The organism is Hungatella effluvii (assembly GCF_003201875.1).
In the GTDB taxonomy this organism is placed as follows: domain Bacteria; phylum Bacillota; class Clostridia; order Lachnospirales; family Lachnospiraceae; genus Hungatella; species Hungatella effluvii.
Window position 1 is genome coordinate 115,344 of sequence record NZ_QJKD01000008.1, and the last position, 115,343, is coordinate 230,686.

85 protein-coding genes and 1 pseudogene (2 of these 86 cut by a window edge) are annotated in these 115,343 nt (G+C 47.6%); 13 read left to right on the forward strand and 73 right to left on the reverse strand.

The window, feature by feature from the left end; translation table 11 throughout:
• From DFR60_RS16190 to DFR60_RS16215, 6 genes are all read right to left on the reverse strand, one after another.
• Nucleotides 1-475 carry the 5' portion of a carbohydrate ABC transporter permease gene (locus tag DFR60_RS16190; RefSeq protein WP_110323830.1) on the reverse strand. It extends 377 nt beyond the left edge of the window, so 475 of the gene's 852 nt are visible here — the first part of the coding sequence; the start codon lies at nucleotides 473-475; its stop codon lies off the left edge, out of view.
• Entirely contained in the window at nucleotides 476-1,372 is an 897-nt protein-coding gene (locus DFR60_RS16195) for a carbohydrate ABC transporter permease (protein WP_110323831.1), read from the reverse strand.
• Nucleotides 1,373-1,470: 98 nt separating this feature from the next.
• Complete coding sequence (locus DFR60_RS16200) at nucleotides 1,471-2,832, reverse strand: ABC transporter substrate-binding protein (RefSeq protein ID WP_110323832.1); 1,362 nt, start codon at nucleotides 2,830-2,832, stop codon at nucleotides 1,471-1,473.
• A 133-nt stretch (nucleotides 2,833-2,965) separates the two neighbouring features.
• The gene (locus DFR60_RS16205; protein WP_110323833.1) at nucleotides 2,966-4,447 is read right to left on the reverse strand and encodes a response regulator transcription factor; all 1,482 of its coding nucleotides are present in this window, start codon (nucleotides 4,445-4,447) and stop codon (nucleotides 2,966-2,968) included.
• A gap of 34 nt (nucleotides 4,448-4,481) precedes the next feature.
• Nucleotides 4,482-6,269, reverse strand: a complete 1,788-nt coding sequence (locus tag DFR60_RS16210) for a sensor histidine kinase (protein WP_110323834.1) — start codon at nucleotides 6,267-6,269, stop codon at nucleotides 4,482-4,484.
• 305 nt (nucleotides 6,270-6,574) lie between these two features.
• The gene (locus DFR60_RS16215; RefSeq protein WP_110323950.1) at nucleotides 6,575-7,420 is read right to left on the reverse strand and encodes an AraC family transcriptional regulator; all 846 of its coding nucleotides are present in this window, start codon (nucleotides 7,418-7,420) and stop codon (nucleotides 6,575-6,577) included.
• A 173-nt stretch (nucleotides 7,421-7,593) separates the two neighbouring features.
• On the opposite strand from DFR60_RS16215, the gene DFR60_RS16220 reads away from it, so the two are divergent.
• A complete protein-coding gene (locus DFR60_RS16220; RefSeq protein WP_243005095.1) occupies nucleotides 7,594-10,863 on the forward strand; it encodes a DUF5107 domain-containing protein in 3,270 nt (1,089 codons plus the stop codon).
• Nucleotides 10,864-11,138: 275 nt separating this feature from the next.
• On the opposite strand, the gene DFR60_RS16225 is transcribed toward DFR60_RS16220, so the two are convergent.
• The 16 genes from DFR60_RS16225 to DFR60_RS16300 all read right to left on the reverse strand — a co-directional run bounded on the left by DFR60_RS16225 (nucleotide 11,139) and on the right by DFR60_RS16300 (nucleotide 36,520).
• Complete coding sequence (locus DFR60_RS16225) at nucleotides 11,139-11,345, reverse strand: beta-galactosidase trimerization domain-containing protein (RefSeq protein ID WP_110323835.1); 207 nt, start codon at nucleotides 11,343-11,345, stop codon at nucleotides 11,139-11,141.
• A 319-nt stretch (nucleotides 11,346-11,664) separates the two neighbouring features.
• On the reverse strand, nucleotides 11,665-12,093 hold the full coding sequence (locus DFR60_RS16230; protein ID WP_146218609.1) for a DUF5688 family protein: 429 nt from the start codon (nucleotides 12,091-12,093) through the stop codon (nucleotides 11,665-11,667).
• Between the two features lie 208 nt (nucleotides 12,094-12,301).
• On the reverse strand, nucleotides 12,302-12,802 hold the full coding sequence (locus DFR60_RS16235) for a hypothetical protein (protein ID WP_110323837.1): 501 nt from the start codon (nucleotides 12,800-12,802) through the stop codon (nucleotides 12,302-12,304).
• Complete coding sequence (locus DFR60_RS16240; RefSeq protein WP_110323838.1) at nucleotides 12,799-13,485, reverse strand: hypothetical protein; 687 nt, start codon at nucleotides 13,483-13,485, stop codon at nucleotides 12,799-12,801. The genes DFR60_RS16235 and DFR60_RS16240 overlap by 4 nt, the downstream gene beginning before the upstream one ends.
• Before the next feature lie 10 nt (nucleotides 13,486-13,495).
• Nucleotides 13,496-14,137 (reverse strand): hypothetical protein, encoded by a 642-nt coding sequence (locus DFR60_RS16245; protein ID WP_110323839.1) that lies wholly within the window; start codon nucleotides 14,135-14,137, stop codon nucleotides 13,496-13,498.
• A 24-nt stretch (nucleotides 14,138-14,161) separates the two neighbouring features.
• Entirely contained in the window at nucleotides 14,162-14,614 is a 453-nt protein-coding gene (locus DFR60_RS16250) for a zinc-finger-containing protein (protein WP_110323840.1), read from the reverse strand.
• A 75-nt stretch (nucleotides 14,615-14,689) separates the two neighbouring features.
• Entirely contained in the window at nucleotides 14,690-27,136 is a 12,447-nt protein-coding gene (locus DFR60_RS16255; RefSeq protein WP_110323841.1) for an MSCRAMM family protein, read from the reverse strand.
• A 119-nt stretch (nucleotides 27,137-27,255) separates the two neighbouring features.
• Nucleotides 27,256-28,218 carry a transglutaminase domain-containing protein gene (locus DFR60_RS16260; RefSeq protein WP_146218610.1) on the reverse strand — a complete coding sequence of 321 codons (963 nt, stop codon included), beginning with the start codon at nucleotides 28,216-28,218 and terminating at the stop codon, nucleotides 27,256-27,258.
• A 216-nt stretch (nucleotides 28,219-28,434) separates the two neighbouring features.
• Complete coding sequence (locus DFR60_RS16265; RefSeq protein WP_167437619.1) at nucleotides 28,435-28,848, reverse strand: PIN domain-containing protein; 414 nt, start codon at nucleotides 28,846-28,848, stop codon at nucleotides 28,435-28,437.
• A complete protein-coding gene (locus tag DFR60_RS16270) occupies nucleotides 28,832-29,074 on the reverse strand; it encodes a hypothetical protein (protein ID WP_110323844.1) in 243 nt (80 codons plus the stop codon). The genes DFR60_RS16265 and DFR60_RS16270 overlap by 17 nt, the downstream gene beginning before the upstream one ends.
• A gap of 97 nt (nucleotides 29,075-29,171) precedes the next feature.
• Nucleotides 29,172-33,017, reverse strand: coding sequence for an Ig-like domain-containing protein (locus tag DFR60_RS16275; protein ID WP_110323845.1), 3,846 nt, complete (start codon nucleotides 33,015-33,017; stop codon nucleotides 29,172-29,174).
• 15 nt (nucleotides 33,018-33,032) lie between these two features.
• Nucleotides 33,033-34,439 carry a DUF6273 domain-containing protein gene (locus tag DFR60_RS16280; protein WP_243005096.1) on the reverse strand — a complete coding sequence of 469 codons (1,407 nt, stop codon included), beginning with the start codon at nucleotides 34,437-34,439 and terminating at the stop codon, nucleotides 33,033-33,035.
• 10 nt (nucleotides 34,440-34,449) lie between these two features.
• Nucleotides 34,450-34,665: a cold-shock protein gene (locus DFR60_RS16285; RefSeq protein ID WP_110323846.1), complete on the reverse strand. Its 216-nt coding sequence runs from the start codon at nucleotides 34,663-34,665 to the stop codon at nucleotides 34,450-34,452.
• A 106-nt stretch (nucleotides 34,666-34,771) separates the two neighbouring features.
• On the reverse strand, nucleotides 34,772-35,743 hold the full coding sequence (locus tag DFR60_RS16290) for a S1 RNA-binding domain-containing protein (protein ID WP_341457963.1): 972 nt from the start codon (nucleotides 35,741-35,743) through the stop codon (nucleotides 34,772-34,774).
• A 276-nt stretch (nucleotides 35,744-36,019) separates the two neighbouring features.
• On the reverse strand, nucleotides 36,020-36,253 hold the full coding sequence (locus DFR60_RS16295; protein WP_110323847.1) for a helix-turn-helix domain-containing protein: 234 nt from the start codon (nucleotides 36,251-36,253) through the stop codon (nucleotides 36,020-36,022).
• A gap of 33 nt (nucleotides 36,254-36,286) precedes the next feature.
• Nucleotides 36,287-36,520, reverse strand: a complete 234-nt coding sequence (locus DFR60_RS16300) for a helix-turn-helix domain-containing protein (RefSeq protein WP_110323848.1) — start codon at nucleotides 36,518-36,520, stop codon at nucleotides 36,287-36,289.
• A 134-nt stretch (nucleotides 36,521-36,654) separates the two neighbouring features.
• On the opposite strand from DFR60_RS16300, the gene DFR60_RS30455 reads away from it, so the two are divergent.
• Genes DFR60_RS30455 through DFR60_RS16315 form a run of 4 tightly spaced genes read left to right on the forward strand, consistent with a single transcriptional unit; the run spans nucleotide 36,655 to nucleotide 37,608 of the window.
• Nucleotides 36,655-36,816: a hypothetical protein gene (locus DFR60_RS30455; protein ID WP_167437620.1), complete on the forward strand. Its 162-nt coding sequence runs from the start codon at nucleotides 36,655-36,657 to the stop codon at nucleotides 36,814-36,816.
• A gap of 20 nt (nucleotides 36,817-36,836) precedes the next feature.
• Complete coding sequence (locus DFR60_RS16305) at nucleotides 36,837-36,998, forward strand: SymE family type I addiction module toxin (protein WP_167437621.1); 162 nt, start codon at nucleotides 36,837-36,839, stop codon at nucleotides 36,996-36,998.
• Nucleotides 36,995-37,294 (forward strand): DUF6809 family protein, encoded by a 300-nt coding sequence (locus DFR60_RS16310; protein WP_110323850.1) that lies wholly within the window; start codon nucleotides 36,995-36,997, stop codon nucleotides 37,292-37,294. Before DFR60_RS16305 ends, DFR60_RS16310 begins: the two co-directional genes overlap by 4 nt.
• A 14-nt stretch (nucleotides 37,295-37,308) precedes the next feature.
• Nucleotides 37,309-37,608: a hypothetical protein gene (locus DFR60_RS16315; protein ID WP_110323851.1), complete on the forward strand. Its 300-nt coding sequence runs from the start codon at nucleotides 37,309-37,311 to the stop codon at nucleotides 37,606-37,608.
• Nucleotides 37,609-37,688: 80 nt separating this feature from the next.
• Here the strand turns inward: DFR60_RS16315 and DFR60_RS16320 are convergent, their stop codons facing one another.
• From DFR60_RS16320 to DFR60_RS16400, 18 genes are all read right to left on the reverse strand, one after another.
• Nucleotides 37,689-37,979, reverse strand: a complete 291-nt coding sequence (locus tag DFR60_RS16320; RefSeq protein ID WP_110323852.1) for a hypothetical protein — start codon at nucleotides 37,977-37,979, stop codon at nucleotides 37,689-37,691.
• A gap of 254 nt (nucleotides 37,980-38,233) precedes the next feature.
• Complete coding sequence (locus DFR60_RS16325) at nucleotides 38,234-40,168, reverse strand: VirD4-like conjugal transfer protein, CD1115 family (RefSeq protein WP_110323853.1); 1,935 nt, start codon at nucleotides 40,166-40,168, stop codon at nucleotides 38,234-38,236.
• Nucleotides 40,158-41,228 carry a DUF6017 domain-containing protein gene (locus tag DFR60_RS16330; RefSeq protein ID WP_110323854.1) on the reverse strand — a complete coding sequence of 357 codons (1,071 nt, stop codon included), beginning with the start codon at nucleotides 41,226-41,228 and terminating at the stop codon, nucleotides 40,158-40,160. Before DFR60_RS16330 ends, DFR60_RS16325 begins: the two co-directional genes overlap by 11 nt.
• Nucleotides 41,229-41,504: 276 nt before the next feature.
• A complete protein-coding gene (locus DFR60_RS16335) occupies nucleotides 41,505-41,873 on the reverse strand; it encodes a hypothetical protein (RefSeq protein WP_110323855.1) in 369 nt (122 codons plus the stop codon).
• A gap of 66 nt (nucleotides 41,874-41,939) precedes the next feature.
• A complete protein-coding gene (locus DFR60_RS16340; RefSeq protein ID WP_110323856.1) occupies nucleotides 41,940-42,518 on the reverse strand; it encodes a DUF1989 domain-containing protein in 579 nt (192 codons plus the stop codon).
• A gap of 48 nt (nucleotides 42,519-42,566) precedes the next feature.
• Nucleotides 42,567-43,082: a hypothetical protein gene (locus DFR60_RS16345; RefSeq protein ID WP_110323857.1), complete on the reverse strand. Its 516-nt coding sequence runs from the start codon at nucleotides 43,080-43,082 to the stop codon at nucleotides 42,567-42,569.
• Between the two features lie 84 nt (nucleotides 43,083-43,166).
• On the reverse strand, nucleotides 43,167-44,270 hold the full coding sequence (locus DFR60_RS16350; protein WP_146218611.1) for a hypothetical protein: 1,104 nt from the start codon (nucleotides 44,268-44,270) through the stop codon (nucleotides 43,167-43,169).
• A 184-nt stretch (nucleotides 44,271-44,454) separates the two neighbouring features.
• On the reverse strand, nucleotides 44,455-45,192 hold the full coding sequence (locus tag DFR60_RS16355; protein WP_110323859.1) for a DUF6100 family protein: 738 nt from the start codon (nucleotides 45,190-45,192) through the stop codon (nucleotides 44,455-44,457).
• A complete protein-coding gene (locus DFR60_RS16360; RefSeq protein WP_110323860.1) occupies nucleotides 45,161-45,685 on the reverse strand; it encodes a DUF5697 family protein in 525 nt (174 codons plus the stop codon). The genes DFR60_RS16355 and DFR60_RS16360 overlap by 32 nt, the downstream gene beginning before the upstream one ends.
• A 127-nt stretch (nucleotides 45,686-45,812) precedes the next feature.
• Complete coding sequence (locus DFR60_RS16365; protein WP_207659544.1) at nucleotides 45,813-48,482, reverse strand: VirB4 family type IV secretion system protein; 2,670 nt, start codon at nucleotides 48,480-48,482, stop codon at nucleotides 45,813-45,815.
• On the reverse strand, nucleotides 48,373-48,804 hold the full coding sequence (locus DFR60_RS30685) for a hypothetical protein (protein ID WP_207659545.1): 432 nt from the start codon (nucleotides 48,802-48,804) through the stop codon (nucleotides 48,373-48,375). Before DFR60_RS30685 ends, DFR60_RS16365 begins: the two co-directional genes overlap by 110 nt.
• 96 nt (nucleotides 48,805-48,900) lie before the next feature.
• Nucleotides 48,901-49,680, reverse strand: a complete 780-nt coding sequence (locus DFR60_RS16370) for a hypothetical protein (protein ID WP_110323861.1) — start codon at nucleotides 49,678-49,680, stop codon at nucleotides 48,901-48,903.
• Between the two features lie 15 nt (nucleotides 49,681-49,695).
• Entirely contained in the window at nucleotides 49,696-51,711 is a 2,016-nt protein-coding gene (locus DFR60_RS16375; RefSeq protein WP_243005097.1) for a transglycosylase SLT domain-containing protein, read from the reverse strand.
• A complete protein-coding gene (locus DFR60_RS16380) occupies nucleotides 51,708-54,128 on the reverse strand; it encodes a hypothetical protein (protein WP_110323862.1) in 2,421 nt (806 codons plus the stop codon). The genes DFR60_RS16375 and DFR60_RS16380 overlap by 4 nt, the downstream gene beginning before the upstream one ends.
• A gap of 107 nt (nucleotides 54,129-54,235) precedes the next feature.
• Nucleotides 54,236-54,658: a hypothetical protein gene (locus DFR60_RS16385; protein ID WP_227808455.1), complete on the reverse strand. Its 423-nt coding sequence runs from the start codon at nucleotides 54,656-54,658 to the stop codon at nucleotides 54,236-54,238.
• A 306-nt stretch (nucleotides 54,659-54,964) separates the two neighbouring features.
• A complete protein-coding gene (locus tag DFR60_RS16390) occupies nucleotides 54,965-55,207 on the reverse strand; it encodes a hypothetical protein (protein WP_110323863.1) in 243 nt (80 codons plus the stop codon).
• Between the two features lie 375 nt (nucleotides 55,208-55,582).
• Complete coding sequence (locus DFR60_RS16395; protein ID WP_110323864.1) at nucleotides 55,583-55,768, reverse strand: helix-turn-helix domain-containing protein; 186 nt, start codon at nucleotides 55,766-55,768, stop codon at nucleotides 55,583-55,585.
• The gene (locus tag DFR60_RS16400) at nucleotides 55,761-56,198 is read right to left on the reverse strand and encodes a sigma-70 family RNA polymerase sigma factor (protein ID WP_065548550.1); all 438 of its coding nucleotides are present in this window, start codon (nucleotides 56,196-56,198) and stop codon (nucleotides 55,761-55,763) included. The genes DFR60_RS16395 and DFR60_RS16400 overlap by 8 nt, the downstream gene beginning before the upstream one ends.
• Before the next feature lie 488 nt (nucleotides 56,199-56,686).
• Here DFR60_RS16400 and DFR60_RS16405 point away from each other — a divergent pair, with 488 nt between their 5' ends.
• Complete coding sequence (locus DFR60_RS16405; RefSeq protein ID WP_110323865.1) at nucleotides 56,687-57,001, forward strand: helix-turn-helix domain-containing protein; 315 nt, start codon at nucleotides 56,687-56,689, stop codon at nucleotides 56,999-57,001.
• 147 nt (nucleotides 57,002-57,148) lie between these two features.
• Here the strand turns inward: DFR60_RS16405 and DFR60_RS16410 are convergent, their stop codons facing one another.
• From DFR60_RS16410 to DFR60_RS16455, 10 genes and pseudogenes are all read right to left on the reverse strand, one after another.
• Nucleotides 57,149-57,544, reverse strand: coding sequence for a zinc ribbon domain-containing protein (locus DFR60_RS16410; protein ID WP_110323866.1), 396 nt, complete (start codon nucleotides 57,542-57,544; stop codon nucleotides 57,149-57,151).
• Complete coding sequence (lepB, locus tag DFR60_RS16415) at nucleotides 57,544-58,002, reverse strand: signal peptidase I (RefSeq protein WP_110323867.1); 459 nt, start codon at nucleotides 58,000-58,002, stop codon at nucleotides 57,544-57,546. The genes DFR60_RS16410 and lepB overlap by 1 nt, the downstream gene beginning before the upstream one ends.
• 32 nt (nucleotides 58,003-58,034) lie before the next feature.
• Nucleotides 58,035-58,364: a hypothetical protein gene (locus DFR60_RS16420; protein ID WP_110323868.1), complete on the reverse strand. Its 330-nt coding sequence runs from the start codon at nucleotides 58,362-58,364 to the stop codon at nucleotides 58,035-58,037.
• A 15-nt stretch (nucleotides 58,365-58,379) separates the two neighbouring features.
• Nucleotides 58,380-59,348: a ParM/StbA family protein gene (locus DFR60_RS16425; RefSeq protein ID WP_243005098.1), complete on the reverse strand. Its 969-nt coding sequence runs from the start codon at nucleotides 59,346-59,348 to the stop codon at nucleotides 58,380-58,382.
• A 99-nt stretch (nucleotides 59,349-59,447) separates the two neighbouring features.
• Nucleotides 59,448-60,011, reverse strand: a complete 564-nt coding sequence (locus DFR60_RS16430) for a hypothetical protein (protein WP_110323870.1) — start codon at nucleotides 60,009-60,011, stop codon at nucleotides 59,448-59,450.
• A 274-nt stretch (nucleotides 60,012-60,285) separates the two neighbouring features.
• The gene (metA, locus tag DFR60_RS16435) at nucleotides 60,286-61,203 is read right to left on the reverse strand and encodes a homoserine O-acetyltransferase MetA (RefSeq protein ID WP_110323871.1); all 918 of its coding nucleotides are present in this window, start codon (nucleotides 61,201-61,203) and stop codon (nucleotides 60,286-60,288) included.
• A 3-nt stretch (nucleotides 61,204-61,206) separates the two neighbouring features.
• Complete coding sequence (ligA, locus tag DFR60_RS16440) at nucleotides 61,207-63,144, reverse strand: NAD-dependent DNA ligase LigA (protein ID WP_341457968.1); 1,938 nt, start codon at nucleotides 63,142-63,144, stop codon at nucleotides 61,207-61,209.
• 462 nt (nucleotides 63,145-63,606) lie between these two features.
• Nucleotides 63,607-64,368, reverse strand: a pseudogene (locus DFR60_RS16445) (pseudouridine synthase); the annotation flags it as partial.
• 340 nt (nucleotides 64,369-64,708) lie between these two features.
• Entirely contained in the window at nucleotides 64,709-67,282 is a 2,574-nt protein-coding gene (locus DFR60_RS16450; RefSeq protein WP_167437624.1) for a FeoB small GTPase domain-containing protein, read from the reverse strand.
• Complete coding sequence (locus DFR60_RS16455) at nucleotides 67,273-67,629, reverse strand: FeoA family protein (RefSeq protein ID WP_110323873.1); 357 nt, start codon at nucleotides 67,627-67,629, stop codon at nucleotides 67,273-67,275. The genes DFR60_RS16450 and DFR60_RS16455 overlap by 10 nt, the downstream gene beginning before the upstream one ends.
• Nucleotides 67,630-67,791: 162 nt before the next feature.
• Here DFR60_RS16455 and DFR60_RS16460 point away from each other — a divergent pair, with 162 nt between their 5' ends.
• The 4 genes from DFR60_RS16460 to DFR60_RS16475 all read left to right on the forward strand — a co-directional run bounded on the left by DFR60_RS16460 (nucleotide 67,792) and on the right by DFR60_RS16475 (nucleotide 71,677).
• A complete protein-coding gene (locus tag DFR60_RS16460) occupies nucleotides 67,792-68,211 on the forward strand; it encodes a metal-dependent transcriptional regulator (RefSeq protein ID WP_002601302.1) in 420 nt (139 codons plus the stop codon).
• Nucleotides 68,212-68,442: 231 nt separating this feature from the next.
• Nucleotides 68,443-69,639 (forward strand): NADP-dependent isocitrate dehydrogenase, encoded by a 1,197-nt coding sequence (locus tag DFR60_RS16465; RefSeq protein WP_110323874.1) that lies wholly within the window; start codon nucleotides 68,443-68,445, stop codon nucleotides 69,637-69,639.
• A gap of 139 nt (nucleotides 69,640-69,778) precedes the next feature.
• Nucleotides 69,779-70,327, forward strand: coding sequence for a GNAT family N-acetyltransferase (locus DFR60_RS16470; protein WP_110323875.1), 549 nt, complete (start codon nucleotides 69,779-69,781; stop codon nucleotides 70,325-70,327).
• 471 nt (nucleotides 70,328-70,798) lie between these two features.
• Nucleotides 70,799-71,677 carry a LysR family transcriptional regulator gene (locus DFR60_RS16475; RefSeq protein WP_110323876.1) on the forward strand — a complete coding sequence of 293 codons (879 nt, stop codon included), beginning with the start codon at nucleotides 70,799-70,801 and terminating at the stop codon, nucleotides 71,675-71,677.
• 54 nt (nucleotides 71,678-71,731) lie between these two features.
• On the opposite strand, the gene DFR60_RS16480 is transcribed toward DFR60_RS16475, so the two are convergent.
• The 5 genes from DFR60_RS16480 to DFR60_RS16500 are packed head-to-tail and all read right to left on the reverse strand — an operon-like array spanning nucleotide 71,732 to nucleotide 78,574.
• The gene (locus tag DFR60_RS16480; RefSeq protein WP_110323877.1) at nucleotides 71,732-72,889 is read right to left on the reverse strand and encodes a glycoside hydrolase family 88 protein; all 1,158 of its coding nucleotides are present in this window, start codon (nucleotides 72,887-72,889) and stop codon (nucleotides 71,732-71,734) included.
• Between the two features lie 16 nt (nucleotides 72,890-72,905).
• The gene (locus DFR60_RS16485) at nucleotides 72,906-73,799 is read right to left on the reverse strand and encodes a carbohydrate ABC transporter permease (RefSeq protein ID WP_110323878.1); all 894 of its coding nucleotides are present in this window, start codon (nucleotides 73,797-73,799) and stop codon (nucleotides 72,906-72,908) included.
• 11 nt (nucleotides 73,800-73,810) lie between these two features.
• Nucleotides 73,811-74,761, reverse strand: coding sequence for an ABC transporter permease (locus tag DFR60_RS16490; protein WP_110323956.1), 951 nt, complete (start codon nucleotides 74,759-74,761; stop codon nucleotides 73,811-73,813).
• A gap of 22 nt (nucleotides 74,762-74,783) precedes the next feature.
• Entirely contained in the window at nucleotides 74,784-76,499 is a 1,716-nt protein-coding gene (locus tag DFR60_RS16495) for a type 2 periplasmic-binding domain-containing protein (protein WP_110323879.1), read from the reverse strand.
• Nucleotides 76,496-78,574 carry an alginate lyase family protein gene (locus tag DFR60_RS16500; protein WP_167437625.1) on the reverse strand — a complete coding sequence of 693 codons (2,079 nt, stop codon included), beginning with the start codon at nucleotides 78,572-78,574 and terminating at the stop codon, nucleotides 76,496-76,498. The genes DFR60_RS16495 and DFR60_RS16500 overlap by 4 nt, the downstream gene beginning before the upstream one ends.
• A 222-nt stretch (nucleotides 78,575-78,796) precedes the next feature.
• Here DFR60_RS16500 and DFR60_RS16505 point away from each other — a divergent pair, with 222 nt between their 5' ends.
• Nucleotides 78,797-79,531, forward strand: coding sequence for a Fic family protein (locus DFR60_RS16505; RefSeq protein ID WP_110323881.1), 735 nt, complete (start codon nucleotides 78,797-78,799; stop codon nucleotides 79,529-79,531).
• A gap of 132 nt (nucleotides 79,532-79,663) precedes the next feature.
• Here the strand turns inward: DFR60_RS16505 and DFR60_RS16510 are convergent, their stop codons facing one another.
• The 6 genes from DFR60_RS16510 to aspS all read right to left on the reverse strand — a co-directional run bounded on the left by DFR60_RS16510 (nucleotide 79,664) and on the right by aspS (nucleotide 88,228).
• On the reverse strand, nucleotides 79,664-81,937 hold the full coding sequence (locus DFR60_RS16510) for a helix-turn-helix domain-containing protein (protein ID WP_167437626.1): 2,274 nt from the start codon (nucleotides 81,935-81,937) through the stop codon (nucleotides 79,664-79,666).
• A 207-nt stretch (nucleotides 81,938-82,144) separates the two neighbouring features.
• The gene (locus DFR60_RS16515) at nucleotides 82,145-83,434 is read right to left on the reverse strand and encodes an aspartate aminotransferase type Ic (protein WP_110323957.1); all 1,290 of its coding nucleotides are present in this window, start codon (nucleotides 83,432-83,434) and stop codon (nucleotides 82,145-82,147) included.
• A 113-nt stretch (nucleotides 83,435-83,547) separates the two neighbouring features.
• Nucleotides 83,548-84,978 carry an Asp-tRNA(Asn)/Glu-tRNA(Gln) amidotransferase subunit GatB gene (gatB, locus tag DFR60_RS16520; protein ID WP_110323883.1) on the reverse strand — a complete coding sequence of 477 codons (1,431 nt, stop codon included), beginning with the start codon at nucleotides 84,976-84,978 and terminating at the stop codon, nucleotides 83,548-83,550.
• Nucleotides 84,975-86,444 carry an Asp-tRNA(Asn)/Glu-tRNA(Gln) amidotransferase subunit GatA gene (gene gatA / locus DFR60_RS16525; RefSeq protein WP_110323884.1) on the reverse strand — a complete coding sequence of 490 codons (1,470 nt, stop codon included), beginning with the start codon at nucleotides 86,442-86,444 and terminating at the stop codon, nucleotides 84,975-84,977. Before gatA ends, gatB begins: the two co-directional genes overlap by 4 nt.
• A gap of 12 nt (nucleotides 86,445-86,456) precedes the next feature.
• Nucleotides 86,457-86,831, reverse strand: a complete 375-nt coding sequence (gatC, locus tag DFR60_RS16530) for an Asp-tRNA(Asn)/Glu-tRNA(Gln) amidotransferase subunit GatC (RefSeq protein WP_207659546.1) — start codon at nucleotides 86,829-86,831, stop codon at nucleotides 86,457-86,459.
• 17 nt (nucleotides 86,832-86,848) lie between these two features.
• Nucleotides 86,849-88,228: an aspartate--tRNA(Asn) ligase gene (gene aspS, locus DFR60_RS16535; protein WP_110323885.1), complete on the reverse strand. Its 1,380-nt coding sequence runs from the start codon at nucleotides 88,226-88,228 to the stop codon at nucleotides 86,849-86,851.
• A gap of 591 nt (nucleotides 88,229-88,819) precedes the next feature.
• Between aspS and DFR60_RS16540 the strand changes: the two genes are divergently transcribed.
• Complete coding sequence (locus DFR60_RS16540; RefSeq protein WP_110323886.1) at nucleotides 88,820-90,190, forward strand: MATE family efflux transporter; 1,371 nt, start codon at nucleotides 88,820-88,822, stop codon at nucleotides 90,188-90,190.
• 36 nt (nucleotides 90,191-90,226) lie between these two features.
• Here the strand turns inward: DFR60_RS16540 and DFR60_RS16545 are convergent, their stop codons facing one another.
• Entirely contained in the window at nucleotides 90,227-91,060 is an 834-nt protein-coding gene (locus tag DFR60_RS16545; RefSeq protein ID WP_110323887.1) for a helix-turn-helix domain-containing protein, read from the reverse strand.
• Between the two features lie 269 nt (nucleotides 91,061-91,329).
• On the opposite strand from DFR60_RS16545, the gene DFR60_RS16550 reads away from it, so the two are divergent.
• On the forward strand, nucleotides 91,330-92,568 hold the full coding sequence (locus DFR60_RS16550; protein ID WP_243005099.1) for an MFS transporter: 1,239 nt from the start codon (nucleotides 91,330-91,332) through the stop codon (nucleotides 92,566-92,568).
• 62 nt (nucleotides 92,569-92,630) lie between these two features.
• Here DFR60_RS16550 and DFR60_RS16555 read toward each other — a convergent pair whose 3' ends face one another.
• The 11 genes from DFR60_RS16555 to DFR60_RS16610 form a co-directional block, all read right to left on the reverse strand.
• Nucleotides 92,631-93,665 (reverse strand): hypothetical protein, encoded by a 1,035-nt coding sequence (locus DFR60_RS16555; RefSeq protein WP_243005100.1) that lies wholly within the window; start codon nucleotides 93,663-93,665, stop codon nucleotides 92,631-92,633.
• Nucleotides 93,666-93,749: 84 nt separating this feature from the next.
• Nucleotides 93,750-100,505 (reverse strand): polysaccharide lyase family 8 super-sandwich domain-containing protein, encoded by a 6,756-nt coding sequence (locus DFR60_RS16560; protein WP_167437627.1) that lies wholly within the window; start codon nucleotides 100,503-100,505, stop codon nucleotides 93,750-93,752.
• A 13-nt stretch (nucleotides 100,506-100,518) separates the two neighbouring features.
• A complete protein-coding gene (locus DFR60_RS16565) occupies nucleotides 100,519-105,234 on the reverse strand; it encodes an Ig-like domain-containing protein (RefSeq protein ID WP_110323890.1) in 4,716 nt (1,571 codons plus the stop codon).
• 772 nt (nucleotides 105,235-106,006) lie between these two features.
• Complete coding sequence (locus DFR60_RS16575) at nucleotides 106,007-107,182, reverse strand: GntR family transcriptional regulator (protein ID WP_110323892.1); 1,176 nt, start codon at nucleotides 107,180-107,182, stop codon at nucleotides 106,007-106,009.
• Nucleotides 107,169-107,858 carry an L-ribulose-5-phosphate 4-epimerase gene (locus DFR60_RS16580; RefSeq protein WP_110323893.1) on the reverse strand — a complete coding sequence of 230 codons (690 nt, stop codon included), beginning with the start codon at nucleotides 107,856-107,858 and terminating at the stop codon, nucleotides 107,169-107,171. Before DFR60_RS16580 ends, DFR60_RS16575 begins: the two co-directional genes overlap by 14 nt.
• A gap of 60 nt (nucleotides 107,859-107,918) precedes the next feature.
• Nucleotides 107,919-109,481 (reverse strand): xylulokinase, encoded by a 1,563-nt coding sequence (locus DFR60_RS16585; RefSeq protein WP_110323959.1) that lies wholly within the window; start codon nucleotides 109,479-109,481, stop codon nucleotides 107,919-107,921.
• A gap of 99 nt (nucleotides 109,482-109,580) precedes the next feature.
• The gene (gene araA, locus DFR60_RS16590; RefSeq protein ID WP_110323894.1) at nucleotides 109,581-111,074 is read right to left on the reverse strand and encodes an L-arabinose isomerase; all 1,494 of its coding nucleotides are present in this window, start codon (nucleotides 111,072-111,074) and stop codon (nucleotides 109,581-109,583) included.
• A 384-nt stretch (nucleotides 111,075-111,458) separates the two neighbouring features.
• On the reverse strand, nucleotides 111,459-112,529 hold the full coding sequence (locus DFR60_RS16595) for a hypothetical protein (protein WP_110323895.1): 1,071 nt from the start codon (nucleotides 112,527-112,529) through the stop codon (nucleotides 111,459-111,461).
• The gene (locus DFR60_RS16600) at nucleotides 112,519-113,382 is read right to left on the reverse strand and encodes an L-ribulose-5-phosphate 3-epimerase (protein WP_110323896.1); all 864 of its coding nucleotides are present in this window, start codon (nucleotides 113,380-113,382) and stop codon (nucleotides 112,519-112,521) included. The genes DFR60_RS16595 and DFR60_RS16600 overlap by 11 nt, the downstream gene beginning before the upstream one ends.
• A 21-nt stretch (nucleotides 113,383-113,403) precedes the next feature.
• Nucleotides 113,404-114,462, reverse strand: coding sequence for an L-ascorbate 6-phosphate lactonase (gene ulaG, locus DFR60_RS16605; RefSeq protein ID WP_110323897.1), 1,059 nt, complete (start codon nucleotides 114,460-114,462; stop codon nucleotides 113,404-113,406).
• Between the two features lie 68 nt (nucleotides 114,463-114,530).
• Nucleotides 114,531-115,343, reverse strand: partial view of a glycoside hydrolase family 88 protein gene (locus tag DFR60_RS16610; protein WP_341457967.1) — the 3' portion only. Its footprint extends 357 nt past the window's final position; 813 of the gene's 1,170 nt are visible here — the last part of the coding sequence; its start codon lies off the right edge, out of view; it ends in the stop codon at nucleotides 114,531-114,533.

Consider the following 115,343-nt stretch of genomic DNA (forward strand, 5'->3'; position numbering starts at 1 on the left):
AAAAGGCTCCGCCAAAGCACCATGGGAGAATTAGTACTAATGTTGTATCTATCAGGTTTAATCGTTTCAGAATAATATATTGCGGTACAATCATTACCTGCCCCGGAATCATTAAAGTGACCATCACACAACCGAACCAAAATTTAGATAAAAAGAACTCCATTCTTGATAGGGCATATGCTGCGAATAATGAAGAAAAAACACAGGTGATTGTACTGATAAGCGTTACCACCAAAGAGTTTTTGAAAAATACGCCAAACGATACGCCACCAACACCTGCCCAGCCGCTCACATAGTTTTCTATTATGTTCCACTCTTTTGGTATCAATGAGTAGGCATCTGTAAAAATAGTAGCATTACTTTTAAATGAACTGGCAATCAACCAAAGCAGCGGATATATCATAATAAACCCCAAGCCAATAGCAAAGGTATGAAAAATAATAGAGTTTAAATTTTTCTTAGTTTTTCTATTCACTTATTTTCCCTCCTTTGATTCATAAAAGACCCAATTGTTTTGAGTTTTAAATAGTACTACGGTAAAGACACCGATAATTGCCACCAAAACCCATGCTAACGCACAACTATACCCCATATCAAAATAGGCAAATGACCTTCGGTAGAGGTAAAGAACATAGGATAATGTGCTATCTAAAGGACCACCATCTGTAATAACATAACTTTCCGTAAAAATGCGGAAACCGTTGATTACCTGTAAAATTAAATTGAAAAAAATAGTAGGTGTAAGCATTGGCAGGGTTATCTTAAAAAATGTAGGCATCGGCTTTGCCCCATCTACCATTGCCGACTCATATAAACTATACGGAATCTGCTTTAATGCAGAAAGAAAAATAAGCATAGATGAGCCAAATTGCCAGATACCCATAAGTATAATTACTGATAAGGCCGTTTTGGGATTTCCTAACAAGGATAACTTTTGTTCTATCCCAAAAGCTGCCAGAATGGACATTACAACACCTTGATTCCCAAAGATTTGCTTCCATACCACAGAAACTGCAATACTTCCTCCGATAATAGACGGAATATAGTAAAATGTCCGGTAAAATCCCAATCCCTTATGCTTCTTATTTAGTAACACTGCAACGCCAAGAGCGAATATAAGTCGCAAAGGCACCAGAATTAAGACATAAGAAAAAGTCACTTTAATGGATTGATAAAAAGTTTTATCCTGCATAAAAATTCTTTTGTAATTATCAAAACCAATAAATTGCGGAACATTCAAAAGATTATAATTGGTAAAAGAGTAATACATTGACATAAACATCGGTATTAGATACATTGCAATAAAGCCAAATAACCATGGGGCAAGCAAAAAATAGCCCACCTTATTGTCTCTCATTTTTTTTGATTTCATAAGATCTCCAATCAGTTCAAGGTATAATAAATGCCGCGGTTTTAACTGCGGCATTTTATTACATGATGACAGTTCAAAAAACGTGTCATCGTTAATTATTATTTATTATTGCGTTCAAGTATTTCATTCGCATTTTGCCTAAAAGCAGCCGCTGCTTCTTCTGGCGTTGACTGTCCATAAAGTACACCATAAACGGTCGAGTTAAATTCTGCATTAATTTCTGCAATTCCGGCTGGATCTGGCGCAGGAGCATCACTGCAATGTTCAATCGCTACATCTGTATATCCAAACATCTCTACTTGTATATCTGACAGTTTGCCTGAATCGCTCAAATATGCTCTTATTTCTGAAGATACTGGTGTCCCTCTTTCGGCCAGGATAATATCATTTGCTTCTTCAGAATTAATAAACCAATCAATGAATTTCGCGGCTTCCTCTTTTACTTTAGATGTCTCAGCAATAGAGAAAAACATGCCCGGTTTCTGCCACAGTCCTTTTACACCATTGTCGCCATATGGCGGTGTTACGAGTCTTAATTTGTTTGTATAATCTTGTACTCTAACCGCGTAATTAGCCCAAGCTGTAGAAATTCCTGCATCTCCGGTTACCAGCGGGCTGGCTTCGTCTCCCTTTGCTGTAATCGCTGCATATTCATCCGGGTTCGGCATTGCACCGGCTTTAATCAGCTCTGATATCATATTAACAAAATCAATATATATCTGGTCATCATCATATCCTAATGATAAATTATCCTCACTAAACAGCTGGTATCCATGCTGACGTACATAATAGTTAAAATTGTTAGTATCATCTGCCAAAGGATAGGATGTTCCCATTTTACCGGTCTTTTCTTTGATTTTAAGACAGATATTCTTAAAATCATCCCATGTCCAGTCGGCTTTCGGTGCTTCAATTCCCGCTTCTGCCATAACATCTTCATTGTAAGCTACTGCCAACTGGGTACTTGACAACACCATTCCTGCCATTTTATCATCAATCTTTCCCGAGTTATAGAGGACCGGACTTACATTCGTTAAATCTATCGTTCCATCATCTATAAATGGCTGTAAATCAGTCAAAGAATTATTCCTTGCATATGTAGAAATATATAGATAATCCATCTGTACAATATCAGGCATCGTTCCTGAAGCTGCATTTGTTGCCAATTTGTCAAAATATCCATCCCAACCGGAAGGAGATGCCTCAAAAGTCACATGGGGATTCAGTTCTGTATACAAATCCAGTAACTTTTGTGTATAATCATGTCTGGCCTGACCTCCCCACCAGGTAATCTTTATTGTAACTGGTTCTGTTCCCTCCTCAGTCTGCACCTGTTCTCCTGACGTTGTACCTTTTGTCTCAGTCGGCTGGCTGTTTGAACTTGAGTTACATCCAGTTATGCTAAAAACCATTGCAAATGCAAGCGTTAAAGCTGCGGTCTTCTTCATTGTTTTTCTCATTAATAGTACCTCTCCTTTGCTAATATAAAGTTCACCAGGCCCGGCTTTCTTTATTGAATAATTCAATTATAATGGCCTTTCTGATACAAAAAAAGAAAAAAAACGATATTTGACTTGAAAAAAACCGACTGAATTAAATTTCTAGTTTTTTACGGTATTCTCTTAGAGTAACATGGAAATGCTTCTTAAACAGGCGGCTGAAATACTGCCCATCGGCTGGAAAGCCAACCAATTCAGTTAATCTCATCTGAGATATCTCCGGATGAAAACGCAGCAGTTTTTCTGCCATCGTGATACGATTTCGTTGGATATACACTGATAGCTTCTCCTTCATCTGCTTATGAAAGTATCTTCCAAGATACTCTTCATTCATATATAAGATATCTTTTGCAAGCCATTGAATTCCTAATTCCTCCTGATCCAGATACAGATAAATTGCCAGCAAAATATCCTTAAGTCTTGGCTCAATTTCATTTAAAAAGATTTGCTCTGATCCAAGAAACTGAATTGCTTCCTGAAAAAAATCAGCTCTACTCTGAAGCATTCGCTCACCAATATGAGCATCTTGACTTCCCGATACAAGCTGCATAAATAATGACAATTGAAGACACTTTTGCTTCACTTCTGCTGTAGAAATCTCCAGTTTTGCATAAATCAAGGCAAGCTGATAAAGAATACCTTCAAAACTATTTAGCTGCTCCCACTGTTCAGGTATCCCTATAAAGCTCCCTTTTTCCCATATACTCTTCTTTAAATCAGGTTCTGACAGCAGTACTTCTGTCGGCATAACCTCCTGCATAAGAAACAACTTTTCAACCTGTTTTTTTCTGTCTGTAATTTCATAAAAGCTGCAGGCTTCACTAACTGCAGCATCCAGCCGACTGTCATCCAAGCGGGCGTAAATATTTTTCGTACGCATAACCATCGTTCTCAAGCTATTGGTATCTTCTATAGCGATTAGTATCCACAAAGTATTATCAATATCAGTCTCCAAAATAAGCCTATCTTCTCCAGCTAATTCATCAAATATATTCCTGACTACAAAACGTTTAAGCGATGTATCCTGGCCCCCCATCCGCAAAGCCAATAACCGAAGTGTTCTAACACCAGAATTACAAGACTTTTCATAAAACTCATATTCCCTATATGGTACGTTTTCCCCCTGCAAGTTTTTTCTAAAGAATTGCTCCTTAGCGGCTGGATACAATTGTTCTATTTGATCCTGACGCTTTTGATACTCCTGTATATCATCCATAACCCGCGACATTACTTTTTTCAACTTTTCACGATCACAGGGCTTTAAAATATAATGTTTTACACCCAATTCCATTGCCTGACTTGTGAACTCATATTCACCATAGCCTGAAAGGATAATGTAAAGTATCCCCTCATAAAGCTGTTTTGCCCTTCTGATCATCTCAATCCCATTCATAATTGGCATTTTTATATCAGTCAGGACGATATCAGGATGGTATTGCCTAATTAACTCAAGACCCTCTGCCCCATTCCATGCACTGCCTACGATATCAACCTGATATTCAGACCATTCAACCAGATGGACCATTCCCTCCCGCTCTACGTTTTCGTCATCCACAATAATCATCTTATACATCATACGCCTCCCATTCCTCAAAAACACTCTCCTGCAATTACGAATAGATATTGATATCGTTCCTTTGCTCTGCAACAGTTCCAGGAAGTACTATCGTAACCGTTGTCCCTTCCCCTGCTTTACTATTAATATGAAACTGATAATCAGTTTTATACAATAGCTCTAACCGGTCATAAATATTTTTCAATCCGATTCCATTGCCTCTTGGTTTCATAGTAAATGTCCTAACCTGGTCCAGAACAGAGGTATCCATTCCTGGTCCGTCATCAGTAATTTCGGCAACTACCATATCATTGCTCAGACAAATCTTAATGTGTATAGAACAAATACTGATCGACTGGTCAATACCATAATAAATGGCATTTTCTACAATAGGCTGCAGAATCATTCTGGGGATCATCCGGTTCTCAGCCTCTGGTTCCACCTCCATAACAAAGCGTCCACGGTTCTCATACCGAATATGCTGAATAAATATATAATTATTCAATAAATCTGCTTCTTCGGCAACCGTAGACATGGTTTCCTGGCTAAATGCCTGGCGCATCAATTCCCCTAACGAAATCACCATCTGGTTTGCTTCCTGATATCGCTCTGCCTGAATCATCCATGTTACTGAATTTAATGTGTTATATAGAAAATGTGGATTTATCTGAGCTTGTAATGACTGATACATCGTATCTTTCAATAATATCTGCTTTTCATAGTTCTCCCGTATCAGTTCTTGAATTCGCTCCAGCATATTTGCAAAATTTTGCTGAAGCATTCCAAGTTCATCCGTACTATATCCTGTACCCAAATAATCCTTAGCCCGCTCAAATTCCCCCTGTTCTACAATATACATCGTATCGGTAAGTGTATCCAGTGGATATGTAATATACCTGGCAACTTTCTTGATAACCATAACTGTTCCGGCAAATAGCAAAATAAATCCGACAATCAGCAAATAAGGCATCATTCTGCTCAACATAAAAGTACTATCATAGGGAACAATATTGATATAATCCCAGGAATATTTATCCGAGTTGGCATGACAGATAAAGTATTTTTTTTTGTTAATTTTCACAATATCATACTCTTTGTCCAGGACAGTTCTAAGAAATCCCTCATCAACAAAGACATTATCTCCATACACTATCCCATCATCTGAGAGAATATAGAGCCTGGTATCGTCTACTTTCAGTACATCCTTGTTTCGCTCTACTATATCGGATATCTCACTGATAAAAATGAGGGTTCCTAAATAACGTAAATCAGCGTTTAGGTAATGTCGGATATCCCGTCCTGATAGCAGATAAGGAAATTGCTCTGATGGCTCAATATATACATAGCCCCCGGCTGCTTCGGAGCACTTATTTAAAAACTCCTGATAGATATCATCCGGTACACTTAGATGCATTTTTCCATTCTGATAAAAAGCATTTTTCCTGTCTGTATAAATAATTGAAATAACTAACTCCGCATTGATGGATTCCTGAATGATTCTTGTCCTAAAATTGTTTATACTATAAGCATATTTCTGTTCATCATCAATTAACATGATTTCATTCAGCTGTCTTTGCATATCATAATCCATCGCAATTCCATACGATCGCTGTTCAATGTCCAGCAATTGTGTCTCCATGGCATCAATATAGTAGCCTAACTCCTTAATTGAAGTCTGATACAACTTAATATCATACATATTTAAAATAATACGCACAGCAATGAGGCTGATTACCAGAAGCGTCCCCAGTATGCCACTGTACATAATCAACATTTTTTTATACACAGTTAAATTTTTTATATAGTTTGAAAAAAGATTCTTAATCAAGCTGATCTGCTTCATAATTATCTCCACTAATTTTTCATTATCATATAGTTCTTAGGTAACATTGAGGAAGGTAAATACTTTATATTGTCTGGAAATAATCATGTTAAAATTAACTAAAATTTTTATCTTTGCCAGACGGTTGCTGTTTACAGCGCAAAAAATGGTGCAGGCCTTTCAGAGCAATACTTTATCAGCAAATATTATTTATGTCGATTATTTCATGATATCACTGGCCTGAAATACCGCAAACAAACTTCCCCTGCTATGCGGTATGAATAGGCATATGGCCGGAACAAAAATAATTTCATTCCAGCCATATATTATATTTCCATACTTTCAAATTCACTGTATTTATACTCCTTTGGCGAGACACCTATTATTTTTTTAAATATCCTTGAAAAATAATATTGATCTTTATACCCCAAGATTAGCCCTATCTCATAAATATACATATTAGAAGAACGTAACATCTTACATGCCTCTTTCATTTTAAGGTTCAAATAAAAGTCCATCGGTGTATGATTTGTATATTTCTTAAAGATAAGATTCAGATAGCTCTTTGACAGTTCAAATACTTCTGTCAATTGCTCCAATGTCAAATTCTCATAGATGTGCTGGTACATATATCGTACTACATTCGTCACATGTATATTCTGTTCCTGCTGATTATAATTTTTTTCTCGATAATATGTTTCCGCCAGAATCAACGCCAGCACCTGAGATATGTATATAAAATTCCCCAATGTATAATTGCCTTCCAGAGACCGAAACAATAAATCGAATAAATTCAACATCCGATTTGCCGCATTCTTTGAAAGAAATTTTATCACCTGACATGCTTCCAAAGGATAGTATTCAGCATCAGCACCTTTGAAATGAACCCACAGGATACTCCAAGGGTTATCTTCTACTGTATAGTATTTATGACCCCTGAACTTAGGAATACAAAATGCTTCATTTTCTTCTAATCTGAATATTTCTCCATCTAATTCGATAATCCCGCTTCCCTCCAAGCAATACATGAAAATATATTCTTCTACACCAGCCTTTCTTTCACGATAATGATTTTCAGCTTTTGGGAACAAGCCAACATCGGTTAAATAGAGTCTCTTTATTTGCGGATGCTCAATATATTCTTTAAATGCTTCTGTTGGCAAAACAATCATCCGCTCGCCTTTAAATCCGTCCCTTTTTTTATTTTCTATACTGATCATGTTTGGATATTAGCATATCATTAAGATATTGTCCATCTTTTTCTTTTTTATGGCATTCACATTTATTACCAGCATTAGTAAAATAAACTCACAAATAAGAAAACCGTAATAAAGGAGACGTTAAAATGAATATGAATTCAAAAGTAAGTATATGGGAGGAACCAATCATAATCCCGACCTACAGAGTACATGAACCAGAAAAAAGTCCATTATTCATCGAAAAGAGGGCTTATCAGGGAAGTACTGGAAAAGTATATCCACTGCCTGTTACAGAAAAAATATCTGATAATAAAGAAAATATTACATATCAGGCCGTATACCTTGAGAATAATTTTTTAAAAGTAATGATTCTGCCAGAACTCGGTGGACGAATTCATCGGGCCTATGACAAAACAAATGGATATGATTTTGTCTATTATAATCATGTAATAAAACCAGCGCTGGTTGGACTTACAGGTCCCTGGATTTCCGGCGGTATTGAGTTTAACTGGCCGCAACACCACCGCCCTTCCACATTTTCACCAGTAGATTACTCCTATAAAGAAAATCCTGATGGTTCCTGTACCGTATTTGTGAGTGAGAATGACAAGATGTATGGTACAAAAGGCATGGCTGCAATTACGCTCTATCCAGAAAAGTCATATATTGAAATCAAGGGCCAACTATACAACCCTACTGATTTACCACAGACATTTCTCTGGTGGGCAAATCCGGCCGTGCCGGTTAATGATCATACTTATTCCGTCTTTCCGCCTGATGTAAATGCTGTCATGGATCATGGAAAACGGGCTGTTTCTACATTCCCCATTGCAACTGGCGAATATTATAAATATGATTACTCTGCAGGAGTTGATATCTCCCGTTATAAAAATGTAGAGGTTCCTACCTCTTACATGGCAGCCCACTCTGATTATGATTTCATTGGAAATTATGATGAAAATATAGAAGCCGGCCTGTTGCACGTAGCAGATCACCATGTTTCACCTGGAAAGAAACAGTGGACATGGGGAAATGGTGACTTCGGCCGTACATGGGACCGTAATCTAACTGAAACGGATGGTCCATATATCGAATTGATGACTGGTGTTTTTACAGATAACCAGCCCGATTTTACATGGTTAAAGCCCCAAGAGGAAAAAACATTTGTCCAATATTTTATGCCCTATAAGACAGTAGGACGGGTTGGAAATGCTACCAAAGATGCTGCTGTTAGCATATCTGCTGATGAAAATGGTCTAGCAACAGTTAAAGTATACGCAACAGGTATCTATCCAGGTTCTATCATCAAAGTATCTGGTACAAATTCTATTGTACTGGAAGAAAATACTGACTTAACACCAGAAACCGGCTACAAAGTATCCTTCCCTATTAGTGAACCGCTTCATAACTATGTAATAAGTGTGACACATCTGGATAAGCTACTGGTACAATATCAGTCATATGAAGAAGAATTAAAACCAATCCCTAAACCCGCCGAAGGTATGAAAGCCCCACAGGATATGAAGTCTCTGGAGGAATTATATTTGGCAGCCACACACTTAGAGCAATACCGTCATGCAACTTATGAACCTGCTGATTACTATTTGGAGGGCTTAAAAAGGGATTGCACTGATATCAGACTAAACAATGGATATGGTTTGCTACTATACAAACGGGGGCATTTGAATGATTGTATCTCTCATTTTGAAACAGCAATTAAGAAGCAGACCTGGAAGACTCCAAATCCATATACTGGTGATTGCTATTTTAACCTTGGTATTGCATTGGAGACAATTGGACTTCATGAAAAAGCCTATGATGCCTTTTACAAGAGTACCTGGAGTGCGGAGACTCAAAGCCCTGGCTTTTACTGGCTAGCTTGTCTGGCCTGCCGCAAAGGTCAGTATACAGAGGCTTTAGAATTTATTAATAAATCACTGTTTAATAGCTGGCATAACATGAAAGCCCGCAATTTAAAAGCGGCTCTTTTACGGTTGACAGATGAAAACAATACCACATTCCTGAATGAATGCCTTGAAATTGATCCGCTCTTTATGGGATGCCTTTATGAGAACTATCTGAATCTAAATGAACTTGAATCATGGAAAGTGAAAATGCGCACGGATGCTCATAATTACCTGGAATTGTCCTTAGATTATCTCAATGCAGGACTATATCAAGATGCCTTGACAATCTTGTCTGCATACAGTGGCAATAGTCCAATGGTTCATTATTACAAAGGATATATATATTCTATGCAAGATGAGCGTGAAAAGGCTATCACCTGCTATCAAATTGCAGAAAGCTGCTCTCATGACTACTGTTTCCCGAACCGGGTGAAAGAAATTCTTATATTAAATGATGCTGTTAAACTATTAAAACGCGCACCAATGGCTCATTATTACCTCGGAAATCTCTTTTATGATAAAAAGCAGTATGAAAACGCTGTTTTTCATTGGGAAGCATGTATCTCTGATGGCCGCAAAATTGCCCTTGCTTACCGAAATTTATCTATTGCCTATTACAACAAGCAAAAAAAACCGGATAAGGCCATGGAAGCATTAAAGATTGCCTGCTCCTTAGAACCCAATCATGCGCGGATGTGGCTGGAGTATGACCAGCTTGCAGCAAAACTGAACTTTTCCATTGAAGAACGGATTAAGACGATGGAATCTCATAAAGAGATAACTTATTCCAGAGATGATTTATATCTTCGCTACATCACATTACTAAATACGAATGGTCGATATGAAGATGCATTATCTGCATTAATGACACATTCATTTCATCCTTGGGAGGGCGGTGAGGGCAAAGTCAGCAGCCAGTTTAAATATGCTCTCATACATCTGGCAAAAAAAGAAATAAATGAAAATCAACTCCAAAAAGCCATTGACCACTTAATCCAAACCCTCACTTATCCGGTTAACTTAGGCGAAGGCAAACTTCCTAATGTTCCAGATAATGAAACATATTACTATCTCGGTTTAGCCTACAAAAAACTAAATGATTCAAATGCAGCTAATCACTACTTTAAACTGGCAACACAGGGTGAACAGGATCCCGGGCTTGCTCTTTACTACAACGAGCAACCATCTGACTTTATATATTTTCAAGGCTTGGCACATATAGAACTGGAAAATGAAAATGCGGCTAAAAAAGCATTCCACAAATTAATCAGTTTCGGTGAAAAACATTTATTTGATAAGGTCTCCTACGATTATTTTGCTGTATCATTGCCAGAAATCGAAGTCTTTGAAGACAATTTGCAGCAGCGTAATGAAATCTATTGTAATTTCTTAATGGCACTGGGACACTTCGGAATTGGTAATATAGATAAAGCTCAAATGCTGATTGGTGATATTCTTGACATTCAAAAAGATTATCAAGGTGGACTTTCTATTATTTCACAAATATAATTGTTATAACGGCTATCACATCAAAACATGCGATGGCCGTTTTTAATATGTTATATATTATTCAAAGCCATAGGGTAACACACTCTCCATATTTCATGAGATGCCATGTTCTTTGGACCCTAATAAATCTGCTCAGAAAATCAACACTGTTTTCAAAACAGATGCAGTAGCTCTGACCTGCTCCACAAGTGCATTTCGTCACTGCTGTTCTTCCTTTATAAAAATCTTTTGTAAATATTCCAGCATTCACCGCATGTAAGGGCATCTGTCCCTTTTCAGATCATCCCCAACAGATCATGAAGCAGCCCCATAATTCCACCCAGATAAAATAGATCCGTCTCATCCACAACACCGCTCCAGTATATAGTAATAAAGGTTCCTCCTTTAGTCACAAAGTCTCTGACACACTCTGCAAACACTCCCTTAAGCATATAGATCATTGGCGCAATCCCCCTCTCATAGCCGAACAGATTCTGTTCCATGTCTTCGCATAAAATCTGCTAAAAATTATCCGGACGGAATGACCCCTGCTGAAATCCTGCGCATGAAGGACGAAGATATTCTTGATATTCCCTTCACGAAAATATATTTGGCCAAAATAATTAGAAACGATGTTTTCTATTTTAGTCCAGCCATCGTCTGTTTTTGATGCTCTGCAAAAGCAGAACAACAGATTTACATAAAGCTTTTCACACAAGATCTTTTTCTATCACATAAAAAATGACAGGGGAACTACTGAATTACTCCAATAGTCCCTTGCCGCTAACATGCTATGATAAACTCACTTTATTCTTTCGTTTTTTATCCGATCACTTCAATCCGGTCACGCTCCCTGCTATAAAAATACACTTTTTCCGAAAAGAAGTCCTCACTGCCACAATTATAGTTCTGGAACCTTAAAGCGTCTTGAATTACCTCCTGAGATACTAGGTTACTTTTGTGAATCACCGCAGCCTCCGTATTAAGAAAACTAAAATAAAGGTCACTTTTAAGCAGTTCACTCAACTTTTCCATTACACCAGGCATAAAAGCAGCAATAGCTCCATTCACATAATTCACCGTGGTTATGAATATCCCGTGTCCCTGGTTGTTTTTTACTATTTCCGGAACCATATGTATAAATTCCTGATCTTCTGACAATCCAAAGCACAATGAATATACATCAACTATCCTGGGCGGAAATAAACGGTATGTATTTCTCTTTCTCTCCTTTCGTTCTTCTAAAAGCACAAAAAAAGACCCAAAAAGATAATCTACTCGTCTTTTTGGGTCTTTCTAAACGAACCATTCCTGGTCCGGCTTTCGCAACAGGCAACTGCCTCAATCATCATGCTCCCGGTTCTTACCGGGACAAAAGCTTTGATATGTTTTGGGAACATATAAAATCACTATCAGTTATACATTACCGCAATATATAGTTTGTGTTGAATATTTTAATCTATATATAGCTGTTATGCTTTTTAGCTTCGGTTTTCTCCACCCCCAGGAAACTATCTGTATTCAAAAATACTTCCAGTTTTCCTGTTCCCGGCTGAAAAAAGAACCGATATGTTCCGCCCTCCTCAACGCGCCAGTTTTTATCCAGCAGCAATATCTCAGTGGTCTGATTCTCCATCAATAGCGTCACGCGATAGAATCTTCCCGGTTTATGTCTGCTCTGCGCTTTCAGGACAGTTCCTTCAACCGTACAGTAATTTCTTTTTAACACCACCTTGACCAGACCGTACAGTTTCCATATGACAGCCAGGGACAGGCAGCCCGACAGCACAAAGAAATCCCTTGCATGATACCGAATTCCCGCATAGGTTCCAACACTAACAATAACAAGCGCCAGCCCGGCCAGGCAGCAGACCTTATTCCTTAAAACCTCCGGTGTGCCGGACCATTCATTGAAAAATGCTGTCAGATATACCTGTATCCACGTTCTGGCTTTCCTCATAAACAAACGGCCTCTCTCATCACGTTTTCCTGGATACTCTGAATAGTCAGCCGCTTTTTCTTATAGAGCTGCACAACAGACAGAAGAAAATCCAGCTTAATTGTTTCCCTAAGTTCCTGGTATTCCGGCAGCAGACGGAAGGTCCACTTTGCGTTATCCTCCAAAACCCGGTACAGATCTTCCAACTGCAAGGACAGATTACCCGACTGTGACAGTTTTCCCAGCAAAAGACGTTCATTTTCATTCATATAAATTCCTGAAAACGCTCCTTTAACAGAAAATCCATGAGACAGCCCCATACAGAACGCCCGGAAACGCAGTGAAAAGGTCAGTCGGTTAGGGGTAACGAATACCTTTAACAATAAATCCACCACAGCGGCTTCCGGGCTGTCTCCCTCACCGCATACCAGCAGCCCCCGCCTTAACAGACGGCTGACACAGTATTGTATCTCACTGCTTTTCACTGTTCTTTGCAGCTGATCTGTCTCCTCATGGCCTTTCACCTGTCCCATCAGGCTCAATACATAACAGTCGAGATTTTCTTTTTCAACAAAATTCCAAAGCAGCGCCGACCAGACATATACCTCCATGTTCACCAGGTAATACTCCTCGCCGGCAGCCTCCACTACAAATCTTCCCTTTTTACCCAATGTTTTCTTTCCAACCGCACTGAAAATCTGCATATTTTTCCTCCTAATGATAAGATAAAAACGAAACTGCCACAGGCACAAAATAGAGAAACAGATACAAAACCGGAAAAGGAAACTGCATCCGCTTTCTCCACTTTTTATCCACCGGAATTTTTAAAGGTGAAACCTCAAGACCTTTAGAAACTTCATCGCGGAAATTTAAAAACAAGGTCCGGAATGACTCACCGTCATACCCAAAAGACTCAACCCGTATGGTCTTGTAAGAGTTTCCGCCCGCTGTAATCCTGCTGTTTCTGCTATTTTCTTTCAGCATTACATAAAACCGCGGGCGCCCGCTCTTCTTTTCCTCCGCAAGCCCTCCCACCTCGGTACTGTCTATCTTTACAGTCTCATATTCCTGCGCTCTCAAGGGCTGGCAAACCGTGAGGATTCCCTTTCTCAGTTCCAAAAAGCAGCCCGACATATCCATCACATACTGCTCCTTATTCCTATAACAGGCAAACAGCGCCACTCCTCCGGCCACGGATACCAGCGCAAAATAAATCATCTGCCAGCTCCGGTATCCTGCTGCTATCAGAATCAGGAATACAACCCCTGACGCCGCAAGAATTGCAGAAAACCGGCGGTACAGATCGCGCCGGTCCATCCTCGTATACATCTCCTCCTCATCTGCTTCTAAACGCACCCAGTCGCCTCCTCTCCCTAATCTCTATGCCGCTGTCATCTTACAGCAGCCATTCCAGAACTTCTCACACTCTGCTATGGTCTGCTCACAATAATAGTCTGAAAAGTTACCAATATGAGCCTCCTCCGGCTCAATCTCCAGTTTAAAAGCCAGCCAGTCATACGCCTCGCTTCTCGTCATCAGACGGCTTTTCCATAGCCGGTCAAACGCTCTGTGAGCCTGTATCCGTTTGTTTCTCAGATTTCCATCAGCCAGTGTCCCCTTGGGGGTATTGCTCCCTTCATGGACGCTGACATAGGCATCACACCGGTCCGGATAATTGCTGCAGACATACAGCCGGCTCCCAGGCACGATGGTGTGACTGCCATATACATATTCCGCAGGCCGAAGCACGGCGCGCCGGCCGCAGTACGGACAGGTCACGTCCAGCTGCCGTTTCCTGCTTCTCCCATTCTTTTTATTACACATCAATTTCATATCCTAACTCCTTCCATTTCATATTGGCTATGAGTTAAGTGTAATAAAACAGCCATGCCCAGGTGAACCGTATTTCTAACTTTTTTTAACTTCCTTTTTGCTCCTGACTTTCTTTCTTCTCTTAACCTGATAAATACCACCGGCCCCCGCCGAGGCCGCAAAAGCGGTTCCAGCGCCGATAAGAGCCACCGGTACCTTAGATGTCTTCTGCGGCGTATAGATGGCGGTTGCTTTTACCTGATACTCGACCTCCTGTTTTTTCAGGAAGTCTCTTGCCAGATATTCTGCCTCGTACCGGAATCCATTTTCCTCCTCAAACATGACGCTGCCGCCATAGACAGCGCTGCAGTCGGCAATCATTTTACGGCCCGAAATAAGGGCGTCCCGGCAGGTGACTCCTTCCGTATCCTGATAGGCATCGCCGGCCCACTCCATCTTCTGTATTTCATAATTCTTTTTATCAAGCCCTAACAGCTGCAGCAGTTCTTCCTCATAGCCGGCCAGCTTTGGCGTCTCATCGTTATGGGGGACAATCATGTCTCCCAAATGATACCCCGGTGTTCCGTATTCATGGAACACTGCCCGGAATTCAAATCCGTCCTCCCACCTGCGGTCTGAAAATGTATACCCGGAGAGAGGAACCCTTTGTTCTGTCCGCTGTCCGGTTCTTTCATCCGTCACCGTGATTGGCACATGCTCCGGTATGGTATCCGTTGCCTCCACTGCTTCATAAAGCACCGTGTCCTCCGCCAGTTCCTCATGAGCCGGTATCACGGTTTTCTCTTTCGTATATCCCTGCAGCTCATAGATACGGCCATCCCGCACAATCTCCTGTGCGGGAATCAGTTTTTCTTCCGTATCCTCTAAAAAAGCATCGCTGTAAACGGTAATCCGTTCCTTGCCGGAAGGTTCTACCGGGCGCTGACCAAGAATTTCATGATGTACCTCTTTTAAATGGTAGGAAACCCCATCGACTGTGATATCCTGGACAAAATCATTCCGCTTCTCGTCCCAGTCAGTCGTGACATACTGTTCTTCCCGGTACAACTCCTCCGCCGCATATGCCTCCCGGCTGTTTCCTGCCAGCAAAAGCACCACCAGCAAAGCCATACAGCCCGTCTTCATCAGACGGCGTTTCCTCAATGCCAGCGCCATCATAACAGCAGCAAGTAAAAGCAGAGCCATCTCTGCCCCATGGTGGGATTCTTCCTCCCCGTAACCGGTTTTCGGAAGGTCTTCCAGTCCTTTCAACACAACTTCCCCCTTTCCTCCCAGCTTTGACTGGTACTCTGCCGTTATGGTTCCGTAATGTCTGCTGTTCTTTAACACACAGTCCCCAATCACGCTGCCGTCCTCGAATACCTGGAATGTAAATACAGCCGGATTGCGCTCATAAGTCTCCGGCGGAATCACTTCCTGGTACTGGTATTGTCCGGGTTCTTTAGGCAGGAAGGAAATCTTTCCTTCACGGTCCGTTGTCCCTTCTATTACCACATTCCCAGCATAATCCAGAATCCGGATTACAGCCCCGGCAAGCCCGGCTCCTGTATCCATATCCACCTTCTGTATCACAACCGGCATTTTCTTATAATCTTTCACTGTATTGTCCCCGACAATCCTGCCGTCCTCCTCCACCGTGAACTGAAAGACCGTCGTATTCACATAGTAATTCTCCGGCCCCACTGTCTCTTTAAAAGTATAGACTCCCGGCTTTGGCTTCTTAAAGCGCACATTGCCGTTCCGGTCGGACACGCCGGTAAAGTAAATGCTGCCGTCCGGCCGATAGATGGTAATGGCAGCGCCGGCAATTCTCTCCCCGGTGGTCGCATCGACTTTGGAAATACTGCCGTACTCATCATGGGGCTTTTCATCGCCTCCGCCCGGATGGTCCGGCGTATGTTTGATTTCATAGTTGTAGACCACAATGTCCTGTATCCCCGTCTGGTCTTTCACCTCGATGGTGGCAGGTTCCATTTTCTTGTATCCTGCGGGAGCCTCCACCTCCCGGATTACATAGCGGCCCGGCGCCAGCCCCTTAAAGGCTTCCGGCTTCTCATCTGAAACCCACTCCCGGATAATCTGACCGTCAGCCTCCCGCACCATCTGCAGCTTTGCACCAGCCACCGGCCTATGATCTTTTCCATTCTGCTTGCTGACTTCCACCTGGATTTTCTGGTTTTCAGCGGTAACCAACTGGGGACCCGGCTGATTTGTCACCTGGAACTTTATCGGCTTCATTGTGGCATACCCGTCAGGGCTGCTCTTTTCACGGATTTCATAGCTGCCCGCCAGAAGCCCTGTAAATGTTTTGACCGTCCCATCCGTCAGCCACTCCTCAACCAGCTTCTCAGACTTCCCCGGATTGGAATAAAGCTGAAGCACGGCTCCCGCCACAGGTTCTTTCGTTTCTGAATCCACTTTCTCCACATGTACTTCAATCTGTTTGTTCTCCAGCTCAAAATACTGCTTCTCCAGCTCTTCCTTCACCTCAATCGTAATCGGTGAAGCCATCTGATATCCTGGTAGAGGTTCCAACTCATGGATTTCATATAATCCGGGAGCCAATCCCTTAAAGACCTCCGGCAGTTCCCCGGATATCCAGTCCCGTATGATTTCCTGATTGTCCGCGCGAACCAGACGCAGCTTCGTGCCCGGAAGCGGGTTTTCCCCGTCGGTCTTCTGAATATCTACCTCCAGCTTCTGGTTTAGCACTTCAAAGTTCTGTACCCCGGCCTCGTTTGCCACTTCAATGAGAACCGGCTCCGGCAAAAGCAGATACCCTTCAGCAGCCTGTATTTCCTTTATGGTGTAAAATCCCTTTTCCAAACCAGTAAAATGCTCTGGTTCCGCTCCGGAAACCCATTCCTTCACCAGCGCGCTGTCACGGTTTCTGATTAACTGAAGTACCGCTCCGACAACCGGCTCTTTCGTTTCTTTATCCAGTTTCTCAATATTCACCTCAATCTTATGGTTCTCAATGGTGAAAACCTGGATTTTGTAATCCTTTGTTACCGTAATCTTTACCGGCTCTTTGAGTTTTTGGTAGCCATCTGCTTCGCTAATCTCATAAATCAGATAATCGCCAGCTTCCAGCTTCGAGAAGCGTTCCGGGCTCCCGTCCGTCATCCATTCACGTACTACGGTACCGTCCTCTTTCACAAGTTTTAACATGACTCCGGCTACCGGATCATGGCTTTCTCCGTCCACCTTCTCAATCTCCGCTTGAATCGGGGAATTTTGGAACGTGAATTTTTGTACGCCTTCCTGATCCGTGACCGTTATTTCCATCGGCGGCATGTTTAAATAAGCGTCCGGTGATTCCACTTCACGAATCAGATATCGCCCAGCAGAGATTCCTTCAAATACCTCCGGCGTATCGGCAGATACCCACTGTCTGATTACTTCCTCCTCCGGCAGCCGCACAAGTTCCAACTTAGCTCCGGCGAGGATCTGTCCGTTTTCTCCGTCCACTTTCTCAATCTCCACTTCTATCTTCTGGTTCTCAATCTGGAATGTCTGCGCCCCGGTGGTATCTGTAACTACAATCTTTATTGGTTCCTGTAAAAGCTGGTATCCATCTGCAGTCTCCGCCTCTCTTATGTAATAGACGCCTGCACGCAGACCGGTAAATACCATTGGCTCACTTCCCGTTACCCACTTACTCACTACCTTTTTTTCCTCATCAAGCAGTTCCAGTTTTACTCCGTTTACAGGCTCCCCAGTCTCCTTGTCCACCTTTTCAATCACTACCTGAATTGGATAGTTCCGGACAGTATAAGTCTGCACCTCTGCGGTGGGTAAAACCGTGATTTCTACCGACTCCATCACCTGGTAGCCTTCCGGGCTTTCCAATTCCCGGATTACATATACCCCAGCAGGCAGGGCGGTAAACCGTTCCGGCTTTTCACCGGACGTCCACTCCCGCACCACTTGGCCAGTCTTCTTTTCAATCATCTGCAGTCTGGCTCCAGGAAGGAAGTCCTCTGTATCCTGATCCAGCTTCTCAATATCCACCGTGATATGTTCATCAAACATCTCCACATGATCCGGCGCCGTCATATTTTCTCTGATTTCAAAATAGACCTTCTCGGCCTGCAGATATCCGTCCGGCACTTCCTTTTCAATCAATACATAATATCCTGCCGGTATGTTCTTAATTACATGCGGAACCGTGGAAGACCTCCAGCTTTCAAATACCTCGCCTTCCTCTTTTATCTCATTTCCTAATTCGTCCGTTGTGATATGAATCGGACGGATTTCAAGCAGCGCACCCGGAACCTCTTCCTTTGAGGTTAAATCCTTTTTGGATATCTCAACAGAATTAGCCTGGTCCGTCACTTCATACTGGTACGTGATAATCTCCACCCGGTCTGTCTTAACATTAAACTGGAATGTATGGAGGGCCGGATCGATCAAATATCCGTCCGGAGCGCTTACTTCCTGCACCTTAAATGTATATAAGCTCACAGAGCCGTCTGCACTCATCTCACCAATCGGCATGTCACTGCTTTCTACATACCCGTTCTTATCTGTAATCAGGATTGTGGCTGTATTTTTATCCACGTTCGTAAGCTTGAATGCCGCTCCGGCCAGCGGTTTGTCCGGATTTTCTGCATCGGCCTTTGTAATTACCAGCCGCCCTTTAATTCTCTTGTCTACCATTTCAATCTCAATGACCTGGCTGTTCTCCACGGATTCAAACCTAATCTCCTCCGCCCTGACATAACCGAATGGGGTCTGCTTTTCTACCAGGTAATAAATCCCCCGGGGCAGCCCTTCTATTTTGTGAGGCTTCAAATCGCCCGCTGCAAATCCGGCTGGTATCCGTCCCTCCTTTTGATCCTGTTCACTATAGATTCCATCGGAACCGGATATCCAGGTTTCCACAAGATCGCTTTCCTCGTAATCCACGGAAGGAATTAAGTTTCCATTCTGATCATAGATGAAGTTCCCATCCGTATCCGTGATGAAAAGCTGATTTCCCGCTTCATCGTAACGATTATGCTTTGTCAGGTTCCCGTCCTCACCCGCCCGGTAGACAGCCAGCTCTGCCCCTGCAATAACTTTTCCGCCCGGCGTTCCGGTCTTTAAAAAGAGAACGGTAATCGGTTCATTCACCATGGTAAAGCTCTGGGTTCTGGTTTTCGACCCAACGTCTAAAACAGGAATATAAATGGGGGCGGCTTTCTTCATGCCGGACGGGACGTCCTCCTCTACCAGCACGTATTTGCCCACTGGCATATAGTCAAAATGCATGGCCCCTGTTTCCGTTACATAGCATACAGTCTGGACACTGCCGGGAACCGGCTTTATGTCATAGTCGTAAGCAATATAACTATGGCCGCCCTCTGTAATGACCGGATGCGCTGTTTTTCGGACCTCCCTTCCATCGTGGGTGGTCCACTTATAAAACGGCGTTTCCGGGTTATAGCGGATTTGCCCATTCTCATCATATTCCGGTTCCCCGTGTTCGTTAAGCACCGCCGGATAAAGTGCAAGTACCGCGGGGTTCTCATTGGCAAGCGCTTTCCCGGTTCTGGAGTCCGTTTTAAGGATTTCAACGGCGGTATGGTCGTCTTCCATGACAGCCCCCTGTACCTCCCCAGTCTCCAGAATAATGACCTCCACATCGCTGGAAGTCACATATCCGGCCTCCGTAGGCGTCCTCGTTTCCCTCAGGATATAATCGCCGGGTGCAATATGGTCAATCCAGTGCGGCTTCATAGTCCTGATGGGGTTATGATTCCCGTCCAGTTTCTGATTTCCACGGTCATCGTATTCATACCCGGATATCCACTGCTCTTTGACTCTGGGGTTCCCCTCCTGATCTCTGGTAATTTCCAAATGCCAGCCCTTTTCCGAGTCATCATAAACCTTGTGGGCCGCATAAAGTGTCAGTTCCGCCCCTTCTACCTCTTTTCTCGATGTCATGTCAAGTTTGGATATCTCGATTTTTGTAAAGTCGTTTTCCAGATAGAAAGACTGCGTCTCCGTGATTTCATTTACAAGCATACCGATTGGCATGGTCTGGACATAACCTTTCGATGACGGCACCACGGTCTCCTCCAGTATGTACGCTCCCGCCGGTACTCTGGCAATCTCATGGACCTTCTTCTCCGTTGTTGTCACCCATTCATTGTTCGTCATAGTCACCCCGCCATTTTTATAATAGATGGGCAAACCATTCTCATCGACGACCGGCTCCAAATTTGAGTTAATCGTCTCCCTTCCCTCTTCGTCCCTGTGAATCTCTACAGACTGGGAAATGATTTTATTGCCGTTTTTATCCAGAGGCCACACGATGATATTTTCCTTTTCATCTGTTACATAAGCCATACCAGTCTCGGAATCCAGCAAACAGATACGGTTCCCCCAGTCGTCAAGACCATACAGGATACCGCTTTCCTCATCGTACTCCGTCGGGTCATACTCCAAGTCAAAATACCAAAGCGGTACAACCGGGTTCTTTTCCTCTGTAATATCCCAGATATCGTTTTTCTGCGCGTCCTGTTCTGTAATCCGGATATCGGTATCAACTCCGGTTTCACTTGCCGTTATGCCGAGGACAGAATCAAACATATTGCGTTTTACCGTGACCCCTTTGTACTCATGTTCTCCGGTCTTCTCTACCCGAAGTCCCTGATACATGGTAAGTGTTGCATTTCCAACGTAAGTGTTGTATCGGATTCCCTTCCCTGTAAACGCACCGTACTCCTCATAAAGAAGCCGCACATCGCCCATCTGCTTTAACTCTTCCTCCGTTCCGGATACCGTAATGGCTGACCACTCATCATAGGTTTTTGTGGCGTAGCCATACCCGGCATACTCGCCGTTCGGCCAGTAATAGAGGATTACATCGCCTCTCTCTTTTAACTGTTCTTCATCGCCCTGAACCCGATAGGTAATGGTATCAGTGCCCTGCTCTACCTTATGGATCTCCACACGGATTGGCCGGTCTTTTACCACCATCTGGTGCATATCTTCCATTATCGGTTTCCCATCTTGTCCAACGGCTTTCACGTACTGGTACTTAACCGCCGGCACCTTCTTACCTGCGTCTCCGTCCTCATAATACTCAACTAAATCAGAGTAAACCTCGATGGCAATGGGTTTAGAGCGCACATAACCCTCCGGCGGATTTTGTTCCACCAGGACATAGCAGCCGGCTCCAAGCATCTGTGGCAGTTCAATATAACCGACGCACTGTTTCTCATTGCTCAGGCTCCCGTCTTCCTGCTCTGCTTCACCGTCCCGAACCGTGCTGTATGCCTTAAAAATCCCGACCTCTGCCCCTGTTTCATCACGCATGATAATCTGTTCGGTCTCATCATAGAGCGGCACCCCATGTTCATCAAACAGGACGTCTCCAGTTCCTTCCACTCCGGTCGTGCCGCTTCCTTCCACATCCCGCTTGGCCGCATAGATTTTAAATAAGGCTCCATCGTGCAGGATATTCTCACCAGTTTCACTGTCCAGCTTTTCAATGCGGATTCGGGAGCCGTAAAACTCATTTTCAAAATCCATGTTGGCAAAGCTGATAAAATTAAAGGAGCCGTCTTTTTCCAGACCAGGCTCCCGGTTTCCGATATCTCCATTATCATTGATGACTTCCCCGTATCTTGGGTCTAACACACTCCATGGAACCAGTGCTTTTGCATACTTACGGTCTATGGCAGTGGAGATTCCGGTCATGGTATCCACGCCGTCAAGCGTCACCCCGTAATCTGCCACATTTCCGTCCCGGTCCAGGTAGACATCATAATATACACCGTCCTGCTGCCCGTGGTCCTCGCTGATACTTTTGTAGCGGTAATACCCAGCTACCGTCTCATTCCCGCAGTCTCTGGCGCTGTCCGGCTCCAGGCCGTATTTAAACACCAGGAAATCCCCGTCATTATTGTGCGCCTTGATGGTGTGTGTCTCCTCATTAAAACGTATGAAGTATCGTTCCATCAGTTCTTCCGGCGTCAGTTCTGCATCATAAAAATACTCAGGGGATGGATTTTTGTCGTGGATCGTCCCGTCCTCATCTATTTGAGGGGCAAACGGTATCTCCACTTCCTTTGGCTTGTCAATCTCGTAGTGCTTGCCGGGAATCTCCGTTGGTTGCTGTTCCACCAGGACATACACGCCATACGGCAGCATAATACTCTGGCCCCAGTAATCGTCCTTCCCGCCGCCGCGGCTGGCATGGAGTGTTTTTAAGTCATGGTCCACATCATAGCGGGGATCGTCCCACTCCACGGCAAGCATTTCCCCAAGCTCCGGATATTCTTTAAAAAAGGCTTCGTAATCATAGAATCCATTTTCTGTCTCTTTTAAAAATCCCGTTTCCAGCAAATCGCTCCGAAGATACAGCTTAAACGAAAAGCCCGGTATGGTTTTTGCCTCCGGGCGGTTATTAAATCCGCCAAAAAGCACCGTGAAAGGGTCTCTATGGATTTTATAGGTATTGGTATCCTTATAGGAATCCTCTGCGATATCCTTCGTCACTTTGATGGCCTGCTTTATCACCCTCTGGGCGACAATGATTGGATTGTCCCTGGTGCCTGCGTCCTGATCTACCTGATATTGGCCGGGATACAAAAGTACGGCTTCCTTGATATAGGAGCCTTCTGCAATCGCCTCCTTCTCTGTAAATAAACTGACAGTAGCGTTCTCATACTGCCGCACATAATCGCCGTAGTCCATCTGAATGCCATCTATTACGATAGTCTGTTCCGGCGCCTGCGCCCGGTATGTAACGGTAAGCGAACCTCCCTGGTTCTCCCAGTTCACGTCTGAAGTGTCTATATCTATCGTATAAAGCCCGCTGTACTGGTCAAACTCTGCCTCGATTTCTTCCAGCTTCTCTTCATACTGGAATATCGGTACCGTTTCGTATACTGGGATAGTCTCCATCTCCGGTATAGGATTTCCTTCCTGGTCCAGAATGTTTTCTCCTGGCTCATAGGTATCAGCGGCCTGTGGATACACGTATTCCACAACCAATGGTTCGCCCTGCTTAACCGGCTCTCTTACTGCCTTTTTTCCCACAGTAAACCGATACCCATTCCGGACAAATTCGTCCGCCTCATAAATGGCATAAAAAAAGCCTGTGTCACAGGTGCTTTTTACAACCAGGTGGTCTGATGCTCTGTCATAAATTGCCGTATCACTCAGCGCCTTATATCCATAGCGTATAATTGCTTTCCAGACATCGTCTTCCTCATAAACCCGGTCCACACGGTAGGCATCCCAGAACGAATCAGAAGCACAGTATTCCAGAATTTCCCCAATGAACTGCTCATTGGTCTCCCCGTCAAGCTCTAGGATTGCCCAGGGATATCCGTCCAGGCTGTCTTTATATCCCGAATAGAGGAGCGCTTCATTCGCCTGCTTCTTTACATACGCTTTATCAATCTCTTCCGATACCTCTATATCCGGGTCTCCCCCGTCCTTCCGTTCAATTGCCGCAACACCGATATTCAGGCGGTTGACGGCAGAGTAGGTAAATTCCATCGGTTCGGCTTCATAGACCGGCTCTCCCTCTTCATCAAACTTTAATTTCACGGTTCCGTCGGGATTGTATTTATATTCCCCTCCTTCTGCTGTTTTGTAAATGATATTTCCATTGGAATCCCGCTTCTCAATCCGCTGCGTTCCGGTAATCATCTGTTCTTCTGAGGTCTTCTCATCACCCGTTACCCGGTAAAATTTTGAGCCTTCCGGATAACCGGACACTTTAATCTCATAACCGGTAGTGCCAAAATAGGTCACGGTAAAATCATTCCAACTGCCATCGTACTCATTAATCCGGTGGTTTAAATCCGTAGCGCTGACTGAACCTGATTTTGAGATTGGGAAGGTTGTCCCTGTACGGTTGGACTCTGACAGGTGAATACCCACCCGTGACAGCTCATACCCCTCGCTTCTTGATATCTCTTCTATATAATAGCTGCCTAAAAGGAGCGGACGGCCAATCCACTGGTTTCCATTATTTTCAACATTCTCCTCGTAGAGATTGGACGCTTGTTTACTGGTATCTGATTCTTCTGTAATTGCAACAAAAGAAGCATCTCCGTTTTCATCGGTTGCAGCCACGGCCACCAAATCGCCGGCGCTAAACACGGTTCCGGTATATCCATCCGGATGATTGATGTCCTCATAAGCATACAAGCCATAGACGGCCCCCTGCAGTGTTCCATCCCCCTGGGTCATTCCGTAGCTGGCACCGGTATCCTCCAGCCTATTTTCCATCAGTCCTGTGCTGCCTATCACTCCAACGCTTTTGGGCAAATCCTCCTGATACAATTCCAGATCTCTTTTATTAATATGAATTTGTCCTTCTGTCCGGTGGTCATATATTTCAAACAGATGCCCGGTGTCCGAATGAGAATAATCGCCTTGATTAACAGGCTGCACCTCGCTGTCGTGCATCACCCCGTCCCAGATCCAGGAGCTGCCTTCCCCTTCTTCTGCATATGCCTCGCCGCGTAATATCTCCAGTTTTATCTGTCTGGAGTTACTTGGAGTAGCCTCCCTGATCTCCTCCAGCTCCTCTTCTAAGTCTTCCTCCTCATTTTCCTCTCTATCTTCCCCTGTTTCTCTGCCGGTATCCTCTTTTTCTGCCTTCTCTGCATCAGATGGTGTTGCCGCTGCCTGTACCACCGGAACCTCATGTAAAGATATCCTCGGTTCCCCTGACTCATCTGTCGCCTCTGACGGCGTTGCTATGTCTACGCCAGGAGCCAAATAGGATCGGTCTGTTTCCTCTACCTTTTTATTTCCCGGATAGGTTCCGATTACCGTCCCCGTGCCGCCTGCCTCTGAGGAGGAAAAAGCCACAACCTCAACCGGAATATCATCATTATGAATGTCATGGAGAATATATCCCAGCCTGGCCTTAATCTCCCTGGCCGTATAAACCCGCTCTAAATGAATCCAGGTGTCCCATGCCTCGTCTCGGTCCTCCTCAAGAGCGTCGCAGGCTACCCCCTCATCTAAGGAATGGAAGTCACAGTTTTCCTCACACCAGTCAACACACTGCTGCCAGGCTTCCCATGCCTCGTTTTCCAATTCCTGATTTTTCTCATCAATCTCCGCCTGTTCATCCTCGGTTACTTCGCTCCCTGCTTCATAATATTCAATAACAGGTTCTGGATGACCACCGCAATAGGACTTATGATAGTTATATGTTTTTAGATCTGTATGCTCTATGTACCCCTGTGAATCCGTAGTAACCCGTTTTGTACATACAGCCAGAGAGTCAAATCTTCCTTCTGATAAAGGGCTTTCCTTCCGGAATTGTTCTTCCTCTAAATTAGTCCCGTCAAGCTGCCTAAAGTCAAACTGTTCTATTATTTCAAAATCAGAATTTTCCAGTGGCTTTCCGGTCTCCGAATCATATTTCTTCAGTTCTAACTTATAGTTTCGTTTAAAAATTTCTTCATGTTCATGTCTCTCATATGGGATTTCATATCCTCCAGAAGTTGTTGTCCCTTCTCCAAACTGAAGATAAACCTCCCAGGGTTCTTCTTTTCCCGCCATTGTGATCATGGCCTGCATACCTTCTGTGGAACTGTTTTCAGACCAGCCATCCGGATACCAGATTTTAAAAGTATTTGGTTTTATCATATACCTCGCAGCCAAAGATCCTTCTTTAAAACGACCCTTGACCAATCCAATATTAGGATTCCCGTCCATGCAGGTAAAAGTGATTTTATCTCCTTCTGTTTTGTAGTTCCAAGACTGCGGAAGTACATATTCGATCTCTGATTGGCGCCAGTCGCTGCTGTCGATATCAAAGGTAACACTATAGCTGCCATCCTCATTTTTCTGCATTTTATGAACAGGTGCAGTGCTCATGTATTTAGATGTAAATGCCGGTATTGCGCCCTCCTCCGTAGTGCCATTCGCATGATTAAAAAATTCATTTAACGCACCTCTCGTCTGATCTGCCAAAGTCGAATTTTTAACATTGGCAAGCAGGACTTCCATCTGCACTTTGAAATCTTCAAGACCATTCCAGTTACCACTCATAACCGCCCATGTTGCTGCCTGTCCAAGTATATAATATCCCTGTGGTACTTTCCCTGCCCGTTCATTATAACCCTCAAAATTTCCAGAGGCTGATAACGCATACCATAATATCTCTGCGGTTTCACGTGTGAGTCCCAGTGGAAGATTATCCCCATCTCGATCAAGATCATAGGTATGAAAAGTGCCCTGTGTTCTGGTTCTCATCGACTTGTTCGGTTCCATGCAGTATCCTGCCGCACTACCGCCTGAATCACTGACATTGGTGATTCCATAAGGCCATAATCCCACACGGTTATGATTCTTTCCGTAAAACGGGAAGCTGGCGCCTTCTTTCAGGAGATTTTGCGTTCCATAATAAGTAAATATTTCTCCCCTTCCCTCCCCATCTGCCCAGGCTGAAAAAGCACCGAACTCTACTGACAGAACAGGTAACAATGACAGCACAACCGCAAGCAGGAATGCTGTTAATCGCCTGCCTTTAGGATAATATCCTGTTTTCAAAAGTATGCTCCTCCTTTATTTCTATACAAAAAACACATCCGGCAGATTCCTCTGTCTGGATGTGTTTTTTCATTCATATTATATTGTCTATAGACACTGAAATTAAGTATTACGTCTTTCTAAAAACTGGGATTATCATACTCAATGTCACAGAACGGGCAAGTCCATGCTGATTCTCTCGCTCCAAAAGTGTAGTTGGTGCCGCAAACCGGGCAGGAAAATCGTCTCCGATCTAAATAAAATGAAGGTGAGGTTCCTATTGTGGAAACATCTATTCCTTTCCATTCCCCATCAATCATCACACTATTCCACACATGGGCAGCATTTTCACTGATGCCGCACCGCAGGCCAACTGCATTGCTCAACAGTTTATAGGTTCTTGCAAAACCAACACATTCTGATTTTCCCAATACCAGTACCCCATATATAGTATCTGAATCCGGTTTGAATTCTCCTGTGTCATAAACTGCACGTTCCTGGATATATTCATATACACGTTCTGCTTTTTCCCTGTCGCTCAGCTGATAATTAAATCCAGTTATAAACTCTGCAGTTTTCTGATAGACGGCCGCCTCTTTTTCATTCAGCGCACTTACCGGATAAATTCCTCTGACAGCCGCTAAAATGCGAATATCCGACATCCCCCATCTGCCAAGTTCCTCTGCATAATCTGTCTCATCATCAAATATAAGGCCAAGGAAATCTTCATCTAAATAATAACCATGATCATCATATGGAGTGGTAAATCCCCTTTCATCAATAACGGAATCCGGCCCCAGCCATGCCCCATCACTGCCAACTTTGTAACCATCCGGCGTGACGCTATCCCTCTTCATAGCTCCAGTCACACCCATGAAATAATCCTTTCCATCATGATTGACCCAGCCAATTTTCATATATCCGTTGGAGATATAATATAATTCCCCTTTATCCTCCAGCCAGCCGTCTCTCTGGTAGCTTCCGTCATCCCGCACATATTTCCAGCCACCATCATCACCCACCCACTTTCCTGCAAATACGGGAATCGCCATCATGCATGATAGAATCAGTGATACTGCAGCTACATATATTGTTTTCTTCACCTTATCCACCTCCAGCTTAATTTTTAAAATGTTTATCCACCAATTCATTATCATCATATCAAACTGGACTTCCCTGCGTCTACTGCATTATAAAAAAACAAGACTTTTGCAAATTTTTTAGGATGACACTACCTTATTCCCTAAAATTCCACCGATGCCAACGGTATAGGAAAAACAAGATACCCGCACTTTTCATACAGGTATCTTGCTTATCTCTTATTCATTCAACACCTCTAAAAACGCTTCCGGTGTGATCGGCTGCGGCTGGCTCCCCTCATAATCTTTCACGTTCCTCGTGATGATATAACGGGCATGATTATGTGACGCAACCCGATGCTGGACACAGTCCTCAAAATCTTTCCAGCCGCAATCCAGCGCCGCCCTTATGTCGTCCCCGGTTACATCAGCCACATCAATCAGGCTTAATATTGTTTTAATGCTCTCTACTGTACTGGCGCGGTCCTTTATCTGACGGTTTAAAATATAGTAAATATCCGTTACCGCTGACGCAGACAGAAAACCTCTGATGGTTCCTCTCCCTGACATCTGCAGAATCCGACCTGAAGCTTCCATTCCCGGCCGCTGCATCAAAACGTCCAGAATTACATTCGTATCAATCAATACCTGCATATTTCCCAAGCCTCTCATTCCGGTAGTCATCTAAAGACATCCCTTCGTCCGGGATTATCCCTGTTATTTTCTTCAAGGCAGCTTCCACATCAACTTCCTTTTTCTGTTTTCTTTTATCTGCAAGTGGCAACACAATCACCTCCACGTCCATATTTTCCATTGACTTTGGCACCGCAAACAGGGTCTTCAGCCTGTCGCTGTTTATGATTTCTCTTAATACTTCCATGGATTGCACCTCCTTTTGCTGCATTTCAACCAGTATCTTCTAAGCTAATTATATCCTAAACCAGTTATCAATACAACAAAAATTACAGCAGGAGGAATCAAGGCCGCCATATGCCATCCGCTCCCACCGTATATCCGTCCAGTGTATTCCTGTTCACATACAGAGAGCCGCGCGTACCGTCCGATACCGGATTGAAATAGAACCAATTCCCCTCAATCGTATACCAGCCTGTTACCATGTGGCCCTGGGTTCCGTCACTGACATTGTGCAGGAAGTACCGGTTTCCATCCTGATCGGTAAACCAGCCCGTCTGCATATAACCAGCCTCGTCAAAATGGTACCATTCCAATCCGCCATTGTAGCCAAGCTGCACCCAGGCATTCTTCGGATAGCTGCCGTCCGCATACCGGAACCACCAGCCTGTGTTATCCTGAAGCCAGGCGCCCGCCGGCCCCGCCTCTGTAACTGCTTTTGGTCTGCCGGAGCCGGAAGAACTGCTGCCACCGCCGCCTCCGCCTCCGGAAGAACCGGAACCGGAATAGGTCTGGTCTGTTGTTTTATATCGGAGAATCACCTTACAGCTTCCCTGAATTCCTCCGTCCTCTGCTGTCGCCACAACGGCCGCCTCTGTACTGCCTGACGCACCGTTTAAATCCTGAATCCATTTGGCTTCATGGTTCACTGTAACCAGCCCGTCTTTTACAGTTAGCAGGCTTGGGTCGCTGACACTCCACGTATAATTTCTGTTATCCGCGGCTTCCGGCAGTACCGATGCGTTAATCTTCTGCGGGGGAGTGATATTCCAGGTCAGGGTCGGACTGTTTCTCCTTCCCTCCTTTACCAGTTCCATCTCAAATACCAGCTCCGCCTTATCCATCTGCACTTTTTCCGGATGTACAACCGTAAGGTCCGTGGTGGTAAATGTGATATCCGCCTCACACGTATCCTTATGCTGCCCGTCCTCTGTTGTCACGGTCACGAAGCCCTTCTTGCCGCCGGCGGCAGTGGAAAGCGCATATTTATTATCTTTCAGTCTGGCCTCATCCGTTGCAATCAGCGCCTGAATCCATGCGGAATCCTGATTTACCTCCACGCTTCCTCCCTGGTCCGCAGTCAGCACGGAACCGTCATTCGTCTCCCAGACAATCTTTTTATTGTCTGCCTGGTCCGGCGCAATGACTGCGTTCAGCTTTTGCGGCGGCGTCACCACATACCGGACAGACGGGTTTAAGCGGTTCCCCTCCATGATTTTCTCTATGGAAAATGTCAGATTTTTCTTATCCAACTGCACGCCTTCCACACGGACAACCGTATGGTCCTCTGTAGAAAAATTAATGTTTACCGCACAGACCGCCTGCTTCCCGCCGTCCACAGTTGCAGCCGTTACATAGGTAGAGCGGTTCCCTGCGGCTATGGAAGATGCATATGGGTTCAGTTTTAAGTTTTCCGTGTCCACATTTACCAGGTCTTCAATCCATCTGGCCTGGTTATTCACGCTCACAAGCCCGTCACGGTCCACAGTCACCATGTTATCATCGCCGGCTTTCCAATTTACGGCTTTATTATCCGCATACTCCGGCGTGATGGTCTCATAAAGCCTCTGCGATGGTGTAACCCGGTAAGTCACCTGCGGCTGGAGGCGGTTTCCTTCCAGCACCCGGACAACATCAAATCCGATTTCCGACTGGTTCAGCGTAATATTGGACACCGGCACCGTGGTTTCGTCTGTTATTTTAAAATCCACTGTCACAAGACAGCTTGCGCGCTTCTGCCCTGCTTCTGTTGTCACAGTAACCGAGGCATAATTTTTTCCCTCTGTCATAATCGGTTTTGACGGATATAATTCCTGGTTCGTTACACCGGCCTTAATCAAATCCTGAATCCATTTCGCCTCCCGGTTTACGGTAACCGTTCCCTTATCATCCACGGAAATCACGTCGGTCGATGAGCCATCGGTATCTTTTACATTCCATACCACATTTTTATTGGCAGCGGAATCCGGGATGACTGTGGCTGTCACCTGTACCGGATCTGTTATCTTCCAGGCAATCTGGGGATTCCAGCGCGAGCCGCTTCTAATCTGTTCCACACCAAAGGCCAGCTTGTCCTGACTTAATATGACTCCGTTTGTCATAGCCCGGTATTTAGCCGAAACCGTGATGTTCTCATCCGGCATAGTGAAAAAAACATCCGATGCCTCCGCGTTGATTTCCTCATGTTTCCCGCCGTCATCGGATACCCAGGTTAAGGACCCCGGCTCCAGTTCATAATACACCGGCGGGTCACTCTCTGTATCATTTACCGGGCTTGTGTAGACCAGGACCTTAGTTCCTGCCGCAATCGCTCCTGGATTTGCCCAGTTGATTTCCTTTGCATAGTTATTCTGGGACTCCATAACAGACAGGATTCCATTGTCAACAGAAGGGACCGTCACCAGATAGCCCCTTACCGGATCTCCTGTCTTACTGGCAGCAAAGTGATGGATATTGCTGTCCCCAACCGTTAAAACTCCTTCTTCCAGCTCCTCATAGAAGAACCGGCTGGTCTGCTTTACAAAGCTGCCCATCTGATAGAGGGAGAAATCCCGGTTGTTGGAATAATAGGCTCCAATATGGTGTTCCAGCCGGATTTGCGGGGTCAGCTTATTTCCAAATGGATTCAAGGCGTATTTGTCCTCTGAATTAGCAAAAAGGTATTCCAGATGATCTCCCAGCTCCACATTTCCACCCTCAATATATCCGATAAACAATCCTGCTGTTTTGAGTGCCGAGGAAGTGGAAGCCCCGATGGTTCCTGCGAACCGCCCATTCTTTACCCTTCCGCTCTGCATACGGCCCACAAGCCCGCCAATATAGTCCGCGGACGTACTTCCCACTTTTCCTTCCACATAGCAGTTGTATACCTGGCTGTCATAGATATTTCCACAGATTCCACCGACACTGCCTTCCGAGTAAAGGGAGCTGTAGCTGTCATTGGTGTCATTTACGCAGTCGCCAATAAAGGTGGAATGTGCGGAGCCGCAGATTCCTCCCGCATATGCTTCCAGGCTGCCGGAAATATCCGTTCCCCCCAGAATACTTCCTGTATTTTTACAATCAGAAATCATGCTGTCATACGCCTCGCCTGCGATACCGCCCAGGACGCCCGCGGCCCGTACCTGCCCGGAAGAATAACATTCTGTGATAACCGTGTCATTGGCTTCACCCACAATGATTGCAGCCTTATTTGCGGCATTTATCTGTCCGTCTACTGTCAGGTTCCGGATAGACGCTCCGTATGTATATCCAAACAGGCCCGCATAACTTTGGCTTGTATCACTGATTTTCAAGTTGTACACCCGGTAACCATTTCCATCCAAGTTACCTTTAAACGGATATGGCTCTGCGTCAGACAGGCTCCGGTAATACCCGATTGGGAGCCAGGAGGCGCTGTCATTTAAAGAGATATCCTTGGTCAGCTCAAAATAGCAGTCCTCATATCCATCCACCTCCCCGTTTGCCACCTGATAGGCCAGCAGCTTCAAATCTTTATCATTCCGCAGCAGATAGGGGGATTCTTCCGTTCCCTCTCCGTCAAAATGATCCGACATCTCTATGCCGCCCCACAAGTCTCCCGCCATCATCAGGGCATTGGAAGGTGTGGCTTCCCGAAGTTCTTCCCACTTTGCTGCCTCCTTCTCCACAGGGACCGCTTCCGATGGAGTTGCCGTTCTTTTATCCTCCGGCTGTTCTTCTCCCAATTCTCCGTTTTCCCTGTGCTCTGCCTCTGTGATTTCTGAATCCCTTCGCGCCTCTGAGCCGCTTGCGATATGTATTTCCTGGTCAGAGCGTTCCATGACCGACGCATAGGATGGGAACGCGGCCCCCGCAGACGAAATCCCCATTACTGCAATCAGCGTCCAGGCAGTCAAAACGGCTGACCCCTTCTTTATTCTCTTATCCATGTTCTCCTCCATATTTTATTCTGATTGATACGCAACAAATGCCGGCCGGAACCCAATACTCTGACTGCTTACCTCTCCTGACGAAACACGGCCGTCCCAGGACACCTGATAAGCCCGTTTTCCTCCGGTTACCGGTGTCCTGAGCCAGTATCCCATCGTATAGGTTCCTGCATTTACATAGTTATTACCATCGGCCCCGTGAAGCTTCCACAAAGAGTCTCTATACCGTACCGCCTCCTCCAGGGATAAGCAGAACAGTTTATCTGAAGAATCCACCGACCGCACCGCTGCCTTGGTAAAACGGTTCAGAGCCGTTTCATAGCCTGACGTTGCTCCGGTATAGGAATAGCACACAGTTGTGGCGGTATCCATAATATTCTCCCTATTCTCCAGACTGGTGTTCAGCCACAGCCTCAGACTGGAACCGCTCCAACTGCTGTCTGCCATATCGTAGACAGCCCTGTCACCGCCGATTATCTCATCACACAAAAACAAAGCCCCACGCCTTTTAGCTGCGTCCATATAATCCGGGTCAATGCATCGGAATGTATAGGTGGTTCCGGCAATGGTCCGTTCCTGTACGTCTCCGGTATACCAGAGGCGGTCTTGTGTGGTATTTTCTCCTGGCTTTTTCAGCACATAGGCCGGACGGATTCCAGCCTCCATCGTGGTAGTCTGTTCTGCTGCAATGTGTCCGTTATACTGGACCAGATACGCATGATTTTCAGAAGACATGGTACTTGTCCAGTAAAACCGGCTTCCCGTATCGGGCATCCAGGGCTGTAAGGTATAGGATTTATACGGTTCACTTCTGACTTCAGCCAGGGAGAGGCAGAACACCCGGTCACTGATACTGTCATTCCCCTCGGACAGCCTGAGCGGAAGGAGATGATCTGAAACAGATAAACCATCGGCAAACTGTAGGTTCAGCCAATTCCGGATTCCGGAGGTATCATACCCCATATCTGCACCAAAGCCGGAGCAAATAGAGTAAGGAATCACCTTATCCGCCAAAAGAAGCTGACCGCCCTTGTAGTCTTCATCAATACAGGTAAATATCATTTCTCCCCACTCGCCTGGCAGTTCTGTTTTCACGGTCTGTTTTTCTCCTTTTTGCAATAACTCCAGGATCTCGCCGCATCGGTCACATAAAAAATCCCCGTCCCCATCACAGTGTCCCAGCATAGGAAGAACGATTTCTTCCCTGTAATCCTGACATAACCGGCACGTCACAATCCGGCTCCCATTCATAAGGCATGTGGGTTCTGTCTCCTCCATCACCAAATCATGCACATGTCCGCCCGATACAGGGCTGCCGGCATTGGACGGAGTCGCTGTTTCGCTTCCAAAGGAAGGAAATGTACACATAAGAAAAAGAGCGGCCATGACTCCCGCCGCCCTGATGTTATTTTGTCTTTTCATCGCTCTTCGCCTACTCTTTCAAAACTACGTTCTTCGCAACACAGCGGTGTTCTTCATCTTCCCCCGCTTCAAAGCTTACCTCCTGTCCGCTCCTAAGCTTCCGAAATCCATCCATCTGAATCTCGGAAAAGTGGACATAATAGTCAATCCCGTCCTGATCTGTGATAAATCCGAATCCCCTTTTTGCATCAAACCACTTGGTTGTTCCTGATAATATTTCTGGCATATTGTTCACTCCTATTCCGGTGCCTTCCAGCACCTTTCAATTTCTAATATAGAAAAAGCTGGCGTTCTCTGCCTGCTTCCTGACGCCGGTTCCCGGCAGTGATTTCTTACATGCATCTCTTGATGACTCTGGTGATAATCCCCTCAGCCACTTCTGTCTCATCGTTGATTCTGGTAACAAGGAATCCAACTTCGTCCTTGCGCCCTGGCAGGCTTGCAGTGTTGCAGGAATGGGCGACCGCATTCACCCCATTGTTTAAATGGATAAAGTAGGTCCCCTTATAGACATCCGTAATTTTCCCAACATACTTGCCCTGCTTATGCAGCCGCATGAGATTTTCTTTATTGGTATTTGCCTGCGCCTCCTTTGCACTGACTTCAATCTGTATGCGTTCCGGCGATTCTGCATCCATCTTTAAAACCTTTACCAAAACAATATCCCCATTGGCGAATTTGTCATTGGCATCAACCATCCACGCCCAGGCCATGTCTCTCGCTTTCAGGGAACACTCCACGCCGAAAATCTCCAGCCGGACCGCTTTGGGCGCCACGGCAATCACTCTGGCCTCCACAATTCTCCCGGGGCGCACCATCGGATACCCGTCTGCGCCTTCTGTAAAGTAAAAAAGCTGCCGTTTCCTTAACATGGCTTCTTTTCTGGACGCTACAATGCTCCGTGTCTTCTGATCCATATCCCGGACAATAAAATCAAGCTCCGCGCCCAGCATATTATTCGCCAGCCGCGTCTGCCTGTTTATGGTATCCGCGTTCTCCCTGCCATCCCCCTCCAGGTTGATCATCATTTCTTCCATTGGTATGATAATCCGGTATCCCTTGTACTGAATGACAGCCACGACCCAGCCGCCCTCCAGCTTTTCAATACCACCGAGCATACCGGATAATACCTTTCTGGTGCGAAACGCATTAGTCAGCTCATGCCAGTTTACATCCTCCTGCTCACGCGGGGGCCTTGGCTGTCCATCGGTATCAACCGTCAGTATGCCCATGTTGGCAGCCATCTGCATTTCTTTTGCTGTTTCCTTCGATATTCTTACCTCTTCCACTTTTTGATTTGGCACTTCAGACCTTCCTTTCCTCTTTATATTTATAGAAACAGAAGGAAATATCCCCCTGTCCTAAACACAGGAACGCAAAAAGCAGCCTCCAAATATTTAGAAGCTGCTTTTTACGTGTAAGTATATAAATTTCATGATATCATTATAAAATAGACCGAATCCTATGTCAATATGGCTGGCGACGCAATGTAGTCGCATTAAGGTCGCATTTTTTACACAGCCCCAAAACAGGAATCGTTAATTTATCTTCCTGTTTCCAATATAGCGTATTTCCATAACTTATTTTTTATTTTCCGGTGGAATGTATTCCAATAAATCCCCAATTTTACAGTCCAGCGCTTTACACAATTTGCACAATACAAATGTGTCTAACCGGGTTATCGTATTGGTGCAATAGTTGTCAATCTGATTCCAGTTCATTGCTGCCTTATGCGACAGCTTATATTTGTTGAAACCGGCATTTGCCATAAGTTCCTCTAAGTGGATTTTAATCGTTCCGTAATCTTCATCCATTTTTTACCTCCAATGATGGCCCAGGCCATAAGCCTACTCTGCTTTTTCCGGTGAAATGTACTCCAACAAGTCCTCAATTCCACAATCCAATGCCTTACACAATTTGCATAGGACAAACGTATCCAACCGAGTTATCGTGTTATTATAGTAATTGTCGATTTGCTTCCAATTCATAACCGCTTTGTGGGAAAGATTATTTTTGTTGTAGCCGGCTTTTTCCATCAATTCCGCTAAATGGATTTGTAATCTGCCGTAATCTTCTTCCATTTCTATCCTCTCCTTCTGTATCTGAAATATTTGCACTTGCATTATTATTGTATAGTTGTTATAGTAAGAATGTAATTTGCAAGAAGTATTAGATAACAAGTAATAGAAACGTGTGTTCTTTAGGAGGGGAGAAAATGGAACTGGACGATTTGAAGGAGCTGATTTTTGACTTTCTCAATGAAAGTGACGGCTCACTGATTGCAGACATTGAAACAATGGAACGTGAAAATACGTTCATCGTTAAGACGGTAGGCGGAAACACATTTGAAATCGAATTTAGGGAATGCCGGATTTAATTCCTTTAGGAAAGCGGAAATTGAAAATTTATGATGGAACTGGGGCACGCATACCGATACCCAAAATTGTGCTGACCAGTAAATGGCTGGAAGAAACAGGCTTTCTAATCGGAACCATACTGAATGTAGATTACCAGCCGGATAAAATCATCATTACAAAGGAGGCAGGAAAACAGCAATGAAAAGTATTTTACAGCAACTATATGACGGAGAAATTTTACCGGGAGAACAATTCAAACCCTACCTAGAGGAATACAAGGAGAAATGGAATAAAATAAGCAATGCGGAATTGGTGTTTACAGAAAAGCTGACCAAACAGCAGGAACAAGAATTTGACGCTCTGATGGACGAGCATGCGCTCCTTATGCCGTTGGAAATGTCCCAGGTATTTATTGATGGCTTCAAATTGGGCGCGCGTATCATGTGTGAAGTCTTTTCCAAGGGGGAAGATACGCAGGATGAATGTTCTACCATGTGAGGGAGGGCCGACAGATGGATACAGACAATATTATAACTATCATTTACGAGAAACGGCTGGATGGTGAAATAAACCAACAGGTTTTGAAAGATCCGGAATATAAAGAGGCCGAGCGGGACTCCGTTATAAAACTAGAAAAGCTGTTAAAAACGAGACTGACAAAGAAGCAGCGCCACCACCTTGACCAGTTTGACAGTTCAAAAAACAATCTGGCTGTAGAGTATGGACGTATCGCCTATTTCCAGGGTATGAAAGACGGCTTCCAGTTATCCCAGATATTGAGCGGAAACCAGGAAACACAAACTAATCACTGAATGAACGAAGCAACCGTTATAACACGGCTGCTTTTTTCATTTCCATTCGTAGAAAGGGTAGTATGCGTATGAAAACACTTTCAAGAAATTCCCTCCCACAACAATCTACTAAAATAAACAAACTTCCCGTCAATCCATCTGCAAATCCGGTGTCCTACCAAGTATTCCTCGCTGCTGCATTCTGGATTATCCCTGTCCCAGCCTGTATCCAATAAAAATGCCTCTACACTCTCATATGGAATCAATGCATTAGCAGCCCGCAACACCACATTCCGATCTGTATAGTCAATATCTACATCAAACTCTGTTTTCATAATTGTTGTAAAACCCAGACGAATTACCGGATTTTCGTATATCATTAGTCCCTGCATGGCAACCTCCTCTTTTAAACGCCAGAACCTTGGCAAACTCTTAGATTACAGCAATCCTCCTCAATCTGCACCACCTCTTTTCTTTATTGCGGAGAGCAGTACCGCCCTGCTGTCATCTGGTAAAGCATCCAGATATGTTCTTTACACCACTCCGCGGCAATCTGAGCATATGCAAATGGAATAAATAAAAGAAAAAGGCGCACTGTGCCGGAACGCCTTAATCTTCTCCAAAATTTGATGGATTCTCTAACTGGTTAATGAAACAAATCCTCTACCCGCTCTATCCGCCCATGTTCCTGCTGATTGGGAGCTTCCTCTTCTGCTGCCTTCCTACCCGCACCTGACCTGGCCTGTTTTCCTGAACCCATACGGGTATGAATAGTCAATGTCTCCTCTTTCTGTTCAAAGCCGTCAGGAGGGGAATCCTCTTTCCCCACATCCTTCACACACTTATCCTCCGACTCTGCCACCTTTCCCTCTTTCCGCCATTCCGGAGTATGTACATCTGTCTTTTCCGGTTCCAGAAACTTTGCCTCCGGGTGTCTGGTATAATCAAGTTTTTTTACCCGCAATACTTTCTGGCCCCGGATGATTAGCAATGCCTGGTCAAGCGGGAACCGCAGCACCTCGTCAGGAAGCAGCAGCATCCGCTTTCCCACAGAGGAAGACTCCGTATAATCCGGAACATAATCTGTCATTCTCATGGTCTGGAAGCTTTTGCGGATAGAGGATACCCCTACCGTAACCTCTCCGGAACGGCCGCTGAAATAGGTTGCGGTCGTCATATCATTGCAGCCTAAAAATAACGAAGTATCACACCCACCCAAAATCTCCTCCCACTGCCCGTCCGGATACCGGTTCTGGAGCTGGGGTATGTTTTGGTACAGGATACACATTCCGATCTGTCTGCTTCTGGCTGTAGCGAGTTTTTTCTTGAAATCCGGCACTACTCCTATGTTTGGAAATTCATCCAGAATAAAGAAAACCGGAACCGGCAGCTTCCGATCCGGCTGCCGGTCGGCAAAACGTACCAGCTTTATACACAAAAATGAGACAAACAGCGTTGCCAGAACATCAAACGTGGAATCTTGATCCGATGTAATGCAAAAATAAGCACATTTTTTCTGCCCCGGCAGCGTTAAGTCAATGTCCTTATGGCTTGTAATTTCCTGCACCAGCTTATTCTGCATAATCTGCAGCCGGGTTCCCAGACCCAGAATTGCATTTCCCTTTACCTTCTCCGCTTTGGAAAACAGCCGATACGACCCCTTGGCCGGATGGTTTTCCGGAAGGCCGTCAAAGGTTGCGTCCAGTGCCTCCAGACTCTGGTTTAAAAGCAGCTTATAAGCCTCCGGAAACGTCCGGTCCCCATCGTGATACTCCCGGTAAACATACAAGCAGAGCGCCTTTAGCAGGTCCATCTCTGTGTTATCATAAAAATGGTCAAACTTGTCCGTCGTATTCCGGATCACCACATCCACAAAAATGTCAATCAGTCCGCCATCATCAATCTCAGCCAGGCAGTCCCAGGCGTCCGAATTTTCAAGGCTGATTAAATTCCACTGCTTCACGATATAATCATGGTTTTTTAAGTAGGCGACCATATCCTCATAGAGTTCTGATTTGGGATCTGTCACGAACATGCTTTCCCCACGTTTTACACATTGCAGAATCATGTTTCTGGAAACAGCTCTGGATTTCATGCTTCCCTGAGAACCGCACACAGCGAAATTCCGGTTGAGCATGGAATTTTTCGGCAGGCTGATTACCTGCTCATTGTCGATATCCAGTCCCAGAAGGATTCCGTCCACATTCTTTAAATCCTTATCAACCGCCAACACCTTTGCCCGCTCCTCTTTTGTCATGTAGCCGGCAGTTCCATAAGTCCCCTTCCTGGAATACTCAAAATTGCGTTCCTCGTCCAACTGATCTTCTGCGGCATTTCCCCGGTAAATGACTACCCCTCCGATTATCAGAAAAAGAAACAGGGATAACACGGTATTCTTTAACCCTGTCACAGTAAACATGCCATAATACAGGCAGATAAACGGTTGAAACCGCATGGAACCTGCATCTTTAAAAACCTGTGTCAGCAGACCTCCCACATAAAAAGCAAGCACGAAAAAAGACAGGCCAAACAGAATCCGCTTCACTGTTTTCCTGTCCATCTGTTTTATTTTATCCCACATTGACCGACCGTCCACCACCCTTCCCTTCACTGTTCGCGGTGTGATACTGAACCAGATTCCCATAATAATTGCCCAGAGTATTGACCGCATTGTACAGGCTTGTGATGATTACCGCCCGGATATTATGGGCCTTCCTCTCATTCTGGCCCAGAGAGTTCAGCACATACTGGATGTGAAACAGATTCAGCTTATAAAATTGCGCCTTAACCAGTTCCACGCTCCTATCTTCCTTGTTGACCCTGATAGTCTCCGTCTTTGATGTCAGGACATCGACTGCAATCCGGACTATTTCATCAAGACGTTCATCGTCCGGGGCATCATGCTTTAGTGTTCCATACTCAATCTGCTCCTTAAACCGTTCTTCCACCTCCTGATAAGATAAGATGGGATAATCTCTGTTGTAATCTTCTGGAGTAATCTCTGTATTTGTCCCACCGGTTTCAGTTGGAGGTCCCCCGTATTCTGGTGGTACCCTCCCACTGATTCCAGTGACACCTCCCCCTGATTTCAGGGGGATATCCAACTTATTCCCGTGATACGCTGCACATACTCCAGGGGTATCACTTATTTGAGTGGGATATCCCCCGGACTTCTGTTCTGCTGTCGTTTCCTCGCATAGTTCCTCTGCCGGATACGTCAGTGCAAGAAGAACTTCCACATCTAAATCAAGGAACAGGACATTGGGCACCTGCTGCCCATTGATACAAAGAGTCCTGAACACCCGTCTAATCAACACCAGTTTTTCCAGCTCCACAACGGCATTATTGGCATCCCTCTTGGAAATCCCAAACTGATCTGCCAGCTGCTGGTAGCTTCTCTGTAATAAGTCCGAGTGGAAGCGCTTCCGAAAACCGATGAGCTGTCCGCTCCCCTCGTCCCTGATTTCCGCCGCCCGATACCAGTATACAATATCAGAGAGGATTACGATTGCGTTTAAATACGGCTTTCCAGTTGATTTGCGTATGGTCTTGTACCAGGCTGCTGGTATGATATTACCTGTGATGTTGATTCGGCTCATCCGGTCCACGGTTCGATTACCGGTTGTGAAATCACTGTCCATAATAGCCTCCCTCACTTTTTTGCATGAAAAAACGGCTGGTGTCAACCAACCGCTCAATGTTACTCATATTTTACTTGTTAAACACTTTATTCTTTCCTGTACCGATACACACTAATACAGATGGTAAATCAACAGATTATCACTTTCTACGCTCTCCAGCTTAATAAAGAAACACTGCCCCCTTTCCGCCTCACCACAATCCTCTTGATAAACTTTTCTTCAAAATTCTCATATGTTTTTATTTGACATAATCCAAATTGACCAATCATGGACATATTAAATCTCCTCATCTTCTTCGGACCGGAAATTATGGTAGTACAATACAAAACTGTCTATAATCTCTTGACGAGAACCAGTAAACTGCGTTTCAACCCCACCGTTATTCAAGCTGTCAATCCACTCTCCGTCAATCATACAGCCAACCTCCATATTGATGCTATACTTAACTTTTTCAAGCAGAGTAACATCAGAAATATCACCAAGACAATATAAATAACCACATAATAATCGAATATATTCAGAACTGCCCGGCTGATAATTCACTATTTCCTTCTGTAATAAATCAATTATCTCCCATTTGGATATATAGTTAAATTGAAAACCGTATTTTATTATAATTTGCTCTGCCCGCTGTTCATTTGTCATATTGGCAATTCGCCGCTAACACCCCAATTTCTCTCTTAGTTTAATCCCTTTCAAACTGGAATTGTTTTAATCAACAATAATTTTGACAGGAGAACATTTACCACTATTACACTTACTTTCAGAAACACTACAAGCGGCAATTCCCATTGTAATATCCATTAATGCTTTTAATACAATTTTGTCACCCGCTTTGGAAACCGGTTCTTCCACTGAAATGCTGCCATTGGTGTTGATTTTTGTATGCATGAACAAGTTGACAGGTGTGATAATAGCACGTTGTTCTTCAAGCGCCTTATTGATATTGTCAAAGCAGTTTGGGTGTTCTTCGCCGTTGTGGTAGAAGAAGTCATACATTTCCGTCCGACAACACGGGTGGAGCAAATCGTGTTCTCCAACATCATCAATAAGCACTTTTATCATGGGATGATATTGGTTCGTATAAATAATATCTCCAATATTTAATTTCAGAGATTCGTTACAATCAATCGTCACTCCGGTTGAAAGAAATTCATTTGCATTTCCATTCACTTCGGCAAAAAAATCCACCACTTGCCCGCCTTCAATATCAATCACTGTAATACTTTGACCTTGCTTAACATCAATTTTCATTCCCGAACACACCGGAATTATATACTCTTTACTCATTGTATTTGCCTCCCAACTTCAAATTCAGGGGTTATCAATAAAACTATTCTATCCAATGTACTCTTTCCAAGTTTTATCATATAATTGTTCACAACACACTTCCCTTAGTAATAATCTGAAAATTCTCAGAAAATTAAGATTAATATTACCATCATCCTTTTCGTATATATAACGCCAATAATCGAAAGTGTTAGAAATACTTTCCAGCAGTTCATCAAAAATACTCTTATTTGGAGATCTAAAAAATTCTTGCATTTTTAGCTCAACTAATGTCGTAGTTTCACAATCCTTTTCTTTGAGTAATACCCATAATTTTTTCAAATCATGACCATCACACGCTTTTTTACCTCTCATTTCTTTGACAGATACATCATGAATAACTAAAAGAGTTTTAATAAATACCTCACAAGCAAAAGCAGAATTGACAATACCTGACACAGTATGAGAATTAAATCTGTATTCAATAATATTATTAGGCTCTATTTCACAACATCTTGCACAATCAGAAAAAGCACAAGCCTGCTTGAACATTCGATGTGGATCTAACACAATCTTTTCTCCCATATAGTATTCTCCTCTAAAAATTGCATCTACTGCCGCAACATATAAATGATTATAAAACATTTTTCTCTATATTGCCACCCCCTCCTAACCTCCTTCCAAGTATCGTATGACCTTCTCCCTCACAACCCCTTTCACAACAGCTTCGCCTCCCATATATGCCCCCAGCGCCTCCGCCTGATAATCAAAACAGTAAATGATTCCCCTTCCTTCCCGTTCTATTTTCCCCCTGACTCTCTTTAACCTCCATAATTCCAAATCATAGCAAAAATACACTGGGTTCCCATCACAATCCACGCCATCATCTAACACTCCATCTGTTCTATTTACCTTCCATAATGCAGTGCATAAGAAATCCCGCAGCTTCCTGTCCTCCTCCGGTTTTACCAGCAGCCGCACCTGTATCTGCGCCTCCTTAATCAGCGGTATAAAATAAATCTGTTCATAGATATCGTCCAACGCAAACAGGTTCCCCTTTATTCCACCGTCACTTTCTAAAATCCTTACAAGCATGTCCAGCCGATTCCCAAACATCACCGCATCAGCCGGCGAGCGATACCCCTTATTCCGAAACACCGCCTCCAGACGGCTTCGCATGGTACGCTCTGTTTTCTTTGCCCACTTCATCAGACTGTCCATGGAATTATACACAATATATGGTTTCATGGAAGTAAGCAGCACCCCACAGGCCCTGGAGCCGCCAATCTCCTTCGCCATACCACTTTTAAACTCCAAAGTGCCATAATATCCCCCCATACCCGTCCGAATGGTCTTCTGTCCCTCCCCGGACGGAACAGGATGGAACATAGGGGAGAAAAAGTCCGGTTTACTGCTCTTATAAACTGGAACACCGGCTACAGACAAATAGATCCACACCATACTCATCCGATACAGCCTCAGCCGTTTATCCGGTTCGCTTTTTATATGGTTCGTCTCCACGGAGCCGCAGAGAAACGAGGCGAAATCATCCGGCCACAGCTCCAGCAGCTTTCTTTTTGCTTTTGCTTTAAGCACATACCCTTTAAGCCCATCTTTCCATCGCAGGCTGATATAACCTTCCCGCTTTAACCTGGTAATCAACGCCGCTCCATAGGAACAGGAGCCGACTGCATATGCCGCCCAATCCGCCGGCATTTCCCCGCTCACTCCAATCAGCATCACCAGGCGGACTGCCTTACTCTCCTGGTCCATATCCACCACCTCACCTGTCTGCCTTTTTATTCCGTATGATTCTAAAACCGTACCCTGCTGACTCCATCCCTGGGTAGAAAATCCAGGAAATCCCAACGCCTGCGCCTTGAAATACCGTACTTTTTTCCGTAACTGTACCCTATCGAAAATCCGGCAGAAAACACAGTCACTTTTTCGATACCCATTACCCGGAGCAGACTGCCTGGTTTTGCATCGTATTCCACAGCCAGCCAGGAAATTTTTCATCCTCCATAATAACCAGATAAGTCCGGTCTTCCTTTCCCAGCATGGTTGTATGATAGCTGTTCAGATAAAGTCCGCTGTCCGTCTTTAAAAAGAAGGTTCCCACCACGTCCAGAATATGTTTTTCCTCCAGATTATCGTGGTCCCTCACTCTGGCAAGAGGAAGTCCGGAATCATATACATGCAGAAAACAGACGGTGCAGCACTCATACTGGGGAACCTCCCCCTCGCTGTCCTCCTGCTGTGCGCGCCAGTGTTTCAGCGCCAAATAGAGCGGCTTATAGATATAATCTGTGTAATCGCTCTTTCTGTGTGGAATCAAAAACGGAAGGGAAATGGTCATAACGCCCTCCCTGCAGTCCACTTTAACTCCGTGAATTCCGATTAAATCCTCCTTATATGCCTCATATTTTCTGGTATCAAAGGTCACTTCCAGCACCAGACGGCGCATTTTCTCCGTCAGCCGTTCCGACAGTCTGGCAGCCTCTAAGATCAGATCATTAAAATTCTCATACTGGCTGTTGATATACTGCTTTGTCCGGGCAGACAAAAGCGTCCTGGCCTCTGCCACTGACAGGTCCAGCTTCCCGGCTGTCTTTTGCACCTCGTCAAGCTGCTGTCCCATCTTTGAGAGGGCATCGGCCTTTTCATGATTTTGTGTAATATTCGACTTCTCCATCTCCTTTCACCAAACAATATCCAATCGCCGGCAAACTCACCTTTTCAATCACTGAAAGGTCGGGGACCGCAATGATATTGCTGCATGAATCCCTGCACTTTCTTTGGAAAACGCTGTTTACCAGTTTTACATCATTCAAACCGATGTACAGGATATCAAATAACTCCTCACCGCTGACAAATATAATGCGGACCGGATACTCGTCCCGGTCCGCCAGAAAATGTTCCGATACCGTCCTTTTTTTCATCAGGCTGATTAACACCCAGAATGCCTGCAGTGTCCCCTCGTCCCTGGCCGCATAGGAATTTTCATTTAAGTACACCATCTTCGTCACCGGACTGCTTCCAATGCGGTTGTCCTTTTCCAGACGTTTCAGCGCCCTGCCCACCGCGCGCTCCTGGCCGAAATACGCATACACCTGTGACTTTAAGAGTACATTATATTTCTTGATTAAATCCAGAACCTCTTTATCCTGTAAAGTCCCTTCCTCCATCCTGACCTCCTGTTGTTTCTGGTCTTTTACGTCTTAATGACGTAATAAAAAACAAATACGCTTTGATGACGTATTAGCACCACAACAAAACACTCAAGCGTTTGCTTATACGCATTATCTGCGTCTTTTATACATCATCAAAGCGCTTTCCCATAGCCCCCTTACCATACCGCTCCAGCCGTTCCCGCAACTCCTTCAAATCCTTCCGGTCCGTGGTAATCAAATCCTTCTCCAACTGGCTTGCCCGAAACTCCACCGTCAGATTATTATTGTTCGTTGAAATCATACCGTTGCCGCGTTCAAACCGCACAATGGACATCATCTCCGCCTCCGATAAATGCAGAACCTCTTTAATCTGCTCCGCCTCGTTATTCTCCATATTCAGAATGATTTTCGTCTTTGCGTTATTGATAATGCCTCTCCCGTACTTCCCGTCCTTCAGGGCAAAGAAATCAGTCAAATCCTGGGTTGCACATACGCCGGAGCCTCCATAACCACGAATAATTTTAAAAATCTCCAACACATATTCCGCCGCCATCTCATTAGAAGCCGCCCCAATGAGTTTCCAGACCTCATCAATGAAAATGGCCTTCTCCACCGTCCGGTCCTCCTTTGCCTTAGACCAGACAAAATCAAGAGCCACAAACATACCGACAGTCAGCAAATCCCCGGACAGCTCCGAAATGTCCAGCACCACATATTTGTTAGATAAATCCACATTGGTCTGCTGGTTGAAGCTGGAGGCGGAACCGTGTACCATGCGGTTTAAAATATTCGCCAGCCTTTTTGTCTCCGCCTTCTCCATCAGCACTTCATGAACGTCTCCAAGAATCGGCATCAGCTTATAGCGTTCCGGCTGTTCCGGGTCAATCAGGCTTTGGTTTTCATGTGTAATTCCCTTTCGGTTATAGGTGATAATCAATGCCTCGTCCAGGAGCTGCTTTTCCTCATGGCTCATATCAGGAATCAGCAGGGAAAAGAAAATATGTAAATCCTGTATTTTAGAGGCAAGCTCAGAATGTTGAATCATAGGCCCGTCTAAAATATCGCTGGCAGCCTTATCTGTCTTGCGTATTTCCATCACATTGATACAGTTTCGGGAAGCCGGGGAAATTTGGATAAAAGAGCCTCCGATGTTCTCGCAGGCTCTCGCAAACTCATGCCCCTTATCCGGGGCAATGATAAATACCTGAATCCCCTTACGCCTCATGCGCAGCGCCATGAGCTGAAGTGTAAAGGTTTTTCCCGCCCCCGTAGTCCCCATGATTGCCATGTTGGCATTTTTATATATCTCCGAATTAAAAATATCCACGATTACCAGGGAGCTGTTCGCCTTGTTAACTCCCATCAGGATTCCGTCCCTGTCCGACATCTCATAACTCGTAAATGGATAGCAGCTTGCCACACCGCTGGTCAGCAGGTTCCGCTTTGATCTCTGGTATAAGTTCTTATCCAGATTGACCAGAGGCAGCGCAGACTGAAATGCACTTTCTTCCTTAAACAGACACGACATGGTATCAATATCCTGGGAATTTAGAAGTTTTTTCATCTCCTTTGCCCGCCATTCAACCTCATCCGCACTGTATCCGGTCACGGTAATCAAAATACTCATATAGTACAGGTCCTCGCTGCTTCCCAGTCCGTTTTTAAGATAATACCCCGCCCGGATGGACTCCGCCAGGTCATCGTAATCACTGTTGGTATCTGACACCTCCTTGATTTTAGAACTGTTCAGACGGATTCTGCGCCCAATCCGCTCCACGCTTTTCGCTTTGTCCTGTTTATTCAGAAACACATCAATATCAATCCCCTCGCCGGCATTTACTAAAAGCGACAGCCAGCCGGCCGGAACACGGCTCCGATAGCCTGCGGAAGGGATAAACAGATACGTGTGGTATACACCGTCCATGACAATATAATTTCCATGCTTAAAATCAATGGACTCCGGCGCAAAAAATTCTGTAACCGGTATGTTTTCCACGCTCTCCTCGCCGTTTTCCCTGATATACCACGCGACCACCTCATTCATATGCTGGCTCAGCGTCTTCATCGTGCTGGTTCTCCGGTTCAAAATGTGGTAAAGCACCTCCACACAAGCCTGCGTGTCGTGTTCCGGGATTATGACCTCGTTTCCGCATTGTGACAAATACTTTTTAGCGGTCTGCACCGCCGTATTCAGGACCGCCACAATATCGTTCTCATTTTGATTGCGGCTGCTCCGGTAAGTCTCATATTCAAAAATCAGAAAAAACCGGCGGGAAATTGCCTCACGGGAACCGACAGACCGAATCAGCGACGCATAGTCCTCCTGTAAAAGCCGGCACCGCTCATCCGCCTCCTTCTCTTTATCCCTGCGGATATTTTCAAGGAATCCGGAGATATCCGCCTTTTTAGACAGCACTTTTATCTGAAGCTTCACAGGCGCAATCTTTAAGTAGCCTACAAAAGCATAGATGATATTCCGCTGTTCAGCCGGGCTTCTAAGCAGAAAGTTGACCGGCGTCACCTCCACAATCTTAACGTGCCTGCCATCACTCGTATGGATAATCCCGTCTGTGATACCTGTTATGGGAATACAACCGGCCGCCAGGGTTCTGGGAACAGGCCCCACATCAACCGGCCCCTCCGGCCGAAACGGCCTGCTGCTTCGTTTTTCTTTTATCTCCTTCCTCTCTTCCGGCCTGGCTTCATCTCTGCCGGCGGCTCTCTTTCTTCTTTCTCTCTGATATGCCCTTTTTATGTTTTTCAACTGGTTGGTCTGCCCCTGGCTGCGCTCTGCCGTGCTTTTGTCCGCCATCTCCGTTCCTCTGCCTCCTCTCTCTGCGTTCTCTGTCCCTGGCAATCTTTTTCAGCCGCCGGCTCCGTTCCAGCCGGTACCCGGTATCCGGAGGCGCCAATACCCTGCGCTGTCTGACATACCGGAAGAAGCTCATCAAAAACGCAGTCAGACTTTCCCCCTGTATTCCAAGCAGGGAAACAATCATAACCGGAAGAATGACAGCCACGCCAATATAGATCTTATTCTTCAAGGTGGTATCCAGCATAGTCAGCGGCTTCAGCATAAAAAATACCAGAATTGCCGTCTCAACAGCATTCCTGGTTCGCAATCTCCCTGACAATACGGTACCCTCCTCCGCAAAATTGGGCGGTATAAAATATAAATCAATTCGCTCTTTTGGTTCTGACACCTTACCAAACCACCTCTTTCCTCTCCTTCATCGTCTGCGCTTCGTCCAGTACCGACAAAGACCATACCCCGCGATAAAAATCACCACCATTAAGTAGATCTCCGGCCAGTGCATTGACGTTATTTCAATCTTCTTATCACTGCTTTCAGGAATAACACGGGAAAATTGTTCCGCTTTTTCAATTCCAGCACCGCTTTCATTTATCCGTTCCCATGCCTCTCTCTGATCAGCCCCATCACCTTCAGGCAAAACCTGTATCTCCATCAGACAGGTATGATTATCCTTTACCTCCAAAACCTCCCCGCCAATGCTGACTGTATAGTATTTTTTGTTCCATACGGCCTCCGCCTCCTTAATCTGATAACGCCCCTCCGGCACCGGCAGATTATAGCGGTACTCATTTTCATAGGTCAGAAAGCAGGTTTTTTCCAAATGCGTCTCCACGTTTTCAATCACTACCCGGATACTGCCGGAAAAATGTCTGATGACTTTTCCCCGAACCGCCAGAGTTCCTGCCGCTGCTTCTGTATCCGTAAAATATGCCTCATAGTCATCCGTCTCCAGAATGTGGTCCGCTTTTACCATGACACTGCCGTCCTCAAATCTTACATAACTCCCATTCTCCGGGTCAAAGGCCCAGCCGTCCTCCAGCATTCTTCCGTCCTCCCCAAAGCCATGCCCTTCCTGCCATTTTACAATGACCGGAATATCCTGGTTTTCCGTCCGGTACTGACTTCCATAGGCAGGCGCCTGGAGAAAAAGCGCCGCCAAAAGTCCCAAAACCATTCGTGTGCTCCCGTATTTCATATAAACAGACCTCCTCTATGTACCTATAATCCAGAAAGCCCCGTCGTCCAGATCTCTGCCATACGACTGAATGGTATCAACGCTGTAAACCTTCCCGGTCCTGCTCCGGCTTCCCGGGTCAGCAATCGTTATGTATCCCTGTGCGTTTACTCCCGTGAGTACGATATAGTGTCCGCTGCTTCCCGATATGGTATTGGGGGCGCAGATTACCACAACCAGCTTCCCCTGCTTTAACGATTGGACCACCTCTGACATCCGGTTCTTCCCCACACGCTTTACTGTCAGCCCCCAATGGAGGGCCGCATTCCTGGGGAATGAATGGCTGGTACCCTGTCCGGAAACGTATTCCCCATGTTCAATGGAATAATCCGCTGTCATTTTAGGCGTTACCGTCTCTCCGGTTAAGGTAGATATGACAATCGCCATTGCGGTAGGGCCGCAGCCAGCGCTGCCAATGGTACTGCTGCCGTACTTCATACTTTTCCACGGCTCCTCTCCCTGATTAAAATATACGACTTCCTTCACACAGCCGGAAACCGTCTCATATGAAATGGCATCGCCCGCAGTATCAATATCCCCCATAATTCCATCTTCAGAAGCGCCCACACCCGTTATAAATTCCTTCCAGCTAAACATCTGAAATAGGATATCCTTCATGCTGCGCGTCCCATCCTGTATTGCCTGCAATAGTTTTACCACCAGGTTAAAAAGGGAGCGGCTTGTCACATATCGGTACTCATAGCCTGTGCTGGTTTCTGAAAGCTCACGGTTCAGCTTCAATAAAATAGAATACTGTGCAATCGTTATGGTTGTCTCTGTTTTCTCCTCCCCCTCGCCTTCGGAAATTGTCACTTCCCTGATTCTCGTTAAATTCCAGCCAAAAAACGTATCCAATTCCGATGCGATGGTTGCTTTCATCATGTTGAGGGAAACACTGTCTGAAGGATTTGCCGCAATCCCTCCGTCCGGGATATCGCCTCCCCCGCCCAACAGCGCCATCACCTTCGCTACATAGGCAGGTGTTTCCCCATTCTGGGGAATCCGGTATCCTGCGTCCCGCACCGCCTTTCCGCCTGCGTTATAGGCTGCTATCGCAAGCTCCAGACCGTTTGAATAGGCTGAAAATGCCTTGATTTGGGCAGCAATATACTTTGCGCCTCCCATAATGTTCTGCTGGGGGTCATAGGGGTCTGTAACGCCCAGTTCTCTTGCAGTAGCCGGCATCAGCTGCATAATGCCAATCGCCCCTGCGTGTGACACTGCGTTAGGGTTAAAATCAGACTCCGTTTTTGCCATTGCCTTTAGAAGGGAAACCGACACATCATAGGTAGCGGCCGCCAGTTCAAAATACGCATCGTATTCACTGGTTAAATCCGTAGAAAAAGAATCAGATCCGCCATATCCGCCAAAACTCCTAATCTGGGAACCGGTCCATTTTTCCTCAAACATAACTGCCAGGTACCGGCTTAACTGGGGAACCAGGACCTCCTCATACTCGTCCCTGATAATCTCGTATTCGTCACAGCCTGAGCCATCAAAATCAGCTTCGATTTCCTCCAGGATTGTGTCCCGCTTTTCCTCAATCAATGACAGAACCTCATTTTTCGCCTCCGGCTGTGACAGTACCGCCTCTATGCGTGTCTGCAAATTCAGCAATTCCGCCTGTCTGGCCTGGCTCACATAATCATCCGGGCTGCCAAAACCGATATAGGACAGCACCAGAGACAATAAATTCGCCACAATATACATGACAAGAAATATAATCACAAGCAGGGCGCCTATAAATTTCCAGAATGTCTTACTGGTAACGACCGCTGCAATCACTGCGCCCAGCGGCCCCCCTGCGGCAGCTCCCACCGTTGCTCCGGCAGAAGCCCCGCCGCTCCCGGCCGCGCCAATCGCCGCCTGGGCCGCCTGGACGGAATGGGCCGTCTGGTATACCTGATTTGCTGCTTTTGCTGCCTGGGCGGCTTTTTCAGCCGCCTGGTCAGGGAAATCAGAATCCAGTCCGTCTCCTCCTATTCTTCTCACCTCCCCTTGTTTTGCTTGGAACCATTCTTCCCTTTAGCCTGCTTTTCTGAAGGATTCTCCTTTTTAGGAGCTGGCTTCTGTTTCCTCTTAGGAACTTCCGGCAGGACTTCCTTATAGGTCTTTTCATAATGAACCTTGCCGTCCTTTTGCAAGGTCGCCTTGATACCGGACTGAACCGGTTCCAGCTTCACTTCATAGAACCGTTTTCCACCCGCCTCCACAACCTGGTGGGGCGTATTGGGCTTCTCATATTCATCTGCTGCAAATCTGGCATACTTCACTCCGTCATGTTCAAACTGCTGATACCCCCGATTGTCCGGTATGGATACGCCGTGTTTCTGATCCGGAACGCCCTGTCCGCCTCCAGATACGCCGCTGGATGTCAGGCTACCTCTGGTATCGTTTTCTGTTCTTCCCGGTTCAGCAGAACCTGCCGCCCCTGTCTGGGCCGTGATACTGCTTCCCGCTTCTGCTGTCATGCTGTTCTGACCTGCCACGGACTTATTCCCAGACACGCCGGCATCCGAACCAAACGGATTACCTGATACGCCCTGTGCATCTGCCATCTGCAAATGACCGCTTTCCTGGCCGCCTGACGCCACAGAGCCACCTTGAACCGAACCGTCTGTCCCCTCGCTCACATCAGCACTCTGGTAACCGGAATCAAAGGTAATACCGGAGCCTGCCGCACTGCTGTCATCAAACAATACCCCGTCTGTGTTCATCGTGCCCAGACTGTCTGTTAGGCCTGTATCCACACTGTCACCTGCGCCGATACTCATGCCGTCTGCCATTCCTGTGTCCATATTGTCTCCTGCGCCAATACCCACGCTGTCTGCCATGCCCGTGTCTGCATTGTCTCCTGCGCCGATACCCATGCCGTCTGCCATGCCCGTGTCCACATTATCTCCCGCAGCAATACCCACGCTGTCTGCAGCATTAGCGTCAATGCTGTCATAATCAGAAAATGCTCCGCCCATATTGGCTGCTTCAAATGTATCATCAGAATCAAACGGACCGGCTTCCACTGAATTTCCGTCCGCTTCAACCGCCCCATCAAAGTTTTCAGCCGGAATTGCCGCGTTTCCACCATAGTCCATATCAGAACTCATCATTCCAGAATCTATATCTCCTGAGAACGGACCTTCTGCATATTTGTCAGAAAGTGGTGTTTCAAATCCCATGCCATCGGCAGCTTTACCTTCTTCTGCCAAATCATTGCTCTTTGAGGACGGATTCTCCTGATAAGAAGGTACGCCCATATCCGCACCAAATGTTTGATTATCCGGCACAGCGGAATCCTTTGGCATACCATGAGGTTTCTCCTGGGAATCTCCATTCTTCTGCCCTGACATCGGCACGCCCATATCGGGACCATTTCCTGCCATGGCCGCTGAATCTGCACCGTTTGATGGCTTTCCGCCCATGCCGCTTGCACCTGGACCGCCCATCGGAATCGGGCTTCCCACACCGGAAGCCATACTCCCCGCCCCCGGACCTTTCCTGCCACCGGACGGTGAACCATGCCCTCCTGTAGAACCTCCAAACTGTGAAAATACACGTCCCAGCATCATCATAAGACCAAGACCGCCCATGCCAGGGCTTGTCCGGCCCAGATTGACGCCCAATGACGCCATATATGAATCGAGCTTAAACACAATTTTTCCAAATCCAACCAGACACAGAGTCGCTGCAAAAAATTTCGTAAATCCGTATCCGCTTGCCATCATATTTCCATATCCGCTTAAATAGACTTTCAGGCACCACGCATCCAATATAATAAGTACCACCTGCCCGCCAAACATCTTCGACCAGGAGGCCAGGATATTGTTCGTCGCTTTTGACCCGCCGGTTGCAAAGGCAAGAGGAGCCGTATACGAAAACACCCCAAGAAGGACATAGCGCTCCGCCATAATAAACAATAGCTTTAAATAATTCCAGGCAACCATAAACTGAATAATTACCAGCAATAACTGTATATTCAATGAGTCAATTCCCAGTCCTGATGTAACAGCTTCAGCCACGGAAGTAAAATCAGCAAAAGAAACAACCGTAATTTGAGTTCCCGTCACCCAGTCATACGGAGTTCCCGCCACATCCAGAACATAATTTACAATGCTTTTTGCCCCGGTCACCATGAAAAGACAGATGCAGCTCCGTATTACAAGTTCCATCGGATCTTCCGAATTTAAGTATTTTCCAAACATGCCCTTTAAAAGCTGCCAAATAAAAATGAGCAGTAAAATAGCAATCGCCAAAGGAACGATTGCCTCCCTGTATAAATCCTTTACCACGCTGAACAATTCCTCAAATAAATCCAGATTGCAGGACAGCAGTTCGGTAAAGACCTGATTGACAATCTCCATCATGTCAATGATAAACTGCGAACACTGCTCCCTGACCGCTTCAAGAAGCATTTGTATCAGCCATCCCATGCTTTATGGTATGTTCTTAGTCCTATAGACTTTCCAGTCAAATACCCCTCCTTTCCGCCGGGGAAGCGCCGGCAATTTTTTAGACTTTGTTAACCGCTAAACTCACTCTTTGGTATGATTTTTTCCATGTAGGTTACGATAGCCCCAAGCGTCATTAATACAGCCCAGCAGACCACAATCCGTTTCAACCACGCCCGCGACTCGTCCACTGTCTTTCCTGATTTTGAGAAGTTCATCAAAAACAGGCACACAGCCGAACACACCACCGCTGCCACCGTAGCAATTCCGGCAACGTCCTTGTAAACGTTCTGCATGGCACTTTTGGCAATATCAAAAATATCGTCTGCCGATACCGGCATAATCAGGCAGGCCGTACAGGTCACGACCATAAATGCAAAAAACGCAATCTGCGGGATAAAGATTAACATACGGCTGCGCTGAACCCGCTGCAGCTCTGCCATCATGCCCGCTGCTTCCACCTCTGCCATTTCCTTCATATTCTTCCACTGCATTTGTACTTTTCCAGAATGCAACTTCCCTTCACCTCCAATTCCAATATTCGGACAATAAAAAAGCAACCATTCCGAAAAATGATTGCCTGTCCCCACCGATTCAGTTGTATCAGATATTATGGCCTCCCATCATGTCCTCATGCATAAAATCTGACCTTATCATTATAATTCTTTTAAAATTGTGTGTCAATAATGTTGCTGGTGCAATAGTGTCTCATAATAGTCTCAATGTTATTGCACAGAGAAAAAGAGGGCCGAAACACTTTAAGCCCTCTCATCTTCTACTTTATTTTGCTTTCCTCCTTATCAGCTTGCCTTTTTCGCCATCGTCATCGCAACAGGAAAATAATCAATTCGATAACACAGATTTGCTGTCTCAAAGCAGGCATGATCCAGTGCGATTTCCACAATCCGCTTCACTCTCGCCGTTTTTAATCTTCTGCCATTATAGAAATAGCAGGCGGGTTCCCCTACCTGGAGCGGAAATTCCAACATCCCGGAAATCAGTATGCTGCGTTTCTCACAGAGATTTGATAACATTTGACTCATACGATACCTCCTTGCCTTTGACTGTACCTCTCATTGCCAACTTGTCTTTCCTGGAACATTTTTGATATTGCTGTCATTCTTCTGGTGAATTGCTTCTCTTCTAACTGCTTTTTCCTTCCAACCAATTCTCTCTATCTATTGTCATAACCCTCCTTTCCCAAAACAAAAAAAGACACCTAAACGTCATCAAACATTTAAGTGTCTTTCTTACAGTCCCTGCACAGGACTTCTTATTAAGGCAATCGCCAATTCTTTACCTTCCGAATCAGTCCGGAACAAACTATGAAACATTCTTCAAAAGAACGTTAAATCAATATCACCTCCAGATTATCACAATATATAGTTCATGTCAACTACGCCGATAACTATATACAGTCATTTTGTGAACTTATATACGCAGCGAATCATAGTATGTACCTGCTCATAATAGAGGTCCTCATCAAATCTGCCGCAGATCATGGAATAATTAATCAGTAACGGACGATACATTTCTATGAGTTTCATTAATGCTTCTTTATCGCCCATCTTAGCAAGTTCCAGTAAACCTTCAAATTCAACCATGCTGCATCTCCCTTCTCAGCTTTTTCAACGTATTGTAATAAGTATCAACCACCTTTTTTACCGGAATATGGAGCCGCCCCGCGATCTCCTCAAAACTCATTCCGTTAATAATACGCCAGAAAATCATACGCTTCCTTTCATCACTCAGGTTCGTAAGCGCAGCCAGTAACCGTTCATTCTCAATCAAATTGAGAAGCTGCCTCACATCCCCAAAGTCTTCGCATAGTCTGCCGACCTGTTCCTCTAAATGCTGATAATAGTCTCCCATGCGGGACTCTGCTTCCATATAGGCGGAATCCTCAATCGGAATCTCCCGTTCCTGAATTCTGACATGCCTTTTGATATATTTAATTTTCGTATTCCTCACTGCTGTTTTGAGATATGCTCCAAACGAATCCTGCGTAGAAAACTCTTTATTTTTGCCTTCCATTTAATTTCCTCCATCTCGATTTTTCATCTGAAAATGGAGGTTTCCGGCGGCGACCGGCAGTGCGGTAATGGACCATTCGCCGCATAATATAACAAAATTCGACAAAAAAAGACCGCTGGATATATAATCCAACGGCTGTCTGAATAATTATGAACGATTATTTCATATACTAATACGGTTAATGGTTCATGTAGCACCGCATAAATATAGTATGATTGTTTCTTCCTTTTTTTAACATCACTACGCTATTTTGCGTATTTTTTAATTTTTCTCTTTCATTTCCCATGCTGCCCCAATTCTGCAGCCATAAAAAACACGCCAAAGCGCCAGAATAGGCTGCATTTTTTTATTAGCAGCTATTCCTGGTTTTGGCGTGCTTTGTGAACTATTATTTCACTTTTAATTGAGGGGTATAGCTCGTTTTCATTTTCATCCAATAAATATAGTATTAATCAAAGTGAACTATTACTCGTTACCGGAGGTGAACTATGGAGAGTTTTCTTGTACAACTTGGTTCCATTATTAAACAGGCAAGAATTGAAGAAGGGTTGACACAGGCACAACTGGCAGAAAAGGCTGATATAAGCACCCGTTATTTAATGGACATCGAAAATAAAAACGATATTCCCAGCCTAAAAGTTTTTATTGCTTTGATTCGGGCCTTACGGCTTTCTTTAGACCCGCTTCTGTATCCCGGCACGGAAGGCACTGAAAAACTGTACCGGCTTCTGTCACAGTGCAATGATAAGCAGATTGCTGTCATTACAGCCATGACCCAAACCATGCTGGGTGTGGATTTCTAATACCTTTATTATATCAAAAGCCATATTACAAATTCTGACTTTTCTCATGCGTTTTTCATGTTTTTTTGTCAAAAATCCGGACAAATGACTCTGAAATCAAATGCCCGGATTTATTTCACCAATAAAACTTTTTTCGCACAATCTCTTTCAGGCAATACCGTCTATGACTTCCTCCTCAATCCGCCTGAACACCGCATCAATTTCATGGTCCTTCACGTCCCATTTCTCCGCTTCATTAAATTCAACCATATCCTCTGTTCCCCATAAATCCTTGTGAACAATATAACCGCAAGACGGGCAAAAATTACTGTCTTCCGGAATGACCGCCTCACAAAGCGGACATCTCCTGTCCGGCCGGTAATTTACAAATATCTTCGAGATTGTTTTAAGCTGCAGCGCCGTCTGGATCATAAGCAGGATAACCACAGGACATTTCTTTTTCTGCCAAAACCAGAATCCAGCCATTACCGGCAGACAAATCAAATTTAATATTCCACAGTGCATTGCTTCATCATAAATAACATCTATATTTCTCTTATTCATCACTTACCTCCGAATTTGTTTTCCGGGTACATTACGGTTCCCATCACTTCCTGCATTGGAATAAAACCAACCATTCTTGAGTCCCTTGAGTGATTCCGGTTATCCCCCAAAACATATACGCTCTCAGGCGGCACAACCCAGTCCCCATTCTCATGCTCATACGGTTCTTTTATATATTCCTCCACTAAAACTTCTCCATTTACCCATATCTCCCCATCAGATACGAAAACGGTATCCCCCTCCACCGCGATGACCCTCTTAATGATACGCTTATGAAGCACTTTGGAATCAATAACCACAACATCACCGCGCTGTGGCAAGGTTCCCATTCTCACAACTACAATATCCCCCTGGGACAGTGCCGGTTCCATGGAACTTCCGCTCACTGCCGCCAGCCGGTAATAATTACTGATCCACAGGGCTGCCAATACGGCCAGCCCTATATTCATAACTACCATATATCTCCGCTTTGTTCTGATAAACAACCACCCTACTTTCTGCGGAACATATGATTGGTATTTTTCAGAAGTGCGATTTCTTCCTCAGCCATCTTATATTCCTCTTCTAATTCATTATCTGGTACAGAACTGTTTTCTTTCTTTATATCCCTTTTTGCCTTTTCCTCTTTTGTGATACCTCCCGGCCGTTCCTCATGATCTGAATCCGAAGCTGGAATTTCCTCATTATACGCCAGCACTGCCCTCGCAACATACCTGGCAATCTTCCTCCCCTGGGAGTTCAGTATTTGGGCAGCCAGCCGGTGCCGGTCATCGTCCGGATCAAACCGGATTGTAAATCTGTACTCATCTTTTTTTCCCATCACTGCCCTCCCAGACTAAGACGCGCGGTCCGCCAGATACAGTTTCTTATACCCCTTTGCATTTGCCAGTGAATCATAGATGATATGATACTCACCGCGATACCGAATCCACACCTCTTTTATTACCTCCGCTAAAAGCATGGAACCTCCGCCCACAAAAATGGTTGTGATGGAATTAAAGTCAATTCCGATTTCCCGGAAAATCCCCAGGGTATTGACCACATATTCGTAAACCACGCTTCTAATTAAATCTTTTATCTCCGCTGACAGCAAGGAATTTTTCTCCCCGATTACCAGGTCTATATCCGAGTCCTCCAAAAGAATATCAAGTTGTTTTCTCACCCGGTTCCGTATCTCATTGTACAGCGGTATAACCCCTTTTTCCAAAGAGTCAAATATCTCTGTATCCGGCTCCCCATAACGGAGCAGCAAATAATCCAGTGTAAATCCGCCAATGTCAACAATCAGTACCTTTGCCAACTGCCTCAGCTTCATATCCTTAGAATACATGACGGCCGCCGCATATGCCTGGATATACGATACAACATCCCGATAACAGATCAGATACTCTCTGCCGCCATACCGGAAAGAGACCGGTTCTTCGTCTCTCCTGAAATAGTTTTCAAATTTCTCATATAACCCCGAAAAATCAGCCGGCGGAAGCCCCACAAGAAGTTCCACGCCAACCGGACGGTTCGGCACCGGGCGGTAAATTCCCCGGTTCAGCCGGTCCTCCAGCTCCCTTGCCACCCCCATGAGTGTCAGAATATAATACCGCTCGTCAAACGTCTTATCCTTCATGTACGCAATCCGCCTGTTGGACGGAGTATAGAATTTCCCCTTATACTCCAGGACTTTTGTATCCATTTTGGGAGGCATGATCTCCATTTCATTTAACCCGGACTGAAATGCAAAATGCTCCGTCTTGATTTGCTTATTGCCTGTATCCACCGATATAACCATATAAGTTCTCCTCTCTTTCATTCCTCTCGTTTTCCTTAAACGTATACAATACGTCCGGTTACAACTCTACTTTAATAAATCCGCCGGCTCTGTGTGAACCGTATTTTTAAAATAAATAAATTATTTTTCATCTTCTGTCCATGCCTCCTGAAAATGCTGAAGAAGCTCCCTGCTCTCGTCCTCATAGCCCCATAAAATGCCGCGTAAGGCCTTCAGCGCCTCGTTACGCCATCTGAAATAAGTCGCCCGGTTAATTCTCGGTATCTTAGGGAAATGTGGCTCTAAGTTATCTAAAATCTCTGAAACGTTCTCCGGCTTATAGGCCGATAAATAAGTATAGTAAATAACCCAGTAGAATTTCTCCCCCTGGGGATGATAGCGCCTCATCAGTTCCACCGACTCGTCAATCAGGCGCAGGAACTTATTGGAGCTGCTGATTACTTCCACCCGCCCCCGGATATTAGCCGCGTCCTCATTCAGATCCATACCGGCTTCATATATCTGGTTTAGAAATTCGTCAACGTCGGAACCATATTCAGCCTGGAATCTTCTCTTTACCTGCCCGATTTTGACCTGCATCCGCCAGTTGACAGAGCGGTAGATTTTCAGCAGTGTGATAATGTCGTGATATGCCTCGTTGTCCTTACCTGTATCTTTCTTTGTAATAACTCCTGATTTTCCCATGATTGCCTCCACTCATATATTGAATTGAAAATCCCCTCGTTCATGAGAATAAAATTAAAAAAGGCATTATAAGCCGGTTTGACTTATAACACCTTTAGTACGCATTTTTCTTTATTAATAGTAACAATTTTCCTGTTTTGATCTACGCCATTTTGCTTCTTGATTTACGCCATTTTTACGCCATTTTTTTAATAAATTGCGGTATTTTACGATAAATTATGATACCTTCATGATTTTTCCTAAAACGCTGGAATCCCTGTAAAATCAAGCATTTTCAGGCTTCTTCATCCCACTGGTAAGGAGTAGTCTGATATACGTAGAAATTCAGCCAGTTGGCATACAGCGTGTTCGCCGCATTCCTCCAGGAGAGCACCGGTACTGCGAAGGGATCGTTATCCTCATAGTAATTGCATGGGAGTTCCGGATTGAGTCCCTTTGTTAAATCCCTGTGATACTCATTATTCAAAGTCATGCGGTCGTACTCCGGATGGCCCTGGACAAACACCTGGCTTCCGTCGCGCTTCATCACCAGATAGACGCCCGCCTCCTCTGACACTGCAAGAATTACCAGATCAGACACCTTCTCAATGTCCTTTCTGCGCACCTCTGTATAGCGGGAATGCGGAGCCATGATAAAATCGTCCATACTGCGCACCAGCGGCACCTTGCGGTCCAGAACCTTATGGCGGTAAATGCCGGAAAGCTTCTTTTCCCGTTTGTATTTCGGTATCCCGTAATGGTAGTAGAGTCCGGCCTGGGCTCCCCAGCAGATATGTAAGGTGCTTGTCACATGACTCTTGCCCCATTCCATAATCGTCTGAAGCTCTTCCCAGTAATTGACCTCCTCATACTCTAAGTTCTCCACAGGCGCGCCGGTGATGATCATACCGTCAAACTTCTTATTCTTAATCTCGTCAAAGTAAACATAAAACTTGTTCAAATGGCTGGCCGACGTATTTTTCGACGTATGGGTGGCCAGCATCAGAAACGTGCAGTCCACCTGAAGAGGCGTATTGGAGAGCGCCCGCAGAAGCTGCGTCTCCGTGTCCTCCTTCACCGGCATCAGATTTAAAATAAGAATCTCCAGAGGGCGGATGTCCTGGCTCATCGCCCGGTCCTCCGCCATGATGAAGATATTCTCTTTTTCCAGTATCGCCTTCGCAGGCAGATCTTTTTGTACTTTAATTGGCATATTTTACTCCCCCAGCATCTTTATAAACTCTTCCTCGGATATGATCGGCACGCCTAAATCCTTGGCCTTCTTATTCTTGGAAGAATTGGACGCCACGTCATTGTTGATCAGATACGTTGTCTTCGAAGTTACAGAGCCTGTGGCCTTACCTCCCCGCACTTCGATGGCCTCCTGCAGTTCCTTTCGGTTGGCAAAATGTTCCACGCTTCCGGTGATTACAAAGGTCATGCCCTCAAAGATGGCCTCCTCCGTGGATTCCTCCTCCTGCTCAAATGTGAGTTCTGAAAGCAGGTGGTCCACAATCTCCTGATTCTTCTCATCGTCAAAGTAGCGGATCCATGCATCGGCTAAGACTCCGCCGATTCCATCGACCTCGATCAGCTCCTCCGCTGTAGCATGACGCATGCGGTCAAAATCGAACTTAAACTTCCGGCACAGCATCTTCGCATTGGCCAGACCGATCCCGGATATCCCAAGGCCGTAAACCATCCGTGCAAGAGTCGTGTGGGACGCGGTCTCTGTCGCCCGGATTAAATTATCATAGGACTTCCGGCCGAAGCCTTCCATCTGGGTAATCGTCTCCTCATGCCGGTCAAGATGAAAAATATCTGCAAACTCCTTAATAAAACCGGCGCCGATAAATTTCTCCAGGGTCGCCTCCGAAAGGCCGTCGATGTTCAGCGCGTCGCGGCTGACAAACAAGGCGAAGCTCTTGATGCGCTTGGCCTGGCAGTCTGGATTCGTGCAGTAAAGGCTGCGGACATCGCCTACCTGGCGCACCTCCGTCTTGCCGCCGCAGACCGGACATTCCTCCGGAATCCTGATCTTTCCGCTTCTGGTCAGGTTATCGGCAATTTGCGGGATAATCATATTGGCCTTATAAACCGTGATGGTGTCGCCCTCGCCCAGAGCCAGGGACTCCATAATGCTTAAATTGTGTACGCTGGCGCGGCTCACCGTGGTTCCCTCCAGCTCTACCGGTTCGAACACGGCGACCGGATTGATTAAACCGGTTCGTGACGGGCTCCACTCGATATATTCCAGCTTCGTCTCCCTAATCTCGTCTGCCCATTTAAATGCGATCGCATTTCTCGGGAATTTGGCGGTCCGTCCCAGAGATTCTCCGTAAGCGATGTCGTCCAGAAGAAGCACCAGGCCATCGGAAGGGATATCGTAGCCGGAAACGGCTTCAGCAAACTCTTCCACCGCCTCCGGCAGCGTCTCCGCCGTAACGGTCTTGTACTCCACCACATCGAATCCCTGTCTCTCCAGCCACTCAAACTGTTCCTGCCGGGAGTTCTTAAAATCCACACCCTCGGCCGTAACCAGAGCAAATGCCTCAAAATTCACGTTCCGCTCCGCCGTGATCTGGCTGTTCAGCTGACGGACCGAGCCGCTGCATAAGTTTCTGGGATTCTTATATTTGGCATCCACATCGTCGATGGCCTCATTAATCCGGTTGAATTCCGAATAACGGATGACGGCCTCGCCGCGCAGCACCAGTTCTCCCTGAAAGGAGATGGTGACCGGCACGTTCGCAAACACTCTGGCGTTGCTGGTAATGACCTCGCCGATCTCTCCGTTGCCGCGGGTAACAGCCTTCTTAAGCGTTCCGCCGCTGTAAGTGAGGACAACGGTCAGTCCATCCAGCTTCCATGAGAGAATACCCGTCTGATCGCCCAGCCATTCCTGTAAATCGGCCGTGCTCTTCGTCTTGTCCAGCGACAGCATGGGACTCTCGTGGCGCTCCTTCGGAAGTTCGGAGAGCACCTCATATCCTACGTTCTGAGTTGGGCTCTTGGACAGCACAACTCCGGTCTCCTTCTCCAGTTCCACCAGCTCGTCGTACAATTTATCGTATTCGTAGTTGCTCATGATCTCACGGCTTTCCTGATAATACGTCTTCGCCGCGGCCGTAAGAGTAGCAGCCAATTCTTTCATTCTGCTGATTTTCTCGTCCACTTACAATCTCCTTTTCACTGCGTTCTTTCCTTATTAATGCATGATTGTTGTATTGCTGTTTATGATCGATAGTTCTGGGTTCTGGTTCCGGCCACTATATACGATTTTTTATTTGACCACTTATACCGACCACTCTTCCTTATCATACCGGAAAAAGTGCCTCTCCATGCATCACTTCCGCTTCCCAGGGGCTTTTTTTCGTTTATCTGTCCGAACTTCTGGATTTTCATTCCGACTTTTTTCATTTTTCGTACGGTATTTTGTATCCTCATTCCAGACTTTTTCATTTTTCATGCGGTATTTTTGATCTTCATTCCGGCCTTTTTCATTTTTTGTCCGACCTTTTAGATCTTCATTCCGGCTTTTTTCATTTTTCGCTCGGTATTTTGAGTCTTCGTTCCGGCCTTTTTCATTTTTTCCCCGATCTTTTTCATTCACCGTCCGGTCTTTTAAGGAAAGGCTGGATGTATCTTCCAGCCGGCGCATCAGCTCCGCGTATTCCTTCTTCGATACAGGCCGTGATTCACCGGCTTTTAGATCGCCCAGCTCTATATTTATGATTCTGACACGCTTCAGTTTTCGCACCTTGCAGCCCAGCTGCTCGCACATCCTGCGGATCTGGCGATTCAGTCCCTGGGTCAGTATAATACGGAACGATTTTTCTCCCGTCATCTCTGCGAAACACGGTTTTGTCGTCACATCCAGCTCCGGGAGAAAGACTCCTTTTCTCATCTTCTGAATAAATTCCGGTTTCACCGGCCGGTCAATAAACACGAGATACTCTTTCTCATGGCCGTTGCTGCCGCGCATCAGACGGTTCACTAAATCGCCCTGGTTGGTCATCAGAATCAATCCTTCAGACTCCTTATCGAGACGTCCCACCGGATAAATCCGCACAGGGCTGTCCACCATGTCCACAATATTGGGAGCACGGTCCTTGTCCGAGGTGGTGCAGACGATTCCGCACGGCTTATGCACCGCTAAGAGCACCCGGTCCGGTTTCTCCTCGGCGCCCTTTGTTCCTGCCGCAATTGTCCGTCCATTACAGACAACTGTTTCTCCATTTTTTATCTTCTGTCCCGGAACGGCGGTTCTTCCGCCGACCGTTACCTTACCTTCTTCTATCAGCCGGTCTGCTTCCCTTCTGGAGCAGATTCCAGCCCCGCTTAAGAATTTATTCAGGCGGATTCCGTCATCACCCATGTCTTATCTCCTTTTGCTCATTAAGTAAAAATTATATCATTGTTCCATGGCAGAAGTCAATTTATTCCGGGAAACGATTTGCGGAATTTTCCAATTTATCCGTGTGTCACGTACGTTTGAGCGTAATCTCTTAAAAGGTAATCTCCTAATTACTCTGTCCATATACGTAGGAAGGCCCAAGGTAAGGCAACTATTCGTACTCCGTCGCACACTTTGGATGAAAGGGAGGCAGAGGTCTCATCAGTTTTCATTACAAAATATGCAAAAGCCCCCAGGAAGCAAACCATACATCCAGCAATATGGTTTGCTGCCTGGGGGCCCCCTCTAAACGTCTACATTCCTACAAAAACGCTCTTGCTATAGTCGTAAACAAAAAGCATACAACAATTCCGGTAACTGTAGGAACCAGGAAGGAAGCAATCGTCCACTTCACACTCTGGGTCTCTTTTTTGATTGTAAGGCAGGTGGTGGAACAAGGCCAGTGCATCAGGGAGAACAGCATGGTACTGACAGCCGTGATCCAGGTCCAGCCGTGGCTCACCAACAGATCTCTTAGTACTGACAGATCGCTGATATCCAGCAGACTTCCCTCTGCCATATAGGCCATGATGATGATCGGCACCACGATCTCATTTGCCGGGAATCCGAGGATAAAGGCCAGCAGTATGACGCCGTCCATTCCGATGACCTGGGCGAACGGATCCAGAAATCCGGAACAGTGCGCAAGGAGTGTCGCATCGCCCACGGAAATATTGGCCATCAACCAGATGATGAGTCCCGCCGGTGCCGCGACTACGATGGCACGGCCCAAGACGAACAGGGTTCTGTCAAAAATCGAGCGGACAATGACTTTTCCAATCTGCGGCTTCCGGTATGGCGGCAGTTCCAGCGTAAAGGAAGAGGGAACGCCTTTTAATACCGTGGCGGACAGAATCTTCGAGATCAGAAGTGTCATGAGCACTCCCAGGACGATGACTCCGGCCAGAATTGCAGCGGACAGGACTGAGGAGAATGCCCCGGCAGCGCTTCCTACGAAAAACATGGTAATAATGGCGATCATCGTCGGGAAACGTCCGTTACAGGGCACGAAGTTATTGGTGATCATGGCGATCAGCCGCTCCCTCGGAGAATCGATAATACGGCATCCGATGATTCCGGCGGCATTGCAGCCAAATCCCATACACATGGTCAGTGCCTGTTTTCCGCAGGCGGCACACCGTTTGAAGCACCGGTCCAGGTTAAATGCAACTCTTGGAAGGTAACCAAAGTCTTCCAGCAGCGTAAACAACGGGAAAAAGATTGCCATTGGAGGCAGCATAACCGATATTACCCATGCCAGCACGCGGTAAACACCGTGGACGAGGAGATCGTTCAAAACAACCGGCATACCGACGGCCAGGAACAGTTCACTGATCCGGTCCTCCAACCAGAACAGACCGTTGCTTAACATTTCTGACGGATAGTTGGCTCCCGTAATCGTCAGCCAGAAAACGCCTAAAAGAATCAGAAACATAATGGGAAATCCGGTTGCTTTGCTTGTAAACAGACGGTCCAGAAGACGATCCTTCTTATCATACTTCTGATTCTCATACACCACCGCTCCCCGGCAGATAAACTCTGCTTTTCGGACAAATACCGATGCCATGTCATCGCTTACGCGCTTCTGCGTGATGCCCCGTTCCTTCCACTCTTCCCGAATTTCCGCCAGAAGGGAGCTTACTTCCAGCGATTCTGCCACGGGAGCGAGATATTTGCGGACGGCTTCCATCAGGTTCTCATTGGAATCCAGGAGACGGGCGCAGAGCCAGCGTATATTGACGCCTTCGCCAGCCGTCTTCTTTACCACAGGTGTGAGCCGGGCGATGGCCGCCTCGATGTATTCCGGATACCGGATAAGAATCCGCGGCGCCGGATTTTCATCAAATCGTCTGTCTGCTGCCTTCTCTGCTGTTTTTCTAACTTCGTTTTCTATGTCTTTTACTTTTTCAGCCTCTGATTCCGCTGTTTCCATATTTCTTGCTTCTATATCTCTTGCTTCTATATCTCTTGCTTCTATATCTCTTGCTTCTATATCTCTTGCTTCTATGTTTTTTGCTTCCGCCTCTGCTTCCGTATCCTCCGTATTCACATCTGTTGGGGATACATCTGCGCTTTCTTTGACTTCTGCTTCGACTTCTGCTTCTTTTGATCCCGCTTCCTCTATTTTCATTTTCGCTTCCGCATTTTCTGTTTCTTCTGCTTCCACTTCTGCTTCTGCTTCCAATTCCACGTCTTCCACGTCCACAGCTTCCATCTCAGCATAATCGCCCTCCACCACTTCCATGTTTTGGGCGCTCTCCAGCCTCTTGTTCAACTCCAGCACATGTTTCAGGCCTTCATAAATCTGTTCCAGTCCTTTTCCGCTCCTGGCCGCAGTTCCAATGACAGGCACACCCAGGCGCTCCTCCAGGACATCGAACCGGATAGAGATTGATTTTTTCTTAGCCTCATCCATGAGATTGACGCAGACCACCGCCCGCCGGTTAGCCTCCAGAATCTGAAGCACCAGATTTAAATTTCGTTCCAGACAGGTGGCATCACAGACAACGATAACTGCGTCCGGATTTTCAAAACAGATAAAATCTCTTGCCACCTCTTCCTCTGTGGAATGGGCCATCAGAGAGTAACAGCCAGGGATATCCACCATCACATATCCCTGCTCTCCGTCGTTTGCATAGCCCTGGGCGTTTGCCACTGTTTTTCCTGGCCAGTTTCCGGTGTGCTGATTCATTCCTGTCATTTCATTAAATACGGTACTCTTTCCCACATTCGGGTTGCCGGCCAGGGCGATCACCTTATCGTCTTCCTGGCGCTTCCTGATTTCCAGCCCGCAGTCTACGGACTTGATTCCGACAGAATCTCTGCTTAACCCCATATTACGTCCTCCGTTTCCTCCTGTTCTGACTTGCCCTCACAGATCGAGGCAGTATCTGCGGCCGAAACCATGCCTGGATTCTTCTCCGCTTTTGCTTTCCGGTATCCCGGCTCCATCCTGCATACCATCACACGTCCGGAGTCTTCACTCCTCAGCGCAATGACGGCCCCGCGGATCACATAAGCGCAGGGATCTCCCAGAGGGCTCTTCCCCACACACTCCACCACGGTTCCTTCAATCAGACCGATGTCCTGAAGACGTCGTCTCATATCATCAAAAACGGCCAGCTCGGATATAACTGCCTTCTGGCCCTTTTTTAAATCGGTTAACTGGATTACTTCTGTCATTAAAATTTACCTCCGAAAATGTTTCCATATCCTAACATATGCGAAGGCTGGTACAGTGGTTCCGCAGGATTTTTGCATTTTTTCAGACAGCAGGCCTGTCATAGAACGTTCACCGCCGGAATATACTAAACTGATATGCGGATACCGACAAGGAGGTAACAAATGGACCAGGAAGATAATTTTTATACATTAAAAGGCTATTCCCTGCTGGAACACGTTCAGATCACCTACTCCATGGAGGACTATTTGGAAATGATCTGCCGCCTCAGTCAGGACGGCACTCCGGTCCGGATCGGAGACCTCGCCAAATGCCTTCATGTCCGGCCTTCATCCGCCTCAAAAATGGCCGGAAACTTACGCAGCAGCGGGCTTGTTCGGTTTGAAAAATACGGTACGGTCACGCTGACCGAGGCGGGTCTTCAGCTTGGGCGCTATCTCCTGTTCCGCCATACGGTGCTGCAGAATTTCTTCTGCTATATCAATCAAACCACCGATGAACTGGAACAGGCCGAGAAAGTAGAGCATTTCATCGATCCGAAAACCGTGTATAATTTAAAAAAATGGCTGGATAAATTTACATAGACAGTCTTGTGCGAATCCGTAATTCGTCGTATACTATAGGTTACACGATGAAATTGTAACAGTTCAGACGGCACATCTTCTTGACCGAAAAAGCCGGTCAAGAAGCATCGGATATTCATCCGATGTGAAAATTGGCGCATAAAGCCGCTTACAAGCAAGCTTGACGCTACTTCCTGCGCCAATTTTCCCGCCGTCTGAACTGTTACATGAAATTCAAGGAGGAACAGACACATGGATAAGATTAAGATGACAACCCCCATCGTCGAGATGGACGGCGACGAGATGACCCGGATTCTCTGGAAGATGATCAAAGATCATTTACTGCTTCCCTACATTGACTTAAAAACAGAATACTACGATCTCGGCCTGGAATACCGCGACGAAACAGACGATCAGGTCACCGTCGATTCCGCCAACGCCACTAAAAAATATAAGGTTGCAGTCAAATGTGCCACCATCACCCCCAACGCCGCCCGTGTAAAAGAGTACAACTTAAAAGAGATGTGGAAGAGCCCCAATGGCACGATCCGCGCGATTCTTGACGGTACTGTATTTCGTGCTCCGATTGTGGTTAAGGGAATCGAACCGTGTGTAAAGAACTGGAAAAAGCCGATCACTATTGCCAGGCATGCTTACGGCGACGTATATAAGGGTTCCGAGATGAAGATTCCGGGAGCCGGTAAAGTCGAGTTAGTCTATACGGCAGAAGACGGAAGCGAGACCCGTGAACTGGTACATAATTTCGCAGGCGCCGGTATTGTACAGGGCATGCACAACATAAATAATTCCATAGAAAGCTTTGCCAGAAGCTGTTTCAACTACGCGCTGGATACGAAACAGGATTTATGGTTTGCCACCAAGGACACCATTTCCAAAAAATACGATCACACCTTCAAGGATATTTTCCAGGATATTTTCGATGCAGAGTATACTGCAAAGTTTGAGGAAGCCGGAATCACCTACTTCTATACTCTGATCGACGATGCGGTCGCCCGTGTCATGAAGTCCGAAGGCGGCTATATCTGGGCCTGCAAGAATTATGACGGCGACGTTATGAGCGACATGGTTTCTTCCGCATTTGGCTCTCTCGCCATGATGACCTCCGTTCTCGTATCTCCGGATGGCGATTACGAATATGAGGCAGCCCATGGAACCGTACAGCGCCACTATTACAAGCACTTAAAGGGAGAAGAGACCTCCACCAACTCGGTGGCTACCATTTTCGCCTGGACCGGTGCTTTGAGAAAGCGCGGAGAGTTAGACGGCAACAACGACCTGATGGATTTCGCAGACAAACTGGAGAAAGCCACCATCGATACCATCGAAAGCGGTGAGATGACAAAGGATCTGGCACTCATCACCACCATACCGAATCCTACCGTATTAAACAGTGAGGATTTCATCAAAGCAATCGCTGCCCGTCTCTAAGGGAGAGCTTCCCTTACCGGCCTTCAGCGAAACGTAATCTGACTGCTGCTACTGCAATCCCTCCGGACCGCGGGTCTTCTCACGGTACCGGGGGGATTTTCATAAACAAGCTATTCATTATTATCAGGAGGCTCTGTCCATGAGATACAAACCCAAAGACCACACACTGAAAAACGGCGTTCTCTGCCACTTAAGAAGCCCTCTTCCCGCCGACGCGGCCGCCATCCTTCATCTGATGAAGGCCACCTCAGACGAGACAGACTTCCTGGCCCGGTACTCCGATGAAATTACCATGCCCACCCTGCGGGAAGAAAAATTTCTGGAGTCCACTCTGAGCAGTCCCGCCGACTTAATGATCTGTGCCGTTGTGGACGGAACCATCATCGCCAATGCCGGCTTAAGCCCTATCGCCCAAAGGGAACGGTACCGCCACCGCGCGACCTTCGGCATATCCATCCGGAAAGAGTACTGGGGCCTGGGAATCGGCTCCCTGCTTCTGTCGGCCATCATTACATGTGCCGGAGAAATGGGGCTGGAGATGATCGAGCTGGAGGTTGTCTGCGAAAATAAACGTGCGATCGCCCTTTATGAAAAACATGGCTTCCGCATCTACGGCACCCGCCCCCATTCCTTTAAATACCGGGATGGCAGCTACGCCGATGAGCATCTCATGCTGCTGGACCTCTGATTGTCCGGACTTCGAAGTACGGTTCACAGACTGTCTCCCATGACTCTTCTGTGAACCATCAAATTTTTCAGTAACAGTTCACTCCCCACCAGGGGCGCCGCAGTCCGGTTCGGCCGGGCAGGCATCCTCAGTCTTTCCTGTGACTTTGCAGGGGATAAGAAGTTCTTAACGCGCAGAATTTTTCGTTCAGGTGAAATTCCCACTTGTCTGAGCGCAGCGAGTTTGGGAATTTTACCTGGTTTTTAGAAAAATTCTGCACGTTTAGAACTTCTTATCCCCGAAACCGGAACTGGAAAGACTGAGGATGCCTGCCCGGCCGAACCGGACTGCGGCGCCCCTGGTGGGGAGTGAACTGTTACGATTTTCGACATTATTTTTAAAAAAAGGACAAAAATCCCTGTTCAATTCATTATCAGAATGATATAATATTTATTATCATATGTTGTATTGGTAATGGAAGGGATCCTGATCATGAATTTAAGACATCTTACTATCTTCAAAACCGTCTGTGAAGAGGGCAGTATTACCGGAGCGGCGAAAACGCTGTCCATGACGCAGCCGGCTATCTCTCACGCGATCAATGAACTGGAGGAATCCGTAGGCGCCTCTCTTTTCGACCGCGTTTCCAGGAAAATCGTCATCAATGAGAACGGCAAATTCTATCTCTCTAAAGTGATACCGCTTCTGGAGCTCTATCACGATCTTGAAACCTGTTCCGGCTCCTTAAACCGCCAGACTCCTCTTCGGATCGGCTCCTGTGTGACTCTGGCCAGTTTCCTGCTGCCCGGAGTTATTTCCCGTTTTATGAAAAGCAATCCGGAGTCCGTCGTCAAGGTCACGGTGAATAATTCAAAAGAGATTGCACAGCTGCTGCTGAAAAATGAGCTGGATATCGGTCTGATCGAGGGCGTGGTGCTGGGCGAACAGTTGGAGAAGATTCCATTTTCCTCCTATCCGCTGGCCGTCATCTGCGCTCCCGACCATCCATTCGCCCGCCCGGCCAGCCAGCCCGTATCCCTGGAACGCCTCGTGGAAGAACCCCTCATCCTGCGCGAGGAGGGCTGCACGATCAGAGACACCTTCGACTGCGCCCTGACTCTGCACAACTTAACCGCCGTGCCGCTGTGGTCCAGCACCAATTCCGACGTAATCGTCCAGGCCGCCCGTGAGAACCTGGGAGTAGGCGTCGTTCCCCGAATCTTTGCAGACCCCTACATTCAGCGCGGGGAGATTGTGGAGATAGACGTAAAGGAATTTGATGTCAGCTGTATGAACCACGTGGTATTTAATAAAGATAAATTTCAGAGCGAAAGTTTCCAGGCGTTTATTAATCTGGTGCTATTCGATTAATCTTGTTATCCAAAAAGTACGGCGGCGAAACAGGCTATTAACAAATCCACTATACTACCACAGAAAAACCTCTTTCCCCGCAAGCTTCATCAACGCCTCCAGAAAGTAGTAATCACCATATATAATCGAAAATTCGTGTTCCGTGTCGTGGTAGGCCGCCGTACATTTCTCCAGCAGCTGATCTTCTTCCTCATTCCAATTGCACCGTTCCGAAGCAAGCGTTCTCAAAAGGCGCAGCGCCGCCTGCAGATAGACACGGCTTTCCCTGCCCTTTTCCTGCTTTGCAATCTCAATAAGCCCGCAGGCGCCGATGGCGGCGGCGGTGGAGTCTTCCAGCCCGCAGTCCTCCGGCTGCCGGAAATCCACCGGAATCAGATTGCTCTCCGGAATATTAGCGATAAAGTAGTTGGCGATTTTCTTGGCGGTGTCGAGATACTTTCTGTCATTCGTGTGTAAGTAGCTCAGGACAAATCCGTATAAGCCCCACGTCTGGCCTCTGGTCCAGGAAGAGCCTTCGCCGTATCCCTGGCCTCCGTAGTCTCTGACCATCTCCCCCGTCTCAGGATTGAATTCCACGATATGACGGACAGACCCGTCAGCCCTGACAAATGCATTCATCGCAGTATCCGCGTGATCCACGGCGATCTCATAGAATCTCGGGTCCTTCGTCTCCTCAAAAGCCCAGTAAAGCAGCGGAAGGTTCATCATACAGTCGATGATGGCCCAGCCGCGGTTGTCTTCCTGCCGATACCCCATTCCGTCATTCCAGGCCCGTAAGAACCTGCCCCGCGGATTGTAGCGGCCCGCCAGGTTACAGGCGGCCAGCATACTGCGGTTTTTCGACTTCCCGTCACCGGTCAGACGGTAATCGGCAACGGAGGTCAGAAGCCACTTAAATCCATTGTCATGGGTCAGCCCTTCCGCGCACATTAAGTTTCTGTCCATCTTCTCTTCCGTTTCCACGGCGATTTTCTTATATTCCTCATCCTGGGTCAGAGCGTACATCTGCCACATCATGCCTCCCCAGAATCCGTTGGTCCACCAGTCTATCTGGTCATCCCCCGACCGGTCGTCATGGACGCCGTCAACGGTCGTATACGGGATCTTGTGGGCGGATCGTCCGCTCACCTTCTTAAGTTTCTCTTCCGTCCTCTTCAGCGTTTCGCCGGCCCATGCCAGTTCCTCTTTCTTTAATGGTAATTGTTCTTTCATATTTTCGTCTCCTCCGTCAACCTTTCACTGATCCAATCATAACGCCCTTTACAAAGTATTTTTGAATAAACGGATAAATCACAAGCACGGGAACCATACTCACCACGATCAGCGCGTACTTGATTACGCCCGCCGCCTGGGCGAGCTGTGCCTGCAGCTCCGGATCCGTCACAGTGGATGGATCGATCTGATCCGCCATTAAGATCTCCCGCAAAAACAGGGTCAGCGGGTACAGTGCCTTGTCATGAAGATAGATCATGGCATTGAAGTAGGCATTCCAGTGGCCCACGCCGTAGAACAGCACCAGCACCGCCGCGATCGCCTTCGAAAGCGGCAGGACGATCCTGATAAAATACATGAAATCCGAGCAGCCGTCTATCCTGGCTGCCTCCAGCAGCTCTCCGGGAATTGAATTCTGGATAAATGTCTTTGCTATAATCAGGTTGTAGACCCCGATCGCCCCCGGAAGCAGCAGCGACCACACCGTATTCAGCAAATGCAGCTTCTGCACAAGTATGTACGACGTAATCATACCGCCGTTAAAGAACATGGTAAATGTAAAGACCAGCATGATCGCGTTCCGCCCCGGAAGATCGTCCCTGGACAGGCAGTAAGCCGCCGTCAGCGTCATGATAATATTGATTGCCGTCCCCACAAACGTGTAAAACAGGGAGTTACGGAATCCCGTCCACACCGTCTTCGTATGAAACACGGTCTTGTACCCCTCGAGACTGAAATCCACCGGAAACAGGACCACCTTGCCGCTCTGCACCGCGGTGCCGGACGAAAACGACGCGCTGATCACATAGACACAGGGATACAGCACAAGGACAAAGAAAATCGTCAGGAGAGCCGTAATCACAACGTAAAACACTTTGTCATTCAGACTGTAATTCTTAAATTTCCGCATTTTTGCCCTCCTTAAAAGATCCCATTGCCGCTCAGCTTCTTGCTCCCCCAGTTTGCTATCATCAGAAGGATAAAGTTGATCACCGAGTTAAACATACTGATGGCCGTCGATAGCGAGAAATCATTGATTCCGCTGGCGAGTCCCACCTTGTATACATAGGTCGATATAATTTCACTGTAGTTCAGATTCAGATTATTCTGCATCAGCAGGACTTTCTCAAATCCCACATTCATGATGTTGCCAACCGCCAGAATCAGCATAATGCTGGCGGTCGGGAGGATGGTTGGAACGTCGATGTAGAGCAGCCGCTGGAACCTGCTTGCCCCGTCAATCTCAGCCGCCTCATGAAGGGACTGGTCCACACCGGCCAGCGCTGCAATATAAATAATCGCGCTGTATCCCGTGCTCTGCCACACCCCCGACCAGACGTATATGTGCTTAAACAGCTTCCCGTCCGCCAGAATATTCGGCGCCGTCCTGTTGGTAAACATCGTATAAAGACTCCCATAGATTCCGCTCCGGTTGTTCAGCACCTGGAAAATCAGACCCACCATGACTACGGTCGAGATAAAATACGGCACGTACGTGATCGTCTGGATCGCCTTCTTATACCGCTTCCCCAGCATTGCATTCAGCAGCAGCGCGAAGATAATGGGAATTGGAAATGACACAGCGAGGCTGTATAAGGAGATCATCAGCGTATTTTTCATGATGATCGGGAATTTGTATGAGGTGAAGAACTTGACAAAGTTGTCAAGTCCCACCCATGCGCTGCCCCAGATTCCCTGCCTCACATTATATTTCTTAAACGCGATCACCAGACCGCCCATGGGGACGTATGCAAACACCGCTATGTAAATGAGCGGTAGCAACAGCAGCAGATACAGCTGCCATCTGGCAAGAATCTGTCTCTTCAAATCTCTTTTGCCCGCAACCGGGCTGTCTTTTCTCTTTCCTGCCACAATAAGATTCCCCCAGATTCGTCTATTCCACAGAGCGGTCATAGGCCGCCTGCGCGCTCTTTTGCCACTCGTCGAGGCCCATTCCCTTTAGTTCTGACATATAAGCATCCCATCCGCTCTCAATATCTCTTGCCCCGGTGATAAACTCTGCCATCGTCTGGTTTACATAAGTTGGTATGTTAGAAAGGGCTTCCTGAATCTTTCCTGCCTCATCCTCTGTATAGTGAAGAAGAGGAAGAACCTTCTCCGGATGTTTGTCAAAATAATACTCATAGCTCTTGGCATTTAGCTGTGTCTTGTCTTCCGGGTCGTAAGTTACCATGCCGTTTGCAACGGTGTTCATCTCCGCAAGGCTCGCATATCTCGGTGATACGCCGTGCCATGTCTTTGCTGCCGGCTCCAGCCAGTAGTTGGAGATATAAGCCAGCGTCACCTTGTCGTAGAGACCGGCCGCCACATAGGCATTGTTCATCTTCTCCAGTTCCGCCGGGTCTTCGGTATAATCAACACCCTTTTCACCGAATCTGGCTACCGTGGATGCCTCATGATCGTAGAACGCGTCTGCCAGTTTCACAGCCAGCTCTACATTTTTACAACCATTAAAGATAAAGAATTCCTGGTTTGGCGAGTATTCTGTATATGGTGTATAGTTGGTTCCGTCCGGCCCCTTAACCGGATTTAAAATCTCCATTTCCAGGTAGTTGCTGTTGTTTGCCGCATCCGGATAGTTGGAGAGGGAGCCGAAGGACACCAGCCCCACCACATTGGTTTCCTCGTTTAAAGTAGCCTTAAACTGCGTATCGTCATCGGTAAAGATGGCCGGTGAGAGCAGGCCCTCCTTGTAAAGATCGTTCATGTAAGTCAATCCGGCCTTCCAGCCCTCCGTAGTAAACGGAGCGATAACAGTCTTTCCATCCTTGTCAAGGGCGAGGCCGCCGTTTAAATTGCCGCCGTTCCAGAATTCAAAGGAGTTCATGAGCGCAGCCGTGATATTCTGGCCGTAGCCGCCTGCCTGATAGCCGTAAGCGCCGATCTCATCCTGCACGCCGTTTCCGTTGGGATCCTGATCATGGAACGCCTTCAATACGGTTTTCAGTTCATCCGTTGTCGTCGGCATGGTCAGTCCCAGCTTGTCGATCCACGCTTTATTGATAAACATACGATTGGGCGTCACATTCCAGGTCTCCGGTTCATATTTGGATAAGCTGTACATGTTACCGTCCGCCATCGTCTGGGCCGCTTCCATCACCTTCTTGTCTTCTTCCGGGATTGCGTTGTAATTCGGCATCCTGGAAGCATCCTCTGTATATTCGTTTAAAGGCAGGAACACTCCGCTGCTGCCGTATTCCAATATTGTCTCCGGTGTCAGCGCGTTATCCACAATCAGCACATCCGGCAGATTGTCATTGGAGGTGGCCATCAGGGACACCTTTGTCCTGACCTCATCCGTAGCCGCCGGAAGCTGATAAAACTCAATCTCAATCCCCAGCTTGTCTTCCAGATATTTCGTGAAGTAGTTGTTATCGTAATCCGTCACATAGCTGTTTGTCTGGATCGCAACCACCAGCTTGTTGTCTCCGCTGCCCTGTGCCTCCGTAACAGCCGTCGTCGTATCGCCTCCTGTGCGGTCTGTTCCGCCTGCCGGCCCGCCGTTTCCTTTCTGGCAGCCCGATAATGCGGCTGCGGCCATCACTACTGCCATTCCCAGCGCCGCTGCTCTCTTCCCATTTTTTTTCATGATACTTCTCCTCCTTTATGATTATTTCTCATTACTGCTTCCTGGAAGGAATACGTGCGGCCATCGGAAAAAGCCACTTCCATATCCCCATCCTCTATGTTTTCACCCCCGTAAACGCGACAGGCCGTGACCTCCCCTGCGCCGTGCGGGTATAAAACCGTTACCATTCTAATAGTGTCAGACTCTACATGGGCGACGATACAGTTAATCTCCCGGTACATTCCCTGCTCGGTCCCTGTGGCCGCATACCCCTGCCACTCCGGCTCTTCTCTCCCGCGGATTATTTCCATGGTTTTCCCGTTCCCGGAGACGCAGACGGCCATCTCCTCCAAGTCCACCCCCGCCTCCGTGATCACTGGATTTTCACTGTCCACATGCCACAGAAAATCGTATGTATGAGTATTCTGGGACTCCAGCCGGTCCACCACAAGGAAAAACGGATTCAGCCCCTCCGGCGCTTTTTTGATAAAATAGACCGATCTTGTATGACGCACTCCGGTCTCCCGGGGCGGAACATCGTCTTTTGCATTCTCCTCATTCTTTCCGGGTTTTCCCCAGTTCCAGTATTCCATACCGCCGTACGCCCCGTCATAGCAGCCTTCCGCCCAGTCACAGGAATCTCCGATTCCCCACTTCATCCCGGAAAGTTTTTCAATGTCGCTGTCTTCCCAGACATACGCGGCTCTTCGGTTCTGCCCCTTCTGGTCCACCAGGACCGTATTGTGTGCCCTGGAGGACAGACAGTAGCGTCTCATCTCGGAATCGTCGTAGGCATAATTTCCGCCTTCGGTCAGCAGGTACTTCCCCTGTGCGTAAATGAGTAAATTCAGCTTATCCTCATGCTGATGACCCCGTCCAAATGGCGCAGCGTCCAAAAGTCCCCAGACGCTGCCGCTCTCCCATCCATTTCTCATAATGAAGAAACCCGAATAGGGAAGTGCGGCTGACAAATAATCGGGACGGGTTCCCCGGGTTCCGCCGCTGGCCGCCCAAAGGATAGTTTCCGCCTTCTCTTCTCTTATGAAGGAAAGCTTTGGCTCCAGCAGTTTCCGGCTCTCCTCCCTCCTTCCATCGTTGATATCCGGCAGACATCCATCAGGCATCATAAGCTTCACATCAATCTCACATGCGGTTGTCAGCCGCTCCGTCATCCGTTCCGGGATCGGCACATCGAACGCCCTGGCCACCAGAATCAGCCGCTCGTAGTTATTGATTACAACATCATGATATCCCGTGGACAGTTCATACTGGAAGCCATCCGGATAAATCTGATGCCCCAGCTCCTCCTCCAGCGCAGCAAACGCAGACTGAAGCCACTCTTCCCGCTGTTTAAACTGAGGATAGAGAATTCCAATCTGAGCCAGCCCGTTCATCTCCATAATCAGCCAGTTTCCATGCGTCCTGTTTCTGTAAAGCCTCTGCCCGTGTTCCCAGACCGATTGATACCATTCCACCAGAAGATCGTCGGTAAACGCCTCTGTATCAAAGAATGTGAAAAGCACGTACGGCCAGTTCGCTCCCATGCGGATCCCGCATTCGATCGTTCTCCAGCACTCGGTATCGTACCCGGATACTGACAGTTCCGGGCGTACCGCCTGGCGAACCCAGGAACGGAAAAATTCCGCAGCCTGATAAGCGTATGCCTCCTTCTTTGTTCGGTTGTACTCGTGAGCCAGCATCTTCCACTCATGATGGCGGTTCAGCTGCCACGTCCACTCCCTGTACTGATTATAGGTAGGATTGGCTTTCCAGTTTATCTCCCCCGCTGCCCCAAAATCACAGGGGACTCCCACCGATATCAGGACGTGCTTTTGCAGACGCTCACATGCCTCCTCATCCGTCTCACCCGGATATTTATAGACGTTCTCCGGTTCCTCATACGGGATTGCTAAAAAGCGTTCCCTCCTCGCGGCAAGCCCGGACCGCAGCGAAGCTGCCAAAGCTCTTCTCGCCTGACCGTAATCATGGTTCTCTGCAAAATGACGCACTTCGCTCATATCCGGCCGGTCCAAATCGAGACAGCTATGGAAAAATGTCTCATCCGTAAGAAGAGGTCCATTTTCTGTTTCCGGCATCTTTATGCCTCCTCTCCAATATGTATTTTTCGTATGGCCGTATCGTACCATACCTCTCTGTCTTTTGGATACTGTCATTGAGTAAAAAGAATACCGGAGGGTAAGAAAATGGTATCTCATATTTTTCCTGCCCTCTCATATGGTAAGAATTCAAATTCTGCTTTCATTTTATATGGTTTTGTTGCATAATAAACGTATTGTTTAAAATAGGAGATTGAATATATGGATAAGAAAAAAGAATTTCTTGATTACCTCCTGGAAAGATTTCAAATTGAAAGAAAAAAGTTTGACCGATCAGGAATCTATGGTTATACCCAACGGTTATTAGCCTACAACTCTAATAAGATTGAGGGAAGTACATTAACAGAAGAACAGACTGCATCTCTGTTTGACACAGGTATTTTGCCGGGAACAGATGATTACTATAGAGCAAAAGATGTGGAAGAGATGAATGGACATTTTCTTATGTTTAATAAAATGCTGGAAACATTAGAGGAAGACTTAACACAAGACCTGATCAAACAATTTCATTATGAGTTTAAAAGTGGTGTATTTGAAGACCGGGCAAATGGGTATGCAATTGGAGATTATAAAAAAAGACCCAATATGATTGGCACATACCAGACTGCACGGCCGGAGGACGTAAAAAATGAGATCATTTCTTTATTACACTGGTATTGCAAACAGGAGGTTAATCTTTCTGTTCTGGCCGAATTTCATGCCAAATATGAATGCATCCATCCGTTTCAGGATGGAAATGGCAGGACTGGAAGACTGATCATCTTTAGAGAATGCCTGAAAAATGGGCTTGTACCGATTATCATTGAAGATTCGAACAGATATCAATATTTGGAAGCGTTAAAACAATATAGGGAAGAAAAAATTGTAAAAAATCTTGTTAAATTATTTGAGGAAGAACAGCAAGTCTATTATGATAAAGCGATTTATTTTATGTAAACAATACGATTTGGCTTTTGATTCCTGGCTAAGATTTCTGCCGTCACAGAATGTACCATCAAAATAACATAAGGGACAGCGCTGATAAAATTCCTTCAGGCTGTCCCTTGTATGATCTGGCATAAAAGTCCCTTACCGGGTCTCACAGTTTTCCTTATACACCTTCGGTGTGACGCCCACCTGTTTGCTGAAATTCCGATAAAATGTATTGACCGCACCGAAACCGGTCATCTGGGCGATCTTATCGTTGCTGTAATCCGTCGTCGCCAAAAGTTCCTTCGCCTTCTCGATCCGCAGCCGCAGAAGGTACGAGGAGAAGGTCTCACCGGTCTGTTCCTTCAAAAACTGGGACAGATACTTTTCGGAAATTCCGATCTCGCTGCTGGCCCGGTAGGCCGAGAGACCGGCTTCCTCGTAATGGCTGTTTAGGTACTGGGTAATCTTCTCCTTCAGCCCCTCGTTCTTGCTTTTCTTCGTCTGGCTGATGAAGTCACAGAGTTCGTCAGAACTTCTCCGCAGCATCTCCATCATCTCCCCACACTTTAAATTCTTCTGGAAGACCGGAAAATTCTCCCTGGAATCCGTCTCTCCATCCAGATGGAGCCAGGCCGAATACAGGATATTCCGGATCGAATAGAAAATCTGTTCCTTCTGTGCCTCATATAAGTAAGGCATCCTGCTGTAATAGTTCTCCACCTTATCCAGCTGCATGCAGATCTCCTCCTGCTGCCCGCATATGAGAAGCGTATAGAGATGATTCAAAAAATCCATGTTGACCGGATTTTCGTAGAGAGCATTGGCAGAGATATCGTAAGTCTTTACTACATTTTCATTGCTGTAAGCGTACTGTGCCCGAACAACCTGACGGGCCTGCTCGTAACATTTGTTCACATTGGCAAGGTCTGTTCCGATGGCGCTGATGCCGACATGAAGAATCACGTCGTACGCGGCGGTAACCATGGCGGCCACCTCCTCAAAGAGCTTCTTGATGCCGGAAACATTGGCCTCCTGTTCCGGTTTCAGCTCAAAAAGGAACAGCTCGTCGGTCAGCCCGCTGTATACGTTCGTAAATTTCCCGGGATAATGCTTTTTTAAGTACTCCACCATGGCAAGTGTTATGATATCTGAATTTCCGTATTCCTTCTGCTGCAGGCGCACCACCGCCACGCAAAAGAATTCCGGCACCTTCTCAAAGCATTTCTCAAATACCCGCCGTTCCTCTGGAAGCCAGATTCCCATAACGATCAGATGCTCCAGCACCATGGCTTCATTCTGCTTCGCCAGCTCCTCCATCCTCGAACGGTACTCATTGCCGTTCTTCTTCAGGGCCAGTATATTGTCTGTCAGAATCCCGTACTCATCAAACCTCTTTTTACTGCTCTCCACTCCATTTTCCGCAGGGAGGGCAAATAAAACCCGTTTCATGCCGGAATACTGCTGGTAGCTGTAAAATGCAGTCAGCCCGATTACCAGCAGCAGACCGATGCAGAGATAGATGATCAGGAGTCTGCTCACCGGCCAGATCTGACTGGTGATAAATGCCATGGGAATCCCGGTAACGATCTTCCACTGCAGGTCATCCTGCTGCTTCACAATCAGGCGGTAACTGTCCCCATCCCCGACGACCTGTCCATTCTCATACGCACCGATCCCCTCCGGGACATTCCCATACTCCAGCAGGACATCCCCTGTCCTGGAATCCTGAATATAGAGGAATCCATCCTTCTCCAGCTCCGGCATCATAATACTTTTAATCAGATAGTCTCTGTCAATGACAAAGCAAGACAGATACTGCGGGTTCAGCCGCGTAAATTCACTGCTCGTTAAGTAGAGTATGGCGTCATGAAGCTTTCGTTCCTTCTCATTATAGATGAACTTGATCTGATCCACCCGGACGAACTGATTGTGTTTCGCATACCGGCCAAACAGTTCGTCACGAATGGCCTCCGAGTCAGAAAAGTCCACGCCTTCCCGCTGGACCCGGAGAAATTTATTGTAGTATTCCTGGAAATTGAAGCTGCACTGACTGGTAGATAAGTACAGGTCATTATTTTTGAACAGCATAAATACATAGGGGGTGTAATCCGCCACAAAGCCAATCTCACTGAACATTTTATTGGCCTCCTTAAGCTTTAACACATCCTCCTTTGGAATCTTCCCCTGCTGGTAGACAATGGTGCTGAAGGTCTGATTCTTCGCCATCATTTCATTGATCAGCTCCATTTTATTAACCATCTCATAAATACCGTTGATTCCCTCCTGGTTCTTCATCTCCCCCTTTTCAATAATGTAGTCCTCAATACTGCGGCTGGCTACGAAGGCCACCAGAATACTGCTCAGGAAAACAATCAGAAAACCCAGAAAGTATTTTGTTATGTAGTGCATCAGCATTTTTGTAAATTTCATAGATTTCTGCTCCATTTTTACTTCGACTGTTTTAATCATCGTATGTTGAGGCTGTGATTCATGACTTTGCCGGCAGCATACACCGCCAAGAATAAAGTCACATATCGTATGATAGAATGCAAACCAGGTATCAAAAAAATAAGGCACAGAATACTTATATTTCTGCACCTTACTTTTCTGTTTCTATCTATTCATAAAATTCGATCCTCAGTTCATCTCAGCCAGCAGCTTATCAATGCTCACAATCTTCACACAAAGTGCAAATAATTCCATAGCCAGAATCAGGTCAGATAACGGCGGATAGGAAGGAGCGATACGGATGTTGCTGTCGTGCGGGTCCTTTCCATATGGATAGGTAGCGCCGGCGCCGGTCATGATGAGACCTGCTTTTTTACATCTGCCAACGATGGACTTCGCACATCCGTCCAGAGAATCGAAGGAGATGAAGTATCCGCCCTTCGGACTGGTCCAGGAACCGATTCCAAGACCGCCCAGTTCTCTCTCCAGAATCTCGATTACGGCTTCGAACTTCGGTCTCATGATGTCCGCATGCTTTCTCATGTGCTCCACCATGCCGTGGATATCTCCAAAGAAGCGCACGTGACGCAGCTGGTTTACCTTGTCATGGCCGATGGTCTGGATCTTTAACTGCTTTTTAATGTCTACCAGGTTGTTCTGGCTGCAGGCGATGGCCGCGATACCGGAACCCGGGAAGCTTACTTTGGAGGTAGAAGCGAACTTGTAAACCAGGTCCGGATTTCCCGCTCTCTTGCATTCTGCCAGGATTTCGATTAAATGATCCTGGTCGTGGTCGTATAAATGATGGATCGTATAGGCATTATCCCAGTAGATTCTGAAATCCGGAGCAGCCGGTTTTAATCTTGCAAAACGGCGTACAGTCTCGTCGGAGTAAGAGATACCCTGTGGATTGGAGTACTTCGGCACACACCAGATTCCCTTGATGGAGTCGTCATTTGCAATCAGTTCTTCCACGATATCCATATCCGGGCCTGTTGGCGTCATGGGGACATTGATCATCTCGATACCAAAATATTCCGTAATGGCAAAGTGCCTGTCATATCCCGGAACCGGGCAGAGGAATTTTACTTTGTCTAATTTGCACCATGGAGTATTCCCCATCACACCATGGGTCATGGAACGGGAAACCGTGTCATACATGACGTTTAAGCTGGAGTTGCCATAGATAATAATTGTATCCGGGTTAACCTCCATCATGTCGCCAAGCAGTTCTTTCGCTTCCTTGATGCCGTCGAGCACTCCGTAGTTACGGCAGTCTGTGCCGTCTTCACACGTTAAGTCATCGTCGCTGCTTAAGACATCCATCATTCCCATGGATAAGTCCAGCTGATCCACGCTTGGCTTTCCTCTGGACATATCGAGGCGTAAATCCTTGCCCTGATACTCCCTGTACTTGGTGGAAAGCTGTTTTCTAAGTTCCTGTAACTCTTCCTTCGTCATCTCTGCATACGGTTTCATCACTTTCTTCTTCCTCCTCATATGATCTCCTTCATTCGTTTCCGGGAGTTTTGCCTCCCATGGCGGCAGCCATTTTTCTCTATCCCGGTCATTTCGGCCGGCGGCTGCCCGGGTTACAGCAGTTCCTCTAATACCTTGTTTACCATGGCGGGGTCAGCTTTCCCTTTCATCGCCCGCATCGTCTGTCCTACCAGAAAGCCTCTGGCTCTCTCTTTCCCATTATGGTAATCTGTCACAGACTGTGGATTTGCTGCTATAACCTCCCGGATCACGGCGCGGAGCGCTCCCTCGTCATTTACTACCTTAAGCCCATTTTCTTCTACGTAGGCCTCGGGATCGACATCTTCAGCGAATATTTTTTCAAATACTTCCTTCGCTACCGTGCGGTTAATAGTACCATTATCCACCAAAACAATTAATTTTGCAAGATTTTCCGGTGAAAATCTTATGGCCTCCGGTTCCAGGGCCTCTTCCTTCAACAGCCTCATGGCCTCTACCATCAGCCAGTTGGCCGCTTCTTTCGGCTTACCGCACAGGGAAACAGTGGCTTCAAAGATATCGGCCATGTACTTCGCCCCCGTAATGATATCCGCATCATACGCGGAAAGGCCGTACTCTTCCTGGTATCTCGCCATCTTCTCGGTCTTTAGCTCCGGTTGGCGGTCCTTTATCTCCTGAATCCAGGCGTCGCTTATGGTTACCGGCGGCAGGTCTGGATCCGGGAAATAGCGGTAATCTTTGGCGTCCTCTTTGGAACGCATGGCACGGGAGCTTTCCTTATTATCATCCCAGCGCCGCGTCTCCTGGACCACCTTCTTCCCATCCTCCAGAAGTTCGATCTGGCGCTTCCGCTCGCCCTCGATCGCTCTGGCAATAGCCTTGAAGGAGTTTAAGTTCTTCATCTCCGTCCTGGTACCAAACTCCAAAGCCCCCGTCTCCCGAACGGACAGGTTCACATCCGCCCGCATAGAGCCTTCCTGGAGCTTGCAGTCCGACGCTCCGAGATACTGGATAATCAGCCGCAGCTTCTCCAGATATGCGATCACTTCATCGGCGCTTCGCATATCCGGCTCCGAGACGATCTCAATGAGCGGAACGCCGCTTCTGTTATAATCCACCAGGGAACAGTCTTCCCATTCATCATGGATCAGCTTTCCTGCATCCTCCTCCATATGGATCTCGTGAATCCCCACCTTCTTCTTACCGGCCGCTGTCTCGATTTCCACGAAACCGTCGTGGCAGATGGGGAGGTAGAGCTGGGAGATCTGGTAGTTCTGAGGATTGTCGGGGTAAAAATAGTTTTTCCGGTCAAACCGGCAGTACTGGTTAATTTCACAGTTCACTGCCAGCCCCACCGCCAGGGCGTATTCCACCACCTGCCTGTTGAGGACGGGAAGCGAACCCGGCATTCCGGTGCAGACCGGGCAGGTGTGGGTATTGGGCGCTCCGCCAAACTCCGTGGAGCAGGAACAGAAAATCTTCGTTTTCGTGGCAAGCTCTACATGGACCTCCAGTCCGATGACTGTCTCATACTGTCTGCTCATCTGCTACACCTCCTTTCCTGCTGACGGCTCCTCTCAAACGCATACCCCGCGCGGATAATCTGTTTCTCCTTAAAGCAGTCCCCGATTAGCTGCAAGCCAATCGGAAGGCCTTTGGAATCTGTCCCGCAGGGAACGGAAAGCCCCGGAAGCCCGGCCAGGTTGACGGAGATCGTATAGATATCGCCGAGATACATTTTCAGGGGATCGCTTAAGCTCTCTCCCAGTTTCGGTGCCGTAACCGGTGACACGGGTCCCAGTATCACGTCGTAGCTCTCGAACGCACGGTCAAATGCTTCTTTGATCAGCGTCTTCGCCCGGAGAGCCTTCAGATAGTAGGCATCGTAGTAGCCGGAGCTCAGGACGAAGGATCCCAGCATGATACGGCGTTTCACCTCCGGCCCGAAGCCCTGGGAACGGCTCTTTTTGTACATATCGTGAAGCCCATCGTACTCCTTTGCCCGAAAGCCGTATTTTACACCGTCGAAACGCGATAAGTTGGAGCTGGCTTCCGCGGAAGCGATCACGTAATAGGCAGGAATGGCGTATTCCACCATGCCCAGATCGAATTCCTCCACAACGGCGCCCTTTTCTTTCAATACCGCCGCTGCATTTAAGATGGCTTCCTTTACCTCCGGATCGAGGCCGTCTCCCATATAATCCCTCGGAATTCCGATTCTCATTCCATTCACGTCGTCCACCAGAGCCGACGTAAAACGGGCACTCTCCTGCACCTCCATGGAAGTGCTGTCTTTTGTATCATGGCCTGCCAGCGTTTCTAGAATCACCGCACAGTCCGTCACATCCTTCGCCACCGGACCGATCTGATCCAGAGATGATCCGTAGGCAATGAGACCGTAACGGGAAACGGTTCCGTAGGTCGGCTTTAAACCGGTCACTCCGCAGAATGAGCTGGGCTGCCGTATGGACCCGCCCGTATCGGAACCAAGCGCATAAAAGCATTCATTTGCCGCAACCGCGGCGCAGGAACCGCCTGACGAACCGCCTGGCACATGATCCGGGTTCCAGGGGTTTCTCGTGACTCCGAAGGCGGAAGTCTCCGTCGTACTGCCCATGGCAAATTCGTCCATGTTCGTCTTGCCGATGATTACGGCCCCCGCCTTCCTTAAGCGTTCTACTGCCTCCGCCGTATAGGCAGGCACGAAGTTTTCAAGAATCTTCGAGCTGCAGGTGGTGCGCATGCCTTCGATACACATATTGTCTTTTACTGCGGCCGGGACCCCGGCCAGCGGTCCGGTAAGGGTGCCTTCGTCGATCCCTCTCTGTACCTCCTCCGCCTGCTTAAACGCCTTTTCCTCTTCCAGTGTTACGTAGCAGTTAAGCTCCGGCTCCCGCCTTCTTATCTGGGCAAAGACGGCCTCCAGCGCCTCTCTGCACGTTACTTCTTTCTCTTTTATCTTCTTTCCCAGCTGGACTGCGGTCAGTAATAATATCTCTTTTTCTTTCATGGGACTTCCTCCTTATTCCACTGTTTTAGGAACCTTAAATGCACCGTTTTTCTGCTCTGGCGCATTGTTCAGGATGGATTCCCTGTTGATGAGCTCGCGCTCCGCCGAACTCGGATAAGGAAGGCTTTCTTCTCCCGGTATATCCTCCCGGAATACATTGGTCAGGGGGAAACGGTGAGTCATGGGTTCTACGCCCTCTGTATCCAGTTCGTTCAACTTGTCGATATAAGCAAGCATGCGCTCCATGTCCTTTTTGGCTTCCTCTTTTTCTGCCCCGGACAGCTCAAGCTTTGCCAGAATTCCCACGTACTCGATCATCTCATCACTTATCGCCGGACGAACGTGGATGGGGCCGGCTTTTGAAGTCTTTTCTGTCATATCTGCCATGGTTCTTTCCTCCGTTTCTATGGCTCCAGTCTGGTCACGTCGCGCGGAAACATGGTCGTCTCACGGACATTCTGCTCGTTTAACAACCGCATGGTCAGTCTCTCCAGACCGATTCCGAGACCTCCGTGAGGCGGCATACCGTATTTGAATATCATCAGGTAGGATGCCAGTTCCTCCGGGTCCATGCCCCTCGCTTCCATCTTCTTTATGATGGCATCGTAATCGTGGATTCTCTGGCCGCCTGTGGTGATCTCCAGACCACGGAACAGCAGGTCGAAGCTCAGCGTATACTTCGGATCCTGGGGATCGTCCATGGCGTAAAACGGCCGCTTCTTTGACGGGTAATGTGTGACGAATACAAAATCGCTGCCGAACTCCTCTTTAAAATACCGGCCGATCAGATTCTCTTCCTCCGGCTCTAAATCGTAAGGGTTGCGGATCGGACGGCTGTATTTCTCTGAAACGAGTTCCTTGGCCTGTTTAAAGGTCACAGCGGGAATCTTTGATACGTCCGGAAGTGTAACTTTTAACATCAGGAGTTCCTTTTCATATTCCTTAGAAAGAAGCTTCATCACGTATTGAAGCATGGCGGTCTCCATGGCCATCACCTCTTCAAAACCATCGATATACCCCATTTCAAAATCTAAACTGGTGTACTCGTTTAAATGACGGGTGGTGTTGTGCTTCTCTGCGCGGAACACCGGAGCCGCCTCGAATACCCGGTCATAGACACCGACCATAGTCTGCTTGTAAAACTGCGGGCTCTGTCCCAGCTCGGCCTTCTTGCTAAAGTAATCCAGCCGGAACACATTGGAGCCGCCTTCTGCACCGCGGGCCACGATCTTGGGCGTGCGGATTTCCGTAAAGTTCTGGGAATGAAGGAAATCACGGAAGCCTCTGACAATGCCTTCCTGAATGCGGAATTTTGCCCGTTCCATGGGGTTTCTCAGCGTGATGGGACGTAGGGCAAGCTTCGTCTCCAGGGAAGTATTCAGCTTCCACTTGCTGACGGCGATGGGAAGAACCTCGGCCGGAACCGAGAGAACCCGAATCTCCGACACGCGGATTTCCAGGCCGTGGGGAGCACGCGGCTCCGGCGACACGGTGCCGGTGACGATGACGGTGGATTCTTCTTTTAAACGATCACTCGCACGCTCTTCGCACGAGTCACCGTGACAGTCATCGGCGGACGGCTGCGCCGCACCCTCCAAAGACCGCTCGCAAACACACTGGATTAAGCCTTCTGCTTTTCTCAAAATGATAAAACTCACTTCCCCCATGTCGCGTATGGTGTGGACCGCCCCGCTTACGGCTACGGTCTTTCCGGTGTAAGCACCGGTGAGTAAATCGGCCAGTTCTGTTGTTTCTTTCTTTTGGATACCTTTGATAAATTCCATGTCTGCACTCTCCTTACCATAGTTGCTAATGGTTGGATTCCGGGAGAGGGGGTTTTCAACCTGGCTGACGAGTACGCAGGAACCTTTCAAATGCTTCGCATTCGAAAGCTCCGTGCTGTAACTATTTGCCTTCGCGAAAAAGAACCCCGCCCCGGAATACAGTTACATATTCCGGGACGGGGCTCTCTATGATAAGATCCCGCGGTACCACCCGCATTGAGATACTTTACTTGCTATCTCCACTCTTTCACTTAACGCGTGTCACGGACATGCCTACTCATGATACCGGAATGAATCCGGCCGCTTCGGGATGTCGGCTCCGGAGTGTTCCCTTAACTCAGTCCCTCATGACGGCGCTCTCAGTCGGTGACGCCCTCTTCCTGTCAAGTTTCTTAAGTCAGAGTCTCTTTCTCAGCCTTTGGTCTTATAAACAATTCACCACTTCACTACGATGAATTTCATTTATGATAGCACACCGGTTTTCTCTTTGCAATACCTATTTTTCACAAAAGAATCGGGCCTTGTTGACTTTTATTGTCGAAAAGGTTACAATTATCTGCACGTTTACTACGTAAGATAGGGGGGTTTTACATGTCAAATATTACCGTTTCCGAGGCGCCGGCCGAAAACAAAATGGGTGTCATGCCCGTCAACCGCCTGCTGTTCTCCATGTCTATGCCCATGATACTTTCCATGCTGGTTCAGGCCTTATACAACATCGTCGACAGCATCTTTGTGGCTCAGATCGGCGAGACCGCGCTGGCGGCCGTATCGCTGGCATTTCCGGTGCAGAACTTAATTATCGCGGTGTCCGTCGGCACCGGAGTCGGCGTCAATGCGCTTCTGTCCCGCTCTCTGGGAGAAAAGAACCAGGAAACCGCCAACCTGGCAGCCGTCAATGGGATCTTTGTGTTCTTTTTAAGCTATCTGCTGTTTGCTGTCTTCGGCTTCTTCTTTGCCAGAATGTATTTTACAGTCCAGACATCGAACCCGGAGATCATCGAACAGGGGACCATTTACTTATCCGTCTGCTCCATCTTTTCCTTTGGGATCTTTTTAGAGATTGCGCTGGAGCGGATCATGCAGTCCACCGGGCGCACAATCTATAATATGATTACCCAGGGACTGGGAGCCATCATCAACATCATTCTGGACCCGATTCTCATCTTCGGGCTGTTCGGATTTCCCCGAATGGGGATTCTGGGCGCCGCGGTGGCCACGGTAATCGGCCAGATTATCGCCATGCTCCTGCTGCTCTATTTCAACATCAGGAAAAACAGCGACGTAAATCTGAATATGCGCCGTTTCCGTCCGGACACAGCGATTATCGCTGAAATCTACAGGGTTGGGCTGCCTTCCATCATCATGCAGTCCATCAGCTCGGTCATGACCTTCGGTGTCAATAAGATCCTGCTGCTCTTCTCTGAGACGGCGGTATCCGTATTCGGAATCTATTTCAAGCTTCAGAGCTTCATCTTCATGCCTGTATTCGGCTTAAATAACGCGATGGTGCCGATCGTCGCCTACAACTACGGCGCCGCGCGGAAAGACCGTATCATGAAGACCATCCGCTCCAGCGTGACTGCGGCGGTCGCCATCATGCTGGCAGGGCTTGCCATATTCCAGATTTTCCCGGAGCAGCTTCTGTATCTGTTTGACGCTTCGGAGCATATGATGGGAATCGGCGTTCCGGCTCTCCGCATCATCAGCTTAAGCTTCCTGTTCGCAGGGTACTGCATCGTGATCGGCTCCGTGTTCCAGGCGCTCGGCAACGGCGTCTACAGCCTGATCACCTCAGCCGCCAGGCAGCTGGTATGCATACTTCCCGCCGCCTGGCTCTTCGCGTCGGTGTTTGGCCTTCACGCGGTCTGGTACGCGTTCCCGCTGGCGGAAATCATATCCGTCATACTTACGACCCTTTTATTCCGCAGGATCTATCAGAAGAAGATTCAGTTGTTGTAAAGATACAGCAAAAGGCTGGCGCATCCGCCAGCCTTTTCATTTCCCCACACGATCCTCTGGCAGCACCAGGCAGTACGCCTGCCGGTACTCTTTGGCCGTGATTCCCATGTATTTTTTGAACAGCCGGCGGAAATAATCGACATCCGTGTATCCGCACTCGTAGGCAATCTCACTGCCCGTCAAGTTCGTTTCAATCAACAGACGGCAGGCCCGGTTGATTCTGGCCTCGTGGATGGCATCGGTTAAGTTTCTGCCGTACACGGCATGATAGACCCGGCCCAGATGATCCGGGCTGCATTCCAGCCTGTCGGCAAGAAACGAGGCGGACAGCGGCTCTTTCCAGTGCTCCCTGATATACCGCGCCGCCTGGTTGGCCAGATAAACCTTCTGCCCGCTGACCTCCAGCGGAGAGAGGGAGTCGGAAAGCTCACACAGCAGCTCCAGAAGCACCAGATTCAAAAATGTCTTATCATCGCGGCATACGTTCTGCCTCCGGATAAACCGCCGGAACAGCTCCTCAAACGCCTCCGGCTTCGCCAGACGTATCAGCTGCGGAAGGGCCATAATATCGCTGCCCATGCGGAGAGCCTCTTCCTCTATGGTAAAATGGAGCCAGTAAAAAGTAAGGTCCTCGTCAAAATCCCTGGTTCCCCCATGATGGCGTCCCGGAAACAGGATGAGCGCCTCCCCTTTTTCCACATCGTACTCCACGTCCTCCTCGAATATCCCCAGAGTCCCCGAATTGACGTAAATAATCTCAAATGTATCCATGGTACGCTCCACATGGCGTCCCCGTCCCTTTGTCACCAGATAGCCGGCATTTAACGCCTGTACCGGCAAAAGTGCCTTTAAATGCAGAAAATGTTCCATTCTTCTCTTTTCCGATAGTCGGAATCCTCCAGTTATTCTCTCCTTTCTCCTCTTGTATAATGCCACGGAAACTGGCAAGATAGAGAAAGATAAGAATTCTTATAAACGCGGAAAAAACCGGTCAATTTCCCGCCTTACCAACACAAGAATACCAGAAAATTTTATAAATGAAAAGAGGATAGCGGCAATTCAGCCGCAAATATTGGCTTATGGTTACAGTTCTACAAATTAAGCAGATGGTGTCCCAGGCCTATTTCGGGGATGCTGTCATGACGGAAACGGATTATTCCAGGGGCCGGAAGCTGTTTATCGCCGAAGGCTGCTGCGCCAACGGCGTCGTAACCCTGACAACAGGGGCGTTTCTGTCCGGCTACGCAGGCTATCTCGGCGCCGATGATTCTTTAAACGGAATCATCGGTTCGATTCCGGTGCTCTTATGCACCCTGCAGATGTTTTCTTCCGTCGTCCTGGAAAGTTTAAGACAGAAGAAATTTTTAATCGCCTGCTTCGCGCTGATCCACAGGCTTCTGCTCTCCTCTGTCTTTTTTGTGCCTCTGGTGGTCGAAGATAATGCGGGCCGCCTGGCGGCGGTCGTGGCCATCTATGTGGTCGCCCATTTCTTCGGCGCGTTTATCGGCACCGGTACGGGCAGCTGGCTCCTCTCCCTGGTTCCGGAAAATATCCGCGGAACCTATCTGGGACGGAAGGACGCGTTCGCCTTTGCATTTACTACGGTACTCAGCCTGCTCTGCGGCCGTATTCTGGACTGGATGAGAGGCGCGCATCAGGATCTGCTGGGGTATTACATCATCGGACTTATTGTACTTTCCACCGCCTTCACGGATTTCTGGTGCCTTTCCTCAATCCGGGAACCGGTACAGGAGACTCACCGGCGCAGCTTAAAGGCCGCTGTCATCGACCCGCTCCTCGACAGGGAGTACCGGAAGGTCATCGGCCTTTACATGTTCTGGAACCTGGCCCTGCAGGTAGCCGGACCATTTTTCAGTGTGTACATGGTTACCGGCCTCTCGCTGGATTATACCTATATCACCTTCCTGGGGCTGATCGCTTCCTCCGTCCGTGTCGTGGCAGCCTGTTTCTGGGGACGTCTGGCAGACGCTACCTCCTGGCTTCACGCAGCGCGCTGCTCCATGCTCCTGCTGGGCCTTGTACATACGTCGTGGCTGTTCATGACACCCGCCACCTGCCTGATACTACAGCCCATACTCCAGGCTCTCTCCGGAGCCGCGTGGGGCGGAATCGCCATCGCGGTTTTCAGCCTTCAGTACCAGTACGCCCCGGCCGACAAGCGGGTCACGTACGTCAGTGCCAACTCCTCCTACGCAGGCTTATGCGGATTCTTTGCCACGCTGCTTGGCGCGTCCCTGTTAAAGATCCTTCCGGAGTTTTCAGTCGGGGGATTTAAAGTGTCCGGGATGCAGATGATTTTCGCATTGTCCGGAGTCTTGATTATGCTGTGCGTGAGATACATGAGACGGTTAAAATAAGCATTCTCTCACTATAGAAAAAAGCAGCCGCTTCAGAATATTCTTTAGCGGCTGCCTTTTTCCTATCGATATGCATCCATGCACTGATCCAGATATCTCGGATAATTTTCATTGATCCACAGGTTGGTGAGAAGAGTTTCGGCCTCCTCAAAGCTGGCTTTTCCATAGTCTGTTTTATCCAGCACCTTCAAAATTCCCTGGGAAGCCCCGTAATCCAGACAATCGCTGTACTGTCCTGCCGACATTTCGCGGGTCTGCTCCGCAAGCCAGGCCAGCTCTTCATTATCGCGCGGCAGCTGATTCGAATCATATTCCACCTCTTCATATTCAATCGGTGTCGAAAATCTTTGGCCGGCCGCCTCTATAATCAGCTCCGGGTTCGTCCCATTCTCCAGTTCCGCCTTCACAAAGGCCCATACTGATTGTAATTCTTCAGGATACTCCCCGACCTTCATGCCATAATACATAAAGACACCGACCCTGGCTTTCCAGCCCTTATCCAAATAAGCGGCGTCCGTCCGCTCATATAACTCCTGAAGCTGTTCTTTTGTTGGCTTCAGCCTGGTCTCCAGGAGTTTTTCCTTCAGGGCATCCCTTACTTCCATCTGAGTCCTGGATATGTACTCCATCAGACCGTATGTTTCCGGCCCATAGGCAGTCTGTCCAGGTTCCGCTCTCCTCTTGTTTTCCTTGTCCAGGGATTTTTTTATGTCATCCAGAGTGATGTCCACTTCGATTTCATACTTGGAGGCCTCAATCCGCTCCACCGTATCCGTAAACAGCGCATTGACCGCCTCTGTCCGCAGAACCTGGGAAGGTGTCTCCCCCCCAATCGTGCTGTCCCAGAATCCCTTTTCGTTGGGGTCCTGCTGATAGGTCTGGTAGAAATAGGAGCTGACCTTTGCCCGAAGATCATCCTGGTACAGCGCCAGATGCTCCTGGGTGATCGCATAGTTTCCGATCCGCATAACAGGCTTATCCGTCTTTTTATACAGCCAGATTCCCGACGCCACCACTCCCGCCATCAAAAGCCCCAGCAAGATGCACATCACCGCACTGGGATAGGAAAGCTTCTCAAGTTTTAATCGAAATGCCATTCGCCTCATGATCTCCTCCGCTCCTTATTTCTGCCGTCACATCCGGGTATGAGCTGTCTCCAGCCCATACCCATGATAACCATCTTAATTCTTTCTGTATTTTACCATTTCCTGTGTCAAAAGTCTCTCTATTTCGTGAATTTCTTCCATGGAAGCATCTTCATCTGCAAGGATACGCTCCGCGTCTGCAATCAGCCGCCTCAAACGTGCCTCATCCACATTGCTGAATTCCGATGTGTTGATACCTGTAGCCAGATCCTTGATAAAGCTCAGATTCTTTTTCACGATTTTTTCCGGCTCGTAATCTGTATCCCATGTTAAGGCCGGTTTTACTGCTCCCTCTTTTGCAGTTCTGGAGGAATGTATTCCCACGTAATTATTGCCTGCTGCTGTTGGAATGCTGATTTCAAATGATATTTCACTCTCTCCATCTCTGACAGCCCCGCGAACCGCATCGGTCACATCCAGCTTCTGGATCAGGCTCTCTGATGTCATGCTCTTCGTCATAACAGCGGCAGGTTCTGTGCCCTTTCTTTCCGGGAAGCTGTTAAACGTTACTGAATTGCCCTCCCAGTCACTGTCCACGTGATAAATATTGGCGGTATCAAAATCTGCGCTGGGTGCGCCTGTCAGCTCATACGTCAGATAGATATGGTCTGCATCCTCCGGCACCCCAGACAGGCTGAACTTCATTAAAGACTTTCTCGTATAATTCTGAGCGCCCAAATCGTATTTTACGATCAGACTGGTGGAACCGCTGAAATTCTTATCCCCGTCGGTTCCGCCCTGTACATACACATCATCCATGGAGTCAGCGGACTCGTCTCCGACCTGCACCTCCACGGCCGCGGTAAGCCCCGCCGTATTAGACAGGCCTTCCGTCAGGTTCAGAACTCCCGTCAGCGTATAGACACCGTACACGTCCTTCTGGTAGCCGCCGCGCTCCCAGGTAAGTTCCAGTGTATGCATAGCACCGGCATTATCATAAGCCTTAACGGTTTCCGGCAGTTCTATTTCGGCAAATTTCGTTCCCGGCGCCACTTTGATTTTTTCGAACTCCTCTGCAAGTCCTACAAGCTCGACCTTTTCGGTGTCCGCAAGCTTTAGAGTAACCTGGCTCGTACTGCCTGTGGTTCCTGCTGTTTTTACAGACAGCTTAATAAACGGTGTTGTCTGTATTACTTCAACATTCCCGTCTTTTTCTACAATTTCTCCGCCCGCATAAGGAATGGACACTTCAATGGTTCCATTATTCTCCTGGGTCGGGTCCGCCACACCTGCCGTCACCATTCCGTCTGATACCTGCATGGTCACAGAGGCGGGCTTATTGGAGGTGATTCCTGCCACCGCCTTTCCCTTACTGTTCCAGAAGTTCACCCCGGTCATTCCCAGGGAATTTTCCCTTACTGCATGAGCATCTTCACTGCACTCCAGTACTTCAATATCAGGATCGGCGGCGTAGCTTTCCGTTCCTGAGGCGTCTTTTCCCGGCAGAATGACGTAGGAGTAATCCGCTCCGGACGGTTTCCTGCCATGCTCGAACCAGAATGTCGCAAACTGATTCGTCTCTTCCCCTTCCGTGGTACCCTGCGCACTCCAGTTACCGGTTCTCTTTTCTTTTAATGCCATGATGTCGGCTTTTCCTGGGAAGTAATAGCCAATATCGGAATTTTCGGTGTTTCCTTCCAGATAGAGCCAGGATGCATCCGGAATCTTTGTTCCCTTTTCTGCGCTCTCTGCACCATCGTCCCGGATGGATTTCTCAATTCCGTCGATTAAAACCTGATTGCTTCCATCCGCTTTGATCTTTCTGTTATCAATCACAGTCTCCACATAGTTTCCGGTAGAAGAGGTAATCCCGCTTCCCACTGCAACTATCTCATCGTCAAACATGAACCAGGATTTTTTCACATCGGTTCCGTTTCTCGTGCTTCCACTGTTGCCCAGCGTCTTATAACGCATTCCGGCCGTTCCATAATCACCCAGACTGGAACCGCCCACCCAGCTGTAAACATTCTTAGTGCGGTCTCCGGCTCCGTTGCTGCGTGTAACGTACTCCGTTGTCGTACCGGCCAGACGTTTCGGATCAACGGCAGCCCAGTATCCATCTCCATACTGATCCCTGTCTCCATTATAAAGATAGGTCATACCATCTGAAATATTCCAGGTCCGCTTTCCTTCGTCATTAATCAGTTCGTGTCCATACGTCCGGCTTGAGTGCATTGATAAAGCAAACCCATATCCCGGCATGATGTGTACCAGTTTGTCCATGCTTGCAAACAGCTTGTGAAGCACATATTCGCTTCTTGGCTCGATCGAGTCGTCATTCATAATCTGATTTGCCTTCATCAGGGATGCAATATGACTGCTCTGGCTGTAGTAATACTCTTCATCAATGCCAACATAGTATTTCATCATACTGTTAAAACGCTGCTGCTGTTCTTCAGGCATGGCATCGCCTATGAGCATCATGGCATCCATGATTCCGGCGCCTCTCTTTTTATCGCTGGAGGTATTTCTCGTAATGTCTCTTCCTGAAATCATATCCATACACAGGCCATTATAAATAAACGGTTCGATGCCATCAAATACCATGTCAAAGATAAGCTGTTCCGCCTGATCATCATACGTCAGTTCGTAATCAGTCCCTGCCAGCACACTGAACAAGATACTCAGCTTCTCATATAACTGAGAACCGTATCCCCCCATATAAGCCAGTGCCTGATGCTGGATAAAGGAGCCGTCTTCATAGAATCCATCCCCCGCAGTCACATACTCAAACACGGTCTTATACGCCTTCTTCACATGCTCCAGCTTGCTGCCGTTGTCTGTCAGGAGTCCTACCTGGGCGACAACCATGCCCTTGTCAATTAAGTTCGCGCCTGTCATGTCCGGTGACCCCGGATAACCCGACGGCTTGTCGCATACGCTCGTAAAACGGTTGACTGCCGCCGCATAGCTGTTAATCTGTTTTAATGTAAGGTCGTCGTAGAGGATCAGTGCGGTATCCATAAATGCAATCGGTCCGCCGATCTCCCAATGCCACCAGTTTCCGAAGAAGGGAGTCTGATCATCACTGCTGCTGTAGTGGTTCTCATTCATAAAATCCAGTGCCTTTATCAGCTCATTCTTTAAATCTTCGTCCTGATACAGTTCACAGCCCTCCGTAGCCCATGCGATGGCCATTTCCTTCATGCGTTTAAAAGTCTCAGCCACATTTCCGGAATGCACCTTTGCCGCAGCTCCCGTTCCCGATATAACGCTCATATCCAGATCACTCCAGAGATTCGTCCGGGAAGCGTCGCCGCTCTTTATCATAGCGGCCCAGTACTCTCCGGCCTTCTCATTCAGTCCGGCTATGTAGGTGCGCACCGCTTCATTCCCGGTGTCCAGAGTCCCTCCCAACAGGTTGTTCAGCCATTTTTCTCTCAGCTGCACGAACTCCGGATTTACGGGTTTATCTGTACTGGAATTGCGGGTTACAAGCTTTGGCGCCTGCTTTCCTTCTGCTCTCGTGGAGTAGAAATCAATCATATTGTCGTTGGCCTCCGTCGGGCAGCTGATTTCGAAAGAAATTTCTTTTTCTCCCCGAGCCAGGGCAGCTGTCACAGCGCTGCTGACATCAACAGTCACCACATCGCCGGATATCTCCGCCCTGGTGATGATGGCCGCCGCCTTTTCGGCTGTTCTCTCAGGAATGGTATTCCATGTGACGGAACCCGCCGTCCACTGGCTGCCGGTCTGATGCACTTCGGCCGTCGTAAAGTCCTTGGCCGGGTTGGAGTTGCTGATCCCTCCAGTCAGCTGGAGCACCAGCTCCGCCTCTTTTGTATCGCTTCCCACGGTTGATAAATCGAATTTCAGCAGTGCTTTCCTCGTATAAGACTGATCTCCATCCGAATACTTTACACGGAGCTTCAGCGCATCGTAATTGCTGAGTGATGTGCTTACCTTGCCGGCGTCTTTTCCTGCCTGAAGATAGACATCCTGGCTGGCCGTCACCGCCTGTTCACTTGACTGCAGCTCCGCAGCAGCAGCCGACATCTCCGCCGCCAGTTCATTGATCCGCGTTCTTACCTCGTTTGTAAAGAGACTCTTGGAAGGAGGCCCCACCTTTTCATAGGTCAGCTCACTCTGATCGTACTGCGTTGCAAATAAGGCATCCGCTTCCTTCATCAGGTCGGCCAGCTTCTGGTAGGAATCCGCCGTGTAGTCGTCTGCATTCAGTTTCTTCGCATTTTTGTATACAGACGGAAGATTCGGTGTCGTCACTGTGATGTCATATTCCGGCATCCAGGTCGAAGTTTTAAAGTTTCTTGCCTTGAAAACTACGCTGTCGTCGTAAATCTTCACATGGTAACCGGTTCCGGTTTCCGTCACTCCGTTTTCTGAATCATTATAGGATGGAAGGTCCACCATGGTGCCGTATCCGCGGTCAATCGCCTCCACGACGCCGAAACCGTTGTGGATATGGCCCGACATGTAGATGACCTGCGGATATTTTGCGAATATTTCCTTCACTCGTCCATCCTGGTTGCCGAAGTCATTTAAAATGTTGCTTCTCCAGTGGGTATCCTTCAGCGCATTATGACCTATCACAAAGATCGGTTTATCCGGACTGGCATTTTCCGCCAGTGTCTGGTCCAGCCACTCCAGCTGTTCATCAGACAGATACATGGCATCCTTGATGCCGTTTTCCGTATTGATCGCAATAAAATGGTAGCCGCCCAGCCAGCGGTCGAAATACAGCTTGCCGTCCGTATCCGGCATGTATCTGGCATTTCTCTCCAGATAGAGCGCCTTCGCTGTCGGCCAGTACTTGCTGATGACTGTCTCATCCTTATTCCAGTCCGCGGAGCTGGTTCCCCGCACGTCGTGATTGCCCAGCGTGATCATGACCTTATCATCGGAAACCGGCGAATACTGATCCATGATCTTGTACAAGGCGTCATACTGGGCCTTTGTTCCGCTCTGGGTGAAATCTCCCAGATTCAGGATGCCCAGGGTATCGGGATCCATGGCTTTAATATCCTTCAGTCCCGCAATCATATTTACCGCATTCGTTTCCGTCAGATCATCTGATTTGATGTGCACATCAGACACCACCTGAAAGCTGGCCAGAGGCTCACTGCCCTCCAGAAACTGATTGTATTTTTCTCTCAGCGCTCTGACGGCGGTCATGGCGGCAGCTGTCGTCATCCCCTCTATTGCACGTTTCGTCTGCTCTATCTCTTCTGCCATTGCATCAATCCTGTCCTGCGGATATTCTGAACCAGGCTTTATGGCCGCCAGCTGGGCGGCCATTTTATCTGCTATGGCCGAGGCGCCCTCCGCCTCATAGATGGTCTTTACGGTTGTATCCGCCAGCACCTTATTATAAACCCGCAGTTCGTCAACCAGGCAATTGCTCATACCATAACAGCCTCTGCCGTCTCCTCCCAGGATAAAATCAAGCCCCGTATCCACGGTCTTTCCGCTGTGCTCCGCCATAGAAATGGAAGAATACTTCTCTCCGTCCATGTAAACAGTCATACTGCCGTCACGGTCATAGGTACCGACTACGTGATGCCATTGGTCGTCATTCGCGGAAATTTTCTTAATTTCCACCCTCTTGCCAGATATTCCGGAAAAATTCATGCGAACGTCCGTATCGCTGGCATTATCGTAATTGCCAAATGCCCAGCCCACATTACTGCCGTTTAAATAATTCTTATTCGAAAGTATGGTTCCGTTGTTCTGTCCGTGATTTTCAGTCTTCATCCAGAAGGATAAAGAAAAATCTGAGGTACCGAACAGCAAATCCCCGGGCTGGCCGTAATTCACATATTGTTCCGCTTTTATGCTGCCCTGACCTGCTGATGTTCCATTGTGGAAAGAGATGGCGTTTCCGCGGACTCCCTCTTCGTAAGCGGGTGTTCCGACCACGGTTCCATGATTTCCATTGCCGGTTACATCTGTAATCCGGCCCGCGTTTACACTGTCCTCATCAAAGGTGGAATGCATGACCAGTCCATCCTTTAAGAGTTTTTCAGTTCCGCTTTCATCCATGATGTTACGGTAAAGGCCTTCGATCTCCGCAGCGCTTAAGGATCTTGTGTACATCCGCACTTCATCTAACGCACATCTGGCCAGCCCGTTCTTTTTGTTGCCTCCTGCCCCCAGGATAACCGGCATACCGGTGTCCGCGGTTTTTCCCGCATGGCCTGCCATGCTTACCGATGAAGTTTTGGCGCCATCCATATATACCGTCATCTCTCCGTCACGGTCAAAAACCACCGCCAGATGATGCCACGCATCATCATTGGCTTTGATTTCCTTAATCTCTACACGGCTTGATCCCGTTCCTGAAAAATTGGCTCTCACATCCGGACCATAAGAAGCTCCGGTGAAATTGCCGATGGCAAACCCCACATTGCTGCCGTTGGCATAATTTTTATTGCCCAGAATTGCGGAGTTAGTACTTCCATGGTCATCCGTCTTCATCCAGAGGGAGATTGTAAAATCTTCTTTTCCAAAAGTCAGCTTGTTTCCCAAATCCACATACTGTCCTGCCTCGCTGCCGTCGCTGCCCGCCTGGCTTCCTGTATTATTCACATACAGCGCCCGTCCTTTGATTCCGTCCACAAAGGTAATATCGCCTGTTATCGTCCCGTTGTTTCCACTTCCGCTTAAATCCCTGACCGTATTGTCATCAAAATCAGAATAAAAGACAAGGCCATCATCCGAAACGGATTTTACCGGGGCTGTCCCGGAATTCAGCGGTGCGCCATACGTTAAATTTCCCATCGTCATGGTCACTGCCAGCGCTGCCGCGCATAGTTTTTTCCATTTTAATTTCATAAAACAGTTCCCCCTACTGAATCCATGCTCCGTTTTCATCGACCTGATATCCATCAGGTGTTGTAGTGCCGGTATAGAGCGAACCGACGGAACGGCTGCCGCTCTCAGCAGATCCACGATTCCATTTTCCGTCTTCCGCATTCTGCCATCCGGTATTCCCCTGGGTAACCGGATTTAAGTAATACCATGTTCCATTTACAAACACCCAGCCGGTCATCATAGCTCCCGATTCATCCAGATAGTACCACTGGCCGTCAGCTTCTTCCTTTACCCAGCCTGTGTGCATGGAGCCATCGCTGCCTAACTTATACCACTTGTCTCCATCCAGAATCCAGCCTGTCTGCATGCGGCTGTTTCCATCAAAGTGGTACCACTTATCGTTGATTCTGGCCCATTCATTCTTTGCATAGCTTCCGTCACTCTTCTGGAATTTCCAGATGTCATTTTCTGCCTTCTGCCACTGGCCGCTTACATTCACCGGCGCACGGTTTACTTTCACAGAACCGGAGCTGCTTCCTGAACTGCTTCCTGTACTGCTGCCTGAGGAAGATTTTTTCACAACCGTAATCTGGAATGTATCTGTAAATACTTTAATTGCATCATTGACTGCTACCCGATAGGTAACTGCTACATCCTTGGTTCCGGCTGTTCCGGTATCGACATCTCCAATCTCGTATCCACTTATCGTCTTCGTGCTTCCGTCACTATATACGGCCGCTACGACCAGCCCTGCTGAGCTGAAACGTTCACCGGTTTTATACTCAATCTTTGTCGGAAGTGATGTAATTTTAATTCCGGTCATGACCTTCGTTACCGGATCCGTCTTTCCGCTGTATTCCAGTGCGTCGACAGCCTCCTTCAGGTTTTCATATGCCATGTCTACCACCGGCTGGTCTGCTTTCGTCAGCGTCTTATCCCTTAATACTGCTTTCGCCTCCGATAAGGCTTCTTTCATCGCCTCATACGTTTCTTCGGTATAATCTTTTTTCTTCTTTGACTCAGCGATCAGAACGAGATCTCTCAGCGCATCGGTATCCGCCTTCTGGTTCTCTTCAGAATCCATACTCCATATCGCTTCCATCAGTTCAGTATAGGCGGTATGTACTTCCAGCTCTGTAGCCTTTGTATTTACCAGAACCTCAGCGGCTTTATTAAACGCCTTCATGAAACGGCTCTTTGCCGATTCTGTCAGCTTCGCTGCTTCACCACTGTTAATCAGCTCTGCCGCTTCCGTATAGAGTACGAGAAGCGCATTCTTATCTTCCGGTTCTATAATGCTGACCGATACGGTTGCAAATTTCTGATCCGGATTTTCGATTGAATCATGATTGGTCAGGTCCAGATAACCGATACAGGTATAAGAAAATTCTTTATCCGGATCATAGGCGTTATCCGGGAACCAATACTGAATGCCGACCTCTGCCTCCTGACCGTTATCCAGTAATACGGCTGCCATCTCCGGAAGTCCCAGTTCCTCCCACGGCGTTCCCACCAGCTGGATAATTCCGGCGAAATCCTTTACCTTCACCACCTTGTGAAGCGCTTCCATGACATTGACTGTACAGGCGATCGGCAGATTGATTCCATCTGCTTTTCCATATACGACAAAGGTTCCTTCTGTCTGATAGCTGGCAGGGTTCATAGAATTCCATTCGACAGTCACATTCTTCGTTTCCTCGTTTGAGTACGTAACCGTTACCGTTTCCGGAAGGACCGGTTTCTTTCCTGCCGGAGTGGATATGGACACAGCCTCCACCTTCGTCTCATAGACATTGCTCAGAACAATTGTCGGCGCCATCTTTCCGGCCGCCTCTTTGGATGCAAAGTCTATGCCTCCGTTGTCTCCGGTCGTATACTCGCCAAAGTAGTCCGTTACCATAAGAAATGAAAATGATGTCTGTCCATTTTTGGCATATGCTTTCTTCACCCAGTCGGTAACATCCAGTTCCACAATATCTTCATGATTATCTCTGATATCTGTATAGACAATCTTTTTGTCGTTTATTACCAGGTTATCCGCGGAGAAATCAGGTGTCGAATTCCATGTCACCTCATCTTCCTTCCACTCATTACCTACTTCATATACCTTCAGATAAAAATGATTGTTAATTTTTTTATAATCATCCTCGCTGCTCGGTCTGGTCATCTGCAGCTTAATGGTAATGTTAGTAGCTGACTTAAGCATATCAGCCTCTTCAGACAGATCAAATCCGATGACGCCTCTTCTCGTATAGGACGGTGCATTATTGGCTGTCTTCACCTTGATTACATTCGGATCTGATTTGCCGTAAGCCTTGTCGCCGTCTGCTTCCTGTGTATAAGCATCTTTGGCTGCCACGCTCTCTTTTACCGTCTTTCCGTCGCCAAGTTCACCGATTACCTTCACGGCAGCCGTACAAGTCTGTTTTAATCCGGCCACCCGGCCTTCTACGGTAAATTCACCTTCGCGGGAATACTGATCCAGAGTCACCTTGTCCCACTGGACCTCCAATTCCATCGTAAGTCCACCGGCAAATACAGCATTCACACGGTCTGGAAGCTCCGGATAAATTCCGGCAAACGTCGTAACCTCTACGCTCTCGTAGCTCTCCGGCGCATCGGCCACTACGATAGTCGCTGTAACCAGGTTTGAAAGACCGGGAAGCATACCCGGAAGTTCAATGACACCGGATTCCATACAATCATCCTTTGTCAGCTCTTCCCATTCCACCGGATACTGATACGTTTCCCCATCCAGGACAATTTTTAACGTCTTCGGAAGTTCCGGCACAACGCCCAGTGTGGTAACCAGATTGACAGTCTCTACCTCTTCCGCCTCTTCATCCTGGCTTGAGTATTCCAGTGCTCCGATATCCACACGTCCGGCAATGGTATTTCCCATAATATCTTCGGTTGGCATCCCCTCAATTCGCTGTCCTGCCTGGATACACGGAGACCCCTCGGTCAGCTGGTACGGTTCCACCAGACTTTGAATTCGTTCTTTCGTGAAATCCGAATCAATCAGTTCTTCCAGATCCTCTAATGGATACTGATAATCAGAATACATTTCTCCCGCCTTATAATTCTTCAACATCGGATCTGCAAATATATTGCCTTTTTCCATTAACGATTCCTTATCCAGAACACTTCCAGCCGCTGTATTGGCAATGGTATCCGGATAGAAACAGTTGTTTTCGATTACGCTGTCCTTATGTATCGCAGATCCCTGCTTCAGTACCGCGAAATCAATGGAAGCTCCGTCTTTGGCCAGAACGATGTTGTTCTTGAAATCCACAAAACAGGTTCTCTTATCCTTCCCGCCAAACAGGGATGTCTCCTTTCCTTCCCCAAATACCACAATCGTATTGTTATAGATCTTTCCGACATTGGCTCCGGCAGAGCTGGTGTTGTCGTAATGGAAGGTCTGCTGCTGCATCCTGCTTCCGTTCGGATACGTACCAGTTCCGTCATTGATACTGACATTATAACGGAAAATGGTATTTTTCTGGCTGGACATGAAAAGCATGGCGCCGCCTCCGCAGTCGTGGCTTAAGTTATACTGGAATATATTGTCCACGTTCATCATGTCGGAGTCAAAGGCTTCTCCGTCATCGTAGCCATACTTATTGCCGTATGCCTCGTTGTACTGCACGATTACGTCGTCCGCGAACATGGTCCAGCACTGAGCATAGTTTACAGTTCCCCGATCCAGGCCGCAGGAGGAATTAACCATGTTTCCTTCCACCAGACCGCCTTTCGTCTCTGTCAGTACAATACCGTCGCCGACCACATCTTCCAGATAGTTATTTCGTATGGTCACGTTGGAATAGTTTTTGAGGAATTCATTCTTTCCCCATCCGCTGCTTCCGATATCCGTGTTGCACTTGTTCCGGATACCTTCAATCGCCACGTTTTTCACGTAGTTGCCTTCAATCAGGACATCCTCAAAGGCCGCGCGTCCCATTGCCTTAGGGGTCAGATTGCCATTATCGTCAATGGTAACCCGGTTACCATCCTTATCGAGATAGTGTCCCATGACGATAATACCGCCGGAGGTTTTTCCTCCCTTAAAATTTGAGTTTACATCGTGGACATAACAGTTCTTAACTACAATGTGCTTATAAATCTCTTTCTGATTGGAGGAATAGATCAGGATACCGGCACGTTCGCTGGTACCGCTGTCCATGGCCTCCCCCATCTCATCGGTACTCTCCAGGTTCGTTACTTCCAGGTTGTAGATTTCCCAGTACTCTTCGTTATAAATGGTGACGGCTCCGGTAATTGACGGACCAGAGGTGCCGTTTCCATTAATGACTGGGCGGCTTCCTTCGCCGTACCTGTCAATGGTGATGGGAGCGCCTTCCTGGCCGCTTCCTTTTGGATTCAGCGGCTGGTTCCAGATACAATCTGACTTCAGGAGAATTTTGTCTCCAGGAAGAAAGGTTTTGGAATTTACCCGGTCAAAGGATTTCCAGGCAGTATCCTCTGTCTTTCCGTCTGCCGTGTCGTTTCCGTCTCTGGCATCCACGTAATAGGTCGTCCCCTCCGTCTGCATCTTTAATGCATTGGATGCGGTAGAAAGGCTGGCATTGGAATCTGTCGCGGTGCGGTCATTTGCAGCATATCTGTCCCGGCTGGTCACTGAGGTATCAGCAAATCCAACCATACTGACAGGCAGCGCGCTCATCATCATGACTGCCGCCATCATGCCCGCGGCTTTTCGTTTGAAACGTTTACTTGTTTTTTGCATAACAATATTTCCCCCTTGCTTTTTTTTCGCCTCTTTTTAGAATCAATCAAACGCAGTTTATCTTCTTTTTTTCATTTTTTAACCTCCTCATTCTTAAATTATCTTATACTGGTCATACCAGTTTTTGATTTTGAAAGTATAATACTAATTATGGTGGACTTAATTTTTCAGTATTAGGGAATAGCGGCTTCCGCACGCATAGAAGAAAAAATTTCTTTTGATAAAAGAGGCTGAATAGTCAGAACGCGATTAGACAGATGCAATATTTAAACACAAAAATACCGATAATACTTGACATAATTAGTATTATCGGCAGTAACGAAACCTGCTTCTGCATCCCAGAAGGCAGTAAATGATAGAATATATAGAAAGTATAGCATTGGGAAAAACTGGCAAAAATAAATAATTTGCTGAATTATATTAAAATTTTAATATTCTGCCTTTTTAAAAATGTAATATTACCATATTCTTGTACTTTTTTTATTTTTTTGCCCCTTTTTCGCATAGAAATCACCGTCACCCGGATATGAACAGTCAAAAACCCCGCCGCAAGCGGCGGGGTTTTTGACCCTCGCGGCAGTCGCCAAATGGACGCGCCAGCGTGTCCGTTTGGCTCGTTGCTCACGGGAATAAAAATAACCGGGAGCGCCGATCACATGCATTCTGTGTTCGACACTCCCGGTCATCTTCGTGGTGAGCCGAAAGCCCGACGGACGCGGGATACCAGGCCTCTCTGCGCCGTCTTGCACCTAAGGTTAAGAAAGAACCGGAACTACTCTCCTTTTCCTCTCTCCATGCAGGACTCTCTCACGATCAGCTCCGGCTTCAGGATCCGTTCCACCCGGCTTTCCTCATCCGGAACGCCCTTTATCTTTTCCAGCAGCAGCTCTGCCGCCATAGCGCCCAGTTTTTCCTGCGGATGGGCGATAGTTGTAAGCTTCACCGCCCCGTTTTCTGCAATAAATGAATTGTCGTATCCCGTTACGGAGATGTCCTCCGGAACACGGATTTTCTTCTTTTGAAGCGCCTTTAAAACCTCCAGCGCAATCTGATCGTTATAGCAGACGATACCGTCCATGGCGGCTCCGCTCTCCAGCATCAGTTCCAGCACCTTCGCCGGCTTCACCGCCCGGTCCTCCGTATGGAACCAGATCACCATATCGGGATCGTAAGGATAACCGGCTTCAAAAAGCGCCTTCACATACCCCTTGTGGCGCTCCCTTCCCTGGCTGTCGTCCGCCTTAAAGATCCCCAGAATCCGCCTGTGTCCCAATTCGATCAGATAGTTTGTCACCAGATAACCGCCCATACAGTCATCCATCAGGATGTGCGGCTTATTTTTCATCTGCGCATAGTATCCCTGTATGAAGACATAGGGAATCTGGTAAAAATCGAGTTTTTCATACAATGCCATATTGGCGCAGAGAATCTCGCTCTTGCTGGGTTCCACGATCAGACCGTCGATATCTTTCTCCAGGATTTCCTCGAGACAGCGGCTTTCCTTCACGCGGCTGTTGCCGGTATTCTTCAGGATAATGCTGTATCCCTCCGCCGTCAGTACGCTGTCGATGCCCTGAATCAGCCTGGGGAAAATATAGTCCGACAGGTACGTGGTGATAACCGCAATATTCCCCGAACCCCTGTAATCCATTCCGCCTAACGAAAGTGAGGGGGACTTCCCTCTTCTAATTTTGCTGGAGACAAAGGTCCCTCTGCCGTGCTCCGCTTCTATAAATCCCTCCTGCGCCAGGATGGACAGCGCCTTTCGCACCGTATGGCGGCTCACATGGCGGGAGGCGGAAAGTTCATTTTCCGAAGGAAGCTTATCCCCCGGCCTCAGCCGGCCGGTAATGATATCACTCTTCAGTTCCTCCATCAGCACGTAGTATTTCGTCTTCCCGCTCTCGCCCTCTTCCCGGCCTGACGGGCTGCCCTTACTTCTGTCCATAATACGCGTTTGGTCCATGCTTGCGCATAAAATGCTTATCCTGCATGGACTGCGGCGCGGGTTCCACACCGCGGCTTAACATCTCAGTCACAAAATTCATCTTTGCAATCTCTTCCAGCACCACGGCATTATGGACCGCGTTGGCGGCGTCTTTTCCCCAGGTAAAGGGGCCGTGATTCTTGCACAGAACCGCCGGCACGTGAACCGGATTCCTGTCGCGGAAGGTCTCGATAATCACCATACCGGTGTTCTTCTCATACCCCTCTTCGATCTCCTCCGGCGTTAAATTCCTGGCACAGGGAATCTCCCCGTAGAAATAGTCCGCATGAGTCGTCCCGTAACACGGCAGCGCGCGGCCCGCCTGGGCCCAGGCCGTAGCCATGGGAGAATGGGTATGGACGATCCCGCCGATTTCCTCAAACGCCTTATACAGCTCTAAGTGAGTCGCTGTATCAGAGGAGGGATTCAAGTCCCCTTCCACCTTATTTCCATTTAAATCCATGACTACCATGTCTTCCGGCTTTAACTTATCGTAATCCACACCGCTGGGTTTGATAACGAACAGTCCCTTTTCCCTGTCAATTCCACTGACATTTCCCCATGTATAGGTGATAAGCCCTCTTCTTGGCAGTTCCATGTTGGCCTCGTAGACTTCTTTTTTTAATTCTTCCAGCATCGTGTCATTTCCTCTTTTCTATTTTTTGTTTCAGTGCGTGCAGATGGCAGGAATGATTTTTCAGACACGCCCCGGCAGACACTCGACTGCGGCGCGCTCGATCGGCAGGCCGCTTATATACCGCTCCATAAATACCTCGAAACCGCGCTCATCCGCTTCCTGCGGCTCCATAACCACGCCTTCTTCGTCAGCAAATACGCTGTCTGCCAGGTACTTATCGAGAGAGGCGCTGCCTCCGTCTTTTCTGTAGCGCATATAGGAAGCCAGGATTGCCGCGCCCCATGCGCCGCCTTCTCCGGCAGTTTCCATGACGGTCACCGGTACGCCGGCCGCCGCCGCCATAATCCGCTGTCCCACGCCCTTTGTCTTGAATAAACCGCCGTGGCCCAGCAGACTGTCCAGCTTCACGCCCTCTTCCTTAAACAGGATATCCATGCCCACGCGCAGCGCTCCTAATGCCGTATATAAGTGAACGCGCATGAAGTTCGCCAGATTGAACCGGCTGTCCGGCAGACGCACGAACATCGGACGTCCCTCTTCAAAATGAGTGATGTGCTCTCCCGAGAAATAGTTGTAAGCCAGAAGGCCGCCGCAGTCCGGATCGCCTTCCAACGCCAGGTTATATAAGGTTTCAAACAGCTGGTTTCTGTCTGCTTTCATCCCCATCGCCGCGGAAAACTCTTCAAACAAATCCACCCATGCGTTTAAGTCAGAAGTGCAGTTGTTGCAGTGCACCATAGCCACCAGATCACCGGCCGGCGTTGTCACCAGATCCAGCTCCTCGTGAACCTTTTTCAGTTCCTTTTCCAGAACTACCATGGCAAACACGCTGGTGCCTGCGGACACATTGCCGGTGCGCTTCGCCACGCTATTGGTCGCCACCATACCGGTTCCTGCGTCCCCTTCAGGCGGACAAAGCGGAATACCGGGTCTTAAGGCGCCGGTCGGGTCAAGAAGCTTCGCGCCCTCTTCCGTCAGTTCTCCGGCTTCTTCTCCTGCGGTCAGTACTTGGGGAAGAATGTCACGGAGCTTCCACGGCAGATTCTCTCCGGCCGTCAGCTCATCAAACTGAGCGATCATTCTCTCATGAAAGTCTTTCTTATCGGTATCGATCGGAAACATACCGGCACAGTCGCCGATTCCCAGCACCTTCTTCCCGGTCAGTTTCCAGTGTACGTACCCCTCCAGCGTGATCAGGTAATCGATCTCCGGCACATGCGCCTCTTTCCCCAGGATCGCCTGGTACAGATGGGCGATGCTCCATCTCTGCGGGATATGGTACTGGAACAGCTCCGTCAGCTTTTCCGAAGCCTCCTCCGTCATGGTATTTCTCCAGGTACGGAACGGCACCAGGATTTCCCCGGCCTTATCGAAAGCCATATAGCCGTGCATCATGGCGGAAATGCCAATGGATCCGACGGTCGTAAGCGTCACACCGTAGCGTGCTTTTACATCCTCCGCCAGCTTTGCAAAGCTGTCCTGAACGCCTTCCCAGATGTCCTCTAACGTGTATGTCCAGATATTGTCCACGTACCTGTTTTCCCAGTCATGGCTTCCGGAAGCGATCGGTTTCTGGTGCTCATCGACCAGAACCGCCTTGATGCGTGTAGACCCCAGCTCCATACCCAGAGCCGTTCTTCCGTCTAAAATGCTTTGATATACGTCCCCCGTAAGAGCGTCTCTTTTTTCATTTAAACCATCAGTCATAGTTTTTCCCCCTCTCTAACGATAAGAAACAGAATTCCATCTCAGTTCATTCTTAAAATTGCGGATTGTAGTGTCCTCGTCGATGTAGACGGCTTCGATTCCCATGGAAGCGGCCCAGTCGCCCATCTGCTCTGCAGTCAGATCGTAGGAAAATGCCGTATGGTGTGCGCCGCCGGCCAGAATCCAGGCTTCGGCTCCGGTCTTTAAGTTCGGTTCCGGTGTCCAGAACGCGGTGGCAACCGGAAGCTTCGGCATCGGTTTCTCCACTTTTTTACAGTTCACGGTATTTATGATAAGGCGGAACCGGCTGCCTAAGTCCACCAGCGATGTGGCCACCGCCTTTCCTTCCTTTGCGGTAAATACAAGGCGGGCCGGATCCTCCCTGTCTCCCATGGACAGCGGGCATACCTTGATGGCGATCCTGCTGTCCGCAATTGACGGGCATACCTCCAGCATATGTGCCTGCAGAATGCCTTCTTTTCCTGGAACCAGGTTATACGTGTAGTCTTCCATAAAGGAAGTTCCCTTAGCGCCTTCCATACCGGCTGTCATGATCTTCATTAAACGTACCATGGCGGCAGTCTTCCAGTCGCCCTCGCCACCGAAGCCGTATCCTTTTTCCATCAGACGCTGAATCGCCAGTCCCGGAAGCTGCTTTAAGGAACCAAGGTCTCCGAAATGAGTCACGATCGCCTGATAATCCTTTTCCACCAGGAATTTCTCAAAACCCAGCTCGATCTGTGCCTGTACTGCCACGTGCTTCTTAAACTCTCCGGCATCTCTTCCCTCTAACAGAATATCGTACTTATCGTAGTACTCTTCCACCAGAGCGCTTACATCGCCTGCTGCCACGTCGTTTACATAATCTGCGATCTCGTTCACGGGATAAGCGTCGATCTCCCATCCGAACTTCATCTGGGCTTCCACCTTATCGCCCTCGGTTACTGCTACATTTCTCATATTATCGGCCACGCGGACGACACGGATATGGCTGCTCTCCATGATGCCCACCGCGGTTCTCATCCAGGAGCCGATCGCCGCCTGCACGGAACGCTCATCCCAAAAACCGACGATAACCTTTCTCTCAATGCCCATTCTCGTCACCATGTGGCCGAATTCCCGGTCCCCGTGAGCGGACTGGTTCTCATTCATAAAATCCATGTCAATGGTGTCATAGGGAATCTCCTGGTTAAACTGCGTATGTAAATGAAGCAGAGGCTTTCTGTACTCCTGAAGGCCGAGAATCCAGGACTTGGCCGGTGAAAACGTATGCATCCACGTGATGACACCCGCGCATTCCCCGTCACTGTTGGCCTCATGAAACAATGCGCGGATCGATGTGTTGTCGATCAGAGTCGGTTTCCAGATCACTTCATAAGGCAGAAGTCCTGACCGGTTAAGCCCCTCTACAATGATTCTGGAATGCTCTGCCACCTTTCTCAGACACTCATCTCCATAAAGATCCTGTGACCCCGTTGCGAACCAGAACTTGTATGCTTTCCTCTCCATAAAAAAATCCTCCTTATCACTGATATTATTATACTACAACAGTAGCACTTGTACCATAGTGTGAACAAGTTGTTTTTTTAGAACATCTGTAATGTTGAAACCGGAGTCTTATCCCTGATCTATAAAGTGGGATGATGGAAAAACATACCTGGCTCCATGCTAATTCGTCATGATGCAGATGGTAATTTGTACCTTTATAATATCATAGACAATAAGAAACGAGCACCCCGCCTGAGCAATAGCTGTACGGCAAAATGCCCATTTCCCTTTAAATATATTTTTAATTTGAGATATGGATTTCTCAATAAAAAAGGATTTCCAGTATACCCTTTCCTCTCATAAATCTTTCACAAAGTGTGACGTTCCTCTGACGAGAAGCAATTTTCAGACACACTTCAGTTCGTCAGAAGATGGAGTCACTGTATACATGGCGATTTCGTCGGTTTCCCGGTTGGCGGATATGATCACATCGTTCTGATTCACCATGTAATGACAGACATTGGCCGGACCACAGTCCCTGTCAATGATTTCGCGCTCATACGTCCCGCTCTCCCTGCAATAAGAAAAGGATACGAGATTTCGTTCGCCCTTCCGGAAACCGATTACGACCCGGGGAATCCGGCACAGCGGGCCGCCATAAACGGCATGTAAGAATTCCATTTTATCCGGGCATTCATATACCTTAAAAAAGCCTTCTCCCCGGTCCTGATAGATCGAAAACGTATCTCCATGAAACGGCGACAGCACCGCCAGTTCCTTTCTGCCGTCCCCGTCCAGATCCAGCAGCACCGCATCGGAAGCCGGTACATCGAGGAGTTCCCGGATCTCCCACTCCCCGTTCCTCTGTTCCGGCGGAAGGAACTGAAATATACCGTTTTCACAGGAGATCAACGCCGTATCCACGCCGCCGTTTTCTGTCCTGGCGTAGCCATGATTTTTCGTCAGGCCTTCCTTTAAGACCGTAAGCGGCAGCGGATGGGCCTCGTCAAAAGTGCTCAAATCATCCGGAAGCACGGCGCAGTAAACCTTTCCGGGGCAGCTCCAGTCATCCTTATATGCATGGCCGGACTTCAGCGTACAGGCGATCAAGTACTTTACACCGTTTCTGACGAGAATATCGAACCGGTGCACAAACGGAAGCTCCGCCAGGGTTTTCACCTCCCATACTCCGTCTGCAGGCGTTACCGTTACAATCTTTGCTTCTTTGGAATCATTGGGGGAATAGAACTTATGGGTCGCCAGAAACTGTCCGTCGCTTCCCGGCACCTGGACCATCGTCATAACTCCGCCCGGCCCCTCCCATACAGTGTCCACCTCCTTTCCCGTCTCATCGAACAGGATACAGCGGTCTGTCTTCTCTGCCGCCACCAGAAAATGAAACCTTCCCTGATACGTCAGGGGGGCGATGGAATAGCACTTTGTTAAATTGGCCAGCACTTTTTTTTCAACTTGCATGTTCTTCCTCCTTCGCCTGTCTGCCAAGTATGTCGGTCATCATCCGATTCGCCTTCCGAAGTTCTTCCTTCCAGTCGACGCCTCCTGTATACCAGAATTCCGTCACATATCTTCGGATTCCCAGCCGCCACGCCTCTCTGATCGCCTCTTCAAAATTCACATGGCCGCTTCCGTATGGAATCTCCCGGAATTTCCCCGGCACCGTCTCTTTTAAATGCATGGCCAGCAAACGGCCGCTCCCCGACTTTAAATCCTCGATCACATCGGTCTTATACTGCTTTGCCGCATTGGTGATATTGCCGATGTCGGGATATACTCCCAGATAATCCGATCCCATCAGCTGCACATATTTCATGGCCTTTCCAACCGTATTCATGAACTCGGTTTCCATGGTCTCGAAGCCCAGCAGTATGCTCCTGCTCGCGGCCATATCCACCGTTTTTCTCAAATTCATTTCAAACATCTTTTTTGTGAATTCGCTGGACTCCTCATAATACACGTCATATCCCGCCAGCATGATAATTCTGATTCCCAGGTCATCCGCCAGATTGATGGCCTTTTCCATGATTTCCATGCCGCGGATCCGAACGGATTCCTCGCTGCTTCCCAACGGGTATTTCCGATGGCCGCTTAAACACATGGTTCGGATCGGAAGTCCCGCCTCGTACATATCCTGTACGAGAGAGGCCCGCTTTTCCACGCTCCAGTCCAGCCGCGCCAGTTTTTCTTCGGTTTCATCGATACTCATTTCCAGGAAATCATACCCCGCCTCTTTGGCATACGTAAGCTTTTCCCGAAAGCTTAACTCATTTGGCATCGATTTCTCATAAAGTCCCAAGGTATATAATTTCATCGTTACTCCTTTGCCCCGGTCTTACAGCAGGGAACGGAACGGTACGTTAGGCTCATCCGTAAAGCAGTCTTCAAAGCCGCGTCTGTAATGGTACTGAATCTTATTCCGGTCCACCGGCCAGACGTATTTGCCGCCCACGTCCCAGATAAACGGATGGAACTGATACTGTAAAACGTCTTTCTTATAATTGTAAAGCATGAGAATCTCAAGGGGATCTGCCTTAAAGTTAGTCCATACGTCGTAATGGATCGGAATCACCACCCTGCATTTTAACGCCTCCGCCATACGAAGAATATCCACGGACGTCATCTTATCCTGATTGCCCGCCGGATTCTCTCCGTAGGAACCAAAGGCAATATCAATATCGAAATCCTTTCCGTGTTTGGCATAGTATGTACTGTAATGGGAATCCCCGGAATGGTACACGGTTCCAGCCGGTGTCTTGATCACGTAGTTCACAGCCTTGTCGTCCATATCGTCCGGCAGCACACCCCGGATGTCCTCATCCGCCGTGACGAGACACGTTCTGTCAAAGGAATCCGTGACCATGATTTCCACGTCCTTGATTTTAATCGTATCTCCCGGTTTGACCACTCTGCATCTCGATTCCGGAACGCCGTAGCTCAGCCACTTCTCCACGCTCTTTAGCGGACCGATAAATGGCACCTCGCCGCCGCAGTTCTGCATCACAGCCGCCGCAAAAAAAGGATCAATATGGTCATTGTGGTAATGGGTGGACAATACCGCATCAACGGCCGTAACAGCAAACGGGTCGTAGACGATGGGGGCAGCCCGGAGGTTCGGCTGCGTCGCACGGCCGCCGGTCATATTCCGCATTTGATGAAACGGGTCCATCTCCTTCGTTTTCTGAGATCGTTTTCCATTGCCAAACCACAGATCGATGGCAATATTCGTTTTATTTTCTGTTTTGATCCAGAGTCCGGTACAGCCGATCCACCACATCGCAAAGGTTCCCGGCTTTACCTCCTCCTGGTCGATCTCTTCATTCAGCCATGTCCCCCATTCCGGAAATGCGCCCAATATCCATTTTTCTCTCGTCAGTTCTGTTACTTTGCTCATATTTGCTTCCTCCATTTTCTACCGAGTGCCCTCGGAAACGCTTTCTGTCCGGTTTCTGTGAATGCACTTTACCACATTTGATAAGTTTCACCCTGAAGCTTAAAGATTGCTTCGATAAAATAGTAATCTCCATAAATGATGTGAAACTCATGATTTTTATGGTGATATGCCGCTGTACACTTTTCCAGGATACAGTCGCTGTCTTTTGAGAAATTGCACCGTTTCTCATACAGTGCCTTCAATAGCTTTTCTGCTGCACGCCGATAGACCTCCGATTCGCACGCTGCGGTCAGCCGCGCAAGCTCCAGAAGCGCGCTGGCTGCTGCCGCTGCCGCCGAGGAATCCTCATAATACGGCTGCTTCGGCGCCCGGAAATCAACCGGGATCAGGCCGTTTTCCGGTATATTGGCTATAAAGTAATGCGCCGTCCGTTTGGCGGTGTCTAAATAGCGTTCATCCTTCGTATGGATATAGCTCGACGCAAATCCATACATGGCCCAGGCCTGGCCTCTGGTCCAGCTGGAGCCCTCCGCATATCCCTGACCGCCCAGGGCCCCTGTGAACTCCCCGGTCACCGGATCGAACTTCATGATATGATTGGAGGAGCCATCCGGCCTGATATAGTATTTCATCACCTGGTCGGCATACATCACCGCCTGCTCCCGGAATCTGGGATCACCGGTTTCATCGGAGGCCCAGTAGAGCAGATTGATGTTCATCATGCAGTCAATAATGGCCCAGCCCGCTGTGTCCTCATCGGGCGCGCCGCTCCACTGATCCCATGCCCGAAAAATCCGGGCCGCCGGATTGAAGCGGCCGGAAAGGATAGTGGCTGCCATCAGGCCGCGTTTTCTTGACTCCGGATTTCCCGTAATCCTGTA

Coding starts and splice junctions, on each gene's coding strand:
- DFR60_RS16250 (WP_110323840.1), bottom strand. CDS start 14,614: ATGAAATTGATGTGTAATAAAAAGAATGGGAGAAGCAGGAAACGGCAG.
- DFR60_RS16600 (WP_110323896.1), bottom strand. CDS start 113,382: ATGAAATTATATACCTTGGGACTTTATGAGAAATCGATGCCAAATGAG.
- lepB (WP_110323867.1), bottom strand. CDS start 58,002: ATGGTAGTTATGAATATAGGGCTGGCCGTATTGGCAGCCCTGTGGATC.
- DFR60_RS16330 (WP_110323854.1), bottom strand. CDS start 41,228: ATGGACAGTGATTTCACAACCGGTAATCGAACCGTGGACCGGATGAGC.
- DFR60_RS16295 (WP_110323847.1), bottom strand. CDS start 36,253: ATGGATGAAGATTACGGAACGATTAAAATCCACTTAGAGGAACTTATG.
- DFR60_RS16385 (WP_227808455.1), bottom strand. CDS start 54,658: ATGCAGTGGAAGAATATGAAGGAAATGGCAGAGGTGGAAGCAGCGGGC.
- DFR60_RS16270 (WP_110323844.1), bottom strand. CDS start 29,074: ATGGAAGTATTAAGAGAAATCATAAACAGCGACAGGCTGAAGACCCTG.
- DFR60_RS16320 (WP_110323852.1), bottom strand. CDS start 37,979: ATGCAGGGACTAATGATATACGAAAATCCGGTAATTCGTCTGGGTTTT.
- DFR60_RS16595 (WP_110323895.1), bottom strand. CDS start 112,529: ATGCAAGTTGAAAAAAAAGTGCTGGCCAATTTAACAAAGTGCTATTCC.
- gatC (WP_207659546.1), bottom strand. CDS start 86,831: ATGGCAGATATGACAGAAAAGACTTCAAAAGCCGGCCCCATCCACGTT.
- DFR60_RS16480 (WP_110323877.1), bottom strand. CDS start 72,889: ATGAAAGAACAATTACCATTAAAGAAAGAGGAACTGGCATGGGCCGGC.
- DFR60_RS16195 (WP_110323831.1), bottom strand. CDS start 1,372: ATGAAATCAAAAAAAATGAGAGACAATAAGGTGGGCTATTTTTTGCTT.
- DFR60_RS16400 (WP_065548550.1), bottom strand. CDS start 56,198: ATGGAAGGCAAAAATAAAGAGTTTTCTACGCAGGATTCGTTTGGAGCA.
- DFR60_RS16430 (WP_110323870.1), bottom strand. CDS start 60,011: ATGGGAAAATCAGGAGTTATTACAAAGAAAGATACAGGTAAGGACAAC.
- DFR60_RS16550 (WP_243005099.1), top strand. CDS start 91,330: ATGACGGAAACGGATTATTCCAGGGGCCGGAAGCTGTTTATCGCCGAA.
- DFR60_RS16555 (WP_243005100.1), bottom strand. CDS start 93,665: ATGGCATTTCGATTAAAACTTGAGAAGCTTTCCTATCCCAGTGCGGTG.
- DFR60_RS16395 (WP_110323864.1), bottom strand. CDS start 55,768: ATGGTTGAATTTGAAGGTTTACTGGAACTTGCTAAGATGGGCGATAAA.
- DFR60_RS16210 (WP_110323834.1), bottom strand. CDS start 6,269: ATGAAGCAGATCAGCTTGATTAAGAATCTTTTTTCAAACTATATAAAA.
- DFR60_RS16410 (WP_110323866.1), bottom strand. CDS start 57,544: ATGAATAAGAGAAATATAGATGTTATTTATGATGAAGCAATGCACTGT.
- DFR60_RS16280 (WP_243005096.1), bottom strand. CDS start 34,439: ATGAAAAGACAAAATAACATCAGGGCGGCGGGAGTCATGGCCGCTCTT.
- DFR60_RS16265 (WP_167437619.1), bottom strand. CDS start 28,848: ATGCAGGTATTGATTGATACGAATGTAATTCTGGACGTTTTGATGCAG.
- DFR60_RS16360 (WP_110323860.1), bottom strand. CDS start 45,685: ATGGAGGAAGGGACTTTACAGGATAAAGAGGTTCTGGATTTAATCAAG.
- DFR60_RS16340 (WP_110323856.1), bottom strand. CDS start 42,518: ATGAGTAAAGAGTATATAATTCCGGTGTGTTCGGGAATGAAAATTGAT.
- aspS (WP_110323885.1), bottom strand. CDS start 88,228: ATGGAATTTATCAAAGGTATCCAAAAGAAAGAAACAACAGAACTGGCC.
- DFR60_RS16585 (WP_110323959.1), bottom strand. CDS start 109,481: ATGGAGCTGGGGTCTACACGCATCAAGGCGGTTCTGGTCGATGAGCAC.
- DFR60_RS16450 (WP_167437624.1), bottom strand. CDS start 67,282: ATGGGGTTAAGCAGAGATTCTGTCGGAATCAAGTCCGTAGACTGCGGG.
- DFR60_RS16335 (WP_110323855.1), bottom strand. CDS start 41,873: ATGACAAATGAACAGCGGGCAGAGCAAATTATAATAAAATACGGTTTT.
- DFR60_RS16575 (WP_110323892.1), bottom strand. CDS start 107,182: ATGGACAGAAGTAAGGGCAGCCCGTCAGGCCGGGAAGAGGGCGAGAGC.
- DFR60_RS16495 (WP_110323879.1), bottom strand. CDS start 76,499: ATGAAAAAAAATGGGAAGAGAGCAGCGGCGCTGGGAATGGCAGTAGTG.
- DFR60_RS16505 (WP_110323881.1), top strand. CDS start 78,797: ATGGATAAGAAAAAAGAATTTCTTGATTACCTCCTGGAAAGATTTCAA.
- DFR60_RS16315 (WP_110323851.1), top strand. CDS start 37,309: ATGGATACAGACAATATTATAACTATCATTTACGAGAAACGGCTGGAT.
- DFR60_RS16215 (WP_110323950.1), bottom strand. CDS start 7,420: ATGATTGTTTTGCCAACAGAAGCATTTAAAGAATATATTGAGCATCCG.
- DFR60_RS16500 (WP_167437625.1), bottom strand. CDS start 78,574: ATGCCGGAAACAGAAAATGGACCTCTTCTTACGGATGAGACATTTTTC.
- DFR60_RS16565 (WP_110323890.1), bottom strand. CDS start 105,234: ATGCAAAAAACAAGTAAACGTTTCAAACGAAAAGCCGCGGGCATGATG.
- DFR60_RS16205 (WP_110323833.1), bottom strand. CDS start 4,447: ATGATGTATAAGATGATTATTGTGGATGACGAAAACGTAGAGCGGGAG.
- ligA (WP_341457968.1), bottom strand. CDS start 63,144: ATGAAAGAATTGGCTGCTACTCTTACGGCCGCGGCGAAGACGTATTAT.
- DFR60_RS16345 (WP_110323857.1), bottom strand. CDS start 43,082: ATGGGAGAAAAGATTGTGTTAGATCCACATCGAATGTTCAAGCAGGCT.
- DFR60_RS16310 (WP_110323850.1), top strand. CDS start 36,995: ATGAAAAGTATTTTACAGCAACTATATGACGGAGAAATTTTACCGGGA.
- DFR60_RS16485 (WP_110323878.1), bottom strand. CDS start 73,799: ATGCGGAAATTTAAGAATTACAGTCTGAATGACAAAGTGTTTTACGTT.
- DFR60_RS16420 (WP_110323868.1), bottom strand. CDS start 58,364: ATGGGAAAAAAAGATGAGTACAGATTTACAATCCGGTTTGATCCGGAC.
- DFR60_RS16200 (WP_110323832.1), bottom strand. CDS start 2,832: ATGAGAAAAACAATGAAGAAGACCGCAGCTTTAACGCTTGCATTTGCA.
- ulaG (WP_110323897.1), bottom strand. CDS start 114,462: ATGAGCAAAGTAACAGAACTGACGAGAGAAAAATGGATATTGGGCGCA.
- DFR60_RS16285 (WP_110323846.1), bottom strand. CDS start 34,665: ATGCCAGAAATATTATCAGGAACAACCAAGTGGTTTGATGCAAAAAGG.
- DFR60_RS16470 (WP_110323875.1), top strand. CDS start 69,779: ATGAGATACAAACCCAAAGACCACACACTGAAAAACGGCGTTCTCTGC.
- DFR60_RS16460 (WP_002601302.1), top strand. CDS start 67,792: ATGGACCAGGAAGATAATTTTTATACATTAAAAGGCTATTCCCTGCTG.
- DFR60_RS16220 (WP_243005095.1), top strand. CDS start 7,594: ATGAATATGAATTCAAAAGTAAGTATATGGGAGGAACCAATCATAATC.
- DFR60_RS16325 (WP_110323853.1), bottom strand. CDS start 40,168: ATGTGGGATAAAATAAAACAGATGGACAGGAAAACAGTGAAGCGGATT.
- DFR60_RS16425 (WP_243005098.1), bottom strand. CDS start 59,348: ATGAAAGAGAGGAGAACTTATATGGTTATATCGGTGGATACAGGCAAT.
- DFR60_RS16540 (WP_110323886.1), top strand. CDS start 88,820: ATGTCAAATATTACCGTTTCCGAGGCGCCGGCCGAAAACAAAATGGGT.
- DFR60_RS16510 (WP_167437626.1), bottom strand. CDS start 81,937: ATGAAATTTACAAAAATGCTGATGCACTACATAACAAAATACTTTCTG.
- DFR60_RS16465 (WP_110323874.1), top strand. CDS start 68,443: ATGGATAAGATTAAGATGACAACCCCCATCGTCGAGATGGACGGCGAC.
- DFR60_RS16545 (WP_110323887.1), bottom strand. CDS start 91,060: ATGGAACATTTTCTGCATTTAAAGGCACTTTTGCCGGTACAGGCGTTA.
- DFR60_RS16350 (WP_146218611.1), bottom strand. CDS start 44,270: ATGGACCAGGAGAGTAAGGCAGTCCGCCTGGTGATGCTGATTGGAGTG.
- DFR60_RS16225 (WP_110323835.1), bottom strand. CDS start 11,345: ATGGAACAGAATCTGTTCGGCTATGAGAGGGGGATTGCGCCAATGATC.
- DFR60_RS16560 (WP_167437627.1), bottom strand. CDS start 100,505: ATGAAATTAAAATGGAAAAAACTATGCGCGGCAGCGCTGGCAGTGACC.
- DFR60_RS16390 (WP_110323863.1), bottom strand. CDS start 55,207: ATGAGTCAAATGTTATCAAATCTCTGTGAGAAACGCAGCATACTGATT.
- DFR60_RS30455 (WP_167437620.1), top strand. CDS start 36,655: ATGGAACTGGACGATTTGAAGGAGCTGATTTTTGACTTTCTCAATGAA.
- DFR60_RS16300 (WP_110323848.1), bottom strand. CDS start 36,520: ATGGAAGAAGATTACGGCAGATTACAAATCCATTTAGCGGAATTGATG.
- DFR60_RS16370 (WP_110323861.1), bottom strand. CDS start 49,680: ATGAAATACGGGAGCACACGAATGGTTTTGGGACTTTTGGCGGCGCTT.
- araA (WP_110323894.1), bottom strand. CDS start 111,074: ATGGAGAGGAAAGCATACAAGTTCTGGTTCGCAACGGGGTCACAGGAT.
- DFR60_RS16355 (WP_110323859.1), bottom strand. CDS start 45,192: ATGGAGAAGTCGAATATTACACAAAATCATGAAAAGGCCGATGCCCTC.
- DFR60_RS16380 (WP_110323862.1), bottom strand. CDS start 54,128: ATGCTTCTTGAAGCGGTCAGGGAGCAGTGTTCGCAGTTTATCATTGAC.
- DFR60_RS16580 (WP_110323893.1), bottom strand. CDS start 107,858: ATGCTGGAAGAATTAAAAAAAGAAGTCTACGAGGCCAACATGGAACTG.
- gatA (WP_110323884.1), bottom strand. CDS start 86,444: ATGAAAGAAAAAGAGATATTATTACTGACCGCAGTCCAGCTGGGAAAG.
- DFR60_RS16405 (WP_110323865.1), top strand. CDS start 56,687: ATGGAGAGTTTTCTTGTACAACTTGGTTCCATTATTAAACAGGCAAGA.
- DFR60_RS16475 (WP_110323876.1), top strand. CDS start 70,799: ATGAATTTAAGACATCTTACTATCTTCAAAACCGTCTGTGAAGAGGGC.
- metA (WP_110323871.1), bottom strand. CDS start 61,203: ATGCCAATTAAAGTACAAAAAGATCTGCCTGCGAAGGCGATACTGGAA.
- DFR60_RS16455 (WP_110323873.1), bottom strand. CDS start 67,629: ATGACAGAAGTAATCCAGTTAACCGATTTAAAAAAGGGCCAGAAGGCA.
- gatB (WP_110323883.1), bottom strand. CDS start 84,978: ATGAGCAGACAGTATGAGACAGTCATCGGACTGGAGGTCCATGTAGAG.
- DFR60_RS16240 (WP_110323838.1), bottom strand. CDS start 13,485: ATGCAGATTTTCAGTGCGGTTGGAAAGAAAACATTGGGTAAAAAGGGA.
- DFR60_RS16365 (WP_207659544.1), bottom strand. CDS start 48,482: ATGGCGGACAAAAGCACGGCAGAGCGCAGCCAGGGGCAGACCAACCAG.
- DFR60_RS16235 (WP_110323837.1), bottom strand. CDS start 12,802: ATGAGGAAAGCCAGAACGTGGATACAGGTATATCTGACAGCATTTTTC.
- DFR60_RS16515 (WP_110323957.1), bottom strand. CDS start 83,434: ATGAAACCGTATGCAGAGATGACGAAGGAAGAGTTACAGGAACTTAGA.
- DFR60_RS16275 (WP_110323845.1), bottom strand. CDS start 33,017: ATGGATAAGAGAATAAAGAAGGGGTCAGCCGTTTTGACTGCCTGGACG.